83 protein-coding genes, 1 tRNA gene, 1 rRNA gene and 4 pseudogenes (1 of these 89 running past the window's edge) are annotated in these 115,343 nt (G+C 71.6%); 32 read left to right on the top strand and 57 right to left on the bottom strand.

Annotation, left to right across the window (positions count from 1 at the left end; genetic code table 11):
• The 3 genes from htpG to ACIOJE_RS18760 all read right to left on the bottom strand — a co-directional run.
• Positions 1 to 1,496, bottom strand: the 5' portion of a protein-coding gene (htpG, locus tag ACIOJE_RS18770; protein WP_400777347.1) for a molecular chaperone HtpG. It extends 457 nt beyond the left edge of the window; 1,496 of the gene's 1,953 nt are visible here — the first part of the coding sequence; the start codon lies at positions 1,494 to 1,496; its stop codon lies off the left edge, out of view.
• A 92-nt stretch (positions 1,497 to 1,588) separates the two neighbouring features.
• On the bottom strand, positions 1,589 to 2,059 hold the full coding sequence (locus ACIOJE_RS18765) for a hypothetical protein (RefSeq protein WP_400777346.1): 471 nt from the start codon (positions 2,057 to 2,059) through the stop codon (positions 1,589 to 1,591).
• Positions 2,060 to 2,248: 189 nt separating this feature from the next.
• Positions 2,249 to 2,935 (bottom strand): type III effector protein, encoded by a 687-nt coding sequence (locus ACIOJE_RS18760; RefSeq protein ID WP_400777345.1) that lies wholly within the window; start codon positions 2,933 to 2,935, stop codon positions 2,249 to 2,251.
• Between the two features lie 120 nt (positions 2,936 to 3,055).
• Between ACIOJE_RS18760 and ACIOJE_RS18755 the strand changes: the two genes are divergently transcribed.
• The 3 genes and pseudogenes from ACIOJE_RS18755 to ACIOJE_RS18745 form a co-directional block, all read left to right on the top strand.
• Complete coding sequence (locus ACIOJE_RS18755; protein ID WP_400777344.1) at positions 3,056 to 3,490, top strand: Hsp20/alpha crystallin family protein; 435 nt, start codon at positions 3,056 to 3,058, stop codon at positions 3,488 to 3,490.
• A gap of 565 nt (positions 3,491 to 4,055) precedes the next feature.
• Entirely contained in the window at positions 4,056 to 4,286 is a 231-nt protein-coding gene (locus ACIOJE_RS18750; protein WP_400777342.1) for a hypothetical protein, read from the top strand.
• A 110-nt stretch (positions 4,287 to 4,396) separates the two neighbouring features.
• Positions 4,397 to 4,870: pseudogene (locus ACIOJE_RS18745) on the top strand (ornithine carbamoyltransferase); the annotation flags it as partial.
• Positions 4,871 to 4,922: 52 nt separating this feature from the next.
• Here the strand turns inward: ACIOJE_RS18745 and ACIOJE_RS18740 are convergent.
• From ACIOJE_RS18740 to ACIOJE_RS18725, 4 genes are all read right to left on the bottom strand, one after another.
• Positions 4,923 to 5,627 (bottom strand): hypothetical protein, encoded by a 705-nt coding sequence (locus ACIOJE_RS18740; protein WP_400777340.1) that lies wholly within the window; start codon positions 5,625 to 5,627, stop codon positions 4,923 to 4,925.
• 19 nt (positions 5,628 to 5,646) lie between these two features.
• Complete coding sequence (locus tag ACIOJE_RS18735; RefSeq protein ID WP_400777338.1) at positions 5,647 to 6,357, bottom strand: class I SAM-dependent methyltransferase; 711 nt, start codon at positions 6,355 to 6,357, stop codon at positions 5,647 to 5,649.
• A gap of 222 nt (positions 6,358 to 6,579) precedes the next feature.
• Positions 6,580 to 6,768 carry a hypothetical protein gene (locus tag ACIOJE_RS18730; RefSeq protein ID WP_280682192.1) on the bottom strand — a complete coding sequence of 63 codons (189 nt, stop codon included), beginning with the start codon at positions 6,766 to 6,768 and terminating at the stop codon, positions 6,580 to 6,582.
• 213 nt (positions 6,769 to 6,981) lie between these two features.
• A complete protein-coding gene (locus ACIOJE_RS18725) occupies positions 6,982 to 7,218 on the bottom strand; it encodes a hypothetical protein (RefSeq protein ID WP_400777336.1) in 237 nt (78 codons plus the stop codon).
• Between ACIOJE_RS18725 and ACIOJE_RS18720 the strand changes: the two genes are divergently transcribed.
• Positions 7,208 to 7,423, top strand: coding sequence for a hypothetical protein (locus ACIOJE_RS18720; RefSeq protein WP_400777335.1), 216 nt, complete (start codon positions 7,208 to 7,210; stop codon positions 7,421 to 7,423). The genes ACIOJE_RS18725 and ACIOJE_RS18720 overlap by 11 nt on opposite strands.
• Before the next feature lie 87 nt (positions 7,424 to 7,510).
• Here the strand turns inward: ACIOJE_RS18720 and ACIOJE_RS18715 are convergent, their stop codons facing one another.
• The 3 genes from ACIOJE_RS18715 to ACIOJE_RS18705 are packed head-to-tail and all read right to left on the bottom strand — an operon-like array spanning position 7,511 to position 10,234.
• The gene (locus ACIOJE_RS18715) at positions 7,511 to 8,257 is read right to left on the bottom strand and encodes a DUF4097 family beta strand repeat-containing protein (RefSeq protein WP_280682186.1); all 747 of its coding nucleotides are present in this window, start codon (positions 8,255 to 8,257) and stop codon (positions 7,511 to 7,513) included.
• A 16-nt stretch (positions 8,258 to 8,273) separates the two neighbouring features.
• A complete protein-coding gene (locus ACIOJE_RS18710) occupies positions 8,274 to 8,918 on the bottom strand; it encodes a response regulator transcription factor (RefSeq protein ID WP_280682184.1) in 645 nt (214 codons plus the stop codon).
• The gene (locus tag ACIOJE_RS18705; RefSeq protein WP_400777332.1) at positions 8,909 to 10,234 is read right to left on the bottom strand and encodes a sensor domain-containing protein; all 1,326 of its coding nucleotides are present in this window, start codon (positions 10,232 to 10,234) and stop codon (positions 8,909 to 8,911) included. The genes ACIOJE_RS18710 and ACIOJE_RS18705 overlap by 10 nt, the downstream gene beginning before the upstream one ends.
• A gap of 202 nt (positions 10,235 to 10,436) precedes the next feature.
• Here ACIOJE_RS18705 and ACIOJE_RS18700 point away from each other — a divergent pair, with 202 nt between their 5' ends.
• Positions 10,437 to 10,754 carry a hypothetical protein gene (locus ACIOJE_RS18700; protein ID WP_280682181.1) on the top strand — a complete coding sequence of 106 codons (318 nt, stop codon included), beginning with the start codon at positions 10,437 to 10,439 and terminating at the stop codon, positions 10,752 to 10,754.
• A gap of 117 nt (positions 10,755 to 10,871) precedes the next feature.
• Here the strand turns inward: ACIOJE_RS18700 and ACIOJE_RS18695 are convergent, their stop codons facing one another.
• Entirely contained in the window at positions 10,872 to 11,912 is a 1,041-nt protein-coding gene (locus ACIOJE_RS18695) for a serine hydrolase domain-containing protein (protein WP_400777458.1), read from the bottom strand.
• 71 nt (positions 11,913 to 11,983) lie between these two features.
• On the opposite strand from ACIOJE_RS18695, the gene ACIOJE_RS18690 reads away from it, so the two are divergent.
• The 5 genes from ACIOJE_RS18690 to ACIOJE_RS18670 all read left to right on the top strand — a co-directional run bounded on the left by ACIOJE_RS18690 (position 11,984) and on the right by ACIOJE_RS18670 (position 15,877).
• Positions 11,984 to 12,388: an AMP-binding protein gene (locus tag ACIOJE_RS18690; RefSeq protein WP_348534132.1), complete on the top strand. Its 405-nt coding sequence runs from the start codon at positions 11,984 to 11,986 to the stop codon at positions 12,386 to 12,388.
• An 8-nt stretch (positions 12,389 to 12,396) separates the two neighbouring features.
• Positions 12,397 to 13,347, top strand: coding sequence for a beta-ketoacyl-ACP synthase 3 (locus tag ACIOJE_RS18685; protein WP_400777330.1), 951 nt, complete (start codon positions 12,397 to 12,399; stop codon positions 13,345 to 13,347).
• 298 nt (positions 13,348 to 13,645) lie between these two features.
• Positions 13,646 to 13,819, top strand: a complete 174-nt coding sequence (locus tag ACIOJE_RS18680; RefSeq protein ID WP_280682179.1) for a hypothetical protein — start codon at positions 13,646 to 13,648, stop codon at positions 13,817 to 13,819.
• 148 nt (positions 13,820 to 13,967) lie between these two features.
• Positions 13,968 to 15,128: a glycosyltransferase gene (locus ACIOJE_RS18675; protein ID WP_400777329.1), complete on the top strand. Its 1,161-nt coding sequence runs from the start codon at positions 13,968 to 13,970 to the stop codon at positions 15,126 to 15,128.
• The gene (locus ACIOJE_RS18670) at positions 15,125 to 15,877 is read left to right on the top strand and encodes a polysaccharide deacetylase family protein (protein ID WP_280682174.1); all 753 of its coding nucleotides are present in this window, start codon (positions 15,125 to 15,127) and stop codon (positions 15,875 to 15,877) included. The genes ACIOJE_RS18675 and ACIOJE_RS18670 overlap by 4 nt, the downstream gene beginning before the upstream one ends.
• 136 nt (positions 15,878 to 16,013) lie before the next feature.
• Here ACIOJE_RS18670 and ACIOJE_RS18665 read toward each other — a convergent pair whose 3' ends face one another.
• Positions 16,014 to 16,142 (bottom strand): hypothetical protein, encoded by a 129-nt coding sequence (locus ACIOJE_RS18665; RefSeq protein ID WP_280682172.1) that lies wholly within the window; start codon positions 16,140 to 16,142, stop codon positions 16,014 to 16,016.
• Positions 16,139 to 16,363, bottom strand: coding sequence for a hypothetical protein (locus ACIOJE_RS18660; protein ID WP_400777326.1), 225 nt, complete (start codon positions 16,361 to 16,363; stop codon positions 16,139 to 16,141). The genes ACIOJE_RS18665 and ACIOJE_RS18660 overlap by 4 nt, the downstream gene beginning before the upstream one ends.
• Before the next feature lie 218 nt (positions 16,364 to 16,581).
• Between ACIOJE_RS18660 and ACIOJE_RS18655 the strand changes: the two genes are divergently transcribed.
• From ACIOJE_RS18655 to ACIOJE_RS18640, 4 genes and pseudogenes are all read left to right on the top strand, one after another.
• A complete protein-coding gene (locus ACIOJE_RS18655; RefSeq protein ID WP_280682170.1) occupies positions 16,582 to 16,905 on the top strand; it encodes a hypothetical protein in 324 nt (107 codons plus the stop codon).
• A gap of 247 nt (positions 16,906 to 17,152) precedes the next feature.
• On the top strand, positions 17,153 to 17,491 hold the full coding sequence (locus ACIOJE_RS18650) for a tyrosine-type recombinase/integrase (protein WP_400777324.1): 339 nt from the start codon (positions 17,153 to 17,155) through the stop codon (positions 17,489 to 17,491).
• 851 nt (positions 17,492 to 18,342) lie between these two features.
• Positions 18,343 to 19,167 (top strand): annotated as a pseudogene (gene xerC, locus ACIOJE_RS18645) (tyrosine recombinase XerC); the annotation flags it as partial.
• Positions 19,168 to 19,190: 23 nt separating this feature from the next.
• Entirely contained in the window at positions 19,191 to 19,598 is a 408-nt protein-coding gene (locus tag ACIOJE_RS18640; protein WP_400777322.1) for a tyrosine-type recombinase/integrase, read from the top strand.
• 11 nt (positions 19,599 to 19,609) lie between these two features.
• On the opposite strand, the gene ACIOJE_RS18635 is transcribed toward ACIOJE_RS18640, so the two are convergent.
• Together ACIOJE_RS18635 and ACIOJE_RS18630 are read right to left on the bottom strand one after the other, a co-directional pair.
• Positions 19,610 to 20,707 carry a hypothetical protein gene (locus ACIOJE_RS18635; RefSeq protein WP_400777320.1) on the bottom strand — a complete coding sequence of 366 codons (1,098 nt, stop codon included), beginning with the start codon at positions 20,705 to 20,707 and terminating at the stop codon, positions 19,610 to 19,612.
• A gap of 205 nt (positions 20,708 to 20,912) precedes the next feature.
• Positions 20,913 to 21,470: a hypothetical protein gene (locus ACIOJE_RS18630; RefSeq protein WP_400777318.1), complete on the bottom strand. Its 558-nt coding sequence runs from the start codon at positions 21,468 to 21,470 to the stop codon at positions 20,913 to 20,915.
• Between the two features lie 294 nt (positions 21,471 to 21,764).
• On the opposite strand from ACIOJE_RS18630, the gene ACIOJE_RS18625 reads away from it, so the two are divergent.
• From ACIOJE_RS18625 to ACIOJE_RS18615, 3 genes are read left to right on the top strand one after another with little or no spacing between them, the layout of a single operon-like run.
• Entirely contained in the window at positions 21,765 to 22,931 is a 1,167-nt protein-coding gene (locus ACIOJE_RS18625; protein ID WP_400777317.1) for a hypothetical protein, read from the top strand.
• Positions 22,928 to 26,233 (top strand): hypothetical protein, encoded by a 3,306-nt coding sequence (locus ACIOJE_RS18620; RefSeq protein WP_400777315.1) that lies wholly within the window; start codon positions 22,928 to 22,930, stop codon positions 26,231 to 26,233. The genes ACIOJE_RS18625 and ACIOJE_RS18620 overlap by 4 nt, the downstream gene beginning before the upstream one ends.
• Entirely contained in the window at positions 26,233 to 28,854 is a 2,622-nt protein-coding gene (locus ACIOJE_RS18615) for an RNaseH domain-containing protein (RefSeq protein WP_400777313.1), read from the top strand. The genes ACIOJE_RS18620 and ACIOJE_RS18615 overlap by 1 nt, the downstream gene beginning before the upstream one ends.
• A 52-nt stretch (positions 28,855 to 28,906) precedes the next feature.
• On the opposite strand, the gene ACIOJE_RS18610 is transcribed toward ACIOJE_RS18615, so the two are convergent.
• The 6 genes from ACIOJE_RS18610 to pglW form a co-directional block, all read right to left on the bottom strand.
• Complete coding sequence (locus ACIOJE_RS18610; protein WP_400777312.1) at positions 28,907 to 31,075, bottom strand: DEAD/DEAH box helicase; 2,169 nt, start codon at positions 31,073 to 31,075, stop codon at positions 28,907 to 28,909.
• Positions 31,072 to 32,418: a BREX system ATP-binding protein BrxD gene (gene brxD / locus ACIOJE_RS18605; protein ID WP_400777311.1), complete on the bottom strand. Its 1,347-nt coding sequence runs from the start codon at positions 32,416 to 32,418 to the stop codon at positions 31,072 to 31,074. Before brxD ends, ACIOJE_RS18610 begins: the two co-directional genes overlap by 4 nt.
• Positions 32,418 to 35,192 carry a BREX-2 system phosphatase PglZ gene (pglZ, locus tag ACIOJE_RS18600; RefSeq protein ID WP_400777309.1) on the bottom strand — a complete coding sequence of 925 codons (2,775 nt, stop codon included), beginning with the start codon at positions 35,190 to 35,192 and terminating at the stop codon, positions 32,418 to 32,420. The genes brxD and pglZ overlap by 1 nt, the downstream gene beginning before the upstream one ends.
• The gene (locus tag ACIOJE_RS18595; RefSeq protein ID WP_400777308.1) at positions 35,192 to 39,130 is read right to left on the bottom strand and encodes a DUF6079 family protein; all 3,939 of its coding nucleotides are present in this window, start codon (positions 39,128 to 39,130) and stop codon (positions 35,192 to 35,194) included. The genes pglZ and ACIOJE_RS18595 overlap by 1 nt, the downstream gene beginning before the upstream one ends.
• A 63-nt stretch (positions 39,131 to 39,193) precedes the next feature.
• On the bottom strand, positions 39,194 to 42,868 hold the full coding sequence (pglX, locus tag ACIOJE_RS18590) for a BREX-2 system adenine-specific DNA-methyltransferase PglX (protein WP_400777306.1): 3,675 nt from the start codon (positions 42,866 to 42,868) through the stop codon (positions 39,194 to 39,196).
• Positions 42,869 to 43,007: 139 nt separating this feature from the next.
• Positions 43,008 to 47,444, bottom strand: a complete 4,437-nt coding sequence (pglW, locus tag ACIOJE_RS18585; RefSeq protein ID WP_400777305.1) for a BREX system serine/threonine kinase PglW — start codon at positions 47,442 to 47,444, stop codon at positions 43,008 to 43,010.
• 237 nt (positions 47,445 to 47,681) lie between these two features.
• Between pglW and ACIOJE_RS18580 the strand changes: the two genes are divergently transcribed.
• Positions 47,682 to 48,995, top strand: coding sequence for a PQQ-binding-like beta-propeller repeat protein (locus ACIOJE_RS18580; RefSeq protein WP_400777304.1), 1,314 nt, complete (start codon positions 47,682 to 47,684; stop codon positions 48,993 to 48,995).
• A gap of 103 nt (positions 48,996 to 49,098) precedes the next feature.
• Here ACIOJE_RS18580 and argS read toward each other — a convergent pair.
• The 3 genes and pseudogenes from argS to ACIOJE_RS18565 form a co-directional block, all read right to left on the bottom strand.
• Positions 49,099 to 49,713, bottom strand: a pseudogene (gene argS, locus ACIOJE_RS18575) (arginine--tRNA ligase); the annotation flags it as partial.
• Positions 49,714 to 49,740: 27 nt separating this feature from the next.
• The gene (locus ACIOJE_RS18570) at positions 49,741 to 50,799 is read right to left on the bottom strand and encodes a PD-(D/E)XK nuclease family protein (RefSeq protein WP_400777456.1); all 1,059 of its coding nucleotides are present in this window, start codon (positions 50,797 to 50,799) and stop codon (positions 49,741 to 49,743) included.
• Between the two features lie 358 nt (positions 50,800 to 51,157).
• Complete coding sequence (locus tag ACIOJE_RS18565; RefSeq protein ID WP_400777303.1) at positions 51,158 to 52,354, bottom strand: hypothetical protein; 1,197 nt, start codon at positions 52,352 to 52,354, stop codon at positions 51,158 to 51,160.
• A gap of 873 nt (positions 52,355 to 53,227) precedes the next feature.
• On the opposite strand from ACIOJE_RS18565, the gene casA reads away from it, so the two are divergent.
• The 5 genes from casA (at position 53,228) to cas3 (ending at position 61,009) form a co-directional block, all read left to right on the top strand.
• Positions 53,228 to 55,459, top strand: a complete 2,232-nt coding sequence (gene casA / locus ACIOJE_RS18560; RefSeq protein WP_400777302.1) for a type I-E CRISPR-associated protein Cse1/CasA — start codon at positions 53,228 to 53,230, stop codon at positions 55,457 to 55,459.
• Positions 55,456 to 56,766, top strand: coding sequence for a type I-E CRISPR-associated protein Cas7/Cse4/CasC (locus ACIOJE_RS18555; protein WP_400777300.1), 1,311 nt, complete (start codon positions 55,456 to 55,458; stop codon positions 56,764 to 56,766). Before casA ends, ACIOJE_RS18555 begins: the two co-directional genes overlap by 4 nt.
• Positions 56,767 to 56,848: 82 nt before the next feature.
• Positions 56,849 to 57,586, top strand: a complete 738-nt coding sequence (gene cas5e, locus ACIOJE_RS18550) for a type I-E CRISPR-associated protein Cas5/CasD (RefSeq protein ID WP_400777298.1) — start codon at positions 56,849 to 56,851, stop codon at positions 57,584 to 57,586.
• Positions 57,583 to 58,254, top strand: coding sequence for a type I-E CRISPR-associated protein Cas6/Cse3/CasE (cas6e, locus tag ACIOJE_RS18545; RefSeq protein ID WP_400777296.1), 672 nt, complete (start codon positions 57,583 to 57,585; stop codon positions 58,252 to 58,254). The genes cas5e and cas6e overlap by 4 nt, the downstream gene beginning before the upstream one ends.
• A gap of 25 nt (positions 58,255 to 58,279) precedes the next feature.
• On the top strand, positions 58,280 to 61,009 hold the full coding sequence (cas3, locus tag ACIOJE_RS18540) for a CRISPR-associated helicase Cas3' (RefSeq protein ID WP_400777295.1): 2,730 nt from the start codon (positions 58,280 to 58,282) through the stop codon (positions 61,007 to 61,009).
• Positions 61,010 to 66,434: 5,425 nt separating this feature from the next.
• Here cas3 and ACIOJE_RS18535 read toward each other — a convergent pair.
• From ACIOJE_RS18535 to ACIOJE_RS18505, 7 genes are all read right to left on the bottom strand, one after another.
• Positions 66,435 to 66,508 (bottom strand) — tRNA-Pro (locus tag ACIOJE_RS18535).
• A gap of 143 nt (positions 66,509 to 66,651) precedes the next feature.
• Entirely contained in the window at positions 66,652 to 67,926 is a 1,275-nt protein-coding gene (locus tag ACIOJE_RS18530; RefSeq protein ID WP_400777293.1) for an MFS transporter, read from the bottom strand.
• A gap of 181 nt (positions 67,927 to 68,107) precedes the next feature.
• Positions 68,108 to 68,899 (bottom strand): DUF1684 domain-containing protein, encoded by a 792-nt coding sequence (locus ACIOJE_RS18525; protein WP_400777291.1) that lies wholly within the window; start codon positions 68,897 to 68,899, stop codon positions 68,108 to 68,110.
• A 177-nt stretch (positions 68,900 to 69,076) separates the two neighbouring features.
• Entirely contained in the window at positions 69,077 to 69,952 is an 876-nt protein-coding gene (locus tag ACIOJE_RS18520) for an acyl-CoA thioesterase (protein ID WP_400777289.1), read from the bottom strand.
• 215 nt (positions 69,953 to 70,167) lie between these two features.
• Positions 70,168 to 70,848, bottom strand: a complete 681-nt coding sequence (locus ACIOJE_RS18515; RefSeq protein WP_400777455.1) for an alpha-ketoglutarate-dependent dioxygenase AlkB family protein — start codon at positions 70,846 to 70,848, stop codon at positions 70,168 to 70,170.
• Between the two features lie 184 nt (positions 70,849 to 71,032).
• The gene (locus ACIOJE_RS18510) at positions 71,033 to 71,350 is read right to left on the bottom strand and encodes a transglycosylase family protein (protein WP_400777287.1); all 318 of its coding nucleotides are present in this window, start codon (positions 71,348 to 71,350) and stop codon (positions 71,033 to 71,035) included.
• A gap of 228 nt (positions 71,351 to 71,578) precedes the next feature.
• Entirely contained in the window at positions 71,579 to 72,373 is a 795-nt protein-coding gene (locus tag ACIOJE_RS18505; protein WP_280685973.1) for a transglycosylase family protein, read from the bottom strand.
• Positions 72,374 to 72,966: 593 nt separating this feature from the next.
• Here ACIOJE_RS18505 and ACIOJE_RS18500 point away from each other — a divergent pair.
• Positions 72,967 to 73,827 carry a hypothetical protein gene (locus ACIOJE_RS18500; protein ID WP_280685972.1) on the top strand — a complete coding sequence of 287 codons (861 nt, stop codon included), beginning with the start codon at positions 72,967 to 72,969 and terminating at the stop codon, positions 73,825 to 73,827.
• A 161-nt stretch (positions 73,828 to 73,988) separates the two neighbouring features.
• Positions 73,989 to 74,735, top strand: a complete 747-nt coding sequence (locus ACIOJE_RS18495) for a hypothetical protein (protein ID WP_400777285.1) — start codon at positions 73,989 to 73,991, stop codon at positions 74,733 to 74,735.
• Positions 74,736 to 74,856: 121 nt separating this feature from the next.
• Here the strand turns inward: ACIOJE_RS18495 and der are convergent, their stop codons facing one another.
• From der to ACIOJE_RS18475, 4 genes are all read right to left on the bottom strand, one after another.
• The gene (der, locus tag ACIOJE_RS18490; protein WP_400777283.1) at positions 74,857 to 76,311 is read right to left on the bottom strand and encodes a ribosome biogenesis GTPase Der; all 1,455 of its coding nucleotides are present in this window, start codon (positions 76,309 to 76,311) and stop codon (positions 74,857 to 74,859) included.
• Between the two features lie 215 nt (positions 76,312 to 76,526).
• Complete coding sequence (gene cmk, locus ACIOJE_RS18485) at positions 76,527 to 77,240, bottom strand: (d)CMP kinase (protein ID WP_400673077.1); 714 nt, start codon at positions 77,238 to 77,240, stop codon at positions 76,527 to 76,529.
• Between the two features lie 132 nt (positions 77,241 to 77,372).
• Positions 77,373 to 78,527: a DUF4419 domain-containing protein gene (locus tag ACIOJE_RS18480; RefSeq protein WP_400777282.1), complete on the bottom strand. Its 1,155-nt coding sequence runs from the start codon at positions 78,525 to 78,527 to the stop codon at positions 77,373 to 77,375.
• A 103-nt stretch (positions 78,528 to 78,630) separates the two neighbouring features.
• Complete coding sequence (locus ACIOJE_RS18475) at positions 78,631 to 79,716, bottom strand: prephenate dehydrogenase (RefSeq protein ID WP_400777281.1); 1,086 nt, start codon at positions 79,714 to 79,716, stop codon at positions 78,631 to 78,633.
• 329 nt (positions 79,717 to 80,045) lie between these two features.
• On the opposite strand from ACIOJE_RS18475, the gene ACIOJE_RS18470 reads away from it, so the two are divergent.
• The 3 genes from ACIOJE_RS18470 to ACIOJE_RS18460 all read left to right on the top strand — a co-directional run bounded on the left by ACIOJE_RS18470 (position 80,046) and on the right by ACIOJE_RS18460 (position 84,490).
• Positions 80,046 to 82,469 (top strand): DUF4139 domain-containing protein, encoded by a 2,424-nt coding sequence (locus ACIOJE_RS18470; RefSeq protein ID WP_400777280.1) that lies wholly within the window; start codon positions 80,046 to 80,048, stop codon positions 82,467 to 82,469.
• A gap of 3 nt (positions 82,470 to 82,472) precedes the next feature.
• The gene (locus tag ACIOJE_RS18465) at positions 82,473 to 84,020 is read left to right on the top strand and encodes a mucoidy inhibitor MuiA family protein (RefSeq protein ID WP_280685965.1); all 1,548 of its coding nucleotides are present in this window, start codon (positions 82,473 to 82,475) and stop codon (positions 84,018 to 84,020) included.
• Positions 84,021 to 84,127: 107 nt separating this feature from the next.
• Entirely contained in the window at positions 84,128 to 84,490 is a 363-nt protein-coding gene (locus ACIOJE_RS18460; RefSeq protein ID WP_280685964.1) for a DUF952 domain-containing protein, read from the top strand.
• Positions 84,491 to 84,584: 94 nt separating this feature from the next.
• Here ACIOJE_RS18460 and ACIOJE_RS18455 read toward each other — a convergent pair whose 3' ends face one another.
• The 10 genes from ACIOJE_RS18455 to ACIOJE_RS18410 form a co-directional block, all read right to left on the bottom strand.
• Positions 84,585 to 85,568 (bottom strand): helix-turn-helix domain-containing protein, encoded by a 984-nt coding sequence (locus tag ACIOJE_RS18455; RefSeq protein ID WP_280685963.1) that lies wholly within the window; start codon positions 85,566 to 85,568, stop codon positions 84,585 to 84,587.
• A gap of 278 nt (positions 85,569 to 85,846) precedes the next feature.
• Positions 85,847 to 87,166, bottom strand: coding sequence for a pseudouridine synthase (locus ACIOJE_RS18450; protein ID WP_400777278.1), 1,320 nt, complete (start codon positions 87,164 to 87,166; stop codon positions 85,847 to 85,849).
• A 62-nt stretch (positions 87,167 to 87,228) separates the two neighbouring features.
• Positions 87,229 to 87,849, bottom strand: a complete 621-nt coding sequence (locus ACIOJE_RS18445; RefSeq protein WP_280685982.1) for an SMC-Scp complex subunit ScpB — start codon at positions 87,847 to 87,849, stop codon at positions 87,229 to 87,231.
• 332 nt (positions 87,850 to 88,181) lie between these two features.
• Positions 88,182 to 89,054, bottom strand: coding sequence for a segregation and condensation protein A (locus ACIOJE_RS18440; protein WP_400777276.1), 873 nt, complete (start codon positions 89,052 to 89,054; stop codon positions 88,182 to 88,184).
• Positions 89,055 to 89,269: 215 nt separating this feature from the next.
• The gene (locus ACIOJE_RS18435) at positions 89,270 to 89,881 is read right to left on the bottom strand and encodes a hypothetical protein (RefSeq protein WP_400777275.1); all 612 of its coding nucleotides are present in this window, start codon (positions 89,879 to 89,881) and stop codon (positions 89,270 to 89,272) included.
• Positions 89,878 to 90,945, bottom strand: coding sequence for a ParA family protein (locus ACIOJE_RS18430; RefSeq protein ID WP_030245868.1), 1,068 nt, complete (start codon positions 90,943 to 90,945; stop codon positions 89,878 to 89,880). The genes ACIOJE_RS18435 and ACIOJE_RS18430 overlap by 4 nt, the downstream gene beginning before the upstream one ends.
• Positions 90,946 to 91,370: 425 nt before the next feature.
• Positions 91,371 to 92,486, bottom strand: a complete 1,116-nt coding sequence (gene ald, locus ACIOJE_RS18425; RefSeq protein WP_280685958.1) for an alanine dehydrogenase — start codon at positions 92,484 to 92,486, stop codon at positions 91,371 to 91,373.
• A gap of 261 nt (positions 92,487 to 92,747) precedes the next feature.
• Positions 92,748 to 94,967, bottom strand: coding sequence for a tetratricopeptide repeat protein (locus ACIOJE_RS18420; RefSeq protein ID WP_400777273.1), 2,220 nt, complete (start codon positions 94,965 to 94,967; stop codon positions 92,748 to 92,750).
• 190 nt (positions 94,968 to 95,157) lie between these two features.
• Positions 95,158 to 95,787, bottom strand: coding sequence for an NUDIX domain-containing protein (locus ACIOJE_RS18415; RefSeq protein WP_400673557.1), 630 nt, complete (start codon positions 95,785 to 95,787; stop codon positions 95,158 to 95,160).
• Positions 95,788 to 95,908: 121 nt separating this feature from the next.
• On the bottom strand, positions 95,909 to 97,588 hold the full coding sequence (locus ACIOJE_RS18410) for a CTP synthase (protein WP_280685955.1): 1,680 nt from the start codon (positions 97,586 to 97,588) through the stop codon (positions 95,909 to 95,911).
• A gap of 723 nt (positions 97,589 to 98,311) precedes the next feature.
• Between ACIOJE_RS18410 and ACIOJE_RS18405 the strand changes: the two genes are divergently transcribed.
• The gene (locus tag ACIOJE_RS18405; RefSeq protein ID WP_280685954.1) at positions 98,312 to 100,324 is read left to right on the top strand and encodes a glycoside hydrolase family 15 protein; all 2,013 of its coding nucleotides are present in this window, start codon (positions 98,312 to 98,314) and stop codon (positions 100,322 to 100,324) included.
• Between the two features lie 6 nt (positions 100,325 to 100,330).
• On the opposite strand, the gene ACIOJE_RS18400 is transcribed toward ACIOJE_RS18405, so the two are convergent.
• From ACIOJE_RS18400 to ACIOJE_RS18390, 3 genes are all read right to left on the bottom strand, one after another.
• Positions 100,331 to 101,509, bottom strand: a complete 1,179-nt coding sequence (locus tag ACIOJE_RS18400) for a glycosyltransferase family 4 protein (protein WP_280685953.1) — start codon at positions 101,507 to 101,509, stop codon at positions 100,331 to 100,333.
• 212 nt (positions 101,510 to 101,721) lie between these two features.
• Positions 101,722 to 103,455, bottom strand: coding sequence for a DNA repair protein RecN (recN, locus tag ACIOJE_RS18395; protein ID WP_280685981.1), 1,734 nt, complete (start codon positions 103,453 to 103,455; stop codon positions 101,722 to 101,724).
• 88 nt (positions 103,456 to 103,543) lie between these two features.
• Positions 103,544 to 104,227: a YitT family protein gene (locus tag ACIOJE_RS18390; protein WP_400777270.1), complete on the bottom strand. Its 684-nt coding sequence runs from the start codon at positions 104,225 to 104,227 to the stop codon at positions 103,544 to 103,546.
• Positions 104,228 to 104,360: 133 nt separating this feature from the next.
• Between ACIOJE_RS18390 and ACIOJE_RS18385 the strand changes: the two genes are divergently transcribed.
• Positions 104,361 to 105,860, top strand: a complete 1,500-nt coding sequence (locus tag ACIOJE_RS18385) for a PLP-dependent aminotransferase family protein (RefSeq protein WP_400777268.1) — start codon at positions 104,361 to 104,363, stop codon at positions 105,858 to 105,860.
• 7 nt (positions 105,861 to 105,867) lie between these two features.
• Here the strand turns inward: ACIOJE_RS18385 and ACIOJE_RS18380 are convergent, their stop codons facing one another.
• The 4 genes from ACIOJE_RS18380 to ACIOJE_RS18365 all read right to left on the bottom strand — a co-directional run bounded on the left by ACIOJE_RS18380 (position 105,868) and on the right by ACIOJE_RS18365 (position 108,788).
• Positions 105,868 to 106,776 (bottom strand): NAD kinase, encoded by a 909-nt coding sequence (locus tag ACIOJE_RS18380; RefSeq protein ID WP_280685951.1) that lies wholly within the window; start codon positions 106,774 to 106,776, stop codon positions 105,868 to 105,870.
• Positions 106,777 to 106,870: 94 nt separating this feature from the next.
• Positions 106,871 to 107,677 (bottom strand): TlyA family RNA methyltransferase, encoded by an 807-nt coding sequence (locus tag ACIOJE_RS18375; RefSeq protein ID WP_280685979.1) that lies wholly within the window; start codon positions 107,675 to 107,677, stop codon positions 106,871 to 106,873.
• Between the two features lie 36 nt (positions 107,678 to 107,713).
• Positions 107,714 to 107,902 (bottom strand): hypothetical protein, encoded by a 189-nt coding sequence (locus tag ACIOJE_RS18370; protein ID WP_280685950.1) that lies wholly within the window; start codon positions 107,900 to 107,902, stop codon positions 107,714 to 107,716.
• Positions 107,886 to 108,788, bottom strand: coding sequence for a histone H1-like repetitive region-containing protein (locus tag ACIOJE_RS18365; RefSeq protein ID WP_400777266.1), 903 nt, complete (start codon positions 108,786 to 108,788; stop codon positions 107,886 to 107,888). Before ACIOJE_RS18365 ends, ACIOJE_RS18370 begins: the two co-directional genes overlap by 17 nt.
• Positions 108,789 to 108,965: 177 nt before the next feature.
• Here ACIOJE_RS18365 and ACIOJE_RS18360 point away from each other — a divergent pair, with 177 nt between their 5' ends.
• Positions 108,966 to 109,313, top strand: a complete 348-nt coding sequence (locus ACIOJE_RS18360; protein ID WP_280685948.1) for an SCP2 sterol-binding domain-containing protein — start codon at positions 108,966 to 108,968, stop codon at positions 109,311 to 109,313.
• Between the two features lie 47 nt (positions 109,314 to 109,360).
• Here ACIOJE_RS18360 and ACIOJE_RS18355 read toward each other — a convergent pair whose 3' ends face one another.
• Positions 109,361 to 110,401, bottom strand: coding sequence for an HAD-IIA family hydrolase (locus ACIOJE_RS18355; RefSeq protein ID WP_280685947.1), 1,041 nt, complete (start codon positions 110,399 to 110,401; stop codon positions 109,361 to 109,363).
• Positions 110,402 to 110,495: 94 nt separating this feature from the next.
• On the bottom strand, positions 110,496 to 111,113 hold the full coding sequence (locus ACIOJE_RS18350; RefSeq protein WP_400777264.1) for a tetratricopeptide repeat protein: 618 nt from the start codon (positions 111,111 to 111,113) through the stop codon (positions 110,496 to 110,498).
• A 91-nt stretch (positions 111,114 to 111,204) separates the two neighbouring features.
• On the opposite strand from ACIOJE_RS18350, the gene ACIOJE_RS18345 reads away from it, so the two are divergent.
• Complete coding sequence (locus tag ACIOJE_RS18345) at positions 111,205 to 112,575, top strand: DUF1015 domain-containing protein (RefSeq protein WP_280685945.1); 1,371 nt, start codon at positions 111,205 to 111,207, stop codon at positions 112,573 to 112,575.
• Positions 112,576 to 112,662: 87 nt separating this feature from the next.
• Here the strand turns inward: ACIOJE_RS18345 and ACIOJE_RS18340 are convergent, their stop codons facing one another.
• The 3 genes and pseudogenes from ACIOJE_RS18340 to rrf all read right to left on the bottom strand — a co-directional run.
• Positions 112,663 to 113,505 (bottom strand): tetratricopeptide repeat protein, encoded by an 843-nt coding sequence (locus tag ACIOJE_RS18340; protein WP_280685944.1) that lies wholly within the window; start codon positions 113,503 to 113,505, stop codon positions 112,663 to 112,665.
• 309 nt (positions 113,506 to 113,814) lie between these two features.
• Positions 113,815 to 114,878: pseudogene (locus ACIOJE_RS18335) on the bottom strand (hypothetical protein); the annotation flags it as partial.
• Positions 114,879 to 115,251: 373 nt separating this feature from the next.
• Positions 115,252 to 115,343, bottom strand: a 5S ribosomal RNA gene (rrf, locus tag ACIOJE_RS18330); the annotation flags it as partial.

The following is a 115,343-nucleotide window of genomic DNA, read 5'->3' as shown; positions in this document are numbered from 1 at the left end:
GCGATGGACTGGAAGCGGTGGCCGTCGAAGGTGGGGATCTGGTCGGTCCAGACCTCGTCGACGGGGTCGGTGAGGATCAGGACCTCGTAGCCCTTGGCGGTGAAGGCCTCCATGTGCGGGGAGTTCTCCACCATCTGGCGGTTCTCGCCGGTCAGGTAGTAGATGGTGTCCTGGCCGTCCTTCATCCGCTCCACGTACTCGCGCAGCGTGGTCGGCTTCTCCGCATCGTTGGTCGAGGCGGCGCTGACCAGTTCCAACAGCGCCTCGGTGTTGTCGCGGTCCTCGATCAGGCCCTCCTTGAGGACCCGGCCGAACTGCTCCCACAGCTTGAGGTAGGCCTCGGTGTTGGTGGCCTGCGTGCTCTTGAGTGCGCCGAGGACCTTCTTGACGAGGCGCCGGCGTACCGCGGTGATCTGGCGGTCGTGCTGCAGGATCTCGCGGGAGACGTTCAACGACAGGTCGTGGGCGTCCACGACACCCTTGACGAACCGCAGGTAGTTCGGCATCAGCGCGTCGCAGTCGTCCATGATGAACACACGCTTGACGTACAGCTGCACGCCCCGCTTGGTGTCGCGGGAGAACAGGTCGAACGGGGCGTGGGCGGGGATGAACAGCAGCGCCTCGTACTCGAAGGTGCCCTCGGCGCGCATGTGGATCGTCTCGGCCGGGTCCTGCCAGTCGTGGCTGATCTGCCGGTAGAACTCGTTGTACTCGACCTCGGTCACCTCGCGGCGCGGGCGGGCCCACAGCGCCTTCATCGAGTTCAGCGTCTCCGGAGCGCCTGCGGCCCCGTCCACGGCCTCGTCCACGGCACCGGATTCGGCGTCCGCGCTGACGGGTTCGGCGGCCATGCGGATGGGCCAGCGGATGAAGTCCGAGTACTGCTTGACGATCTGGCGGATCTTCCACCCGGCGAGGTAGTCGCCGAGCCCGTCCTCGCCGTCCGCCGGCTTGAGGTGCAGCGTGACCGACGTGCCCATCGGCAGATCGCCGGCCTCCGCGATCGTGTAGGTGCCCTCACCGTCGGACTCCCACACGGTGCCCTGCTCGGTGCCGGCGCGGCGGGTGCGCAGGGCGACCTTGTCGGCGACCATGAACGCCGAGTAGAAGCCGACCCCGAACTGACCGATCAGGCTCTGCGCCGCGTCCGCGTCCTTGGCCTCCTTGATCTTGGCCAGCAGGCTGGCGGTGCCGGACTTGGCGATGGTGCCGATCAGGTCGACGACGTCCTCGCGGGTCATGCCGATGCCGTTGTCCCGCACCGTCAGGGTGCGGGCCTGCCGGTCGACTTCCAGGGTGATGTGCAGGTCGGAGGTGTCGGCCGCGAGGTCGGTGTCGGTGAGGGATTCCAGGCGGAGCTTGTCGAGGGCGTCGGAGGCGTTGGAGATCAGCTCGCGCAGGAAGATGTCCTTGTTCGAGTAGATCGAGTGGATCACCAGCTGCAGCAGCTGGCGGGTCTCCGCCTGGAACTCCAGCGTCTGGGTCGGGCTGGCCACGGGAGGCGTCTCCTTCGAGTGGTGGAAAGGGTTCGTATCCGGTCAAGCTGCCGGGGCCGGCCGGTGTGCTGCGTGGCCGGCCCCGGGGGTGTTCAGATGTGGCTGAGGGGCTGGTAGGGCTGCTCGGGGCGGGTGTGGCCGGGGCGGGCGGTGCCGTAGCAGGACAGGAAGAGCTTCCAGCCGTCGCGGCACTCCAGCGTCGCACCGTAGCGGACGGCGGGCGGGTCCGGGAGCGTGCTGTACCGGTCGACGCGCACGATCCCGCCGGCCGGGTCGTCGGCCGCGATGGCGGCGGCGACCAGGGCCTGCTCGACGAGGGCCACCGGAACCGGCGAGCCCATCAGGTCCGGCGCCTCCACGCTCTCGGCGCCGTCAGCCTCTCCGGTGGTGATGGTGGGGGCGGGGCTGCTGGTGCCGGTGATGGTCCACCACACCTGTCCGCCGCCCTCCAGGGCCACGGTCAGTCCGTAGGGGCTGTCGTCGTCATGCTTGCCGGCACCGGCAATGCCCGGTACGCCCAGGGCACGCTCGATGAGCAGCTGCTGCAGGTCGGCTGGAGTCATGGGAGTCGGCTGGGGTCGGGGACGGCGCGGCCGTCACGGTCCGGAAGATACGGGCGGTCTGCACGCCGAGAACCGTCAGGCGTCAACTCGCGCCCCGCGTGCCGGGGCAGGCGCCTCGTGCGGGCTTACGGCGGTAAACCGGTCCACAGCGTGCGGGTCGCGGACCGGCAGGGGCGTGACTCGGGTTGGTCACGGGCCGGCTGGGGGTGTGCGGCGCTGCCGGTCGCTGTCGGCGCGCAGCTGGTCGGCCCGGGCGGTGAGCCGATCGAGGCGGTCTGCGATCTTCGGGTGGTCCGACTCCAGGAGGGGCCGGGTCTCGGCGAGCGGGGCGAGTAGACGGGCGGGGTCGTTGTTGCCGAGCGCGTCCAGGAGGCGTTCTATGGCGGGGGCCGCTTGCGTGCTGAGGCCGTCCAGGGCGCCGATCTGGCCGGCGAGGCGGCGCAGGTCGGCGGCGTTGTCGCGGGCCCAGGTGGTCACCGCGCGGTCGGCGGCGCGCTGGTCGCGCGTGGCCTGGACGCGTTGCTCGCCGGTGCTGCCCGCCCCGGTGCCTGCGTCCGCGTTGGGACGCAGACGCAGATAGCGGCGCTCGGCGGCCTGGCGGCTCTGGACTCCCAGCGGTTCTGCGAGGTCGGCCCAGGTGGCGCCGGCATCGCGTGCGGTCTCGATCAGGCCGGTCTCCCAGCCGGCGAGTTCCTCGCGCAGGTGGCGCAGCAGCAGGAGTGCGGAAAGGGCCTGTTGCGGATCGGCCTGGCCTGCGTCGTCCTGGGGTGCGTGGCGGGCGGTGCGGGCGGCGGCGTCCATCATGCCCAGCGCGGCGGCGGCGGCCAGGAACGAGGGCGGCCCCACCCCGGCTGCGCCGGTGTCCTGCGTCTCCATGTCGTCACTCTTTCGCTGACTGGGTGTTTGTCATCGTCTGGATGACATGCTACAACGGGTCGTGTCGCGCCGCACCGGTGCGAACCACCCGAAGCCCTTCTGGACCGGAGGTGTCCGACGATGTCCGTGCGCACTGCGGTGACCCACCAGGCGCCCCCCAGGCCCTGGTCCCAGCCGGCCCCGATCCCGATGGACGCCTGGCGCGAGGACGACCGCTTCGTGATCGCGCTCGACCTGCCCGGCATCCCGCTGGAGGGGATCGAGGTCCAAGCACTGGGCCGGATGGTCACCGTGAAGGCCGAACGCCGGTCCACCCCGCGCGGCGAGGGCGTGCGCACCCAGCACGCCGAACGGGCCCACGGGGTCTTCGAGCGCCGCATCCAGCTGGCCGACAGCCTCGACCCGGGCCGCATCGCGGCCCACCTGCAGGACGGCGTCCTGACTGTCACCGTCCCCATCGCCTCGGCCTCCCGGCGCCGCAAGATCACCGTCCAGACCGGCGCGGCCGACCAGTCGCCCGACACGATCGGCCAGGCCGTTCCCGCGGCGGGGTGAGCCCGGCGAGGCCGGCACCCCACCACCAAGGGTTCCGCACCGGCCGCAGGCCATGGCGTCGGCAGGGCCCGATCCGGCCGCCAACCCACGGACTGCCGGGCGATCGGCGCACCGACCGCCACCCGCAACCGCGCCGCTGGGCCCACCGCCCGTTCGCGCGGGGCACCTGGTACCGATGGCCCGACCTCTGAAGGTCACCTGTTCACCAGTACGCCTGATCATCCGTCCTCTCAGCCGTTCAGCGACATGCGCCAGCACTCTCCGAGTGGGCGTTTAGGGATGGTTTGCGACGAGTATTTTGATCGGCTTTGTCGCATTCGTCGCCAAGGTGCATGGCGCGAAATGTCCGGAAGCTCCGCACTGGAAGGAACATTTCCCTCTATTGCTAAACCAGACGGGATCCAGCGTCGAGAAGCGGATCAAACGGTCACGCAGGTTGGCGCCCGGAAGGCGGCGAAGGTGAACGTAAGGTGCGAATCATGTCGAAGATGTTGGCTATCGAGGCGACTTATCACCGTAAACCATCCCTAAACGCCCACTCAAGTCGGCAGGCCCGAGGGACACGGTGGTCCTCCACCCTGACGACGCCGTCGCACTCCACGACTCCCCCGAACGGGAGCCATGGATCGGCTGCTGCGGACCGAGCGGCATGTACGGCCCGAACCAGCTGTGCGCGTGCGGCAATCCGGTGGGCACGCTCGTGGCGGACTGCCTCATGCAGAACGAACTGCACCTCGATCCACGGCGTATCTGGGCCGAGGAGATGTGCGCGGCAGTGGAGTTGGCTCAGCCGTAGTAGGACACCACTGCGGGCTGCCCCGTGTAGTGGGTCCGGCAGTCGTATCTGCACCGAGATAGTCGAACGGGAGCCTGACGCTCTGCCGACCTCGCAGCGTCAGCAAATGGCGGGTGCTCTACCTGGGCGAGGGCAACAACACCGCCACCGCGCTCTCCCTCGCGCTCAGCCGCTTCCCCGGCACCGAGCTGCACCTGCGCACCCCCGCCGGCTACGGGCTCCCGACGGACTACCTGGACCGGGCCGGCGAACTCGCCGCCGGAAACGGTGCGTTGGTCACCGAGCGGCACGACCTGGCCCACCTGCCCGACCAGGTCGACGTCGTCTACACCACCCGCTGGCAGACCACCGGCACCAGCAAGCCCGCCCCGAACTGGCGGGAGGTCTTCGCGCCCTTCCAGGTCGACGCCGCGCTGATGGCCCGCTACCCGGCGGCGGTTTTCATGCACGACCTGCCCGCCCACCGCGGCGAGGAGGTCACCGCCGATGTGCTCGACGGCCCGTCCAGCATCGCGTTCTGGCAGGCCGGTCACAAGCTGCACAGCGCCATGGCGGTGCTCGATCGAGTGGTGCCTGCGCGGTCGGGGCGAGCGGGCCGGCCGGGCGTGAGCGTCGCCGCCCCGGTCGCCGGTCAGGTCACCGCGGCTGGGGTGCCACGGCGGCGGAGCCGTGTGCACCGCGGGCGGCCAGCCTGCGGGCGACCCCGTCCGCGAGCAGCAGCAAGGCGGCGGTCACCAGCGCGGCCATGTGTTCGTAACCCGCCAACTCCGGGTCCACCGCCGTGATCGCGGCCGTCAGCAGCACCACGCCCAGCGCGGTCCAGCGTGCCCCGAACCGCCAGGCGACCAGCAGGCCCAGTCCGATCACGGCCGCCGACGGCCCGGTGTCCCGGACGTGGGCGAATGCGGCGGGCAGGTGGAGCAGGTGGCCGGGCGGCCGGGACACCCCGAAGCGCGCGTAGCAGGTGCCCACCAGCGAGCAGGTGTACCCGACGGCGAGCGTGCGCCACGGGCCGAGGGTCAGCTCGGCGATCGCGAAGACCACGAACACCTGGGCCAGCGCCCCCCAGACCGGCAGGTCCAGGGCCGGCACGAATATCGAGACCGGGAAGCGCAGCAGCGCGACGTCCCACGGCTCGGTCGCCCGGACCACGCCTATCCGGGAGACGAAGGCCGCCCCGCTCGGGAACTCGTCGACCGCCGCGAACAGCAGCACCAGGCAGCTGGAGACCACGGTGAGGGTCAGTGCGGCGGCGCCCCTGGCCCGCAGCCGGGCGCGCGCCCGGCGGTAGAGCAGGCCCCACTCGCTCTCGGCCGCGCGCCGGATACCGGGATTGTTCACGACGGTCCTCCGGTCCCGATCAGGAGCCGATGGTGGCCGCACGCCGGTCCGCGGCACCGGCGTGCGGCCGGCCATCGGAGCCCGAGGTGCACGGCCGCAGCAGCGCGAAGTAGGCCAGGGCCGGTCCGGACTGCCGGATGACGTGCAGGCCGACGGCGTTGGCGTGCCGGGCCAGGGTCGCCGGGCGGATCTGGTGGCGGTCGAAGAACTCGCCGACGACCAGGCGACCGGTCGGCTTGAGGACCCGGCGCAGCTCGCTCAGGGCGGCGGGGACGTCCGGGATCTCGCCCAGCGCGGTGACCAGGTAGGCGGCGTCGAACGTGGCGTCGTCGAAGGGGAGTTCGCGCGCGTCGGCCAGGGTGGGGACGATGGTGTCGAGGCCGGATCCGGCGGCCCGGCGCATCACGTGGTCGAGCATCTCCTGCTGGATGTCGACGATGTCCAGCCGGCCGTCGGCGCCGAGCCGGGGCGCCACCTGGAGCGACTGCAGCCCGGTGCCGGGACCGATCTCCAGCATCCGCTCGCCCGGCAGCGGCTGGAGCTGCTCGGCCAACCGCTCCCAGGACAGGAACGGCAGTGGCAGGTCGAGCAGTCGGTGCTGCGCGTAGGGGTACGGCGCGGAGTCGGTCACCCACCAGGCGGTGGCCGCGGCCGCGACCGAGGCGCCCGCAAGGGCCCAGATGCCGGCCTTGCCGAACGGGACGCGCAGGGGTGAGGAGGGGTGGCGCATGGTTCTTCTCCAACGTTGGTCGTCGGCGTGGGGCGGCGGTGCCCGCTCAGTGGATGTGGATGCCGCCGTTGGCCAGTGGCCTTCACCGGTGGTTCGCGGTGGCGCTGCGGGGCGGCGCACCTGCGCCGCCCTGCACTGACCATCTGCCCTCCAGCCAACAGCAGTTCGGCCGGGCCGGACACGTTGCCAGCCCACCGAACCGGGGTAGGGATAACCCACCTGTCAGTCCCAGCCGTTGTTGTCGGGCGGGGTGGTGGTGCCGGTGGTGTCGGCCGGGGCGGCAGCGGCCCGCGGCTGCGCGGCGGCGCTGACTCCGGATGCGATGGCGGGCGCGACGAGGGTGAGGGTGATCGCCGCCAGTGCGGCGGCGGCCGCGGCCGCGAGGTTGGCCCGTCGTGCGTGGGTGTTCATGCCGCTGGTCCCCCGGATCGTGTGTCGAGAGTGATCCGCGGGCCGTGGTGTGCGAGTGTCTCGGTCCTGGTTCCCAGGCCTTGATCGGCCTGCGATTCCGTGGTGACAGGCTGTTGAGGACACGTGAGCGAATACCGGCGCCATGCTGTTGCCATGGCAGGGTGTTGCCGTGCCGGAGCCCCGGGGCGTCCTCGAGCCGCCGGCGCGTGGCGGTCAGTTCTGGTCGTCCGGCTGGTCGCCGGAGAGCAGGAGGTCGTCGAACCCCGGCACCGGGGTGGCGGCGAGATGACTCAACCGTCCTCCGCCCGTGCGCTGGTAGGCGGTGCCGACGGCGAGTGTGGCCGCCTCGGCGTCACGCAGCCGGGCATGGGAGACGAAGAGGACGGCGGCGAACACGGTGTCGCCCTGGCGATCGGCGAAGACGTGCTGCAGGCCGTGGGTGGCTGGCAAGGAGCTGGACATCCGCGGGTCGTTCGGCGGCAGCCCGGGTGAGTACCGCCAGACGCTGCGGGACATCGCCGAGGGCCGGATCGGCGCCGGTGCCGTCACCACCAGCGTCACCGGCCCGGACGGACTGGCCGGGGCGATCACCGAACTCGGCGAGCCGGAGCGGCACGCGAAGATCGTCGTCGACCCCTCGCTGGTCGCCGGCTGATCGTCCGAACGACGGTGGCGTCCCCGGGATCTCCCGGGGACGCCACCGTCGTTCGCGGCACGGGCGTGCTCAGCGGCACGGGCGTGCTCAGTGGACCATGATGTCGCCGCGCGTGGTCTTCACCACCACTCTGTGCGGCGCGTCCGTGGCGGTGTTCGGCAGCGAGACGCTCGGCGACGACCAGGAGCTCTGCGCGTCGACGTGGTAGGTGGCGTCGTGAGGCACCTTGAGGTCGACCCCGCCCCAGCCCGTGGTGACCTTCAGGGAGGCGGGTGCTGCCGTGAAGGAGGCGCTGACCGCGCCGTCGGTGGTCACCTCGGCGTTCGGGGCGCTGCTGTTGGCGAGGGTCACCGCGCCGTCCGTGCTCCGCACGGTCAGCGGGCCGGACGACTGGTCCACCTCGACCCCGCCCCGCCCGGTGGTCAGATCCAGCCGGCCGGTCAGGCCCTTCGCCTGGATCCCGGCGCCCCCGGTGCTCACCTGCGCGGCCAGGCCGGCCGGCACCGTGATCTGCAGGTGCCCCGAGCAGTCGTTGGAGCAGCCGGCGGTGACCGTGACGTCCGACCCGGACCGGGTGACGGAGACCTGCGGGACATGGCCCGTGTAGCTGCCGCTCATGGCCACCGTGACCTGCGAGGAGCCGTCCTGACTCAGCGTCACGCCGAGTTCGTCGGCCTGGACCGTCACCTGGCTGGCGCCGGCCGCGTCCTGCTGCCAGTTGCCGCTGTACCGGTGGTGCGCCGGAAGCAAGTCGATCACGATCCAACTGGCGGCCATGGCGACCACCGCGGCGAGGACGGCCAGCCCTATGAGGAGGCATCCGCGGCGCTTCATCGGTGTGGTACTGATCTCAAGCTCCCAGGTAGCGCAAAACGGCGAGCACGCGGCGGTGGTCTCCCGCTTCCTGCTGCAGATCGAATTTCACGAAGATGCTGCGGATGTACTTCTCCACCGCCGCCGTGCCGATCACCAGATCGGCCGCGATCCCGGCGTTGGAACGGCCCCCCGCCATGGACGTGAGGACCTCCCGTTCGCGCGGCGTCAAGGTGGACAGCGGATCCCGCTGCCGGCTGCCGGCCAGCAACTGCTTGACCACCTCCGGGTCGAGGACCGTCTCGCCCGCGGCGACCCGGCGCAGCGCGTCCACGAACTCCTCGGCGTCCGACACCCGGTCCTTGAGCAGGTAACCGACCCCGTTGTCATTGGTGTTGACCAGGTCGATGGCGTAGCGCTCCTCGACGTAGTTGGAGAGCACCAGGACGCCGGTCTCCGGCCAGCGGGCGCGTACCGCCAGTGCGGCGCGCAGGCCCTCGTCCAGGAAGGTGGGCGGCATCCGGACGTCCGTCACACAGGCGTCCGGCCGGTGTTCGGCCACCGCGCGCAGGAGTTGCTCCCCGTCGCCGACCGCGGCGACCACCTCGATCCCCTGTTCGCTGAGCAGCAGTTCGATGCCCTGGCGCAGCAGCGCGGAGTCCTCGGCCAGCACTACCCGCATGGCAATTCCACCTCGATCACGGTCGGTCCACCCAGCGGACTGCTGAGCCGGAACCGCCCGTCCACCCCGGACACCCGGTCCGCCAGACCAGTCAGACCCGTGCCGGCCGCGAGGTCGGCTCCGCCATGCCCGTCATCGCCGACCTTAACGTTTAACCGGGCGCCCTCCCGCCGGATCTCCACCCAGGCGCGGGTGGCATGAGCATGTTTGGCCACATTGGTGAGCGCCTCGGTCACCGTGAAGTAGGCGACCGCCTCGATGGTGGAGGAGGGGCGCGGCTCCACCAGGACGTCAAGGCGCACCGGCACCGGAGCCAGCGCGGCGACGGCGGAGAGCGACGCCTCCAGGCCGCGGTCGGTCAGCACCGGCGGGTGCAGGCCACGGGCCAGGTTGCGCAACTCGGTGATGGTGCTGAGGGTTTCCTGCCGGGCGTCCTCGACGAGCTTGTTGGTCTCGTGGTCTCCGGACTTCTTCAAGCGTGAGCTGGCCCGGCCCAGGGTGATCGACATCGCCACCAGCCGTTGCTGGGCACCGTCGTGCAGGTCCCGCTCGATCCGTTTGCGCTCCGCCTCGGCGGCGTCCACCACCCGGGCTCGGCTCTCCGTCAGATCGATGACCCGCTGCTCCAGTTCCATGCCGCGGGGCCGGGAGAGCAGCGCGACGGCCAGCGCGGTGTTCAGCGCCAGCAGGAGTTTGACGATCAGCGGGGAGAGGACCGCGCCGACCAGCAGCGCCACCGCCGCGACCAGCAGCGCCCGGGGCAGGGAATCCACCACGAACGGCCCGAGCTGGGCCTGCCCGCCGGGCAGGCCCCGGTAGTAGGCCGGAAGCAGCACCAGGGTCAGCGGCACGGCCCAGATCAGCGCCACCCCGACCACGGTCACCACCGCCACCGGCATCAGCAGTACGAAGTAGCCGATCAGCCGCCAGGTGCAGAGGTTGTGGACGAGCGACTGCAGCGACTTGGCCAACCGCCACGAACAGACCGGCGCCGGCAGCTCGTCGAGCTCCAGCCCGCAGGTCACGGCGAACCGGGCGCGCTCGACGGCGGCCAGCCGGAACAGCGCCCACCCCGCCGCCACCGTGAGCGGCAGACCCATCAGGCCGGCCGGCGCCAGGCAGACGGCGACGACCAGCACGACCAGCACGGCCAGTCCCGCCAGCGCCACCAGACCGTCAAGTGCCAGGTGGATCGACGCCCGCAACAGCACGGGGGAGGCCAGCGCGCGCAGCGGATTGCCCGGCACCACCTCGCGGGGTGGCCGAGCGTCCCTCCAGGCTTTGCCGGTGGCACGGCCGGCGATGTTCTCGGTCAACTGCTTCGGACCCGCTCTCGTGGGCAGTGCGGGCGGCGACCAGGTCACCGTCCGCGCCTCGATTCAACAAGGGGACGGTACCCAACCCGACCACCCGTCGACAGCGAGGAGAGCCCACCAGCGGGGGGTAGGGTTTACCCCCCGTCCGGCCGGTGGGTTCACGCTGCCGACCCGGCGCCGCTCGGTGCGACATCGTGGGGACATGACCGATCGACACTCGAACGCCGCCGGCCGCCCCTGCCCGGCCGGCAGGACCGACGACATCGAGCAGTTCCTCGTGCACTACGGGGACACCATCGACGACCGGGTCGCCGAGATCGTCGAAGAGGTCCTCGGCGAGCAGCTGAGGCGGTACCGGCGCGACGTGGTGCTGCCGGTCACCGTCGCGCTGCTGGCGGCCGCGGCCGTCTCGCTGGCGCTCATGTGGTGGAGCCCGTGGACAGTCCCCCCGGTGTGGGCCGCCACCTCCGTCATCTGCGTGTCGCTGTCACAGAGCGCCCGGACCCCGCGCCGCTCGTAACGGGCCACGGGCGGCCGGGCTGCGGCCGCCCCTCCGCGCGTATCCCTGACGCACGGCGGGGCCGCCGCGACCGAGTGCTCGGTCACGACCGCCCCGGACGGACGGCACCGGAGGCGGCTACGCGGCCCCACCCCGCTCCCGGCCCACGGCCTCCTCGATAGCCCGCTGCCACTCACCGGTCAGCCGGATCCGCCCGGACAGCTCGGTGGCGATCAGGTGCCTGATCAGCTCCCGGCCGGTCACCGCGTTGCTCAGCATCACCAGGCCGCGCCCGGAGTGCACCCGCATCCAGGTCATCGCCTGGTAGCCGTACGCCTGGCCGCCGTGGCCGAACTCCAGGTCGCCACCGGTGGTGTCGAGGATGGTGCTCCAGCCGTAGGCGCGGCCCGACTGCGGGGTGAGCATCTCCCGCACCAGCTCGGTCGCCACCAGCCCGCGCTCCCGGCCCAGGTAGCACCGCCGCAGCTCGGCGGCCAGGGCGGCCAGGTCGGCGGCCGTGGTCCAGAGGCCGCCGGCGGCCGGCTCCGGGTTGGCGTAGTAGCCGGCCGGGACCTGCCGACCGTCGGCGTCGTGGCCGTGCGCGAACGGCCGCCCCTCGGTGTCGGGCCAGCACGGGTCGAAGCTCGAACCGGTCATGCCCAGCGGCTCGAACACCAGCCGGCGGGTCAGCTCCGGGTAGGACTCGCCGGTCAGCTCGGTCATCGCCTGCTGGAGGACCGAGAAGTTTAGCGAGTTCTGCCGGAACTCGGTGCCCGGCTGCTGCGCCAGCTCCACCGCGGGCGTCCGGGCCGGAGACCGGCCGTGCAGCACGTCGAGCAGGCTCGGCACCACGTCGTGCCGGTGGTAGCCGTCGGACAGCTGCGGACGGTCGGCGAGGCCGCCCAGGTTCGACAGCAGCATCCGGGCCGTGGCGGGGTGGCCGGGCTCGGTGGGCATCCGCCACTCGGACAGGTAGCCGTTGACGTCCCGGTCCAGGTCGAGCAGCCCGTCGGAGGCCAGCCGCAGCGCCGCCACCGTGGTCACGTGCTTGCTGATCGAGCCGGCCAGGAAGGCCGTCTCCGGGGTGACCGGTTCGGGGCCCGCCGCGTCGACCGAGCCGAAGCCGCGCACCGCGACGGTCCGCCCGTCCTCGATCCAGGCGAGGCTGGCGCCCGGGATCCCGCCCCACAGGCACCTGGCGCCAACTCGTCGAACACGTCTACACCCAGGAAGCCGACGACCGCGACGCGATCGCCGCCCGGCCGGGGACCGACCCGGAGCCCGTCGGCACGCCCGACGACCTCATGTACGTCATCTGCACCTCCGGCTCCACCGGCAAGCCCAAAGGCGTCCTGCTCACCCACGCCAACGTCCGGCGGATGTTCTCGGCCGTCCGTGCGGAGATGGGCTTCACCAGCGGCGACCTGCTCGCGGGCGAGGTCCTCGCCGAGCCGCGCGGCGACGGATACACGCTGTCGGGCGAGAAGCGGCTGATCAACAATGCCACCCGGGGCGACCTCCTGTGCGTCCTGGCCCGGACCGCGCCGGAAGGCAGCGCGCGGCTTCAGCGTGCTGCTGGTCGACAAGCGCAGGCTCGACCCGGCGCAGTTCCGCACGCTCCCGGCGGCCCGGCTGCACGGGATCCACGGCGCTGACATCAGCGGTGTGGCGTTCTCCGGGGCGGAGGTGCCGTCGGCGGCACTGGTGGGCGCGGAGGGCGACGGCCTGGAGGTCGTGGTCAATCCGGTCCCGCTCCGGCATCGCCACGAGACGGTGGGCCGGCTCCGACGAATCCCTCGCCGACATGGCGGAGATCACGGCGGACAAGGCCCTCGCGTCCGCCGACATCAGGCCCGCAGCCCTCGACTGCGTCATCGTCGCAACCTTCACCCACCTGAAACAGACCCCCGCCGTCGGGACCGAGGTCGCCCACCGCATCGGCGCCACCGGGGCGGCCGCCTTCGGCATCTCCGCACGGTGCGCGGGCTTCGTTCACGCCCTTTCCCTGGCCGCGGACATGGTCCGCGGCCGCGGCGGGCACGTCCTGGTGGTCGGGGCCGAGCGGATGACGGACCTGCTGGACCACGAGGACAGGTCCACCGCCTTCATCTTCGGGGACGGCGCAGGCGTGGTGATCCTCGGGCCCGCGACCATGTCCGGCGTCGGCCCGGTGGTCTGGGGCGCGGACGGCTCCCAGGCCGACGCAATCTCCCAAACCGTCCCCTGGGACGCACTCAGGGACGACCCCCACCTGCGGTGGCCCGCGCTCAGGCAGGACGGCCAGAAGGTCTTCCGCTGGGCGGTCTACAAGATGGCCGAGGTCGCCCAGCAGGCCCTGGACGCCGCAGGAGTCCGGGCCGCCGACCTCGAGGCCTTCGTCCCGCACCAGGCCAACCTGCGGATCATCGACGGGCTGGCGCGGGGCAGCGGCCTGCCGGACCACGTCGTGGTCGCCAGAGACGTCGTCACCACCGGAAACACCTCGGGGGCGTCGATCCCCCTCGCCATGGAGGCGCTACTGAACGCCGGCTCGGTCCGCTCGGGCGGGCTGGCGCTCCTCCTGGGCTACGGCGCCGGCCTCTCGTACGCCGCCGCCGTCGTGGCGCTGCCGTAGATGGGTTATCCCTACCGTCATTACGTGGGCTGGCCTCGTGGCAGCGTCGGCCAAGCGGCGAATAGCGTGAATCCAGAGGTTTCAGCGGTGGGCTCGGATATTCCAAGCCCTGGCGTCACCAAGGGAATTGGGGAGGCAAAACGCTCTTCCCGGCAGCAAGGAGTTCCGTCATCGCTACGTCAGTTGTCCTCCACCGTCGATACGTCGGCATCACCGTCGCGACGCCGCCTCCCGGAAAACCGACATCACCACCGAGAACGGCGCGGTCGACGCCACCTTCGCAGTTGCTCCCGCCGCCGTGAACGTGACTGCCAAGGACGGCGCGGTGGACCTCTCCGCACCCTCGGGCGCAGGCTACGACGTCACCACCCACACCACGGGTACGACACCGCAGGTCGATGTGCCCAGCGACCACAACGCCGCTCATTCCTTGACCGTCACCACCGCCAGCGGCGGCATCCACATCCACTGACGCCCCACCCGCCAGGACGACGTGCCCTGGGGAGACGTCCCCCTCGCCGGACGGCAATGCGCCCTGGCGCATTGCCGCGCCGCTTCACATTGACGCGCTCAGCCGCGCCGAAAGGACTCAGATGGCATCACCACCGAGGCGGATCGTCGTGATCTCGGCCGAGATCGGAGCCGGTCACGACGGGGCGGCCGACGAGCTGTCCCGCCGCCTGATGGATGCCGGCTACGAGGTCGATCGCCATGACTTCCTCAATCTGCTGCCACCGCGCCTCGGCCGAGTGCTCCGCAACGCCTATGCCTTCGAACTGCACGCCGCCCCATGGGCATGGGGGCGGATGTTGAGCGCCCTGGAACGGCACGGCCGCCTCGGACGTGCCGTCGGCGGGATGTTCGCGCGGCTGGCCGCCCGCCGCACCACCGCGGTGACCGGTCCGGGCACTGCGGCAGTGGTCTCCACCTACCCGTTGGCCAGCCAGGCGCTCGGAAGACTGCGCCGCACCGGGCGACTGACCGCCCCGGTGGCCACCTTCCTCACCGACATGTCCGTCCACCCGCTCTGGGTCGCCGACGGAGTCGACCTCCACCTCGCCCTGCACCCCGTCGCGTCCTCCGAGGCCGGCCATCGCGGAGCGGCGGAAGTCGTTGTCTCCGGACCACTCGTGGCGCCCGCCTTCCGCCCGTCCTCGAGTGAGGAGGAGCGCCGCAGCGAGCGTGCCCGCCTCGGACTGCCGATAGGCCCTCAACTGGCCCTGGTGGTAGCCGGTTCATGGGGCGTGGGAGAGGTGGAGAAGACGGCTCGGGAGATTGCCGCCACCCGCCTTGCCATACCCGTCATCGCCTGCGGTAGCAACTCCGCCCTGCGCGACCACCTGCTCGAGAACGGTGTCGGTGTGCCGCTCGGCTGGGTCAACGACATGCCCGCGTTGCTGCGCAGCACCGATGTCGTCATCCAGAACGCCGGTGGCCTCACATCCCTGGAGGCTATGGCCAGCGGTGTCCCCGTGGTGAGTTACCGATGCCTGCCCGGTCACGGAGTCAGCAACGCGGCCGCGCTCGACGAGGCCGGGCTCGCGGTGTGGATCCGCGACCAGACCGCGCTCGCCCCCACCTTGCGGGCCGTGCTCGAAGCTCCCGGCCGGTGGGCGACCGGCCCCCTAAAGGCGTTCTCCGCCTGGCCGACACCCGACCACGCCATCGCACGGCTCGTGAACCCGTGCCCCGTTCCCGGGCACCCCGGCCCTGGCCGGCCGGCTCAGCTCGTTCCGTTCGCACCGGAGCCGCCGACACTCAGCCTGAACGCCGCCTCGTGAACCGCCCGCCCACCACCGCCGGCCGTGCCCTGACCGTCTCCGCCACCGTGGTCGCCAGCGCCATCGCGGCACACAGCCTGCCCGCCCTCACTGCGGTGGGCCCGCTGCGCCCGTACCTCGCCCCCCGCCTCAGCGGCCTGGGCCAGCCAGGTCATGTGGCCCTCACCTTCGACGACGGCCCGGATCCCCGCTCCACACCACTCTTCCTGGCAGAGCTGGAGCGCGCAGGCGTCCAGGCGACGTTCTTCCTACTCGGCCGGATGCTCCTCCGGGCCCCATCGCTCGGTCGCGACCTCGTCGAGGCCGGCCACGAGGTCGCCGTCCACGGCTACTGGCATCGTCCGATGCTGCTCCGCTCCCCGCACTGCGCCTGGGACGACGTCCGCCGCGCCCGAGACCTCGTCGCCGACCTGACCGGGACCGCACCACGCTGGTACCGCCCGCCGTACGGTGTGTTCAGTCTCTCCGCACTCTCAGCCGCCCGACGGTTGGGGCTGTCTCCCGTCCTCTGGAGCCACTGGGGTCGCGACTGGACTGCCAGTGCCACCCCCGAAACCGTGCTACGGACCGTCACTCGATCCCCAATGGATGGCGGTACCGTCCTCTTGCACGACTCCGACGTCACCTCCGCTCCCGGCTCCTGGCGGGCCGCCCTCGGCGCACTGCCCCGGCTCCTGGAGCACTGCGCCCGAGAAGGACTGGTGGTCGGCCCGCTGCGCGACCACCTTCCAGCCAGAGCCCGCCCGTAGAGGCCAAAACGAACCGACCGGGGCGCCGCCTCTTCAGGCGGCGCCCCGATCAGCCGGTTCCAGGCGGAGGGTCAGCAGGAGTCCCTGTCCATGTACGCCGGGATGGCGAGGTCCGCGGGCGGATAGACATACAGCCTCACGCCAGGTCTTCCACCCACTCCCCCACGCCACCCACCCGCATTCCGCGGTCGATGACGTCGATCCCGGCCGCCTTCGCCGCCGTCGGTCCCTCGTCGGCGTTCTCGAACGCCAGGAAGTCGGTCACCGGTCGGCCGAGGCGGCCAGCGGGCAGACCTCAGGATCTGGCTTGAACCCGTGAACGTCCTCCCGAACGACCACGACATCGACGAGCTGCGCGAGGCCGCTGGCCGTGAGCCAGGCGCGGATCACCTGGCCGTCGTTGGCGCTCGCGCCGGCGACCGGGCCCTGGCGATCCAGGCGGCACAGGGCGTTGCGGGCGGCCGGCATCGGCGGGGCCCGGTACAAGTTCGCGATCCAATATGCGCGGGCCTGCGGACAGAAAATCGTGTTCGGGCATCACGTCCGCGGGAATGCCGAACCGTTCGTGCAGCCGGGACACGGAGACGAACGGCTCGGCGAGCGGTCGTGCCGGGGGCTCCAGTGTCTTGCGGTTCGCGCAGGCCACCCGGTCGACGGGATCGGGCACTTCGGAGGAGTAACTGCCGAGGTCCCTGTGGTGGAACGTGTCCGAGACGATGACGCTCTCTGCCCCCCGTGCCAGCGCACATCGTGTTCTCGAAGACCTCGTTGGAGAAGTGGGTGTAGACGCCGCGGACGATGACCAGGTCGTACGGCTGACGCGGGTCGGGGAGGAGGCCGGCGTCGTGGCCGTCACACAGATACAGGTTCACCCGGTCCAGCAGCTCGTGGTCCGCCAGGACTTCGGCGCGGTAGTCGAGTTGGCGCTCGCTGATGTTGATGGCATCGATCCGCGGGCACTCGGGGAACGGCGCGCCCGCACCCCCCGGCCTGGTGTCGCCGCACACCGCCACGAGGAGTCCACCTGACCCGCCGTTCGGCGACACCGCGTGGGCGATCTGAAGGCGGGAGGAATTCGGCGGCCACGCCGGGCCGCTGGCCCCCGTGACCTTCGCTACAAGATCCCCAGTTGGTTATGAACGGGGACCTGAATCTGGCGTCCGCACGGTCCGCGGCGCAAGCACCACGGCAGCCGGAGAGGGGGCCAGCGAACCCAAGCGGCAGCTGCCCCCGCACCCGGCGCGCCCAGGTGCGTCGCCTCTTTAGGCCGACCGGATGCAGTTCCCGGCGGCCGGTGATCGCGCGGGCGTATCGTCCGCGGGCAACCTTCGCCACCTCGCGGCCACGATCTCCATCACCGCCGGCGTCCCCCTCACTGTCGTTTCCAAGACCCTCCGGCACGCCACCCTGTCCACCACCGCCAACATCTACGGCCACCTCACTACCCAGGCCGCCCGCGACGCCGTCGACACCATCGACCACGCCCTCACCACCGCCGACCAGCCCGTTCCCGCCCCCACCCGGCTCCCCCACCCGAGAACACCGGGAACTCACACACCCCGAAGCCCTAGGCAAACCGCCACGGCCAAGAACCAGATACATAAGGCGAGTTGACGCTCACACTCGGAGGTCGAAACGATCCGTCTCAGATCACCGATATCACAATGCACTCACAAGGCTCCGAAAACGCGTCAAGGCCGCTCCCGCCATCAGGCGGAAACGGCCTACGACCTGCAGTTTTGCAAGTCGGGACGACAGGATTTGAACCTGCGGCCCCTTGACCCCCAGCCTATTACCCCTCAAAATGCGCCCACGCACACGTCGTGCGCGTGCCGACGAGCATGTTTCGCGCACCTCGCGCGGCAGCGCGCATGACGTGTGGTCCCCAGCTGGTCCCCAGGCCAGGGGCTTGACGGAGGGTCCGGGTGGCGTTCATGCCTCCAGGGTAACGCCACTCCGGCCGTCAATCCAGTGATTCCGGCGGATCGCCCAAAGAGCCACCGGACAGAAGCCAAGGAGTGCCGGCAGAAATCAATCCGGCCAGGCCGAACTCCAGCCAGAGAATGGTCACCAGAAATCCCACTATCGCCAATTCCGTGTGGCCTCGCAGGAATTTCCGGCGCCCGCCAACGCTCCCTCCGAAGACCGCTCCGAGGCTCGGCGCCACGCACCGCGCGTGGTCCGGGTTGCACGAGCCCGACAACCCACGGCCAGCAGGCCGGTCTCCTGGGTCCGGTCGGCAGCCACCCTTTCCGATGATGAACCCGGGAAGCCCCAATGCGTGCGATCAAGTTGCCCTACCCACCAGCCGCACAGCGTGATCACCGTCGCGGCGTGTCGTCAGCGCGTGTCCCGGCCCGTCGGCCTTACCCGTGCTCCATGCCCCGACCCGCACGCTCTGCCGCCACACCCACCACTTCCGCAACTCTGAACACGCCATCACCACTGGGTTCGAGGAGGAGCACATGGCGCAGCGTCCCAAGCGGGGCAGGGTGTACCGCAGGTGCGGGTGCAAGGACGGCATCAGCGGGAAGCAGTTGGGTTCGTGGTGTCCGCGGCTGGCCGCCGATGCCGCGCACGGTCGGTGGACGTACGCGGTGGACCTGGTCCCGGAGGACGGCAGGCGCCGTACTCGGCGGAGGGGCGGGTTCGCTACTTGGGCGGAGGCGGCGCATGAGATGGCGCGGGTGCTGGATGCCGAGTATCGGGGTGTGTACGAGGACCGGACGCTGCGGGTGGGGTTGTTCCTGCACGAGTGGCTGAAGTCAAAGCATGCGGCGCTGGCCCCCAACACCTGGACGGGCTACCGGGCGTGCATCGAGCGCGACCTCGTGCCCGCGTTCGGCGGCATGCTGCTCGTCGACCTGCGGCCCAAGAACATCGACGCCTGGGTCAGCGCACAACTCACCGCCGGCCGCGGGCGCACCACCGTCCACCACACGGTGGCCATACTGCGCAACACCCTGAACCACGCGGTGCGCACATGGCGGCTGCGCTACAACCCGGCCAAACACTCCGTCCCCGCCAAGCCCCGCGCCGCCGTACGCGTCTGCTGGACCCCTGACCAGGCCGCGGCGTTCCTGCGGCACAACACCGAGCACTACGCCGACCGGCTCACCGACTTGTTCGAGGTCATGCTCGGCACCGGAATGCGCCGCGGCGAGATCCTCGCCCTGCACTGGTCCGACGTGCACCTCATGGACCGCCAGCTCTACGTCCGCTGGACCCTGACCGCCGTGAACAACGGGAAGATCCACCTCAGCGAGCCCAAGACCGAGGCCGGCCGCGCCTGGATCAGCCTCTCCCCAGAGCCATGGCCACCCTCCACCGCCAGGCCGCCCTCCAGATGGCGGCCCACCCGGAAGGCAGGCTGGAGGGGCTGGTGTTCGCCCGCCCGGACGGCGAGCCCCTCCGCCCGCAGTGGGTCCTCGACCAGCTCCGCAAACGCACCGCCGAACTCGACCTTCCGAAGATCGGCCTGCACGACCTCAGGCACACCGCGGCCAGCATCATGATCGCCGCCAACATCCCGCTGGCCATCGTCTCAAAGGCCCTGCGCCACTCCAATCTCGCCAGCACCGTCGATCTCTACGGCCATCTCCTCAAGGACTCCGTCGACGATGCCGTCAAGGCACTCGCCTCCGCGCTCGACCGGGCGGACGCCGAGATGGCCGGCCAGGCCGGTCCCGCTGCCCGCCATGGCTTCGGCAAGGCAGCGTGAGCGGGCCGGCGTCAGGCCCCTTCGCCGGTTTCCGGTTGGAGGAGGTCAAGCAAGTCCTGCGCTGCCCAGTCCGGAAGGGTGACCGCGGCGGGGACCGGCAGCAAGGCATCATGGCGGAGGGATTCCTCCTCGAAGACGGCCTCGGTAAGCCAGGCGAACGTGTCGTCGTCGAGCAGGTCGGGGTGGCAGGCGGCGGTGTCCGCGAGCCGCTCAGCGTCGGGGAAGACGGCCGGGAGGATGCCGTTGCCTGCGGCGCGGGCGACGGCGCGGCGGGCCGTGGTCTCGTACCAGCCGGATCCCCACCATTCGCCGACGGACTCGGTACGGGAGCCGTGGAGGGTGAGCAGTCGCAGGACGGCTTCTGGTCCGAGGGTTTCGTCGGCGGTCTGCCAGAGGTCGATCTGGCGGTGGATGGAGGCGAGGATCGGTGCCCAGCCTTCTTCGAAGATGTCGCTGAGCGCGCGGCCGTCGGCAAGTCTGCGGGCGGGTGCGGTGAGGGCGAGGCGTACGGCCGGCCAGTCGACGCCTTCGGGGTGGACGTGGGGCAGGACGGCGCAGGTGGCGCCGATGTTGGCGCGGGCCATCGCGATGTCGCCGATCTTGAAGTGCCATTCCTCGACGTCGCTCTCGCGGCGCCAGCACCATTCGGCGATGCCGCGGGCGGCGGCAGAGGGGACGGTGTCGGGGACGATCAGCGGGTAGGCGCGCAGTCCGGCGGCCGCCCGCCAGGAGAAGTCCTCCCCGAGTGCCGCGATCGCCTCGGATCCGTCGTCCGCGCCGCGGTGGCGGCTGATCGCGTCGTTGATGTGGTCGGCCCACAGCAGCATGACCAGGTCGTGGCGCAGGCCCTTGGCGTTGTCGGGCAGGTGGATGCGGGTGGCGTCGAGGAGTCCCGCCTCGACGAAGGCCCGACGTGCGGCTTCCGACTTCGCGGCCTGGGTCGGGTGCCCGCTGAGGTCGATGACGAGGTCGTCATCGAGCGGGAACAGGGGTGGCAGGCTCTCGTCTCCGTCCCAGCCCCACCCGTCGGTGGGATCGCCCACGGTGAGTTGGGCCGTTTCGGGGTCCCAGTGGACGCTGAGGTGGAAGTTCGAGCGGGACAGCTCCATCGTGGCCGGCAGGATCTCTGGGATTTCGTCGGCGTCGTCGCTCTCGCACCGGATCTCGCTCTCTGCCCAGCCCGCCCGCCTCAGCGGTGCGGTGAGCCGGGGCGAGCAGCCTGGGGCCGGTGGCGTGCGGCGACAGGGTGTCGTGCGCTGTGCTGGTCAGGGGTGGCCTGTTCAGTGCGTTGGCGTGCGGGCTTGCGTGGTTGGGTCATAGGGTGTCGCGTCCGGCTGCTTCCGTCTTCACCCGCAGCTCGCCGACGATGCGCCGCCAGCGCCGCGCTCCGCTGGTGTACCAGTGGTCTTCGCCGGCAGGTCGCCAGTCGGCGAGTTCACGGAGCTGTTGGGTCATCGTTTCGGTGTCGAGGCGGTCGTGGCCGCCTCGCCCGGGGTCGAGTGTCTGCGCGATGTCGTGGAGCCGGTGGGCGGCGCGGTAGGGGGACAGCTGGGTGTCGGTCAGGCGGCGGACGGCGTAGCCCTGGCACTTGCTGCACCAGTCGTAGCCGTCGTCGTCGAGTAGGTCGGCGACGGTCAGCACGTCGTCTCCGGCGACGACGCCGCGTTCGCGGGAGTGGGCGCAGAACGGCGAGTGGCCCTTGCCCTGGATCCGGGGGTCGGCGTTGGTGGTGTAGACCTGTACGTCGGCGAGGACGCCGAGCGGGATGCCGCTGCCGCCGCTGCGCCACGGGTCGGCGTCGGGGGCCTTGAACGGTTCGAGGTCCAGGTCCTCGGCGTGGGCCAGCAGTCCCAGCCACACAGGGTGGAGCACATCCTGACGGACGGGCGCAACGGTGCTGGTGCCGATGATGCGGAGGTGTGCGTCGGTAAGGGCTCGGAGCTGAAAGTCGCTGCCCATGGTGCCGGCCCCTATTACCGGGCATGGCTGACAGCGGAACCTCGTCGACCACCGGTTCGCGCCAGTCTCTGATGCCCGTTGGCATGACCAAATGGCTGTTGTGTACGCCCCAGGCCCCGGCCTTCGGGAGTCTGGGCTGGCCTAGGTTGGCCGAAAGTCACCGGCTGCAACGGTGGGCGCTCGTGCGAGGGCTCACCCTGGACAGCCATGGCGCGTGAAACACAGGACAACGCCGGGCTGCGTAGAGCAGACAGCACACGGACGGCGAAACTAGTCGGCAACTTGACGACCACGGGGTTGCGGGCCGCCAGGGCGTGGTCTTCTCGACGGGAGCAGCCTGAGGCATGGCGAGAGGTGTCTCGGATGCACGGGGCGTTCCTCAGCCTGCTGCCGCCTGGATCCGGTCCCACGACACCAAGTGACATGATCAAGGCCCTGCACCGCCCCATGAGGCAGTGGGTGCCTCTGACTTGGGGCGACTTGCCGGACGAGCTCGGATCCTTCACGATTCTGGGCGAGGACGGCCTGCTGACCGGGGACGCCATCGAATACGGCTCCGACTACAGCGAGGCCCTCTTTGAGAACCATGGGGCCGGCATCGACTGGGTACCCCGCTGGGCGCAGCAGACCTTCGAGAAGGTGGAGCGCTCCATCTACACAGTGCTCTCGTCGGCCGGGCAAGAGGAGTACGTCGCCACACGGCAGATGCTGATCGAGGTACCGGCAGGCACAGCGGAGTTCGTCAGCGACGCGCTGCACGAGCGCGGCGCGCTGCACACCGAGGCGTACGAGCCGCTGCCACCGGACCGACGGTTCGTTGTCGGCCGCGACTCCTGGTATGTGCCGTGTCCGGTGTGTAGCTGGCCCATGCACGTCCAGGGCGCGGAGCTGGCCTGCCGCTACCCCCAGCACTCCGGCCTGTTCAAGGTGACGGACGAAGTCGACGACACCGGGGCGCCGCGAGTCCGTGGGCCAAGGCCAGTGCGCGCGCTGAGCGCGGCAGAGGTGGTGTGCGTCCACGAGGCGGTTTGGCGCTATATCACGATCCCCGGGGTCACCGAGGTCGAGCTGATGACCTGGCTGGCGGAGCAGCCCGGAATCGGCACCGACGCGGTGACGAAGTGGCCACACAAGGACCGATGGGACATCACCGTCCGAGCCGGCGCCGACATCTTCGAGATCGATCTGAAGGACACCAGGTCCCCGTCGCAGGTCGCCGCGAGGCCGCCCAGGGCCCGACACGTCGTCGTACCGGACTACCGGGCCTGGCAGGTCGCCCAGCTGCGGCGGTCATTGCCGCCGGGCCAGTACGAGGTGCGTACGGTGCGCGCGTTCAAGACCGCGGTCCGAAACGCGCTGAAGGAGGGGAGATGACCGGCCGCCCCCTGACCGCGGCGAGAGCCCAGCGTCTGAGCACGGTGGCCGCGCTGGCCCTGGCGGCGCGCCTGTTTCCGAACCGTGCGGAGGAGCCCTTCCGCCACGCTTCGGCGATCCGTGACGCGCATTTCCTCGTCTCCGGACACACCCACCTGTGGGACCGCTTTCCAGATCTGTCCCCCGAGGACACCCGGAGGGTCACCCGGCTCCTGCTGCACCGGCCGGGGCGCCTGGCCATCTACGCGGCGTTCCGCCGCGCCGTGCAAGAGCTGTTCGACTCACCCGAGCTGCCCGAGGGGTTCGCACCCCTCGACGACGAGCTCTACGTCGTGACCGGGCCTCTCCAGCAGCGCCTGGCATCGCTGGTGGACGAGACGTTGGAGACCCTCGACGACCGCAGGGCAGCGGCTGATGAAGGACGCAGTCGCGACCTGGCCCTGCGAGGCCACTTCAGGATGGGCACTCAGATCCCGGATCCGAGCCGCCCCGGCAACGGCGTGATTCAGGCCCACTATGTCCTCGACCTGCCTGAGATCCAGACACCGCTGCCGGACTTCGGCAAGCCCAAGGAGTGCCTCACGCTCCGCGTGCCAATCGACGAGTTGCGCGCGATCGCCGACGCCGTGGACGGGAGGTTCGGGCAGGGCCACCGTCGCAAGAGCCTGGACCGGCTCTTCAAGCACATCCGCCGGGCCGACGGCTCCTTGCTCACGGACGGCTTCCTGACTCTCGATGCCGGCCTGATCCGCGTGCTGAGCGCGTGCACCGGATCGGGCAAGAGCGTCCTGGCCAAACTGCTCGCCGAATGGGGCGTCAAGAACAACCTGGTCACCGGGATTGTCGTTCCACGCAACGACGCAGTGTTCTCCTTCACCCGCGCGCTCCGTGAGGAGTTGGCTGTTCTCGGTCTTCCGAACGCGGTCGTGCCGCTGATCTCGCCGAACAGCATGCAGGACGAAGCCGAGAAGACCGCCCGCAGCCTTACCGAGGAAGGGCGAACCGAAGAAGCAGACGAGGCGTACGACGAATTCTCCTACGGATGCGCGATGCAGGCGAAGTCCACCAACAAGCAGGACGTCGACCTCTGGCAGCCCGGCCAGGAGCGGTGCGCGGACTTCGAGGGCACCGACCCCGAGTCCGGCGAGATGCGTCGCTACCGCTGCGCGTGGTTCGCCCACTGCGGCAAGCACCGCCACCAGATGGCGATCGACACCGCCAACGTCATCGTCACCAGCCACATCAACCTGATGTCCGGCCGCCTGCACGTCCCGGTTCTGGCCGACGGCCAGGTACGCAACTACATGACAGTCGAGGAAGCCCTCCTCCGGCTCACCCACGTTCTGCTCATCGACGAGGCGGACGCCTTCCAGGCCACCGGGTTCGCCAAGAGTGCCCACCACGTCACGCTCGCCCGGTACGGAAGCCGACAGCCCAGCGCCCTGCAAGAGCTCCACGATCAGTTCAGCGTCCGGGCCGGGGCACTGATGTACGAGCTCGAGCGCTACATCCACCCCAAGATCACGCAGGCGCGGTTCCTCTCCGAGAGCTACGTCAGCAACGCCGCACACGGCCGGATCGCCCAGCGGGGACCGAACGAGCGCAACCGCCAGCAACTGGCCCGCCGTCGCCTGATCATCCCGCGCCGCTGGGACGCCTGGTGCACCGCCCGCCTGTGGCGAACAGCTGACGGTACCTCGCCCACCCGAGAGCAGATCGACACCTTCCGAAAGCTCTTCAACCCGAAGGAGGAAGCACAGCTCGAAGAGACGACCGTCCCGGCCATTCCCGGCATCGGCAACAGCAGTAGCAAGCACCTGGCCCTGCTGCGCGCCGAGCTGCTCGATGCCACCGCTCTGCGCGAGGGCACCGATCCGGTCTACAACAACGTGCACGCGAGGATCGCCGCCGTTGTGCAGCCCCTCCGGGACCCAGCGCTCTCCGAGGACGACCGCGAACTCCTCGTCGACCTCCTGGTACGGCGGGCGTACCTCGAGCAGATCCGCGCGCAGATCGAGTACGTGACCAGGCTCGGCACCTCGCTGAAAGCCTCCGGCATCAACGCGGCCAACGAGCTGACCGAGATGCTGGAGGACAACAAGCAGTGGCACGCCGCTCCCTACGGCCCGCTGGGAGCACCGGTCTTCGGCTTCACGGCCATCCACGACGTCGAGGACAAGTACCGCACCGAGCTGGCCCTGACCTCCTTCACTGGGGACCCGCACGCCTACACCGCGCAACTGGGCGACACCACCGCGCTGGCACTGTGCGGCCAGCGCCGCATCGTGATCGGGCTGTCCGCCACCGCCCACATGCCCGGCGGCACCATGCACCACCTCATCACGCCCCCGACCTGGTACGTCCCCGACGACATCACCGGATCGCTCGTCCTACGGCCGCTCCGCCTCGTGGACGACCGGAACAACCCCATCCGAATTTCCGGCACCTCGGACATCCACCGGGACCAGGCCCACCAGCAGATGGGGCGTGCACTGTGGTCCCAGATCGTCCAGCGGCTGAAAAAGCTGGCCAGCCGGCCGGCCACCGCACACCGCGCCCGCATCCTCGTAGCCTGTACCTCCTACCTCGGCGCCGCTCAGCTCGCTGAAGGAATGATCTCCGCCGGCGCGGATCCCGAGAGCATCGCGGTCGCCACCCGCGCGAGCGACGAAAGCACGGTGCCGGCCCATTACCGTCGCCGCCCGGCCTGGTACGCGATCCCGTCGGACGCCCTGGAACGTTTTCCCCACCACCAGACCGCCAAGGTCCTCATCGCACCGCTCGCCATCGCCGAGCGCGGCCTGAACATGGTCGACAACAGCGGACGCTCCCTCGTAGGAGAGGTCATCCTCGCAGTCCGCCCGATCCCGCTGATGGACGAGCCAGCCCAGCTCCTCGCCCTCATCTCCAGCCGCGCCTACAGCAGCGTAAACCGCTCAGATGATCCTGCCGGGATGCTCCGCGAGCTCTCCACCGCGTCCAGCGCCGTCCATGAGGAGCTGTTCCGCAGCCACCACTTCTTCCAGTCGCTGCCTAGCAAGGTACGGCTGTCGATCGTCGCCGAGATGCTCATCGGCATCATCCAGCTCGGCGGCCGAGTACGACGCGGCGGGGACCAAGGCGTCCTCTACCTCGCCGACCACGCCTTCCATAACACCACCAGCGGCAGCGACCTGCCCCGCCTGATCCGCGAACTGCGCGACGGCTGGGCACGGGCCGGGCAGCTCGAACTCCTCCAGAACATCTACGGCAGCACCCTCCGGGCGATCTTCGACTTCGCCGACGAAAGGACCAGCAACTGATGGCCGCCGGCCCCACCCGCCTCTACACCGTCGACTTCCCCCTCAGCCCCGAACTGATGGGACAGGTCTGGTTCTACCCGCTCACACCGGAGTTCGAGGACCTCTGGGAGATCTGCGAACGGCAGTGGGATCCCGAAGAGGGCTTCCGCACCCCCCACGGAGCCCTCCGCGTCGCCCTGGGCACGGTCACCGGCCGCATGATCGTCTTCACCGTCGCCCGGCGCCGCGACGCCCGGTCCGGCCAGAAGCGGAGCATGATCGTCGCCGACGGCCCCCTCGATCCGAAGCTCACCACCCGGTGCTTCGACACCTGGCAGAAGCTGCATTTCCGCACCCGAGCCAACGGCCAACTCCTCAGCCAATCGATCGACTTCGACGGCGTGGAATGCCTGCGCCTCGCAGACGTCCTCGAGCGGGACGACGCCGGATACATCACCGGACCGTGGTGGTGGAAGGACGCCGCCGGATGGTCGGTCATCCAGCGCCTCGCCTCCCAGCCCATGATCGACAAAGCACATCCCGCACAGCGCGCCACGAACTTCCGGGTAGGGCTCGCCCACGATGCCAAAAAGCTCCTGGCCTGGGACTATCCCTACTACCGAACCCTCTACGAAGGAAGGCCGAACGAGCGAACCGGCTGGGCGATGGCCTACGTCTCCGTCGCCGGAGAGACCCAGCGCGGCCTGCCCGACCCGGTTCTCCGCTTCGACTGCCACGTCACCCGGGTCGCCGAGCACTGGCGCAACGTCAAGACCGTCCACATCAACCATCCGCAGTTCGACACCCTGCTGCGCGTGCCGGTCCGCCACGTCCCCGAAGTCGGCCCCGACGGCAAGAAGCTCCAGGACAAGAACGGCTACCCCGTCTGGAAGACGAAATTCCGCGGCCATACCGCCGCCATCGTCCAGGCATGCGGCCTCAACCCCGTCACACTGCCCAACGAGGCGGACGGAGGCCTCGACCATGTCCGCGCCGTCTTCCGCAACAAGGGCAAGCACCCCGTGGGCAAAGGTGTAGGCGCGTACTTCACCCTGCGCATGGCTACCCACATCGCCGGAGTCCTCGGCGTTCAACCGATCGTCTACGACAAGTCCCGCTACACCATCCCGCAGAAGAGCCTCACCAGCGGCCCCATCCCCGCCAAGAAACTGCCCCAGGCGCTGGAAGCCGCCGACTGGAAGTCCATGCGCCTGCTGGTGATCTACTCAGCGGCCACGACGCCCCGCCGCATCCTGCGCCAACTGCGCGCCGATTACGGAGTCCCGATCCCCGCCGCACTCACGGCGCCGTCCGCGGCGTTCGACGGAGCGCGCGTGGAGATCGCGCCGACGATCACCCTTGAGTTCCGGAAGATCCCCGAACTCGTCATGCACGGCGGCCATGACCGTGCCGAGGTCATCCGACTGTGCGGCCCTCTTCACAGTGAAGACCCCGACCAGCTCATCGCCGCCATCTGCGAGACCACCTGGGACGGCAAACCTGTCCCCAACGACGGCAAGCCTCTCACCCGGAAGGCACTCGGCGCGGCCAGGATCGTCAGCCAGTTCCTCGTCGAAGCAGCCGTCCCGGCAACGGACGAGGAGACCGACTTCCCTGCCAGCGCAGCCCTGCGCCACGTCTTCCAGGATGCCGGCATCATCGACGACCGTCTCGCGCGGGCAACGTGCGCCTCGCCCGACGTCCGCATCGAAGCACCCCTCACGGAACCGGTCACCGTCGTCGGTTTCCACCTGCGTCGCCACAACTACCAGCGCGTACGAGGCCAGGCTCCCCGCCGGCCCAAACTCGTCGCCTGCCTGGTCGCGATGCACTTCACACCGGACGCCGAGACCCCGCCGTACACCGAGATGTACCAAAACGGCCAGTGGCTACGCCTCGCCGAGGGACGCGCCGCCTACCACGGTGCGGACATCGGAAACGAGAACTGGGGCCGGGCCGCCGATGGGGCCCAGGCGGTTCGCGACCACATCGAGACCGCCCTTGACGGCCTGATCATCCCTAACGGCGGCAACCGAGTCGTGGTCGTCCTCGACAAGGAAGGCAGCCGCAGCATCTACTCCGGCGTCGGTGACAACCCGTTCTCGGGCGGCCAGCTGCCGGGCCGCGGCCTAGCCCAGGACGGCGTCGACGTAGCCGTCGTACGACTCGCCTTCGGCCAGCACGCGGCGCGGCCGGCGACCGTCTACCGGGACAGCACCGACAATCTCGAAACCATGACGCCCAGCTACCGTCGGACGCTCATCTTCGAGAAGCGCCACCCCCACGAGACTGTCTGGATGCTCACCCAGCAGTCGCATCAGCAAGCGGGCAACTCGCCCATGCTGCGCGAGGGCAACCGGCGAACCCGCGAGGACTTCCACACCTTGCCCTCCAACCCGATGAACAAGGACCTCCACGCCACCAGCCGCATCGAGATCACGGTCCCGAGCCCCGGCAGCTGGGAACCCGGTGACCTCATGGCCTTCATCGCGCGCCTGTGCGACCAGGCCATCGCCTGGGACCACCGCACCCTGCGCGCCGCTCCGCTCCATCTCGCTTACAAGGCCGATCAGGACCACCCAGACTTCAACAGCCATGACCCCGGTGATGGCGACGCCGAGGAAGAAGTGGATCTCCCGTAGGCGTTTCGCGGGTGTGTCCGGTGACTGGCTCAGTCGCACAGGTCGATGGTTCTCACTCTGCTCTGATCGTGAACCTGACTGGCTCGGACAGAACGATCGTTGCCGAATCAAGGTCTGCGAGCCTTGTGGCGAGGGTGGCCATGGCCAAGCGCTCCGGGAGTGCCTCGTGGAATTTCAGGCCGCGCATGGCTTTCACGTCGATGTCGGGCAGGCACAGGCGTGAGGCGGCGTCCGCCGCTCCGGCCTTCCACATCTGCGGGGTGAGGTCGGTACGTAGGCGCAGGTATTCGTCGGAGAAGCGCTGGCGTTCGTCGGTGAGGCCGGCCAGAGTGGCGGTGAGGGTGGCGTTGGCACGGTAGCCGGCCCAGGTCCACCAGCGGATGTCGTCGCCGGCTCGGGTGATGACGGTGCCGCCGGGGTGGACGGTGTCGACGTTCTGCTCGCGGACGTGCGCGAGTTGCTGGGTGGCTCGGCGGGTGAGTTTGACCGGCGGGTCGGCTCCGAGCAGCACGTCGCGGGCGGACTGGTTGAGAGCGTAGGAGGTGCCGCTGTAGCCGGTGCCGAACCAGCGGGCGCGGCCGGCGAGGTCCGAGGGTTCGACGTAGCAGCGGCGTCTGGTCCAGTCGATCCAGGTGACCTTCCAGCTCCGGCCGCCGAGCAGCAGGACTCTGGGGCCGTCGATCTTCTCGGTGAGGAGCATGGGGTCGGTGCGGCCGATCTCCTGGCGGCCGGCGAGGACGGTGAATTCGGGTGGTGCGGTGAAGACGGCGGTGATGCCCATGAAGTGGCGGCGGCCGAACTTCTCCTCGGCGGCCGGGCCGATGAACAGCAGCTCGCCGTCCTGGTCGAGGAAGCCGTCGTTCACCAGGTGCCGCAGGATGGGTTCGGCGCTGCGGTCGAACGGCGGGAGGCCGTTCCAACTCTGGTTCCAGAGTCCTTGGGCGATCTTGTGCTCTTGCAGGCTGAGGGCCAGGAGTTGCTGGCCGACGATGTGTCGGGGCTCGGGCGGGGCGGTGACCGGTTCGATGTAGCCGCGGCCCCACAGGACGAGCAGTGCCGAGGCGCTCAGGAGTGCCTCGCGGCTGCGGGCGAGGAAGAGGCAGTTGCGGTTGGAGCCTGTGCGGCGTCCGGTGCGGCCGATGCGCTGGAGGAAGGAGGCGACGGTGGTGGGGGCGTCGATCTGGATGACGCGGTCGAGGTCTCCGACGTCGATGCCGAGTTCGAGGGTGCTGGTGGAGACGATGACGCAGTCGCGGGCCTCGGCGAAGGCGGCTTCGGCGCGGCGTCGTTCGTCGAGGGAGAGGGAGGCGTGGGAGAGGAAGGTGGTGACGCCTGCGGCTCGGAGTGCAGCGCCGAGTTCTTCGACGAGCTGCCGGGAGTCGCAGAAGACCAGCCGCTTCTCGCCTCGGTGGAGGGCGGCGATGACCTTGGCCGCGTTGGCGGTTGATCCGACGTAGTCGAGTTCGATGTCTCCCGGTGGCGTGACCGTAGTGGCGTCGGCGACGGCCCGTGGGGCGAGATCGACGCCGGGGGCGACGACCTGGGCGGGGCGCTGGCCGCGGCCCGAGCCTTGCAGCCAGTGGAGGAGGTCGCTGGGGTTGCCGACCGTGGCGGACAGGCCGACGCGTTGGATGGGCCGTCCGGCCAGGTGCTGGAGACGTTCGAGGACGGCGAGCAGGTGCCAGCCGCGGTCGTCGCCGGCGAACGCGTGGACCTCGTCGACGACGATGGTCCGGAGGTCGGCGAAGAGGCGGTGTTGGTCGACCTTGGTGCTCACCAGCATGGCCTCGATCGACTCGGGCGTGGTGAGCAGGATGTCCGGCGGGTCGGTGAGGATGCGCCGGCGCGCGGTCTGGGGGATGTCGCCGTGCCAGAGTGCCGCACGCCGTCCGAGCCATCCGGCGTACGTTTCGAGGCGGGGCAGGAGGTTGTTCAGCAGGGCCTTGAGCGGGCACACGTACAGCACCGACAGGCCGGTCCAGCGTTGCTGTTCCATGGCGGACAGCAGGGGGAACGAGGCTGCTTCGGTCTTGCCGCCGGCGGTGGGGGCGAGCAGGACCGCGTCCGATCCGTCGAGTAGCGGGGCGATGGCCTCCTGCTGGAGGGGACGGAGTTCGCGCCAGCCGAGGGAGTTGACGATGTGGTGGACGAGAGCGGGCTGGAGCCGGGACAGGGCGGCCGTCCCGGCCCCTGAGCCGGAAGGTGTGTGGGCGTCGCTCATAGGTCGAGCTCGATGTCGCCCGCGGAGGCAGCGCTGCGTTCGGCTTCGCTCAGCTCCGCCGAGGAGAGGGTGAGGGCGTAGTGCCGGCGCGGGTCGAAGTCGTCGAACTCGTCGACCCGGTCGAGGACGTCGGCGACGAGTTTGCGCAGGAAGACGCGCGGGGCGATGCCGACCTGGCCGCCGAGCCCTCCGGTGACGGCGGTGGCGAGTTCGGCGATGTAGGCGTTATCTACGAGTTCGGCGACCCGGTCCGGGTTGCGGGCAGCTCCGGCGTAGAGGTCCCGCACGCTGCGGCCGAGTTCACCGAGGCGCTCCAGGTCGAAGCCGGCGAGGCGCAGTTGGACCGCGCGGGGCGAGTCGAAGCGCGGGTCGGTCGTGAAGTCGGTGGCCAGGCGCTGTGCCAGCGGCGGAAGCCTCTGCACGCCCTGCTGTCCGTCGTAGAACGCGGGCGTGCCGGTGATCATCAGGAACAGGCCGGGGAAGCGGCCGGCGTCGATCTCGTCCAGGAGCTGCCGAAGGGCGTTGAGGCCCTTCTCCCGGACGTCGCCTCGTACGCGCTGGAGGGTCTCGATCTCGTCGAGGACGAGCAGCAGGCCGGGGTGTCCGCAGTCGCGCAGGACGGTCAGCAGGCCCTGGAGGAAGCCGAGGGCGGCGAAGTGGTCGAGGTCTCCGCGGACGCCGGCGGTCCGGCGGGCGCTGGCGGCCACGGACTTTTGGCCTCCGAGCCAGGCGATGAGCGCCTCGGCCGTTGCGGCGTCGCCTGCGGCCTTGGCGTGGCGGTAGCCGCGCAGGGCTGCTGCGAACGCGGGGGTAGTACGGGCGACGTCGGCGAGGCGGGACTCCATGAGCGCGTCGACGGCCTTGCCGAGGGCTTCGGTGTCGTCCTCGGGTACGTCTCCGGCGTCGAGGACTTCCTCTTCGAGCGTGTAGAACCAGGAGTCGACGATGGCGCGCAGGGCGCTCGGGGCGTGGCTCGCGGTGGACAGGCGTTCGGTCAGGCGTCGGTAGACCGTCTCCAGCCGGTGGAGCGGGGTCTCAGTCTCGGAGATCTGGATCTCGGCGGTGGCCAGGCCCATGCGCTTGGCCCGCTCGGCGAGCCAGCGGGCAAAGAAGGTCTTGCCGGAGCCGTAGTCGCCGCGGACGGCGTGGAAGGCGGCGCCGCCTCGGGTGACGACGGTCAGGTCGTCGTCGAGGGCGCGTTCGAAGCGGTCGAGGCCGACGGCGAAGAGGTCGAGCCCGAACTGGGGCACGGTGCCGCGGCGCAGGGCATCGATCACATCGCGGCGGCGGGCCGCGCTCACCGAAGCCGCGTGTCCCATGGATGCGGACTGGTCAGTGCTCATCAGCTGTCCACCTGGAACTGCTCAGCGGCGAGCGGCACGTTGAGCCGCAGCCTGGTTCCGTTGTCGCTGAATTCCAGCACGGGGTAGCCCTCTACGTTCATGAGTCGTTGCAGTGTGGCGGCGAAGCCGTCTGCGTTTCGGCCGGCCTTGCCCGCTGCCGCCGCCACCGCGGTCAGGGACAGGACGCCGTCCGCTGCCACAAGGGCGTCGACGACGGCGGCCATGACCGCGGGCTCGAGCGACCTGCGGACGAACTTCCGCTGGAAACGGAAGGTCTCGGACGCCACCAGCTTCGTCCCGAAGGAAGGGCCGTGTGCCGGGGTGCTCGTCACTGCGGCTTCGCGCGTCTCCTCCACGAGTTCCTGGCCATCCGTGGGCTTGGCCGGGGTCGACGACGTGTCTGTCTGCTCGGCGACGCGTGCCGCATCGCGGGTAGGGCCGCCAGCGTTCCACCAGGACGGGGTGACGTCCTCCGGTGCGAGGAGGTGCCAGTCCTTGGGCGGGTCCGCGTCCACGGGCAGCAGCGTCAGGACCGGAACGGTCATCTCGGCGAGGGAGGCTCCGCCGTGGTAGCCCGCCTTGCGGGGCGTGTAGCGGATGTCCTCGCGCCATGGCGCGACGATGCGGCCATCGCCTTCGAGGACGCGCGGTCCGGTGAGCAGGACTTCGCCGGATCCCGGTTCGCCGAGGCGCCAGCGCGCGGCGCTCACGTTCCCGGCGGCTGCCGGGGCGTCGAGTCCTTCGCCCCGCTCGAGGACGTGGCCGTGGTCGGCGACGATGACGACGGGTCGGCTGTAGAGCCGTGCAGCGGCGAGGAGCTCGTCCAGGTAAGTCACGTCGGCGAGGCGCCACCGTGTGCGGTCGCCCTGGGCCGCGTGATCGAGTGAGTCGTCGACGGTGTTCAGCACGACGCCGACGACCGCTTCGCCGGCCAGCTCGCGCTGCAGCGTGTCGGAGAGCCGCCGGCCGGCCGCACCTCCTATGTCCGCCTTGTGGAAGAGCACACCTGACCGGCGCTGCCGGGCCCAGAACGCTTCGAAGCCGGGCTTCTCCACGGACTGGCCGCCCTGGGTGAGGCTGCCGGTGAGGAGTGAGGCCCGGCTGATGCGGGTGAGTGAGGGGATCGCGGCGACTGCGGCCGTGCGGCGGCCCCGTCTGGGGCCGGTCTCCAGCCAGCCGCGACGGGCGAGTTCTTCGCCGAAGCCGACCGCGACCTCGCTGCTCATCCCGTCGACCAGCAGGATCAGCGGTGCCCGGCCCGACTTTCCGGCGAGCTTGACAGCGATGGTGTCGAGCACGTTCTCGACCGGAAGCGCCCCGGCCGGCGTCTGGCCGGTCGCGGTGCGCGTCCATTCACGCAGGTACCGGGCGAATACCTCGTCGATCACCGCGCGCCGCCCACGAGCAGCGTGGTAGACGCTGTGGTAGGCGGCACTGACCGGTTCCTGGGCATCGGCATCGCCGGCCCACAAGACGGTCAGGGCGGCATCCACCCAGCCCCAGTCGGCGAGGTGCTGCTCGACCGCGTCCGCCACGGACGTGATGGTCGACTGCGAGCCGGCCAGCCAGCGAGCCAAGCGCACCGCAGCTTCGGCCGTACGGACACGCGGGCGCAGCAGGCCCGCGAGGTGGTGGCGGCGCAGTTCCTCAAGGGCGGCCTCAGCTGCGGCGAGGTCGCGTGTGCGGGGGCCGGAGGTGTCGAGGACAGCAGCGAGTGCGTTGAGGCGGGCCTGGAACCCGGAGGGCAGGTACGCGTTGCCCGCGAGGGCTTCGGTCAGGCCGGCTTCCTGGGCCAGCCGGTCCGCCTGATCGAGAACTTCCCGGCCCCGGTTGTGAGCCGCGTACTGCTCCGGTCCCGCCTGCTCGGCCTGCAGCAGCCAGCGGATCAGGGTTCCCTCGACCGCGAGGGTGAAGGGACGCAGATCGGCGGGCTTGGGCCGGATGGTTCCGAACAGCCCGCCGAGCGCGAGGCCGGTCTCCGCTGATGGGGCAGGGCCTGCCACCACGGAGCCGACGACCCCGAGGGCCATGGCTTCCTGTCCGCGGCCGGCGGCGCACAGGTCCAGCAGCAGCGACGCCGCGTTGCCGGCGACCTTGGTCAGCCAGTCCCGGATCCCCTGCTGCTCGTCCTTGGCCAGTGCCGCATAGGCGGCGGGCCCGAAGGGACTGCGGGACCAGGCCAGCAGGGTGTCGGCGTCCAGCGGGGTGTCGCGACGACCATCTCCCCGGGTGCCGGCCGCGTCGGGGGATGCCTGGCTGATCGAAAGCCTGGCCTCGACGAGTGCGCGCATCGCCGCATCCAACGTGAGCACGGAGCCGAGCCGCGGCCAACCACCGTGGGGCTCTGCTTCGACAAGGGCGTTCACCAGCCAGGATTCCGCGCGGATGCGCGGGTCAAGACCGGTGGCGCCGAATCGCAGCCGGACGATCTCCGCCCGGTCGACGCTGAGGACCTGGCGGCGCAGGGCGTGGCCGAGCACGTCCCAGCCGAGCTGCTCGTCCTCGACCGTGGTGGTGACCACAAGCACCGAACCCGGGCCCGTGGCATCTTCCTGGTGACGGTGCCAGGCGTCGGAGATACCGAGGACGGAGTGCTGCTCCACGACCTCGATCCGGCGCTTGTCCTCAGCCAGCGAGGCGGTGAACTCGGCAGCCGCGCCGGTCTCGTACCGGCCGTGGACCAGGACGAGCCGGCGGTCCGGCTCGTTGGGAAGCTCCAGACGCAGAAGTGCCTCGATGACCCGGCGGTTCACCAGGGGTGGCTGGGCCGACATCACTGCGCCGTCCCTTCGCGCACGGTACCGCCCGCTCCGGGCTCATCCGCGGGCTTCCACCCGATCTCGATCTCCGTATCGGGGTTGGTGGCGGCGAACTCCCGGATCTCGCCCAGCAGATCCGCCAGGGCTCGTTCGAACGCGGTCTCCCCGGCCCGGGCTGCCACCCTGCGAGTGGAGCGGCGCGGCACAGCTGCTGCAGGACCAGCCGCAGCGGTGGTGTCGGCGGGAACAACGGGCGTGCTCGGCTCGCCGGGCGAGGTGGGCAGGGGCGGCTGGCCGTGGAAGGTCAGGCTGACCTGGCCGGCCTCGGTCGGCGGCTCCTCCTGCGTCGGCGACGGCACCGGCGCTGCGGGCGGTGCCACCGGTGCGGCGACAGCGGCCAGCCGGGCCGCATCCCGGATCAGCGCCAGGGACTGCGGCTGGATCTTGTCCAGGACCGGCGCGAGCTGACGGGCGAACTCGTCCTCGTGAGCGGCACGTTCCACCTCGGCGATCAGTCGCTGCGCGCGGTCGCCGATCCCGTCGGTCCGTCCGGTGTACTCGCGCACGCTCTCCAGCAGATCCCACTGCGTACGGTCGAGCGCCTTGAGAACGGTCTCCGCCGAGCCGACAGCGGCGCCCAGCTCCTGATCGGTGATGTCGTACGCGACTGCGGCGAGTTCCTTGACCAGCGGGGTGTCGTCCTGGTGCCGCGTCAGCCGCTGAACAAGGTCCGCGGCATGCCGAGCCGCCAGCAGACGGGGCGCACGCGAATCGCCAAGGCCCAGCGCGGTGGCGTGCTGCGGCTTGCCGAGGGAGCTGCGCACCCCTTCGACGGCCGGCTCCACTGCCTCGGCCTTCGCACGCACCGCTGCCGCGAGCTTCGCGACGTTGCGGGCGAACAGCACCGGCGGCACCCCGGAGACGCCGAACAGCGCCGCCGCACGGTCCCGCGCGGTGGCGAACTCGGCCTCGGTGGGCTTCTCCTGGGCCCGCAGGACATGGCCAGCCCCGATCGACTGCAGGGGCGGCGCCACCGGCTCGGGCTTGCCGTTGTAGACCCAGGAACGGTCGGCCAGCAGCGCGTAGGTGGCGATCAGCAGACTGCTCACCTGCTTGTCCAACCCGGTCCAGCCGAGCTTGGCGATCCACTGGCGGATGTCCTCCACCTTGTACTCGCCCGTGATCTGCTGCTGGGCGGCGTACTGGTCGATCCGCCGACGCCACTCAGTGCTCAGGGTCAGCGGACCATCGTGGACCTCCCCTAGCTCCAGCGGGTGCACGATCTTCTTGACGACGGCCATCTGCCCGCGGTCAAGCTCCACACGCCCGGAGCCGTCCTCCATGGCCTTGGTGATCCAGCCGAGCACGGCCTTCAGCTCGGCCGGAGTGATCGCCTTGCGGTTGCCGGACGGGTCGAAGTTGGGATGCTTGGGATACAGCTCCTGGAAGACACCGTCGGCGATCCGGAGCATGTTGCCCTTGAAGCCGGCGGCGGCTTCCAGCCGGGGCCGGTGGCCAGGCAGCATCGACAGCAGGTGGCCGTCCTCCCCCACCGGTGCTCCGGCGTTGGCCTCGTCCAGGCGGCTGATGCCGTACAGCTGGCCCAGCGTGACGGTGAGCTGGGAGGTGAGGTTGTCCCGCTGCGCCTGGAGCTGGTGGCGCATGCGGATGCGGTCCTCGGCGGAGTAGTTGACCGCAAGGTCGTCGAGGCGCTCCCGCTCCAGCACGTAGTTGATCTTCAGGAGTCGCCCGAGCTGGCCGGCACGCTGACGCGAGAGGTGCGCCGGAAGCCACACCACGGTGGGCTGGCGGTGCCGCTCGTCCCGCAGCAGCTGACGGACCCGCGCGGCGTCGTTGCTCGGGTACTGGCCGGCGACGTCGAACGGGTAGTCGATGACGAAGCGCACCCGCCCGTCCACCGAGGGGATGAAGTGGTCGTCCGGGATCTCCTGGGCGTCACGGACGTTGCCGAAGACGAACTCGGCGGTGCGCTTGGTGCCGCGCCACACGATCTCGTGCTCGCAGACGAACCCCTCGGTGTCCTTGATTTCCAGCGCGTTCCAGAGGGTCTCCTTGATCCAGACGCGCCGTGCGCTCACCCGGTCGACCTCGCCGACGGCGTCCAGCAGCGGCTCGACGTCAAGGTCGGACAGATGCAGCGCAAAGACCGGGTCGTTGCCGCCGTCCGAACGCAGCTCCCCGCCGAACTCGCCCTGCAGCTCCTCCAGGCGCGCCAGGGCCACCTTGTCGTCGGTGATCGTCCGCGTGCGCTTGACGGAACCGTGGTTGAGGTCCGCGAGACGACGCGCGGTCAACCGGGCCAGAGCCGGAACCTCGGGAGTCAGGTAGGCCAGCAGGAGCGTCTTGACCAGCCGGTCGGTGGCTCGGAAGTCCGCGCTCTCCTCCCCCTGGTAGCGCTCCACCATCCAGGCGCGGACCTTGTCGTAGAACCGGTTGGCCTGCCCGCCCTCCTTGCGGAGCTTCTCGGTGAACGCATCGCCCATGCCGCCGGCCAGGACATCCCACAAATCTCCCAGCGGGATGATCTGGCCGACCTTCATGTCCTCGCGTCGCCGCCACAGCAGGTCCTGGAGCAGCTTCAGACCGGTCCGCTCGCGCTGGAGCGCACCTGACAGCGCGACCAGGACGTTCAGCAGGGCCGGCGTCAGCGGGTACACGTCGCGGAAGTCCGACCAGTCCGCCTGAGTCGCACCCTGCGAGTCGAGCAGAGCGTCCTTGACCCGTGCGTTCGCCTGTTCGAAGTCGGCAAAGGCCGTGTCCAGGGCGTCCCGTGCCTCCGGGGAGCGGGGCTTGAGCACGCGCTCCTTGATGATCGCCGGGAGGTTCCGGTCCTCCAAGTTGATCACGTCGAAACGCTGGGCGAGGTAGCCGACCTGGGACTCCAGGTTCTTCACCTCGGCGCCGGTGACGTCCTCACCGACGAGCTGGGACAGATTCCTCTGCCGCGAGACGAAGGAGACGATCGGCACCGGCCGGTCCGCCACCCCCGACTCGATGATCTTGACGAGCTTGCCGACCTCGGTCTTCACGAAGTCCTGGTCGCTCATCCTGGCCTGGAGCCAGAGGACCAGCTCGTCCAGGAACAGCACGATGCCGTCGTACCCGAGCGACTTGGCGTGCCGGCTGATGACGGACAGGCCGTCCTCGAGAGGGATGAAGGCGTTCGCGTCACCGCTGGCGCCGCGAGCGTAGGACTTCATCGGTCCGCTGAGCAACGCGGAGACGAGCGCCTCGCGCAGCGGGTCGCCGGGCGGAGCCGCAAACGCGCGGTCCAGGTCCGCGCTGGTCCAGCCGGTGGAGGGGGCCCCGGCTTCCTCCAGCGGGACCAGGTCGTCCTCGTCCGCGGCGCTGGGCTGGCACGTGCCGCCGCTGACAGCGCGGTCCCCGAGCTTGCGGATGAACAGGTCGTCGCCCTCAATGCTGCGGTTGTAGCGGGCGTCGTCCAGCATCGCGTCGGCCCGATAGACCGGCGGCGTCGGCGCATTCGGGTCTATGCGGCGGATCGCCCGGACGTAGCCGCCGAGCAGCGCGGAGTCCAGGTCAGCGGCGCCGACGAGGTGGTACGGCACCATGAGGAACCGGCGGTCGCGCAACCAGTCGTCGTGCTCGGCGATGACCTCCTGCAGACGCGGCTTGGAACGGGCAGCCGGCTCGTTGTTGAGCACCGCGTGGAGCACCGACATGAAGTGGCTCTTACCCGAGCCGAACGAGCCGTGCAGGTACGCGGCGTTCGACGAACCGTCGCGAACCGAGCTGCGGACGAGAGTGAGCGCCTTGCCGAAGGCTTCCTTCAGCTGATCGGTGACGACGTACTCGTCGACCAGACGCTGGGTCTCCTCGAACCCGCCGGACAGCTCGACCTTGAACTTGCCGGCGAGGACCGCGTCGGGGATGTCCAGGACGTCCCGGAGGAAGAGCTCAGTGCTGGACATCGCGGGTCGCGGTCCCTTCGTCGTGGAATTCATGTCGGTGTGCGATCGTGCAATGGCTGCACGTTACTTGGCCGCGGCCCTGCCGCGTTTGGGCGCAGACGGACGCCAAGAGAGCAACGCATCCGTCGTGACGCCGTGCTCACGCTGCTGGGCCTCCAGCCACTCCTGGCAGTCGGTCGCGGGAACCCCCTCCCACTCGGGATCGAACTCACCGTGCCACTGCTTCAACCAAGGCAGCAGCTCCAACATCCCAGCGAGAAGCGGAGTCAGCTGCTCACCCTGCCAGTTGTCCCGCTCCACCCGGTCGGTAGCCAGGTTGATGATGGCCTGCGCCTGGTCCCGATGGTCCCAACCGGCCCAGCCGAGAACCAGCTTGGGGTCGGCCTCCGGTCCAGCATCCGGGTAGGAGATGAACCGCTCCTTCGGCACATCGAGCTTGCCCCGGTTCGACCAGTACGACTGCTTCCGGAAGTCCGCACCTGAGTACTTCGGAGGGGCAGTGATATCCAACCGTTCCCCGGTCCGATCCTCTTCACGCTGCTGATCCCAGACCTTCTCCCATTGCTCACGCTTACGGAGACCGGGGTCCTTATACCGAAGGGCGCCAAGGTAGGGCACGTGCTCGTCGGTAACGATCTCGCGCAGCACATCAGCAAGCCGAAGGTCTGGCTTACCGAGGTGATCCGAAGCATAGAGTTCAGCAACAGCATGAATGTCGGCATCGTTGGCGAGCAGATCCGCCAGCTGAGCCGGGGTAAGCGTACGCGGCTGGCGCATTCCGTCGCGATTGTGGAACCACAGATCCTCGCGCTCACAACGATCCAGCAACCACGCCTGGAGGGCCTCGGCCTCCTTCTTTTCCCAGGTTTGCGACGACCAGCGACGCTTGTATTCCGGACGCTCGATCAGCGCAATGTCGCGACGCTTCTCGATAATGTCGATTCGGCGCTGCACGATCGCGCGATACCACTCAGGCCAGCGGTAAGGAATTTCCGTAATGGGGGTGGAGTTGTGCCGGTTGAACCAAACGGTCTGGGCCTCGCCAGCAGCCACCCTGCGCGCGAGCACGATCTCAAAAGACCGCTCGCCAAGAGCCACTTCAGGGACCTCATCAAGGTCAGGGGTGGTTAGAGACGCAACCTCAGCATCGGCGAGGAGGCTGTACGAGCCGTAAACATGCCAGTCCAGCTCTTCCTGCAACGCAATCATGCGGTGTCGCATCGAGAGATAGGCATCCCGAGCTGCATCGAGATTAATTCGTTCGGTTGCAGCTGAGGCATTAATCAAAGCAGCAGGCTCAAGTGCCGCGAGAGCCCGCCCGAGCGAGTCAAGCTTAGCGCCAAATGGACCGTCAGCTGCGGCCGGAATGGGGAATTCCTGGAGCTTGGCCCCCGTGAATTCGTAAAAGCGCTCCCACTCGTCATGCATGAAGCCGCCAGTCCCCGACTGACTACCCTTATCGTGACACACCTGCTTCAGCCAGAAGCAGGCCGTCGATGAATTTAGCAATCCAAGAAGCGCCAGATGGGCCTCCTCCGCTGCCCCCTCGGGAAGTTTGATCACCGGCGCGTGGGCGTCGAAAACCTTACCGCCCCGGTCAAGAGAAAAGTGCAGGTGAGTGGCCACATTCGAGAATACGATGGAGAGCGGGGTTGCGTAGGCCGATCGAGTGTGCTGCATATACTCCCACCAAGCACGGCCAGCGTCTTCCATGACTCCCTGGAAAGTCCTACGCGCAGCCAAGTGCGCCCGTAGCGGCCAGAGCTCGTCCCTAAGATCCTCGCGAACTGAACCGTCTGCGAGGTACGGATACCAGATCAACCCGAGACCGGATACATTCCAGTCTCGAACGTTCTCGCCACGCACAATCGGTCGCAGCGCCTCAAGCGGAGCCCGTACGCCAACCACCGACCTATTCGGCCGACTAAATGCCTCGTCGGAGCCGATCCGAACTGCACGCCCAATAGGTGGATTAATCACCTTAAAGAGGGTTTCACTCGACCGCCCGACGCTCTTCATAACGTCAGCTGCGACCCCGCCGCCGAGCGTCCAGGGGTGCACAGTAAACCGACCCCTCGAGACATCCTCAGCGATTACCCAATCTGTTTCGATTGGCGGCCCTTGAGTATGCTCTGAAATCGCACGCCAAACAAAGCCGTCCGAAGCAACCGTAGGCTGCCCAGGTTCCCCGCGTACGCCCATCACTGATCGAACAGGGTCTATCCAACCCCGATCCGTATTGCGGCCAATAAGGATCACGGTCGGGGTTCCATGGCCAGGGATGAATGCGCCCGACGTGTCAATCACATGCGTGAGCTTCACTGTGCGGAAGAATTCCTCAATGAGTCTTTTCCCGAACTCGCGCTTCATGAAGGAGTTTGCAGTGATCTGGCCAGTGAATCCCCGACCATCCCGCGTGGCCAACTCGAAGATTCGTTGCGCAAACGGCACGGACAGCGCATACGTCCCGGCGCAAGCGTCGTAGATTCCTCGATAGGTCTCGTTTTCTTGCTTATCCTTGACCGTGATGTATGGGGGATTTCCCACAACCACGTGGTACGAGTGCCGACCCAACAAATCACAGCTGCGGACGAATTCGGCCACGTCCTCGGTCGAGTAGGCGAACGCCCCCTCCGAATCGTCGCCTTCGTCGTCGGCCACCCCCATGGCAGAGAACAGGTCGTCCTCCGACTTCCCCTTCTGCTTGCGCCTGCCGACGCCTCGTCCATGCAGCAGTGAGTCGCCTACCGCAACGTTGATCGGGAACTTCGGTGCCTGATCCAGCCGCTGGACACCGGCCTCCTTCAGCGCCGCAACCAGCAACCGGAACCGGGCGATGCTGACCGCGAACGGGTTCTTGTCACAACCGTGCACCGCTTCAAGTGCGGCCCGCACGTTCGCCCAGTCGTCGATGCCGGGGCCGGCTTCTTCCCGATACTTCGCCAGCAGCCGCTGGAACATGCCCAGCAGGAAGTGCCCGCTGCCACACGCCGGGTCGATCGTCCGCAGTCCCCGCCGCTCAACGACGCGCGACTCGCTCTCGCGGATGGTCAGCTCGGGCCAGAGCCCGAACTCCTCTACCGCTGGCTCGAGCGTGAGGTCGAGGATGAACTCCTCCACGAACTCAGGGGTCTGCAGCAGCGCATAGGTCTTCCGCGCGTGCTCGCTGAGGTTCTGGTACAGGTCGCCCAGGAACCTGGTGTCCCAGTCCTCATTCTCGAAGAGGTGGACCGCCTCCCCGTCGTCGCCTCTGCGCCGCCAGAACGCCAGCAGGGCCCGCGCCGCCTCATAGCTCGGTGTGAGCCCCCACAGCGGGTTGTGGTTGCGGTCGAAGAGCCCTCCTGCCGTCTCGTTCGCCGCCGCGAGGTGATCGAACGCCGCGACGAGCCAGTCGCGGTCGTTCTGTTCCGGGTTCTCCCGGAAGTACGCCTCGTGGCGTTCCTCCGCGATCGCCAGCCGCTCCCCGGGGCCAGCGATCCAGGGCCATTCGATCAGCCCGTTGTCCTCACAGAAGCGGACGAAGACCGTGCCGAGCACCCAGGCGACGGCAGCCTGCGTGATCCGCTCCTCGCGCCAGCTCTCGTACGTCGCGGCCGTGCGCTCAGCCGCCCGGGCACGCTGGTACTCATCGTCCAGCGTCGCCGCGAACTCGGGTACGTCCTGGCTGCGCTCTCGCAGGTCGTCCTCCAGAGCCGCCACCTGCTTACGCAGGTCCTTCAGCAGCTCGTTCTGGTCCACTCCCCGACCCGTCACAGCGCCCGTCCCTTGTCCGTCCATCCGTCGGTCCAGGCGGACCGTGCGGTTCCCCATTTTGCCATTTCAGCGCACCCGAACGATCGGCCGTTCCGAAGGTCGGGTCCGGAGGAGGCGCATATCGTCAGGCGGCAGCACTCCGCGCTCGGAGCTCATCCAGGAAGTCCTTGATCAGAACTGCTCGCTCGGCCTCGCCAAGTACCTCGACGATCATGCCGTCCAGCTGCGGGGTCTCGTGCGGCGCCTCCTGCGGGCAGAGCAGCCACAGCCCGTGCGGGGCGTCTGCCTCCCGGCGGGCCGCGTTCTGCAGGGTGACCAGCAATTCCCGCCCGCCGGCGTCCTGGTATCGGGCAACCAGACCCGCGTCGTGGAGGAAGAGCACGTTCGTCGACCCAGCTGTCTCGACTCGCTCACGCAGGTGCTCACCCACTCGGGACCATGCGCCCTTGACGTACGACGCGAGCCCTCGCGGCAGTTCTCCGGACTCGGTGAACTTGGTGTCGATGGTCAGGACTCGTTCCCACTCGGTGCCGTGCTGGGCCGCGAGGGCGCGGAATTCCCGAAGGAAGAGCCCGCCCAGCGAGACCGGCTCCACGCCAAATGTCTGGGCAATGAGGTCTGCTGCCCCGGGAAGGTGCTTGCCTCGAAGGGTCAGGGCAAGGAAGCCTCCGCGGCGCAGGGCGTCCTCCAGCTTGGCTCCGAGGAGTAGCTTCGGGTCTCGTCCGGCCGCCGCCGATGCTGCAGCCACGCCTGCCGCGCCCGGGAACAGTGTGGTCGCGGTCGCCGAGGCGGTCATTGAGCGAACGCCCTCCGGAACCGGGGCGCGGAAGCGCTTGGTCTCCCTGTCGTATTCGAGGACGAATCCGGCGTTCTGGAGTGCCTCCTTCAGGGCCTCTTCCAGCTCGACCGCCGTCGGCTCGCCCAGATCCAGATCGGGGAAGCGAAGCCGCACCTTGGCGAGGAGTTCCTCCGCGGTCGCGCCCCGGTCGCGCCGGACGCCGGCGGCGGCCTGCGAGATTCGGATCGCCGACCCGAGGCCCAGGCCCCTCGGGTAGAGCTCCAGGCGCGGGGAGTACAGGGCGTCCTGAGCGGCGGCCGACGCGAGCGCCACCATGCGACCGTCCGACAGGGGGGTCATGCCCGACGGCACCGGCACGGATCGCAGGTCGCGAATCACGACGGCACGGTCCGGCAGCGGCTCGGTCAGCGCGAGCCGGTCCGCCTGCTGTCCGAGCGACCGAGCGTAGTCGGCGAGTTCAGGCGCGCTGGGGTCGTTGGTCCCCGCCAGGGATTCGCACGCGATGAAGACCCGGCCGCTGCGCCGAAGCACCGCGAGCCGCGGCTGTCCGTCATCGTCCTTGTCCTGCGGCCAGGCTTCTGCCTCGACAGCCGCGCGGACCACGGCGAGCGCGAGCACCTCCGCACGCTGTGGGTCCTCTTCCCGCACACCCTTGCGGATCCGCAGGTCGGTTGCCACTTCCTGCGCGGTGACAACGCGCCCTGCCCCGGTGACGAAGACGACGATTTCCTCCCGCAGCGTCGCCAGCACAGGATCTGCCGCCCAGGACTGGATCGCAGCCACATGGCTCCGCGAGACGGTCGCCTGCGAGGTGGGTAGTGCCTTGGCGATGTCCGTCTGCGAGCACCAGACCGGCAGTGTGGAGAGCTCGCCATCTGCGCCGGGCAGGCCGAGCGTGAGCCGGATGACGTCGCGCTTGCGCGACCCCTTGCTGGCCGGCCCGGGGTCGAGGTGAGCGGCAAGTTCGTCGATGCTCGCGCGGGCGGCGATGTCCGCCGGCAGATTTGCCAGGTCCACCTGCGGCTCCACGGCCGCGGTCCCTGAGCCTCCTGTCGACTTCGGGCCGGGCGCGACGGCCTTTCGGAGCCTCGCCGTCCACTGCTTGTGCCGTCGGTTGAGTTCCTTGCGGATCACCGCACCGGCACCTCGGGCACGGGCGATCTGGTGCAGCGGCACGTTGAGAAGCTCGCCGACTGTGGTCGCACCGAAGGAGTTGGCCACCGACTGTGCGCGTGGTGAGAGGCCGGCGTCCTTGAGCAGGGTGTCCGCTTCGGCCTGCGCGGCGACGCGGTCGCGGGCGGCCTCCAGATCCTCCGTCTCGTCGTCCTCGTCGTCCGGAGCCACCGCATCGGCCTTGGCGAACACCGCCTGCCAGGCTTCGTGCATCTGCCGCAGCGTGTCGAAGCGGCGATCGGCGTCCCGGTGGAGTGCCCGCCGGAAGAACGCCTTCAGCCCGTCCTTCAGTGCAGGCTCGAAGACATCCTCCGCGATCACCGGGTACTCGTCGTCGGTGGTGCGGGGATCGGTCATCTCGTCGCCCCAGCGGGGGCGCTCGCCGGACGCCATCTCGTGCAGGGTGACGGCGGCGGCGTAGTACTCGGCGTGGTGGTCGAAGACCGGCCGGCGTGGTGTGTCGAGGAACGGGTCAAGGTAGCCGCGAGTGCCGGCCTTCACGTCCCGTTCCGATGCCTCGGCGAGGGAGAAGTCGAAGAGCACCAGCTGCCAGGACCGGTCGGCCCGCTGGAGCACGCCGAAGTTGTCCGGCTTGAGGTCGCGGTGCAACACGCCCTTTCCGGCCAGCTGGTCGAGGGCAGTGAAAAGATCGCTGCTGAATCGCTCCAGCTCGTGGTAGGTCAGGCGCCCGTCCCCACGCAGTCGGGCACCAAGTGAGCGCTCGCCGGCGTACTCGAGGTCCAGCACAGTCCGGTTGTGAATCTTGCGCGGACCGTCGAGCAGCCGCACAACGGCCCCACCGCCGACCTTGGCCAGGACGTCAGCCTCGGATTCCAGGCGGTCGTCGCGGGTCTCGTCCAGGGCAACCTTGAGCACACGGCGATCGACCCGGATCGTGCCCCCGAGATCCTCCGCCTCGCGCCGGACGAGCAGGGCCCTTGCGGTGGCACCGGTGCCGAGGACCTTCTCTACAATCCACTCGGCATCGACGCTCTGCCCCGCCATCGCCGCAAGCGGGTCAACGCCGACCGGTGCCGACGCTTCCGTGGCGGCTGCGTGCTCGATTCGGTCGAGTTCGTCCAGGAACCGGTCCACCGAGTCGAGCCGTTCGGCCACGTCCGCACGGGTCGCCTGGAACACCAGAGCGTCGAGTTCTTCCGACACGGCGTCCGACACGGCAGACGGACGCAGTCCGCCGTCGTTCGTCAGCCGCTCGATCATGGCGCTGCGCCGCTCGGCCGGCGGCTCACCGGCCAGGATCAGGTGGGCGAGGGCGCCGAGGCCGAAGATGTCCAGGTCGACCGGGTCGGCGAACTCCATCTCGAACTCCGGCGCCAGGTAGACCTGTGCGGCGTTCTCGACGTGATCGCCGCCGGCGCTGGGGGTGCCGAGAGAGGTGTGCGAGGTGCTGTCGAAGTCGCGGGCGGCGACCTGCCAGTCGATGATGCGCACGACCGGGTTGGACCCGTCGGACTTGCAGGAGACGTACACCGACCGGGCGGCGAGCGCGCGGTGGTAGAGCGAGCGCTGGTGGGCGTAGCGCAGCGCGTCGGCGATCTGGCGTACCAGCTCCAGCCGGGTCTCGTGGGTCACCGAGGCGCTGTAGGTGGCCAGGTAGGCGTCCAGGCGCAGGTCGGCGGCGCGATGGTTGAACAGGATGGCCGGGCCGCCCTGGTGGTCGCGGAACTCCCGGGCCTGGGCGATGCCGCGGTGGCTGATGCCCTGGAGGACCTGGTACTCGCGCCGGGCTGCTCGTTCGACCGAGTTTCGGGTCTCTGCGGTTGCCTGGAGGCTCACCAGGTAGACGCGGACGCGGCCTTCCTCGCGGATGGGCTGCTCGCGGATGGCAAGGCGGTCCTCCCAGGTCGGGCCTCCGTCCAGAGGGCGCCCGGCGAGGTTCCAGCCGTCGCCGAAGTTCAGGTGGGCGGTGGATGCCTTGACGCCGATCCTCTTCATGAGGTCGGGCAGGGCCCGCGCCAGCTCGAATCGCTCGCGCCGGGCAGCTTCGGAGTCTCGCTGCGGGGGCAGGCCGAGGAAGTCCTGCCAGATGCGGGGCAGGCCGCTGGCGCCGTCGTCGCGGCCGTAGACGTTGGTCTGCTGGCCGGCGTCGAGTTCGGATTGCAGGCTCGGGGCGGACAGGAACACCGCCGGGGAGATCCACGGGATGCGCACGCCGGTGTGGAACTTCCCGGCGGCCCAGGACAGCTTGCTGCGCAGTTCCTTGGACTTGAGGTCGGTCAGGTGCAGCGGGTTGTCGATCGTGCGGAGCCGGTCGGGGCCGTGGAAGTTCCAGGTGCTCCCGTTGTTGACGAGACGCCCCGGGTGCGCTTTGAGCTCCACGAGGAAGAGGCCGCGTGGCACGAGGATGAACAGGTCGCACTCGTTGACGCGCCCCGAGGAGGCCGTGAACGAGAAGGTCGCCCATGCCCGGAAGGGCTCCGCCGGCGGCATCAGCGCCTTGACGTGGTCGAGCGCTTCCTGCTCGTGCGGGAACGGGGAGGGGCGTTCCTGGAACCAGCGCTGCACGCGCGGCGGCGCGGGCTTCGGCCGATGTGCCCCCGAGTTGCCGTCCTTGCCCGCTGCCGACACCCCTGCGCCCTCCCTGGTCCCTGCTTCCGGCCGCGAACGAACCACGGCCTTCCTCCACGGCCTTGACCCTATCGGTCAGGGCCGACAGGTGGAGGCGTGTAGTCCTTCCCGTGATCAACCGGTCCGCAGGTTCTCGCTGCCCGGGGCTGTGGGTCCTTCCAGGGTGGCGGCATTCCGGAGCACGTCGATCACTGTCAGGTACAGTCTGCACTGCTTCGGTGATCAAGCAAAGGGGGAATGGTGATCTTCGCGGCTCGCTATCGGCATCGGCGATGGGCTGGTGCTGTCGCCCTGGCGGTGACGTTGGTTGGCCCGCTGTCGGGCTGTAGCGGTTCAACTCCCCTGTCTGCCGACGGGATTCCCCCGGCGGCCCGGCATCTCCAGGCATACGACCCGCCGACGTCATTCGACTTCGGCGACGGCAACGGCAACGGCACGGGGGACGCACTCGACGAGGGCGTCCAGCCCTCGACATCGAGCCCCGCACGGCAACGGCCGGCGATCTCGCTGAAGGACACGACCGCCTTCGTGACCACCGAGGACGGTATGAAAGCCGTCGACGCCGTCACCAGGAACACGCTCTGGAGCGCGAGCAGCACCATTCCCGCTACGAAGAGCGGCTTCGGGTCCGAGAGGGCCGCGCCACTGCCCGCCCGCTTCCACGGCGTTGACGCCGTGCTCGTGGCGTTCTCCCGTTTCATCCCGGGCACGGGTACCGGCAGGGGCCGAAACGTGATCGAGGTACTGGCCGCCGACTCCACGACGGGCAAGACCGTCTGGACCGCTCAGGTCGACCTCGTGATAACGCCTCTGGACAAGGAAGCTCTGAGCCGCGACGATTCGCTGCTCGCCGACGGTATCAGGGCGGCGCAGGTGGTGGCCGTGGACGACCAGAGCGTGGTCATGTCCGACGACGAGACGACCTATGTGGTCGACGCGGGATCCGGGCAGCTTCGATGGACCAGGCCGGATTTCCACGCGATGCAGCTTGTCGATGGCATCGTGGCCGGCGCCGAGGCTCCGACGTACGGCGAGCGTCAGCTCGCAGGCTACGGCGTATCAGACGGCAGTCCCCGATGGTCGGCCGTCCACACGGAAAGCCACGCCGTCGCCTCCTCCACCGGCCCCGGCCTGCTCGCGATGTCGGCCTCCGATGGGTTCGTCATCGTTGACGCCCGTACTGGAGCGATCCGCGCCCACCCGGGGCCAGGAGCGTATGTGCACCCCTGGCACTGTGACTTCGACGGAACGTCCGTCATTCTCTGCAACGACCAGCTCTTCGGCCAGACGCACTCGATCGCGGCCTTGGACGCGACGTCGATGAAATGGCTCTGGTCGATCACAGAGACGCCGGGAGGACGACTCGTGCCAGTGGTCACCGCCGTTTGGCATGGAGCGGTGTACGGCCGGACGACCAACGGCAATGTCATCCTCGACGCCCGCACCGGTGCCGACCGGGCAACCCCGAAGCTGGCTCCCTTCCTCGTCAACGCCTACGTCGGCATCGAGGACCGAGGTCACAGCATGAGTCTGATGCGCTCCACGGGGTAGCGGCACAGAGTCCCAGCAGGCCGCTGACTCCATGCGCCCGCCACTACACGCAAAGCCTTCGAGTGAGCCGATCACGGTCGGCCCACTCGAAGGCTTTCGTCAGCTACAGGCGCTCCGGCGTCCCGATGCCGAGGAGGTCCATGCCCTGGCGGAGGGTCTGGCCGGTGAGCTGGCAGAGCAGCAGCCGGGTCTGCATCACCTCCCGGCTGGGGGCCTTGAGGACGGGGCAGCGTTCGTCGAAGGTGGTGTACGCCGCCGCGAGGCTGTGCAGGTAGGCGCAGAGGCGGTGGGGTTCGAAGGTCTCGGCAACGAGGTCGAGGGTGGTGCCGAACTCGTCGAGGAGGAGTCCGAGGGCGCGTTCGGCCGGCTCCAGGGCCTGGTCCTGGTGGGCGGTCGGGGTGACGTCGTCGGGGGCCTTGCGCAGGATGGACTGGATGCGGGCGTAGGCGTACTGGAGGTAGGTGCCGGTGTCGCCGTTGAGGGAGACCATGCGGTCGGCGTCGAAGATGTAGTCGCGGGTGCGGGAGGTCGAGAGGTCTGCGTACTTGACCGCGCCGATGCCGGCCCGCTTGGCCCGGTCTTCGAGTTCCTCGCTGGCGAGCTGGGGGCTCTTCTCGGCGACGACGGTGCGGGCTCGGTCGACGGCTTCGTCGAGGAGGTCCATGAGGCGGACGGTCTCGCCGGAGCGGGTCTTGAAGGGCTTGCCGTCCTTGCCGAGATCGGCGAGCCACTCCCCAGGACGCCCCTAGCCCGCCACTGCCTTGTCCAGAGCCACGGCGTGGGTGTGCCAGAGGGCGGTGATGCAGTGGGTGAAGCGGGTGGCGTAGAGGGCGAGGAGGTCGGTGTCGGTGTCTTCGAAGGCGAGGTCGAGGTAGTCCCAGTCGGCCCAGGTCGACCAGTGGTCGGGGCGCATGAGGCGGGGCCAGGCGGCGCGGGGGACGGTCGGGGTGAGCCAGATGCCGTGGAACGGGTGGTGCTCGTCGAGCATGCGGTCGGGGTTTGCCAACAGCAGGGGGCGGAAGCCGTAACCGATGCCGGCCAGCGGGGTCGCGGTGGGTCCGTTCCAGGCGGGGCGGGTGAGGAGGCCGACGCGCTCGGGGTAGGGATCGGCGTGCTGGCCCTGGGCGAAGTCCTCGAAGGTGGTGCGGGTGACGTCGGGGCCTAGCTTAGGGGCGAGGGCGTCAAGGGCGTCGTCCAGGCGGTCGGGCAGGTCCTCCAGGAGTTCGAAGGCGGCGCGGCGGGCACGGGTAAAGTCCAGCCGGCCATGGCGGATCCAGAAGCGGGCCCGGGCCTCGTCCGAGGGGGTCACGGCGTGCATCTTCTCCAGGGTGGCCAGGTAGTCATGGGCATGCGGGGCGGCGCCGGGGGTGGCGGCCAGGTGGGTGCGCAGGTCGCGGGCGAGGGTGCGCAGGCGCAGCGGGACGAAGTCGGAGTGAGCGGCCGGTTCGCCGGTGAGGGTGAGGAAGACGAAGTGCGGCCGGTGCAGGTGGGCGAAGTGGGCGGCCAGGTCGGCGGTCTGCTCGGTGTGCTCGGAGGACTTGACCTTCAGCTCGACCACCACGGCGGTACCGGAGGTCCACAGCACCAGGTCCGCCCGCCGGTGGGCGGCTCCGGGGATGGCAGGCAGGTCGTGCTCGGTGTCAATCAGGGTGCGGGGCAAGCCGGGTCGGGCGGCGAGGTCGGAGCGGCCGGTGCGGCGCAGCAGGGCGGCGAGCAGCGCGGTGCCCAGGCCGTGGTCGCCAGCGGGATCCAACAGCCAGGCGAGCATGTCGCGGTGGGCGGACTCCTGCTCGGTGCGGTACAGCAGTTCTAGCGCGGTGCGGCGCGGCGGCGGGTCGGGGTAAGCGGTCGCGGCGGCGTCCCTGGCTCGCCGACGCCGGAGTACGCCTGCACGTCCTCCAGCGAATCGCTGGCCACGGGCAGATCACCACGACGCAGCGCTACCTGCACCCGTCGCACGCCGACTACATCGAGGCCGGCAACAAGCTGAGCACCCACCTCAGCGGTGGCCGTGACACGGCCTCGGCGATTCCGGGTCCCGAGCCCGAGACCCCTGCCCGTCGCCTCTACATCGTCCGCTGACCCGGCCCGCTGGGTCCTCCATCCGTGCTCACCGCGGCGCCAAGACGGAGGACCCAGCGTGCTAAGCCGGGTGGGAGAGGTCACTCGTGCCGGAACCCCCGCTGTGGATCACGTTCTTCGCCGAACGGCTCGAACCAGTCATCCGGATTGAGGTTCACGGTTCCCAGCTTCTGACTGATCTCGCTATCGGCGTCCTCGACTCCGTCAAGACCGCGATCGAACAGCAAGAGGACATCGTGGTCCTCGAACAGGAGGTCCAGGCATACCTCCCAGTCGAAGTCGTCCTCGCTGACCGGCAGCTCATGCACAAGATCCGTGATCTGGTTGGGGCGGTCACGCAGCAGCGTCTTGGCCTGCCGAATGGCCAAGTGCAGGGCCATCTCCTCGCCAGTGCACCCCGGGTAAGGCGTCTTCCCTGCATCGAGATCAGCACGGAGATCATCGAACGCGCGAGCCATGTGCTTGCGCCAGGAACGGTGGCGGTGGAACGTCAGCGGCGGCAGCTTCGCGAACAGGCCAGCAGCCCCAGGGGCCAGGGGCTCGTCGCCCAGTGCCACGACCTCCTCCCAAGCCTGCCGCGACAGGTCTTCCAGAGCTGCCCGCAGTACGGCGGCGGTGCGCGCGCTCAGCTGCCAGCTGTCCTCGCCAGCCTCCTCGTTCGGCTCTTCCTCCCAGCGCTCGGCACGCCCTCTCCCCAGCCGCTCTCTGACCTGTCGGCTGGCCTCCTCGGTGGCGGCGAGCGCAGTGTCGATCAGTCGCAATCGGTCGCTGAACTCGCGTCCCTGCAGCAGCGCACCCGCTCCCTCGAGAAGCTCTCCACCTTCGAGGACGAAGCTCGATCGGGGGATCACGATCGTTCCGCAGTCACCGGCGAGCCGGTCGGCGGCACTCGCCACCACGGCAGCCGCGACCAGTGGGTTGTCGTATGGCGCGGCCAGATCGAGATGCTCGATCACGAGGAAGTCCCCCACCGCCATCTCGACGGCGGCGTCGAACCTCTCGTTCGGGTCGCCGTCCCGCGTGAGTAGCTCGGAGGCGATTACGGCGAGCAGCGGACTCTCGTCATTGAGGCGGTCACGGAAGTTGCCGACCCCCCATGGTCGGCAACGACTGACGCCCAGTAGTCCGACCTGCCCACGACCAGCATCGGTTACAGTCACGCGCCAATGGTGAACGTCACCTGCGGCGGGATCCAGCAAACGGTGGGCGTGCTGGAACTCCAGCACGAGGCCAGACGGATCCGCCTGCCTTGACGCCCCGCCACGCTGCTCGGCCATTGCATCAGCTCCCTCAACATCCTTTGCCACCGCCTGCGTCGGAGGATACGGCCCCCGCATGGCCCACGGTCTCGCGATGGAGCACTGTTCACCCGACGTGACTACCCCGACCGGGGACGACGACCTGGGATCCCAATCACCCCGATCGACCGTCCTGCCCACATCCTGACGGAGTTTCCCTTGCTGAACGCTAGGGCCGTGCCGCGCCAGCGCCATCGGCCCCAACGATCACAGGCCCGGCGTTCGGTGGCTCCTCCGCAGGCAGCGAGACGGGGCAACCGGGCAGAGCCGGCGCGCCCGGCCCACGCCACTGCGCCGTGCGCCTCGCGCCGGGCAGCAGGATTTGCGCTTCAGGACTTGTGATTCACATCACAGGGGAACATCGCCAACAGTACCCTTTCGGGGAATATCCGAGGCGCCGGCAGGAGCTCGCCAGATCGACGGCAGGCCGGGTTGGCCGCCCCATTATCACCAGCCTCGGACATTTCCTGCCGCCAACAGCCGCGCTCTATCGGTGCGCACAGAAACCTTCAAGGGCCTGCATGCCAGCCTCGCGGCCCAGGATCGGCCACTCAACCCGGACGCGCCCACTGGCTAGCCCATGCCCACGACAATCGGACGCAAGTCCCAGCTCTGCCACCGTGCTTCGCCCTCGGGCAGTACGGCGCGTGCCCTCGCTCACCGTACATGGGCCGTCCGACATTCCACACAAGGTCCGTATGGCTAAAGGTACTTGATCATTTGTCAGAAATTTCCCAAGGAGCCTATGGTCCCTCCATCGCCCATCCGGCGGCTCTCCTGATCTCGGCGGCGACGAGCCTGTGCCGCCAGCTCCCGATTGCCGTCGCTTAGTTGTCGAGGAGGAGTGGCGCCTTGCCTTTGCTGCCCAGTTTCAGTGTGGTGGCTTCGCCGTGCGTCCTGGTACGGATTCGCGCCGACGCCGACGACGGAGAGCTGGCCGGGCTGGTACCGGACGCCCTCCCGGGCGGGGCCGTCCAGATGAGCGTGCGCCAGGTGCTGGTTGCCGCTCACCTGATTGCCGACCTGCAGGTGCCGCATGTTGCCGTCGAAGCAGCGCTGCGGCGGTTCCTGACCGCTCTGACCGTGCGCGTGACGGGCCTGGACGTGCCGGACGAGCACGAGTGGCAGGACGCGCAGCAGGTCCTGCTGCTGGCCGGCCGCTTCGATGCGGCAGCAGTGGACGGCTACCTGGAGCAGTTCCCGGACCGGTTCGACCTCTACGACCCGGCAAGGCCGTTCCTCCAGGACCCGCGCCTGGCTGCCGAGTGCACGAAGGCCTCAGCGCCGGGACGGTTGGCGATGACCCGCCCGTCGGGCAACACGCAGCCGTGGCGCAGCCGGGTGCCGCAGGAGGTGCCGGTGGCGTCGGCGGATGCGTTCGGGTGGTTGCTGGCGTGGCGGGACTACGGGCCGTGTGGGATGGCTGCCTTGCGTAGTCACGGTGGGCAGAGCACGAAGTCGTCGAAGGCGGGGCCCAACCGGCGGACGGTCTCGTACTTCCCGGTGGGCGAGAGCTTGTTCACGTCGTTGGTGCTGGGGTGTCCGCCGCCGTCGCGGTGGCCCCAGCTGCCGGGGGAGGATCTGGCGCCTTGGGAGCACGATGAGCTGCCGGATCCGCTGGCTCCCGTCGCGGCGTGCGGGCCGGTGTCGTTGCTGACGGGCCGGGCGGCTCACTCCGTGCAGCTGGCGCCCGGGGTGGCTGGTGCGGAGACGACGTCGTGCTGGATCGCCTGGGGTACGCGCACCGATCTGCCGGCGGCCGTCGATCCGTTCACCATGACGACGTCGGCGGGCAAGGCCAGGCTGGCGAACGCCGGCCGGTCGTTGCTGCGGGACTTCGACGCGCTCGCGCACGCGCAGGATGCGTCGGCGAGCGCCAAGGTGTCGAGCGTGCCGCCGATTTGGCTGAGCACGTTCGCGGATCTGCCGCCGAAGGTCTTGGACGTGCTCTGCGACGTCCGGGTGCGGGTGCTGGGCTGCCAGCAGGCTGCGCAGGCCGGCGGTATGGAGCACTGGTGGGCCGAGACCACTCCGGTGGCAATCGCGCCGTACCTGCCGTCACGTGATCCGCAGCGGTCCGCGCTGGTCTGCCGGACCCGTAAGGCCGCCGAGGACGCCGCCAAGTCGCTCGGCGCGGCGCTGCGGGCCGCGTGGCGGGACATGGGCAGCAACCCGAAGCAGAACGCCTGGGTGGACGCGGCGGACGCCGCGTTCTGGGACCGGGCCGAGGCGCCGTTCTGGGCTGCGATCACGGCCGAGAACGCGGTCGAGGATGCGCCCGAGGACGGGTCGCGGCCGTCCGGTCCGGGCTTTCGGCGGATCGCGCTGCGGGTCTATGACGCCGTGACCGCGCCGCAGGCCGCCACGGTCGACGGCATGGATCCGATCGCCGCCCATCGCCGCTCCATCGTCTCCCCTCCCGTTTCCCGCCGTGGAAAGGCCGAACCCGTGACCGCCGACACCTCGCCCGCTGAGCCGCCCACGGCGACGGCCGCTTCCAGCCGGCCCAGTCCGCTGGCGGTGTTCGACGGCTTCATGCGTCTGGTCGCCAAGGTCTGCTCGACGTCCGGCGGCCGGGCCCGGCTCGCCGACGGCCTGGCCTGCGATCTGACCGAGGGCGCCCCGTTCCACCTCGTCGAGGCGCTGTTGGACGCCGAGCCCACCGACCGCGTCCGCGGGTCCATCGTCGATCCGCGGCAGGCCCGGCTGTTCATCCTGATCGCCTGTCTCTACGCCTTCCATGACGCCCCGAACCCCAAGACGTCCGGAGAGCGCAGGCCCCGGCCGCCGCGGCCGGGCGTTCTGCGGCACAACCTCGGCTGGACCTACCGCGAGGCGGCGAACCGCGGCATGCGCGCGGGCAATGCCCGCGGCGCGCTGCTCTCCCTGGCCGGCCTCGAACTCGACGACCTCGTCCTCACCCTTCCCGGCGCGATCAGCCAGCTGCGCTCGCAGAAGGTCCCCGTCACCTGGTCCGTGCTCCTGCGCGACCTGACCCGCTGGCCCCGCCACGCCGATGCGATCCGCCTGGACTGGATCCACGCCTTCCACCCCGCCACCGCTTCGAAGGAGAACGCCGCATGACCACCACCAAGGACGCCAAGGCCACCACGGGCACGGTCTTCGACCCGGCGCAGACGGTCCACGTCGACGTCCACCTCATCCAGTCATTCCCGTACTCCAACCTGAATCGCGACCGCCAGGGCGCGCCGAAGACCGCCTCGTACGGCGCGACGGTGCGCGGGCGGCTGTCCGCGCAGAACACCCGCCGCCACACCCGCACCGATGTGGAGAAGACCCTCGGTGTCCGGGCGCTGCGCACCCGGCAGGTGCCCAAGGAGGTCGCGGCGATCCTCGCGGAACGCGGATGGGACGCGCAGGAGGCCCTGGCCGCCGCCCAGATGCTCATCTACTGCGCCCACGTCAAGGGTCTGGGTGTGGCGGACAACGGCGGCACCAACGCCCTGCTGTTCCTGCCCGAAGCGGCCCTCACCGACTTCGCCGACCTCGCGGAGGCCGAGCGCGAGCAGCTGGCGGGGGCCCTGGCCAAGGTCGAAGCCGAACTCGCCAAGGCCAAGAAGAAGCGGCCCGCCAAGAGCAGCGACACGGCCGACGTCGACGACCAGGCCGAGGCGGACGAGGAGGACGAGGAGGCGGAGTCCGCCGCCGGCACCGTGATGGCCAAGCACGCCCCGAAGGAGCTGAAGGCCCTGGTGCTGGCGATCCTGCGCTCGCGCAACGCCGCCGTCGCCGCCTACGGCCGCATGCTCGCCAACGAGGCGGAGTCCAGCGTCAACGGCGCCGTCCAGGTCGCCCACGGCCTGACCACCCACCGCCTGTCGGTCCAGGTCGACTTCTTCTCCGCGGTCGACGACGTCCTCACCGGCGGCACCGAGACCGGCGCCGGACACATCGGCGACCAGCGGTACACCACCGGCGTGTACTACCGCTACGCCTCGCTCAACTGGCACGAGCTGGTCCGCAACCTCGACGGCGACGAGGCAACCGCCCGGGAGGTCCTGGAGGCGTTCACCCGCTCGTTCATCACCACCGCGCTGCCGGCCAAGGGCAACAACACCGCCGCGTTCACCCTGCCGCACCTCGTCTACACCGCGGTACGCACCGACCGTCCGATCAACCTGGTCGGCGCGTTCGAGACCCCGGTCCGGGCCGCCGAGGAGGGCGGCTTCCTGCCCGGCTCCCTCACCGCGCTCGGCAAGCACGCCGCGGCCACCGACCGCTTCCTCGGCACCAGGGGACGCGCCTTCCACGCCCACACCGGCCTCGTCGAAGACGACATCCCGGCCCTGGGCAAGCGCATGGAAGGCCTCGACGACCTCATCGGCAGCATCACCGGTGCCATCGCCGACCTCGGCAAGCCCGCCAAGTAACCCTCCCTGTAGCTCTGTTCACGGGGTGCCCGCCGCGCACCGGCGGCCCGGGCACCCCGCCCCGTCGTCCTTGGAGGCCCCGTTGACCGGCATCCTCGCCCACCTGTCCGCGCCTTGGCAGTCCTTCGGCCTGCAGGCCGAACACAACATCCATCCCACCGAGAAGCACCCCACCCGCGGCGCCCTGATCGGCCTGATCGCCTCCGCGATGGGCCGCTCCAGCGACCACCCCAACCCCGACCTGCAGCACCTGGGCTTCACCATCCGCATCGACCGCGTCGGCGAGCGGGAGGTCGATTTCCACACCATCGGCGGCGGCCTGCCCCCGCACCTGGCCGTGCCCAAGGCCGAGGGCGGCCCCCGCGACGAGGGCACCAGCACCATGGTCACCGAACGCGCCTACCGCGCCAGCGCCGCGTTCACCCTGGCCATCACCGGCCCCGCCGACACCATCGCCGATGCCGCCCACGCCCTGGCCAACCCCGTGTACGGGCCCTATCTGGGCCGCCGCTCCTGCCCGCCCGACGTGCCGGTCTTCCTCACCACCCACCCCGACCCCGTGGCCGCCCTCGACCACCTACCGCTGCACCGCCCCGCCCCCGCGCCCTGGGACGAACGCCAGAGCGTCGGGTTCGTCTACGACACCGCCCCCGAACCCGGCGCCCGGCCCGACCGTCAGCTGCGCGACCAGCCCCTGCCCGGACGGCACTTCGCCGACCGCGACGTGTGGTACCGCACCCGCCACATCCCCGCCCCGGACGCCGGCCTCGGCACCGCCTACCTCACTGCCCTCACCGACTACCTGGAGAACGCCCGATGACTCTCCTCACCGAAGGCCTCCACCTCGCGCGGCTCTCCCTCAACCCCTACTCACAGGAAGCCCGTGACGACCTGAAGGAACGCGGCTCGCTCCACCGCCGCATCCAGGCCCTCTTCCCCGACCAGCTCGGCTCCGAGCCCCGCGCCGCCGCCCGCATCCTCTTTCGCCTGGAGCGCACCGATCAGGCCGCCACCGTCATCATCCAGTCCTCGATCCCCATCAACCGCAACGCCCTGCCCAGCAGCTACACCAACACCGACGTCGAGTACCGCGACCTGACTCCGCTGCTGGGCTGGGCCAGCACCGGCCGCATCGTCCAGTACCGCATCGACGCCTACCCTGCCCGCGCCGTGCGGGCCCCGCACGAACCGGGCGTCGCCCGCCCCCGCGGCAAGCGCGTACCCCTGCTAGGGCAGGACGCCGTCGACTGGTGGCACCGCCAGGCCACCCTCGCCGGACTCCAGCCCCACGTCGTCCTCGACCTCGAACAACCCGCCGTCACCGCCAACCGTGACAGCGGCAAGCGGCTCACCTACCGCGTCACCCGCTTCGAAGGCACCGCCACCATCACCGACCCCGACACCCTCCAGGAAGCGCTGCGCCAGGGCATCGGCCAGGGCCGCGCCTTCGGCCTCGGCCTGCTCTCCATCGCCCCCCGCCGCACCTGATCACCCTGCCCGGAGAACGACCACCGTGCCCGCACCGCTCGACCCTCGCCTGCCCGCCAAGGAACACGGCCTCAAGGAGCCCTACCCCACCGGCTGCCACGCCCTGGACGCCGGCGCCATGGCTGAACGCCTGTGGAACACCTACCTCACCCCCGCCCAGCGCCGCGTCATCGCCACCGGCTGGGGACTGACCGACGACCAGGCCCACACCCTGGTCGTCTTCCTCGCCGCCCTCCACGACCTCGCCAAGATCAGCCCCACGTTCCTGCGCCAGCTCGGCGACGCCGACCAGCTCACCGGCACCCCCGGCTACCCCGCCGCCCCGCCCGGCGAGCGCCTGCGCCACGACCGCGGCGTCCACCTCGCCCTGCCCGACCTCCTCCACCGCACCCACCAACTCCCCCTCGACGACCGCCCCCTGCGCCTGGTCGCCCACCAGCTCGCCCAGATACTCGGTGGCCACCACGGCCTGTGGCATCCCGCCCTGTCCCACCAGGGCAACCAGCTCACCTGCCCCCTCGACGCCGCCCCCGGGCTCGGCCGCGAACAGTGGGACAACCAGCGCGCAGCCCTCCTCCGGCTGACCGCCGACCACCTCGGCGACCCGGTCATGCCCAACCGGGTCGCCCCCGCACCGGCCGCCGTCCTCGTCACCGGCACCGTCATGCTCGCCGACTGGCTGGTCTCCCAGATCGGCTGGATCCGTGCCCGCCAGCGCCAGTGGAAGAAGAACCCCGGCAACTGGACGGCCCACCTCGCCGCCGCCCGCCGCGCCGCACCCCGCGCCCTGCGCCGCGCCCAGCTCACCACCGCACCCCGGCCCAAGACCACCGCCTTCACCGGCCTCTTCCCCCACCTCGCCGGCCACCCGCTCCACCCGCTCCAGGAAGACCTCGAACAGCACCTTCCCGCCCTCATCCAGGACGGCGGCGCCGGCCTGCTGCTCGTCACCGCCCCCACCGGCGACGGCAAGACCGAATCAGCCCTCCTCGCCAGCGCGATCCTGGCCGCCGCCAGCGGCGCCGCCGGCCCGTGCATCCTGCTGCCCACCATGGCCACCACCGACGCCATGTGGAAACGCCTGCGCGACCACTGCCGCCACCTCGCCGCCCTCACCGGCCGCCGCCACCCCACCGCCCTCCTGCACTCCGCGGCCTGGTACCACGCCGATTACAACCCCGCCGGCGACACCGCGCACTGCGACCACGCCACCGTCGACGAATGGCTGCGCGGCCGATACCGCGGCCTGCTCACCCACGCCTGCGCCGGCACCTGGGACCAGGCCGCAACCGCCGTCCTCCCGGTGAAGTACAACGCCATGCGCTGGCTCGGCCTGTCCCGCCACGTCGTCGTCATCGACGAAGCCCACGCCTACGGCGCCTACGAGCACTACCTCACCGCCCGCCTCCTCGAATGGCTCGGCGCCCTCGGCACCCCCGTCGTCCTGCTGTCCGCCACCCTCACCGGCCGCACCGCCGCCAGCCTCATCAACGCCTACCGCACCGGCCAGAACCCCAAGGCGGTGCCCGAGAAGATCCAGCCCGCCTACCCCGGCTGGTCCTACACCGACAGCAACGGCACCACCACCGTCTCCCGCGACGACATCCCCTCCAGCCGCGCCCACCAGCTCACCATCACCATGCCCGACGCCACCCCCGACGACGACCCCACCACCAGCGGCAGCCGCGCCCACGCGCTCCTCGAAGCCCTCGCACCACTGCGCGACACCCACACCGGCAGCGCCCTCGTCGTCTGCAACACCGTCGCCGCCGCCCAGGACACCCACCAACTCCTGCGCGCCACCTGGGGAACCGGCCCCGACACCCCCCGCCTGCTCCTGCTCCACTCCCAGCTGCCCGCCCACCGACGCACCGCCATCACCCGACGCATCGAACGCTGGACCGGACGAGGCCGCACCCGCCCCAACCGCCCCTTCGTCGTCGTCAGCAGCCCCGTCTGCGAACAGAGCCTCGACGTCGACTTCGACCTCGTGATCTCCGACCTCGCCCCCGCCGCCCAGCTCCTCCAGCGCGCCGGCCGCGGCCACCGCCACCGCCGCACCGACCGCCCCACCTGGGCCCAGCGCCCCACCCTCGTCGTCCTCACCCCACCCGGCGCCATGCCGCCCGCCTGGCTCCACATCTACGACAAGAGCCTGCTCCTCAACACCCGCCAGCAGCTACGCGATCTCGACCCCACGAAGACCGGGACCGCCTCCCTCGCCGTGCCCCAGCAGGTCCAGGAGCTCATCGACGCCGTGTACGCGGACGACTTCACCACCCCCGACGGACGCGCCCGCGAAGTCCAGGACCACCAGCGCACCGCTCAAGCCGCCATCACCGCCATCAATCCGCCCAGCAGGGTCCACGACCTCCACCTCCTCTCCGAAGGCCTCGTCGACGACCCCGCCACCCGCCTCGGCGCCGACAGCCTGCGCATCCTGCCCGTCTACACCCAGCCCGACGGCACCCGCTGGCTCAACCGCCGCTGCACCACCCCACTCCCCGAAACCATCAACCCCGACGACCTCCAAACCATCCGCCACCTCATGAACCTCACCCTCCCCATCCGAGCCGACCTTCTCCAACACCACGACCCCGATACCGCCCCACCCCCCGGATGGCGAACCATCGGAGGCCTACGCCACCTCACCCTCCTCCCCCAACCCACCACCCCAACAGGAACCCGCTCCTACCGAACCCCAACCACCACCCTCCACCTCCACCCCACCCTCGGACTCACCACCACCCGATGATGACGACCACGTAAAGTCAGACCAGGTCCAAACAGCCCACGTTCCTTGATAGAAAAACAGCAAAACCCTCCTAACACCGCAGGTCGCGAAGGGCCCTCTCCGCCCGCGCGGAGGTTGGCCGCGGATCTGCATCGTCTACTGCTCCTACGGGTCGTCCTCTCCGCCCGCGCGGAGGTTGGCCGGCGCTGTGGTGGCTGCACGGCCTGTGGGAGGAGTCCTCTCCGCCTGCGCGGAGGTTGGTCGGAGGTGGCTGGCGTCTTCGACCTGCTGGCCGCGTGGTCTCCGCCCATGCAGAGGTTGGCCATTCGGGTTCAGCCCCACATACAGCACATCCTGTCCTCTCCGCTGTGCGGAGGTTGACCGATGGCCTACATCATCATCCCCGCCGTGCGGAGGTTGGCCGTACGGCGGATACGCCTTCGTCGACGACGCCAAGTCCTGTGCGCCCGCGCGGAAGTTGGTCGTCGCGCCTGATCCCGGCGCTGACTGGTGTGTGGTGCTCTCGGCCCGCGCGGAGGTTGGCCAGGCGGACAGGGCCAGCTGACCGAGGCCAGGAAGTGCTCTCCGCCCGCGCGGAGGTCTACCGACGTCCGGCTTGTTCGAGGTCAGCATCACCGCGTCCTCTCCGCCTGCGCGGAGGTTGGCCGTAAGCGTTCGCGAACTGATGCGTCCCGACGACGTGCACTCCGCCCACGCGGAGGTTGGCCGTCGAGAGTGGGGCCAGCGACATGTGACGCTGCCCTCTCCGACCACGCGCAGGTCTTCCGATCGGGTGTCTGATGGCGTTTCACGGAGTAGCGTCCTCTCCGCCCACGCGGAGGTCTTCCGGATGTCACCACCACCTCGACCAACGCGAAGGGGGTCCTCTCCGCCCACGCGGAGGTTGGCCGCCGGCGTGAGTGGCGGCGAAGCACGCCCCGTTGTCCTCTCCGCCCGCGCGGAGGTTGGCCGTCAACTCCGACGAAGAAGCTCTTCATGCCGAAGCGCTGTCCGCCCGCGCGGAGGTTGGCCGGCCATGATGCAGCACTGTGCTGCCCAAATCCAGTCCTCTCCGCCCGTGCGGAGGTTGGCCGGTCACGTGGCGCGGTGATGGTGACCTTATGGAGCCTTCTCCGCCCACGCGGAGGTTGGCCGCGCCGAACAACGGACAGGTGATGCCGAGAATGTCCTCTCCGCCCACACGGAGGTTGGCCCGCGTCGTGCGCCTGCAGCCGCGCCAGCAATAGGTCCTCTCCGCCCCCGCGGAGGTTGGCCCGTGCTCGACTACGCGTCTCGCAGTCGGATCGCGTGCCCTCCGCCGACGCAGAGGTCCGCCGATCAGTCCGTGAGCCGGGCGGTAGAAGTCGCGATGCGCTCTGCCGAAGCGGAGGTTGGCCGATCTCCACGATGTTGTTCGTGCCAGCCAGGTCGTGTTCTCCGCCTGCGCGGAGGTAGGTCGATTGGTCCGACGCCAGCGAACTCCGGGTCTTCGTGCTCCCGCCCTCGCGGAGGTCCGCCGATCGGCTCACGAGCAGGATCGCCCGCCCGTCTGGCATTCTGCCCTCGTAGAGGTCGGGTGGCACCTCGGCGGATACCGCTCCCAGTAGCATCGTCTGACACTGTCCTCTCCGCCCGCGTGGAAGTTGTCCGCGGCCCCTGCTGTACGACGTCGATCAGGTACGGTGCTCTCCGCCCGCGCGGAGGTTGACCGTTCGACATCCTGACGTTGCGGACCCTGGACACGTCCTCTCCGCCCGCGCGGAGGTCGACCACTCGCCGCCGAGATCGCGGCCCTGCCCTATGGGTACTCTCCGCCGCGCGGAGGTTGGTCAGCGGAGCGGAATCACTGGTAGCCGCAGCGGGCTCTCTCTGCCCACGCAGATGTTGGCCGCCGATTGGCGACATCGACACGAAGATCTACCCCGTGCTCTCCGCCCCGCGCGGAGGTTGGCCGGCCGGCCTGACTGCCTGCTCGATCTGCCATTTATGCCCTCCGCCCGCGCGGAGGTTGGTCGAAGGAATGGGGTGCGCTGACCACCCACGTCGTATGCTCTCCGCCCGCGCGGAGGTTGGCCGCGGCTGCGGGTCTCGGCGAGAATTCGTTGTTCCTGCTCTCCGCCCGCGCGGAGGTCGGCCGTTGGTGATGTACCGGGACAGCGCCCCGACGTAGTCCTCTCCGCCGTGCGGAGGTTGGCCGTCGACCTGCTCGGCGGCGCGGATCGGCGTCACGTGCTCTCCGCCTTCGCGGCGGAGGTTGGCCGGCCCTGCACCACCGGCTCAAGTGAGCGCTGGCGCACCCTCCGCCCGTGCGGGGGTTGGCCGGACGGCATCCCAGTCGCGTTCACCAAGCGCGGGTGCTCTCCGCCTGCGCGGAGGTGGGCCGATCATCACCATCTTGATGACGCCGATCAGCAGGTACCTCCGCCCGCGCGGAGGTTAGCCGGACGCCGTGGAGACCCTGGCGACCAAAAATGTATTTTCTCCGCCCACGCGGAGGTTTGCCGATCTTCGCGGCCTCGTCCTTCGGAGCGTACATGTGCCCTCCGCTCGCGCGGAGGTTGGCCGCCGACGCCGCCCTTGAGCAGGCCGCCAATGCTGTGCTCTCCGCCGACGCGGAGGTTGGTCGCCGCACCTGATGCTCGCCCAGACGCCTTGGCCGCGCTATCCGCCCGCGCGGAGGTCGGCCGCAGCCGTCACAGGTTCGGATATTGAGATCGACTCGCTCTCTGCCGCACAGAGGTTGGCCGCTGTTCGGGCACGTCCGCGGCCTGAATGCCCGGCTCTCTCCGCCCGCTCAGAGGTTGGCCGCACCCGTGGATGATGGACAACGTCGTGCGCCAGTCCTCTCCGCCACGCGGAGGTTGGCCGTCGTTCTGCTCCTCCAGCACGAGGAACCAGCGGTCCTCTTCGCCCACGCGGAGGTTGGCCGGTCTTGACCTTGGTCTCGTCGCCGGCTTCGATGTCCTCTCCGCCCGCGCGGAGGTTGACCATGCTGCACAACCAGAGTCCGTGTCAGAATGATGTACCCTCCGCCTACGCGGAGGTTCACCGTCGTAGTTCCAGACGGCGGCCTGCTTCACAGTGCTCTCCGCCTGCGCGGAGGTCGGTCGAAGGATTGGGGTGCGCTGACCACCCACGTCGTATGGTCTACGCCCTCGCGGAGGTCGGCCGGGAAAGCAGGCACCGCCGCCGCCGCGCCCCTCGTGCTCTCCGCCCACGCGGGTTCGCCGTCGTAGATATGGGTGATCCGATCGACCTACAGGTGCTCTCCGCCTGCGCGGAGGTTGGCCGTAGGCGTTCGCGAACTAATGCGTCCCGACGACGTGCACTCCGCCCACGCGGAGGTTAGCCGGGGGGATCGGCAAATAGACGGACAACGGCTCGCCTTCTCTGCCCTCGCGGAGGTTGACCGATGCGCAGGGGATCCAGGGAGAGGCCAGCCTGGACTTCTCCGCCCAGGCGGAGGTTGGCCCACCCGCACCCACGCGACGTAGAGGGCGAGGAGGTACCCTCCGCCCGCGCGGAGGTCGGCCGGAGGTTGGCGTCACCGCGGAGATCCGCGCCAAGTGCCCTCCGCCCGTGCGGAGGCTAGCCGTTCAAGGAGGGCCCGACGAGTTCATGAGGTCCTGTCACGCTCTCCGCCCACGCGAGGTTGACTGGCGATCGTCCCCGTCAGTTCCCTCGCGGTCCTGCCCCCTCCGCCCGTGCGGAGGTTAGCCGTACTGAACGTGCCAGTGCGGATGCCAGCCGAAGTGCTCTCCGCTCGCGCGGAGGTCGGCCGACGCTGGCGCTCTCCACCCGCGCGGAGGTCGGCCGTGAGGCCCCGAGCGCCGCAAGCTCGCCGCTCTGTCCTCTCTGCCCGCGCGGAGGTCCGCCGTTGGCGCCGGAGACGCGGGCGACGACGTGTCCGCGCGCTCCGCCCTCGCGGAGGTTGGCCGTGGGGCGCGATCGACGGGACGCTGATCAACCCGGTCCTCTCCGCCCGTGCGGAGGTTTGCCGGTGGCCTACATCATCATCCCCGTCTACATCCCATCCTCTCCGCCGTGCGGAGGTTGGCCGATCTCCGGCTTCCAAATGCGGATCTCCCCGGTGTCCTCTCCGCCCGCGCGGAGGTTGGCCGGGCGCCGGCCTGCGCGCCTACCCGTCCGCGGTGGTGCTCTCCGCCCGTGCGGAAGTTGTCCGTACGTCCAACTGCGGGGAGACCAGCAATTCGATCGATTTCCGCCCGCGCGGAAGTTCGCTCCTTGGTCAACCCATAAGCAGGTCCTCTCCGCCCGCGCGGAGGTTGGCCAACTGCCTAGTAGTAGTACCGGCCGGGGAGGACGTCTTCTCCGCCCGCGCGGAGGTCTTCCCGAGGCCATCCTCCGGATCGGGCCGCCGCCGATGTCCTCTCCGCCCCCGCGGAGGTCCTCCAGCCGCGTGCTCGCCGGTGCCGGCCGGAAGGAGCTCCTCTCTGCCCACGCGGAGGTTGGCCGGGCCTGTTCGGGGGCATGAACGGGATCATCGAGCCCGCTCCGCCCGCGCGGAAGTTGGCCGGACCGCGCCCAGGGTTTTACCACTGACACTGCGTGCCCTCCGCCCGCGCGAAGGTTGGCCGTCCGTCATAGAACAGGCAGTTCGAGCCCTGGTGTCTCTCCGCCCTCGCGGAGGGTGTCTCGGCAAGGGTGAAACTGACCCCTGAGCGGCGATGGTCGATCACCCCGACGACTCGGAAGCCGCACTGCTTGGCGAGGTCGGCGGTCCGGGGCACCTGGTCGATGCTGCCCTCGCCCCCGTGCCGACCGCGGCAAGCCGACCGCCGCGGGCGGAGAGGGGCAGCTTGGTCGGCGGGCGGCGGTGGTTGGCCGCGACGAGGATCGCGACATCGAGCGGGAATTCGGTGACTGCGACGGCCAGCGCCGTGATCGCGGGCGGCAGCTGCGTGGGAGCTACCTACGGTCGCCCTATGACGGCGCTGCCGCCCCGCCCGGCCGCTGCGGAGGGCCGGCGCCACACCCCGCTCTTGTGCAGTGTCAACAACGGGGCGGAGCCATGCGGACGGTGTCGAATTCGGCAGATCGGCCCGCATTTGGGCTGTGGACCGGGCGAACTTCCGATTCCTGGCTCCAGGGTCGGAACGCATCCACTACCCGAGCCGGAATCCGTTTCCCGCCGCCACCCGGTGTTGCACCGTGGAGACGTCCTGAAGCCCAGTGGAATTCGCCGAGCAGGGTTTTCACGCGGCCTGCGCCGCCGGTACCCTGGCCGAAAGGGGACACGTGGGCCTTCGGCTGGCTGGTCCCCGGGGGCAGCTCCTCACGGCCCGCCCGGAGGGTCCTGGTCCCCAGCTGGTCCCCAGCAAGATCGTTTAGGGGTGTTCGCAGGTGGCTCGTTTCCCTGACGGGGCGTCATGCGAAAGGCCGCTGACCTGGGATTTCTCCCGGCCAACGGCCTTTCCGACTCGCGTCGGGACGACAGGATTTGAACCTGCGACCCCTTGACCCCCAGTCAAGTGCGCTACCAAGCTGCGCCACGTCCCGTGGTCTGGATGCCCGGTAGCGGGGCCTGGGGGGCTCTGCTGTGGGCTTCTCGACCTTGTCTCCGGTTGTCCCGGCGACGTGGAAAACAATACAGCACGTCGAGGGGTGCTCGCTGCAGGGTTGCACGGTTGGCGATGGGTGGGTCAGGGGGTGGGGTGACGGGCGTCGTAGGTGAGGAAGGCGGGGCGGCGGGCGGCGAGGAGGAGGACGGCGGCGACGCAGGCGAGGCCGCCGGTGATCACGGAGGTGGCGGGGTTGGTGAGGGCGGCGACGCCGCCGGACTCGAAGTCGCCGAGGCGGGGGCCGCCGGCGACGACGACGATGAAGATGCCCTGGAGGCGGCCGCGCATCTCGTCGGGGGCGGCGACCTGCATCATCGTGTTGCGGAAGATCATGCTGACGGTGTCGGCGCAGCCGGCGACCGCGAGCAGGAGGAGGCCGAGCCACAGGTTGTGGAGCGCGCCGAAGGCGGCGATGGCGAGGCCCCAGGCGGCGACGGCGGCGAGGACGGCGGCGCCCTGGCGGTGGACGCGGCTGACCCAGCCGGAGAAGAGGGCGCCGATCAGGGCGCCGACGGCGGGGGCGGAGACCAGCAGGCCGACGGTGCGGGCGTCGCCGCCGTAGAACGTGAGCGCGATGGCCGGGAAGAGGGCGCGCGGCATGCCGAAGATCATCGCGGCCAGGTCGGCGAGGAAGCTGGTGCGCAGGTTGGGCTGCTCGCGCAGGAAGCGGAGGCCGTCGAGGACGGAGGCGCGGCCCTTGCGGTCGCCGAGCGGGCGCATGGCGGGCAGGCGCCACATCGCGTACAGGGTGCCGGCGAAGGCGACGGTGTCGACCAGGTAGGCGGCCTGGGCTCCGTAGGTGCCGATGAAGACGCCGCCGAGCATGGGCCCGACGGTGAGGCCTAGGTTCATGCTGACGGTGTTCAGGGCGTTCGCCGCGGGGAGCTGGTGGCTGGGCACCAGCCGGGGGATCATCGCGGAGCGGGCGGGCGAGCTGAGCGCGAAGAAGCCGGCCTGGGCGGCGACGGCGGCGTAGAGGACGGCGACCTGTCCGATGCCGGCCAGGGCCTGCACGGCGAGGACGGCGGAGACGGCGGCGAGCCCGGCCGAACCGATCAGGCCGAGTTTGCGCCGGTCGACGGTGTCGGCGATCGCGCCGCCGTACAGGCCGAAGGCGACGAGCGGGAAGAAGGAGAACAGGCCGACCAGGCCGGTCGCGAAGGCGGAGCGGGTCTGGTCGTAGACCTGGACGGAGACGGCGACGGCCGTCATCTGCTGACCTATGGAGGAGACGGCCTGCCCGAACCAGACCCGGCGGTAGTCGGGGTGGTCGCGCAGCGGGCTGAGGTCGGCGAGGGCCCGGCGGTACCAGGGACCAGCCTCGGCGGCCACCGGATCGGCCGCAGGACCAGACACCGGATCGGCCGCAGGACCAGACACCGGACCGGCCACCGGTGCGGGGACAACTACAGGCGCGGCGTCCGCCTGGGCTGGATGGGAGGGCTGGGCTGAATTGGCAGGATGATCGGTCGACACAGCCCCCCATGCTCCGCCCTGCCCTCCCCGCTCCCCGCACCGGGGTCGGGCCACGGCCGTCCTACCTGCTCAGGACCTGTCGCTCGCCCGCCTCCACCGCGAAGTCGAGCCGGTTGCCCGGCGGCGGGAACGGGCAGATGAAGTGGTCGGCGAAGGCGCACGGCGGCAGGTAGGCCCGGTTGAGGTCGAGGACGGTGCGGCCGTCCGCGTCCGGGGCGGGGAGGGTGATGAAGCGGAAGCGGTAGGTGTCGATGCCGCTGGTCGCGTCCGCGATGACGCCGGAGAGGCGGTCGCCGGAGCGGCTGACGGTCAGGGTGCGGTGCTCGCCGGCGACGGTGAAGGCGATCCGCCCGGTGACGGCCAGCGGGCGCTCCTTGCCGTCCGCGTTGGGGACGAGGACGGACTGGGCACCGTCCTCCTCGAACGGGGTGAAGACCGCGGGGACGGCCCACTCCGGCGAGTACGGGTAGGCGGAGATGCCCGCGAAGGCGGTGCGGCGTGGCGCGGCCGGGTCGAAGACCCGCAGGGCGAGTTCGCCCTCGCGCTCGATCGGGACGAGCAGCAGGTCGCCGAGGGTGGCGGTGTCAGCGGCGGAATCGGTGTCCGGACGCAGCAGCGCCTCGCCGTCGACCGGCCCACCCGCGCCGCCGACGGTGATGCCGTCCCCGGCCGCCGCCCGGACCCGGACGCCCTCGGTGTCGGCCCACCAGCGCCCGGGCAGGCCGGGGATCTCGGCCGGCTCCGGCTCCAGCCAGTACGTGCCGGTGAGTGCGAGCTGGCCGTGCGGCGCACTCACCGACGCCGCCCGGTTGTCGCTCCAGTGCTTCCAGTCCTCCGAGGCCGTCGCCGTCATCGGTACACCCTCCCGCTCCGGTTCTCGGACGACCCGCCGTTCGGGCCGTCCGACTCGCTCATCCACCACAACGCCGCCCGCCCGGACGGATCATTCCCGCCCGCCGAAATCGCCATACGGCGGCAACACGGTGTCACGACGGCAACACTCCGTACACGCCGCCCGCCAGGACGACGCTCAGCCCTCAGCCGCTCCCTTGTGCAGCGGCCGGAACAGCCCCTCCTGCACGACGGACACCACCAGCTGCCCGTTCCGGTCGAAGATCTCCCCGCGCGCGAGGCCACGCGCGCCGTGGGCTATCGGGGACTCCTGCTGGTACAGCAGCCAGTCGTCGGTACGGAACGGGCGGTGGAACCACATCGCGTGGTCGAGCGAGGCCATGTCGAAGTGTCTGGTGCCCCAGAGCGGCTCGACGGGGGCGCGGACGGCGTCCAGCAGCGTCATGTCGCTGGCGTAGGTGAGGGCGCAGACGTGGATCAGCGGGTCGTCCGGCAGCCGGCCGTTGGTCCGCAACCAGACGCCGCTGCGCGCCTCGACGCCGACCAGCTCCTCCTCGGTCCAGCGCAGCCGGTCGACGTAGCGGATGTCGAACGGCTGGCGGTGACTGATGAACGGGGGCAGTTCGCCGAGCCGGGAGCCGACCTCGTCCAGCGCGCTGGGCAGCGCCTCGGGGGCGGGGACCGCCGGTACGGGGAACTGGTGCTCGATGCCGCCCTCCTCGGGGAGGTGGAAGTCGGCGGTGAGGGCGAAGATCGACCGGCCGCCCTGGATGGCGAGCACCCGGCGGGTGGTGAAGGAGCGGCCGTCGCGGATCCGGTCGACCTGGTAGACGATCGGCACGCCGGGCACACCGGGGCGCAGGAAGTAGGAGTGCAGCGAGTGGACCGGGCGGTCGCCGTCCACCGTGCGCCCGGCCGCGACCAGCGCCTGCCCGGCGACCTGGCCGCCGAACGTCCGCTGCAGCGCCTCCTCGGGACTGCGCCCGCGGAAGATGTTCAGTTCGATCTGCTCCAGGTCGAGCAGGTCGACAAGGTCGTCGACTGGGGTACCCATGCGTGCGCTTCCTCTCCGGGCCCGCGGCCAGGGCGGAGGTCCTCCGTCCGGTTGCCGGCACCCGTCCTGATCGAATTCTCCAACCCACTCGAATTCTCCGGCGGCCGGGGTCATTCCCGCTCACCGAGCCCAAGGAGCCGATTCACTCGAACGAGTAAGCGAACGCCGAGCCGACAGGCAGCGAGCCGGCGAGCACCGCCCGACGCGCACCACCCTCAGGCCTCCGCCGCCCCCGCCGCCAGCCCCGACTGCCGCACCGTGATGTTGAGCCGGCCGACCAGCCCCAGCCCCGGATCCGCCGTGCCGGCCACCGTGCGCACCACCCCGTGGTACGCGAACCGGGCCGGGCCGCCGAACACCAGCAGGTCTCCGCTGCGCAGCTCCAGGTCGGTCCACGGACGGGTCCGGGTCTCGGTGTTCCCGAGCCGGAACACGCAGGCGTCGCCGAGCGAGAGCGAGACCACGGGCGCGTCGATCCGCTCGTCGCGGTCCTGGTGGAGGCCCATCTTCGCGCCGTGCGGGTAGTGGTTGACGATCGCGATGTCAGGTTCGTACGAAGCGGCGCCGGCGATCTCCCGGACGTCCGCCCCGTAGGCGTCGGCGACGGCCCGGCGAGCGAGGCGGCCGAGTTCGGGCGGGAACGGCTTGACGGGCGTACCGTCCTCGGCCGCGCTCCGATAACCGTACGGGTACCAGTGCCATCCGAGGCTGACCATCCGTACGGACATCATCCCGCCGGTGGGCATCCGCACGGCGTGCAGGCCCGCCGGCGGACGGGCCCACTCCCGGCAGGCGGCGACCAGGCGCAGCTGGGCCTCGGCGTCCAGCCAGCCGGGGAGCAGGACGGCCCCGGGGGCGGGCTCGACGCGTCCGCGCGCGGCGGAGGACCCCGGCAGGCCACCGAACAGTTCGCCCTGGATCACCCCACCATCCTCCCGCACCGGCAGCGTCACCGGCAGCGGCCAGGCCAGGCCAGGCCAGGCCAGACCGGCCTCAGCCACCCGGGCCGCCACCGGACCCCGGCGCCGGGCCGATCAGCCCGAGCTCCCGCGCACAGTCGGGCCACGCCTCCCACCCCTGTCACCGGAGGATCTCCTCACCGACGGTCGTCCGTTCCCGCCGGTTCGCGTGGTCCGGCCGGTCGGCGAAGCGCAGGCCGCCGGCGTCCTCCCAGGTGGGCGGCCAGATCTGCAGGCCGCCGTAGCAGCCGTTGCCGGAATCGGCCCGCCAGTCGCCGCCGCTCTCGCACTGAGCGAGTCCGTCCCACACCATGTCCGCGACCCGGGTCGCCGCGCCGGCCCGCCCGGACGGCGCCGTCGCCACACCCGCCAGGACCAGCACGACGACGCCCCACCGCAGCCCGACCCCAGGCGTACGCTCGTCACACGAATGCGGCACAGCAGCCGACCCTAGACGCGCCGCCGCACCGCCCTCCCCGACACGCCGGACATGCCGACGGCCGCTCCCCCGCACAGCGGAGAAGCGGCCGAGGTGTCAGCACACTGCCGGGCCGGGAGGCCCGCTGAGCCGATGTCGGACAGCTCCGTCGGACAACAGCGTCAGACGGCACGCGTCAGACGACAGACGTCAAACGACAGGCACCGGACGAGGCATCGACGACAGGCGTCAGATGCTCAGGGTCTGGCCCGGGAGGATCAGGTCGGGGTTGCCACCGATGACCTTGGCGTTGTTCTTGTACAGGTCGTGCCAGTCCAGGCCCTTCGCGGCGGCGATCGAGCTCAGGGTGTCACCGGACTTGACGGTGTAGCTGTCGCCCTTGGCCGGCTTGGCGTCGTTCGAGCCGGTCCAGGACTTGGCGCCCTTGGCGGCGTCGTTCTTCGGCGCGGCCTTCGGGGCATCGCTCTTCGGGGCGACGTTCTTCGGCGCGGCGTCAGCCTTCGGCGCGGCCTTCGGGGCGACGTCGGCCTTCGGGGCCTGCGCCGGCTTGGCGGCCGGGGCGGCCGGCTTGGCGGCGGTCGAACCGGCGGTGGAACCCGCCGAGGTGTCGACGGCGGCCGGGGCGCCGCCCTTGGTCAGACCGGCCTTGACGGAGCACACGGGCCAGGCGCCCGGACCCTGCGAGGCCAGGACCTTCTCGGCGACCGAGATCTGCTGCGCCTTGGTGGCCAGGTTGGCCTGCGAGGCGTAGGCGGTACCACCGAAGGCGGCCCAGGTGCTGGAGGTGAACTGCAGACCGCCGTAGAAACCGTTGCCGGTGTTGATGGCCCAGTTGCCGCCGCTCTCGCACTGGGCGACGGAGTCCCAGGTGGAGACGGAGGCGGCGGAGGCGGAGGTGGCCGTGACGAGGCCGGCCACCGGCAGGGCCGCGACAGCGGCGCCCGCCACGACAGCCATCCGGACGCGGTTGCGCTTGGTGGCGGTGGAGATGGTGGCAGCGGCGGTCTCGTGACGGAAGGTCATGGGGTTCCTCTCGACAGCCCCGGGCGGGCATGCGGAACCAGACCCTGGAAAGGGCCGCATTCGCTTGCCGCGTCCGTCGGACGGCCGTGCACGTGTCGGACGTGCCGCTGCCGCCCCGGCCACCCAGCCGCTCGCCGACGACCTGTTCGAGCGATCGCGTCGGCGGGCACCTGCCGCATCCGGCCGGAACCGGAGGGGCGGTGCGTCGGGGGTGAACCCGGGTGGCGCTCGTTGCGCCGCCAACGAAGCTACGAGCCGGTCGGCAGGGAAACCAAAACCCCACCGGTCTGCCCAGCTCAGCCAAGGGTTACCGACGGTAATAACCGCACAATCTTGCCCGAAATGTCCGTTTAGTCGTCGATTCCTAGATCAAACATCGCGATGGCGTGACCTACCTCACGGTTTCATTCCGGCAGCCCCGCCATCGACATCGACACATTGCGACCACGAGAACACGCTGCGCGGTCGGATCAGGGGCAATTCCCGTCAGCCTCGTCAGCCACCCGTGACGCCTGACACAAGGGCCCGTTGGTCATGACGACCTCTCCGTGTCCACCCCCGAACCGCAAACCGCACCCACCCGAGGAGACCCTGTGCCGCGCATGCTCGACGTCAGCGACGAGGTCCGGTCCGAGATCGGCGACGACGAGGCGGACCGCCTCCTCGGCGGCGACCGCGCACCCGACAGCTACGAATGCACCTCGTGCCGCACCCCCGGCGACACCCACGTGGAGCCCACCAGCACCGTCCTGTTCGTCGGCGAGGAGACCGCCGTACTCGCCTTCGCCCACGCCCGCTGCATCCCGTCCCAGGTGGTGCCGGTGGCCGAGGAGCAGCTGGTCGGCGCCGTCCGCAGCATCAGCCAGGCCCAGGCCGGCGCCCCGGCCGCCCACGCGAGCCCGGCGATTCCCGCCCCCGCGATGCCCACCCCGCTGGCCCCCGCCCCCGCGACGGCTCCCGCCGCCCAGCCGAGCCCGCCGGGCCAGGCCGCCATCCTCGGCATCACCTGCGGGCTGGTGCTGCACGGCAGGGTCGGGCACGCCTCGCTGGTGGTCGAGCCGACCGGTCCGGTCGGGCGCCCCGGCAGCACCTCGGGCGAGGACGAGTTCCTCGACCTGCTCCAGGACGCCGGGTTCCAGCGCATCACCGACCTCGACCAGACGCCGGACCAACTGCCCGGCTGGTCGGTCCTGGTGGCGATGGGCAAGCTGCACGCGGTACTGCAGCCCGCGGCCTCCGGCGGCAGCACCGGCTGGTGGCAGGCGCACCAGCCGCTCCAGGTCACCGACGCCTGGCGGATGGCCGCCAGCCAGCTCTCCGAGGTGACCATGTACGCCGTCCCGGCCGGGATGGTCGGCCGCCAGCCGCGCGAGGACCTGCTCCGCCAGGCCCTGGAGCGGGCGGTTGCGCTGGGACAGGTAGTTGCCGCCTCCCTCCCGCTCGCCGGCACCTGAGCCGACCGGCACCGGCGGCGTCCGCGCCACCTGCGCCACCCGCACACTGCTCCTGCGCCACCGCACCCGTCGGAAGGCGGCCTCCCCGCTCGGCGTGGGCCGCCTTCCGGCCGGGCCCCGGCACCCCGCATCCCCGTGCCCCCTCGCTCGTTGGCCCCTGTGTGTACAGCTACGACGTCTCCGCGTCCTCCGGCCGGTCCACCACCGTCCCCCGCTCGATCCCGGGCATGCGCCCGTCGTACGACGCGGAGCACCCGCACTCGACGACGCCGATCTACGACGAGCTGTACTCCGAGTACCGACGGCTGTTCCGCGCGCTTCCGGGCGACCGCTCGGGCGAGGAGGGCCTGACGTTCACGGGCTTCGCGGTCCGCGACGGCTACCCCGTACTCGGCGACCCGCGCCCGTACCCGCCCCAGCACCAGGCCTTCCACACCTACGGGGGGCAGGCGCCAGGCCTACCGCAGTTCATGCCGAGCCAGCAGCCCGGCCACACCGGAGGCCACAGCACCGAACACAGCACCGGACACGCCGGCACGCAGGCCACCAGCCGTACCGCCCACGCCGCCCATGCCACCCACACGGGCCACACCGGCCACAACGCCCCCCAGGCACACCTCCACCCCCACCCCGAGCCCGCCGCCCCCACCAGCGACGGCTTCGGCCAGGCCGCCCCGGCGGCCGCCGTCCCGCAGCACCACCAGTCCCCCGCCCCCCAGTTCACCAACGGTCAGGGCTGGGTGGCCGCCGGCTACCTGGGCGCGATCCCGCACCCGATGCCGGCGCCGCCCCCGGCACCCTCCCCCGCGATGGGCACCGCCACCGGAGTCGCCACCGTCCCGCCCACCGGCGGCCGCCACCGCCAGATGCTCTCCCTCCCCCCGGGCCGCAACGGCGAGCACCACTGACAGGCCACCACCAACAGCAAGCGAGGGCCCCGCCACGACCGTGACGGGGCCCTCGCCCACACCTACTACCGGAACCGGTGCCGGTACCTGCCGACCGCTGTCGGTGGTACCCGCCGGCGCTCTACTTCTTCTTGCGCTTCTCCCGCACCCGCACCGAGATCGAGATCGGCGTCCCGACGAATCCGAACTCCTCGCGCAGCCGGCGCTCGATGAAGCGCCGGTAGCCGGCCTCCAGGAAGCCCGAGGCGAACAGCACGAACCGCGGCGGACGGATGCCCGCCTGGGTGCCGAACAGGATGCGCGGCTGCTTGCCGCCGCGGATCGGGTGCGGGTGGGCGGCCACCAGCTCGCCGAGGAAGGCGTTCAGCCGCGCGGTCGGGATGCGGGTCTCCCAGCCCTCCAGCGCGGTCTCGATCGCCGGGACGAGCTTCTCCATGTGCCGGCCGGTCTTCGCCGAGACGTTGACCCGGGGGGCCCACTGCACCTGGACGAGGTCGCGCTCGATCTCGCGCTCCAGGTAGTAGCGGCGCTCCTCGTCCAGCTGGTCCCACTTGTTGTAGGCGATGACGACGGCGCGCCCGGCCTCGACAGCCATCGAGATGATCCGGGTGTCCTGCTCGGCGAGGGTCTCGCTGGCGTCGATCAGGATGACCGCGACCTCGGCCTTGTCCAGCGCGGAGGAGGTGCGCAGCGAGGCGTAGAAGTCGGCGCCGGCGGTCAGGTGGACCCGGCGGCGGATACCGGCGGTGTCGACGAACTTCCAGTTCTTGCCGCCGAGTTCGATCATCTCGTCGACCGGGTCGCGGGTGGTGCCGGCCAGCTCGTTGACGACCACCCGCTCCTCGCCGGCGACCTTGTTCAGCAGGCTGGACTTGCCGACGTTCGGGCGGCCGATCAGCGCGACGCGGCGCGGTCCGCCGGGGGCGGCGTCGCCGAAGGTCTGCGGCGGGGCCTCGGGCAGCGCGGACATGACGGCGTCGAGCAGGTCGCCCGAGCCGCGCCCGTGCAGCGCGGAGACCGGGAACGGCTCGCCCAGGCCCAGCGACCACAGGTACGCGGCCTCGGCCTCGGTGGACGGGCCGTCGACCTTGTTGGCGCACAGCACGGTCGGCTTGCCGGCCCGGCGGATGAGCTTGATCAGGGCTTCGTCGGTGTCGGTGGCGCCGACGGTGGCGTCGACGACGAACAGCACCGCGTCGGCCTGCTCGATGCCCAGCTCGGCCTGCGCGGCCACCAGCGCGTCGATGCCGAGGACGTCGATCTCCCAGCCACCGGTGTCGACGACCTTGAAGCGGCGGCCGTTCCAGCTGGCCTCGTAGGTGACCCGGTCGCGGGTGACGCCCGGCTTGTCCTCGACGACGGCCTCGCGGCGGCCGATGATGCGGTTCACCAGGGTCGACTTGCCGACGTTCGGGCGGCCGACGACGGCCAGCACCGGCAGCGGGATGTGCTCGGCGCCGTCGAAGCCGTCCACGCCGTCGACGTCGAAGCCCTCCTCGGCGGCGAGGGCCATGAACTCGGCGTAGTCGGCGGCGTCCAGTTCACCAGGGCTGGTGTCAGAGTGCTCTGCGGTCATGTTCGTCTGTTCCGTTTCCCGGCCCGGCCCTTCCCAGGGGCGTGCCGTGCGTACCTGCCCCGCTCGGGGCAGCGCGATTGGTTCTCCGCGGTGCCTCGGCGGCACCACGGCTCATTCGGTCGTCGTACCGACGACATGTCTGGTCGGATCGACGCATCCGGTCGGATCTGCGTCTCCGGCCGGATCGACGTGTTCGGTCACACCGATGTGTCCGGTCAGACCGACGACATCCCGGCCCGCTCCTCCACGAGCGCGGCGATCCGGTCGATCACCTGCTCCAGGGTGAGCTCGCTGGTGTCCACCAGGACGGCGTCCGCGGCCTGGGCCAGCGGGGCCGTCTTCCGGGAGGAGTCGGCGGCGTCCCGGCGGGCGAGGTCGGCGGCCATCGCGGTGATGGTCGCCTCATCGACGCCCTTGGCGCGCAGCTCGGCCGCCCGGCGCTCGGCCCGGGCCCGCTCGGAGGCGGTCAGGAAGACCTTGACGGTGGCGTTCGGGAACACCACCGTCCCCATGTCCCGGCCCTCGGCCACGATGCCGCGCTCGGCGACCTCGGCGCAGCCACGCTGCAGCTCCACCAGCCGGGCCCGCACCGCCGGCACCGCGGACACGGCGCTGACCTGTGCCGTCACCTCGGGGCCGCGGATCGGTCCGGAGACGTCCTGGCCGTCCACCGTGATGGTGGGGCCGTCCGCGGCCGTGCCCGACACGATCACCGGCTTGCCGCACGCGACGGCCACCGCCTCCGCGTCGGTCACGTCGACCTCGTTGGCCAGCATCCACCAGGTCATCGCCCGGTACATGGCGCCGGTGTCCAGGAAGCTCAGGCCCAGCCTGGCGGCCACCGCCCGCGAGACGGTCGACTTGCCGGAGCCGGAGGGTCCGTCGATGGCGACGACGACCGGGGCGTGCGCTCGGTCGGCAGTATCCACGGGGCGAACCTCTCTCTAAACACTGGACCCGGGAGCCTGGGCAGGCACACGACCGGGGATTGTCTCCCTCAAGGTTAATGGACCGCCGCCACACCCCGACCCCGCCCGCCTCAGGCCCCGGCAGCCCCCGTCTCAGGCCCCGGCAGCCCCCGTCTCAGGCCTCGGCCCCACCTCAGGCCTCGGCCCCACCTCAGGCCTCGGTCCCGCCCGCCGGATCTGCAGAACGGCGTTCCCGAGCCGGGGCCGCAGGTACTCGCCGTCCCGCTCGATGCCGAGGACGCCGCCCACGAAGGCCATCGGGAGCTCGGTGCCGAGGCGGTCCCAGACGAAGGGCACCTTCGAGACGTGGGACGGGAAGTCGTTCGGCACGAAGCGGTCCCGGTGGTAGGAGGCGTTCGCCGCCTCCCACCAGCCGAAGGACTCCCGCAGCCGGGGGCCGGCCGCCGTCTGAGTGTGCGCGAAGAAGGTGGTGAGCCAGCCGGTCACCTGCGGGCCGCCGGACATCGACTCCCACTTGTGGAACGAACGCCAGAAGCGCTCGTCCACCGGGCCGCCCGCCGCCGTCGCCGCGATCTCGTCGACCACCGGGCGCAGCTCGGCGAACCACGGCGCCAGCAGGTCGAAGCGCGCCGCGAGCTCGCCGACCCGCGCCGCCAGCAGCGCCCAGTCCTCGGCCGTGCCCTCCAGCCGGATCCGGGGGATGCCGCAACGGGTCTCCCAGCGGAAGTCGTAGTACGGGCTGACCACGTCCATCAGCGCCACCAGCGTCGAGGACTCGTCGTCCGGGCTCGTCGTCGAGAACGTCGGCCGGAACAGCTCCACCAGCTCCGACCCGACCGCCTCCGTCAGCGGCTCCCGCACCAGCCGGATCGACCGCGCCCAGTCCGGCCCCGACCCGAGCAGACCGTCGTCCCGGACCACGATCTGCCGCTTCACCCCGGGAGGCGCCGTGAACAGCCCCTCGTACACCGAGGCGTTCAACCGCACGTGCACCGCCACCTCGTGCACCACCGCGTACCAGAGCACGTCCGGCGACAGGCTCAACGGCAGGTGCTCGGCGAAGGCGGCGTGGGCCGCCCGCACCAGCAGGCTCCAGGTCGGCTCCGGCTCCGCGAACTCGAGGTACAGCGGCTCCGGCCTGGGCAGTTCGACCAGCGTCTCGACGCTTCGGTGGCGGATCCGGAACCCACCGCCCACCACCGCCCGCAGGAACCGCTCGTTCCCCAGGTCCTCCAACCGGCCGGAGGACCCGTGCCGGGTCTCGCCCAGCGGCAACTCGATGATCATTTCCCCCCCGTCGACAAACCCCTCAGTAGCCCCTCACTAGCTCCTCAGTAGCCCCTCCGGCCCCGAAGACCTCAGCCCCTCAGGCCCTCAGCCCCGAGGGCCCTCAGTCCCGAACGCTCCACCCACTCGCCCGCAGCGCCACCGTGAGCGGCTTGACCGCCCCCGGCGCCACCGACAGCTGGACGAAGCCCACCTGCTGCCCGGTCGAGTGCTCGATGACGACGTCCTCGATGTTGACCCCGGCCGCGCCGACCTCGCCGAACAGCCGGCCCAGCTCGCCGGGCTGGTCACCGAGCACCACGGCCACCGTCTCGTACCGGGTGGGCGGCGCGCCGTGCTTGCCGGGGATGCGGGCCTGGCCGGTGTTGCCGCGCCGCATGACCGCCTCGATCCCGGCCGCGCCCCCCCGGCGCTCGCCCTCCTCGGCGGCATCCAGGGCGCGCAGCGCGGTGACGGTGTCGCCGAGGTCGGCGGCCACCTCCTCCAGGATGTCGGCGACGGCACCCGCGTTGGCGGAGAGGATGTCGACCCACATGCCGGGGTTGGAGGCGGCGATGCGGGTGACGTCCCGGACACCCTGGCCGGAGAGCCTTATGGCGGTCTCGTCGGCGTGCTCCAGCCGGGCGGCGACCAGCGAGGACACCAGCTGCGGGGCGTGCGAGACCAGGGCGACGGCGCGGTCGTGCGCGGCCGCGTCCATCACGATCGGCATCGCGCCGCAGAGCGCGACCAGCTCCAAGGCGGCGTTGAGCGTCTCGGTGTCGGTGTCGTCGGTGGGGGTGAGCACCCAGGGCCGGCCCTCGAACAGGTCGGCGCGGGCGGCCAGCGGGCCGGAGCGCTCGCGGCCGGCCATCGGGTGGCTGCCGATGTAGTGGACGGTGTCGCAGCCGAGCGCGGCGACCTCGCTGCGCGGACCGGCCTTGACGCTGGCGACGTCGGTGTACCAGCGGGCCAGATTGCGGCGCTGGCAGTCCGCGAGCACCTTGCCGACCAAGGCGGGCGGGACGGCGATGATCGCCAGGTCGACCGGGCCCTCGGCCGGCTCGGTGGTACCGGCGCCGAGCGAGGCCGCGGTCCGGGCGGCGTCCGGATCGGCGTCCTCCAGGTGGACGGTCAGCCCGCGGCCGGCCAGGGCGAGCGCGGCGGAGGTGCCGATCAGTCCGGTACCGACGACGACGGCAGTGCGCATGGCGGGTCGCGCTCCTTCTCGAATTCTCGGGTACGCGGGTACTCGGGGTCTCTGGTTCTCGGGCCGGCCGGGCTCCCGAGACGGGCCGGGAACACACCCGCCCCATCCTCTCGCATCCACCCCACCGGTGCCCCCACCGCCCACCGGGTGGGCAACCGCGCCGGCCCCACCCCCGTCCCACAGCGTGCGGACGCACGGCGGGCCCGGCGGCGGGCACCCACGCCGCGCCCCGCGAAATCCGGCGACGCCCGCACCGAAGCCGGGCAGACTGACCGCCAACGCGGCGCGGGCGACACGCGGAACACGGCACGCGAACGAAGGGGTTGCGCATGGACGATCAGCACAGCGGCGACGATCAGCACGGCGTCGACAACCGGCACAGCGTGGACAACCAGGACGGCGTTGACAGCCGGCACGGCGGCGACGATCGGCACGGCGGCGGGGCCGGGCAGTCGAAACCGCCGGCCGTCCCCGCCCACCCGTCTGTCCTGGACTCGGTCGCGGTGTACGCCGAGGGCGCGGTGTGCCGCCGCCGGGCCAGCGTCCCGGTCCCGGCCGGCGGCCGGCTGCGGCTGACCGGCCTGCCGTCCTCGCTGGACGGCCGCTCGCTGCGCGCCCGGGTGCTCGGTGGCCCGGCCGGGGCGGCGGTCACCGAGGCCCGGCTGGAGCTGCTCGCCGAGTTCCACGAACCAGCAGAACTCCCCCGGCTCCGCCGCGAGTTGGACGATGCCATGGAGCGCCAGAGCACGCTCACCGAGCGCCACCGGCTGGTCCTGACCGCGATCGCCGAGACCTCCGCGCTGCGCGCCGTGCCGCCGCCGCGACGGCGCGAGGAGCCGCTGCGCCGTACGCCTGCCGACGCCTGGCTGGAGCTCGCCGACTTCGTCGACGAGCGCCTGGCCCGGCTCCAGGAGCGCGCCGAGGAGCTCACCCAGGAGATCGAACTCGCCGACCACGAGCGCGAGTTGGCCGCCGACCGGCTGGACCGCGTGTCCACCGCCGGCCCCGCCCTCCCGGTCGAGACCGCCGCCACCGTCCTGCTCACCCTCACCACACCTACCGCGGAAACCACCCCGGAGCCCGCCCCGGAGCCCGCCCCGGAGCCCGCCCCGGAAGCCTCCCCCGACCCCGCCACGGAAGCCGCCCCGGAACCCTCCGGACCAGCCCCCGCCGAGCCCCCCGCCCGACTCGACATCGAGCTGGAGTACGGCGTCCCCGCCGCCCGCTGGGTGCCCGCCTACCGCCTCTCCTACCGCCACGGCGCCGACTCCGGCCGACTCGTCCTGCGCGCCGTCATCGCCCAGCAGACCGGCGAGGACTGGTCCGGCGTCCGACTCGCCCTCTCCACCGCCGACCTCGACCGCCGCACCGACCTGCCCCGGCTCCGCTCGCTGCGGATCGGCCGCAGCCAGCCCGCCCCGCCGCCGTCCGGCTGGCGCGAGCCCCCGGCCGGCCTGGCCGACCTCTTCACCGGCTACGACGCGGCCGGCACCGGCTCCCGCCCGACCCCGCGCCACGCCGCCGCACGCCCCGTCTCGGCCCCGGGCCCGTACGGCTACACCCCCGAGGTCGGGAGCCTCGGCGGCGCCCGGGCCTCCGGTCCACGCCCGGCCGCCCCCGAGCTCGTGGCCGACGCCGCCCGGCTGGCCTCCCCCGCCTCGCGCGGCGGCACCCTGGACGTCAACGAACCGGTCCCGGCGCCCCCGCCCGGCTTCGCCGGCTACGGCGCCGCACCCGCCTCGATGCCTCGAACCCCTCTGCCCCAGGCCTCCCCACCGCCGCCCGCCCCCGTCGCGCCGGGCGGCGCGCCCCCGCCGGACCTGCAGCCCGCCGCCCGCCGTTCCCGCCACCGGGGCTACAGCAGCGACAACGGCAGCGACGGCACCGTCACCGAGGCCCCCGTCACCGGCTTCACCCCGGACGCCGCCCTGCTCGACTATCCCGACCTCGTCCTCGCCGGTCCCGACGCGCCCGCCGCCGAACGCGGCACCCTGCGCGCTCCTGCCGAGCGGGTCGGCCGCGAACAACCGGCCGCGCCGGTCCCGGGTGGCTCCGGCGGCGAGCGGGTCCGCTACCTCGCGCTCCCCCGGCACGCCGTCCCGCCCCGCGTGTCAGCCGGCTCCTTCGACCACCGCTTCGACTCCACCGCCCCCGCCGACATCCCGTCCGACGGCACCTGGCACACCGTCACGATCGACGAGATCCCGGTGTCCGTCCGCCCGGAGTACGTCACCGTCCCCTCGGTCGAGGAGAAGGTGTACGCCACCCTGGTGCTCGCCAACCGGACCGACCGCGCCGTGCTCGCCGGCCCGGTCGAGGTCACCGTCGACGAGGAGTTCCTGCTCACCGCCGCCCTGCCCACCCTCGCCCCCGGTGGTGAGCGGCGCCTGGGCATCGGTGTGACCGAGAGCATCGAGGTGGCGCGCCGCACCGAGCTGCACGAGTCCACCGCGGGCATGCTGAACAGCAGCACCGTGCTCGACCACCGGGTGCACGTCCAGCTGGCGAACCGGCTCGGCCGCACCGTCACCGTGGAGGTCCGCGAGCGCGTGCCGGTCACCTCCGACGCCGAGATCCGGATCGAGGAGCGGGCCGACTGGCACGCCCCGACGGTCTCCACACCGGACTGCCCGCCCAGCACCCGGCTCTGGCGGGTCGACCTGCCGCCCGGCGGCCGCACCGAGCTGGACGGCGGCTACCAGATCAAGATCCCGGCCGGAAAGGCCATCGTCGGCGGAAACCGGAGGAACTGAACGATGACCGGAGCGACCATCCCCCTCCCCGTCTCCGCCGTCACCTGCCTGGAGGACCGCAGCCAGGTCGAACGCACGGCCACCGTCGACCTCGCCGCGGGCGTCCAGCGGCTGCGGCTGGGCCCGCTCACCGCGCTCGCCGTCGACCGCACCCTGCGCGCCGAGACCACCGCCCCCGGCACCCGTGTGCTGGACGCCCGGATCGTCCGCGACTGGAGCCCGCGCGCCCCTCTGCCGCCCGGCCCGGACGACTCCCGGCTGCGCCGCCGGCTGCACGAACTGGAGACCGAGAGCCGCCTCGCCGACCAGACCCGCGCCCGGTTGGAGGCCCGGCTGGCACTGCTCGCCCAGCTCTCCGCCGACCTGCTGCGCGAGGTCGGCGAGGGCGCCGGGATCGGCGAGATCGAACGCACCCGCTGGGCCCGCGAGCTGGACCGGGTGGACGTCGAGCGCGAGCGCCACGGCGAGGAACTGCGGGCCACCCACTCCCGCCTGCGCCGCCTGGAGCAGGAGCGCTCGCAGGCCCTGATCGCCCTCGACCAGGCCGAGGAGGACCCGGCCGAGCTGATCGCCCACCTGGAGCTCACCGTCGAGGCGGCGCAGCCCGGCCCGAGCGGGGTGACCGTCACCCACCTGGTGCCGTGCGCGCTCTGGCGCCCCTCGTACCGGGCCACCCTGGACGGCGGGAGCCTGCGGCTGGAGTCGGAGGCGGTGGTCTGGCAGCGCACCGGCGAGGACTGGACCGGCGCCCGGCTCACCTTCTCCACCGCCCGCTCGGCCCTCGCCACCGACCCGCCCGCCGTCACCGAGGACGTGCTGTCGCTGCGCGAGCGCACGGCAGAGGAGCGCCGCACGGTCGAGGTGGAGCTGCGCGAGGAGACGGTCAGCACGCTCGGCCCTGCCGCCGGCGTGCCGGGGGTGGACGACGGCGGGGAGGTCCGGGTGCTGCCCGCGCCCGCCCCGGCCACCGTGCCCTCCGACGGCCGGGCGCACCGGGTGCCGCTCGGCGCCTTCACCGGGCCGGCGAACAGCGAGTACGCCTGCGCGCCGGAGCTGTCCCCGCTGGTGACCCAGGTGGTCCGGTTCCGCAACGCGGCCGGGCACCCGCTGCTCGCCGGCCCGGTCGAGCTGGTCCGCGGCAGCGGCTTCACCGGCCGGGGCGAGCTGGGCTTCACCGCCACCGGCGCCGAGGCCGAGCTGGCGTTCGGCAGTTCGGACGGCTACCGGGTGGTCCGCGAGACCGAGGAGCGCCAGGCCACCGCCGGGCTCACCGGCCGCCAGACCACCACCCGGACGGTGCGGCTGCACCTCTCCCGCTTCTCCGGCCCGGAGGAGCGGGACGAGCAGGTCGTCGCGGTCCGCGAACGGGTGCCGGTCTCCGAGGTGTCGGCGGTGGAGGTGCGGCTGCGCAAGGAGGAGTGTTCCCCCTCGCCGGACTCCTTCGACGCCGCGGGCATCCTCCGCTGGGACGTCCCGCTCGGGCCGGGCGCCCGCCGGACGGTCACGCTGGTGTACGAGATCGCCGCGACCGCCAAGGTCGCCGGCCTCTGAGCACCCCGGCCCCGACCGCCCAGACCCGAGCACCCCGCCCCCGGGCTCCACGCCGATCCGCTCGTGACGACCACTCAGGACCAGACCAAACCGGGTAGAACAGGAACATGATCCTCCACCTCACCCCCCTGGACGACTGGCTGGCCGACCCCGGTCGGCCGTACACCGCCGCGTCGCTGCTCACCGACGGGTTCATCCACTGCTCGGCGGACGAGCAGACGGCGCTCGCGGTGGCCAACGCCTTCTTCGCCGATACTCCCGACCCGCTGATGGTGCTGCTGATCGAGGAGTCGCTGGTGGAACCGATGGTCAAGTGGGAGGCCCCGCACGGCGCACCGCCGCCCGGGGCCACCCCCGGCGCGCTGTTCCCGCACGTCTACGGACGGCTCAACCGCTCCGCCGTCCAGGGTCTGCTGAAGGTCGAGCGCGGTCCGGACGGCCGCTGGGTGAGCCTCACCCCCTGGAGCTGACGACCCCTGCGGCCCGCTCGGCTCTGATCAGAGCCGGCCCTGATCAGAGCCGGCCCCGGTCCAGAACCGACCCCGGCTCAAAGCCGACCCCGGCTCAAAGCCAGCCCCGCTCCCGGGCCGCCATGCCGGCCTGGAAGCGGGTGGTGGCACCCAGCGACCGCATCAGGCTCTGCAGCCGGCGCTGGGTCGTCCGAGCGCTCCAGCCGAGCGACCGGGCGATCGACTCGTCGGTGAGGCCGGCCGCCAGCAGGCCCAGCAGCTTGCGGTGGTCGGCCTCCGGTTCCAACGTCGCGTCCCCGGTGCCGATCGCGGCCTGCAGTTGGACGGCGCGCTCCCACTCCGCCTCGAACAGCGTGTCCAGCGCCTGGAGCAGGGCGGAGGGGTGGATGACGTACGCGGCGTCGAGGACGCTGTCGCCCACGCTGATCGGGATGATCGCCATCCGGTCGTCCGACATGATCATCTTCATCGGCAGTGACGGCCGGACCCGGGCCTCCTCGCCGTCCGCCACACCGGCCAGGATGTTCCGCTCCAGCCGGCCCGGCCAGGCCACGGCGTCCCGGTCGTAGATGGTCCGCAGCCGCAGGCCCTCCCGCAGCCGCCGCCGCTGCAACGGGATCGGGGCCACCGGGTCCTGGATGTACGGTGGCCGGTCGAAGCCGCGGACCTGGTACTGGCTGGTCTCGGTGATGTGCTCCAGTCGCTGCGCGATCGCCTCGCCGCCGGTCAGCACCTCCACCGAGTGCGCCGGGTCGGTGTACCGGGAGGCTTCCCGGAAGGCATCCATCAGGCGGTGCATCTCGGCCCGGGCGTGCCGCAGTTCGGACTCGCGGTGGCCGATCAGGGTGCCGATCGCGACGTCGGGGGCGACCGGCAGGTAGCGCTGCCGGTCGACCGGCGCCCGGGTCGCCATACCCTGCTGCGCCAGCCGGTCCAGGGCGCGCACGCCCTGCTGGAGCGTCAGGCCGCAGCTGGCGGCCAGCTCCTCCGCGGTGGACTGCGGATTGGCCACCAGCGTCGCGTAGACCAGTCCGTCCGGCTCGGCCAGTCCCAGTGCGCTGAGTGGTGCATCGGACACGACGCCGTCTCCCCCGTTCGCCCCCACCGGCGCCCGCCCTGGCGCAGTCCCGCCACTGGGCGGGTGGTGGTCCGGTGGCCATCCTCTGCCACGGATCATGACGCTGACAAGGCCGTGACCAGGGGTTGCGGCCCGCCTCACACCCCGCCCCCGCCGAACGGCTGAGGGCCTCCCCGTCACTCGACGGGGAGGCCCTCAACAGAAACCCGAATATACCGACCGGTCTACATATCGCCCGGGTTCTATGCCGACCGGTCTACAGAAATATACCGACCGGTCTACAGACCGACCTCGCGCATCAGCTGCCCCACCTCGGGGTTGGTCAGGCGGCGCAGCCAGCCCGACTTCTGGTCGCCCAGCGCGATCGGACCGAAGTGCGTGCGCACCAGCTTCTCGACCGGGAAGCCGGCCTCGGCCAGCATCCGGCGGACGATGTGCTTGCGGCCCTCGTGCAGGGTCACCTCGACCAGGTAGTTCTTGCCGACGTTGGAGATCACCTTGAAGCTGTCGGCGCGCGCGTAGCCGTCCTCCAGCTCCACGCCCTGGGCCAGCTGCTTGCCCAGGTCACGCGGGATCGGCCCCTGGATGGCGGCCAGGTAGGTCTTGGTCACGCCGTACCGGGGGTGGGTGAGGCGGTGGGCCAGCTCGCCGTGGTTGGTGAGCAGGATGATGCCCTCGGTCTCGGTGTCCAGGCGGCCGACGTGGAACAGCCGGGTCTCCCGGTTGGTCACGTAGTCGCCGAGGCACTGCCGCCCGTCCGGGTCCTCCATGGTGGAGACCACGCCGGCCGGCTTGTTGAGCGCGAAGAACAGGTACGACTGCGTGGCGACGGTCAGGCCGTCCACCTTGATCTCGTCGTTCTGCGGGTCGACCCGCTTGCCCTGCTCGGTGACGCGCTTGCCGTTGACCTCGACCCGGCCCTGCTCGATCAGCTCCTCGCAGGCGCGGCGGCTGCCGATGCCAGCCCGGGCCAGCACCTTCTGCAGGCGCTCGCCCTCGGGCTCGCCGAAGGTCTTGGGCAGCTTGACGGCGGGCTTGTCGTGCCGGGCGAGGACGGCGTCCTCGATCTTGGCCTGCAGTTCGCGCGAGCGCTGCGGCTGGCGGCGCGGGTCGCCCGGGGCGCCCTGGCCCTCACGACGCGGACGCGGGGCCGGGCCGGGGCGCCGGCCGGCGAAGCCGCCGCGGGCGGGGGTGGCGTTGGGGCCGCCGCCGAACTCGGGGCGGTCGTAGCGCCGCTCCTCGGGCCGCAGCGGGCGGTCCGGGTACCGGCGGTCATCGCGGCGATCGTCCCGCCGGTCGTCGCGACGGCTGTCCCGCCCGTACGAGCCGGAGCCGCCCCGGGAGCTCGAACCCGAACCGCCACCGTACGAACCGCCGCGGGAGCTCGAACCCGAGCCACCGCCGTACGAACCCCCACGGGAGCCCGAACCCGAGCCGCCACCATACGAACCCCCACGGGAGCCCGAACCCGAACCCGAGCCCGAGCCGCCGCGACCGCTGCCGCTGCCGCCGTAGGAGCTGCCGCCCCGGCCCCCGCCCTGTCCGCCGCGACCGCTGCCGCCGCCGCTGCCGTTCCTGCCGTTGCCACTGCTACGCATCAAAGTGTCCGTACGTCGTTCCGTCTGGGATGTGCGGTCGTTTCGGCCGACCTCACCGCCCCCTACCGATCAGGCGCAGCCCGACCGGCCTCGCCACTGCCGTCCACGACCTGTACGGCAGCGGCGGCGACCGCCTCCGCGATCATCGTGCCCTCCAGGGACTCCGCTTCCACGTCGTCGACCTCGGGCAGGAAGGGAGCAAGCTCCGGCAGCTCGTCCAGGCCGCGGAGCCCCATCCGTTCCAGGAAGTAGTTCGTCGTCCGATACAGGATCGCACCTGTTTCGGGCTCGGATCCGGCCTCTTCCACCAGTCCTCGCTGTACCAGGGTACGCATCACGCCGTCACAGTTCACACCACGGACGGCGGAAACCCGGGATCTGGACACCGGCTGCCGGTAGGCGACGACCGCCAGGGTCTCCAGCGCGGCCTGCGTCAGCCGGGCCTGCTGGCCGTCCAGCAGGAAGCGGTCGACGGCCGGCGCGCAGGTGTCCCGGCTGTAGAACCGCCACCCGCCGGCGACCAGCCGCAGGTCGAATCCCCGGCCCTGGGCGGTGTACTCGGCGGACAGTTCGCGCAGCGCCACGGCCACCTGCGCCCGGGGTCGCTCCAGCACGCCCGCCAGCCGCTCCTCCCCGGCGGGCTCGTCGACGACCATCAGGATCGCCTCCAGCTCGGCCTTCAGCCCGGCTTCGGCCGGGCCCTCGTCCTCGACCGGATCGGTAGCGCCGGAAGTCGACGGAGCCGACTTCTGGTGCCCGACCCGCGCCTCGCCCTCCCCCGAGGCCGCCACCGGCTCCACCAGCGCCACAGGCGGCACAGGAGCCACCTCAGGCGCCCCGGCAGGCTCCACCACAGGCACCGCCACCGGCACCGGCTCCGCAATCGGCTCCGGCAGCAGCTCGAAGGCCGGCTCCAGCCACTCCTCGACCCGCGGCCGCCCCGGCAGCCCGAGCGGGCGCCGCACCGGCCGCCCGCCTCCCTCGCTCGCGCCGCCCCCGCTCCCGCTCCCGCCGCTCATCGACTCTCCTCCCGCTCCCGCTCTCCCGCCGGCCGATCGAACTCGTCCGTCACCTCGACCGAGCCCCGATCCGCCTCCGCCACCCAGCGCACCAGCAGCTCGCCCAGCGCCTCCGGCTGCTCGAAGGCCAGCACCCGCTCCCGGTACAGCTCCAGCAGCGCCAGGAAGCGGGCGACGACCACCAGGTCGTCCGGCGCGTCCGCGACCAGCCGCTGGAACGACGCCTCGCCCAGCTCGGTGAGCAGCCCGACCACGAGCCCGGCCTGCTCGCGCACGCTGACCGGCGGGCTGTGGATGTGGTCGACGTACACGACCGGCTTCGGCTTGGGCTCCATGGCCTTGGCCGCCAGCTGCGCGAGCCGCTCCGGGCCGACGGTGATCACCACCTCGGGCAGCAGCGCGGCATGCCGCGGCTCCAGCCCGACGGCGCGCGGGCGCCGGGCCAGCTCGGCGGCCCAGCGCTCGCCGAACAGGGCCGCCGCCCGCTTGTACGCCCGGTACTGCAGCAGCCGGGCGAACAGCAGGTCGCGGGCCTCCAGCAGCGCCAGGTCCTCCTCGTCCTCGACCTCGGCGGCGGGCAGCAGCCGGGCGGCCTTGAGGTCGAGCAGGGTCGCGGCGACGACCAGGAACTCGGTCGCCGCGTCCAGGTCCCAGTCCGGGCCCATCGCCCGGATGTGCGCCATGAACTCGTCCGTGACGGTGGCCAGCGCCACCTCGGTGACGTCGAGCTTGTGCTTGGCGATCAGGCTGAGCAGCAGGTCGAAGGGGCCTTCGAAGTTGTCCAGCCGTACCTGGAAGCCGCCCCGCGACGGGTTCTCGTGCTCGGTCGCGTTCACGGCGGTGGCGGGTGGTTCGGCGGTGCTCGGCATGACGGTCCATCTTCACCCGGCCCGGCCGCCCGCCCCGTCCCGGGGCCGTCGACACGCCGTCGACCCCGTCGACCCCGCCGGCACGCTCCATCACGCACCGTCACGTCGCCAACACGTGCTCGTCGCGCACGCGGCAGGCCGTCGACAAGCCGTCGACGCGCAGTCGACCCGCCGCCGAGCAGCACCGGGGCGCCCGCCGAGGCCCGGGAGGGGGCCTACCGGCCGCGCAACCGCCGGACCAGGATGGAGGCCTCGCCGCGCTGCTCCAGGTCCGCCAGGACGACCGCGATGGCCTCCCGGACGATCCGCCCGCGGTCCACGGCCAGGCCGTGCTCGCCGCGCAGCACCAGCCGGGTGTGCTCCAGGTCCATGAGCTCCTCGGCGGACACGTACACGGTGATCTTCTCGTCGTGCCGCTCGCGCCCGCTGGGGCGGCGCGGCGCCCGACCGCGCGGCCGGGCGCGCCCGGCCGCGCCGGGCTGCTCCTCCGCGGCGCCGGGGTGCTGGCGGCCGATCGGCGCGGCGGCGCCTCGACCGCCGGAGGCGGCCTGCGCGGCCCCCTGGGGCCCGGCCGCCGTGGCGGAGCGCTGGGCCGGCGGCTGCACGGACGCCGGTGCGCCGGCGGCCGGCTGCTGGTCCTGGGACGGCTGGCGCCCGGCCTCGCCGGTGCGCTGGGCGTCCCGGGCGCCCTCAGCGCCCTCCGTGCCGTTGCCGGTCCGCGCGGTCTCCGGTCTGGATGCCTCGGCGGCCGGACGCGGTGCGAGGGACGGCGACAACGCCATCCCGCCGGTGGTCCGGAACAGCTCGTCGGCACCCGGGAGACTCACTCGGCGGGGCGGCACCGGTCGAGCACCTCCCTGGCGAGCTGACGGTAGGCGGCGGCACCGACCGAGTTGGTCGCGTACGTGGTGATCGGCTCGCCGGCGACGGTGGTCTCCGGGAAACGGACCGTCCGCCCGATGACGGTGTGGAAGACGTGCTCGCCGAACGCCTCGACGACGCGCGCCAGCACCTCGCGGCTGTGCACGGTGCGCGAGTCGTACATGGTCGCGAGGATGCCGTCCAGGCGCAGCTCGGGGTTGAGCCGCTCGCACACCTTCTCGATGGTCTCGGTCAGCAGCGCGACGCCGCGCAGCGCGAAGAACTCGCACTCCAGCGGGACGATGACGCTGTGAGCGGCGGTCAGCGCATTGACCGTCAGCAGGCCCAGCGAGGGCTGGCAGTCGATGATGACGTAGTCGTAGTCGGGCAGCAGCGGCTTCAGGGCGCGCGCCAGCGCGGACTCCCGGGCCACCTCGCTGACCAGCTGCACCTCGGCGGCGGAGAGGTCGATGTTGGACGGCAGCAGGTCCATGCCCGGCACGGCCGTCTTGAGCAGCACCTCATCGGCCGTCAGGCCCCGCTCCATGAGCAGGTTGTAGACGGTGACGTCGAGCTCCATCGGATTGACGCCGAGGCCGACCGAGAGCGCGCCCTGCGGGTCGAAGTCGACGAGCAGCACCCGGCGGCCGTACTCGGCCAGCGCGGCGCCCAGGTTGATGGTCGACGTGGTCTTGCCGACGCCGCCCTTCTGGTTGCACATGGCGATGATCTGCGCGGGGCCGTGCTCGGCGACCGGCGCGGGGATCGGGAAGTACGGCAGCGGCCGGCCGGTCGGGCCGACCCGCTCGCGGCGCTGGCGCGCGGCGTCGGGGGCCAGCGTGGCGGCGTACTCCGGGTCCGGCTCGTACTCGGCGTCCGGGTCGTCGTAGGCGCCGTAGGCGAACTCGCCGTAGGCCAGGCCGTAGGCCGCCAAGTCGGCGTCGTGATCGGTCACCGTGGTCACCTGTGCTGTGTTCTGGCGTGCTTCGAAGGTACGGAGTGCGACCGAGCCGACCTCGGCCGAGCCCACGGAGGGCTGCCGGGCCCCGGACTCCTCACTCGGCTGGCCGGCGGTGCGCTCCGCCAGTCCTGGCTGACCACCCCCGGGAGCAAATGTCGACTCATTCACAAGTCGTCTTACCTCCTTGGGCATCCAGGACTCTATGTCGATTCGTCAGCGTGGCAGCATGCCAACGGTTTGCGACTCTAGGCCGTTCAAGGCGTTCGCAGCAACACAATCCACGGTAGTGGGCAGGATGTGTCGACTATCGGGCGGGCCGATGTCAAGGGATGAGTAGGCCGTTGACCCTAACGTTTCTGCGGTGGGGTGAGACGACCGACGGAAATTGACGACAGAGCGACCCACCCACAACACCGCCTGCTCACGGGCATGGCGAAGCCCCCGACCCGAGGTGATCGGGTCGGGGGCGAACGACCGCAGGGCGGCCTGCCGGATCAGGCGAGCACGCTCTCCAGCGAGACCGACTCCAGGCCGAAGGCCTCGGCCACGGCCGGGAAGGTGATCTGGCCCTCGTGCACGTTCAGGCCCTTGGCGAGCGCCGGGTCACGGCGCAGCGCCTCCTTCCAACCGCGGTTGGCCAGCTCGACGACGTACGGCAGCGTCGCGTTGGTCAGCGCGTAGGTGGAGGTGTTCGGGACCGCGCCCGGCATGTTGGCCACGCAGTAGAAGACCGAGTTGTGGACCTGGAAGGTCGGCTCGGCGTGCGTGGTCGCGTGCGAGTCCTCGAAGCAGCCGCCCTGGTCGATGGCGATGTCGACGAGCACGGAGCCCGGCTTCATGCGGGAGACCAGCTCGTTGGTGACGAGCTTCGGGGCCTTGGCGCCCGGGATCAGCACGGCACCGATGACCAGGTCGGCCTCGATGACGGCCTTCTCCAGCTCGAAGGTGTTGGAGACGATGGCCTTGATCTTCGTGCCGAAGATGCGGTCGGCCTCGCGCAGCTTGTTGATGTCGCGGTCGAGCAGGGTCACCTCGTAGCCCATGCCGATCGCGATGGTGGCCGCGTGCCAGCCGGAGACGCCGCCACCGATGACGACGGCCTTGGCCGGGTGGGTGCCGGGCACGCCGCCGGGCAGCACGCCGCGGCCGCCGGCCGGGCGCATCAGGTGGTACGAGCCGACCTGCGGGGCGAGCCGGCCCGCGACCTCGGACATCGGGGCGAGCAGCGGCAGGGCGCCGTTGCCGAGCTGCACGGTCTCGTACGCGATGGCGGTGGTGCCCGAGGCGATCAGCGCGTCCGTGCCGGGGCGGTCGGCCGCCAGGTGCAGGTACGTGAAGAGGGTCTGGCCCTTGCGCAGCCGGTGGTACTCGGAGGCGATGGGCTCCTTGACCTTCAGCAGCAGGTCGGCCGTGGCCCACACCTCGTCGGCGGTGGGGAGGATGGTGGCGCCGGCGGCCACGTACTCCTCGTTGGGGATCGAGGAGCCGACACCGGCGTTGTCCTCGATGTAGACCTCGTGTCCGTTGCGGACCAGCTCATGCACGCCGGCGGGCGTGATGGCCACGCGGTACTCGTGGTTCTTGACCTCGCGGGGGATGCCGACCTTCACGGCTAAACACGTCCTCTTGCCATGGGGGTCCCTACCGGAGAAGACCGGCGGGCGACGCGCACGTGGGGAAGCCACCGGGGCAGCCCGGGGCGGGGATCGCTGCGCGACTGAGTTCGAGTGTAATGAAGCCCAGTCGGCGTGTCAGCCTTCCAAAGTGAATAAATCTGCCGAACACATTGGCAGGTTCGTAGGCTTCCCTTGCGATCTTCCCGCCAAAGGTGTACTAACCGGGCATCTTCGACAATACCTCCGAAAGACCCCTCACCACCCGGCGTCGACGCGTTCCCGCAGGTCCGCGAGGGCGGCCCCGACGGCCTCCCGGCCGCGCTCGTCGCCGAGCCTGCGCAGCACCGCCAGCGCGGCCCGGTACTCGCGGTCCGCCTCGTCGAAACGGCGCTGCGCGGCGTGCGCCTCGGCCACCCGGGCGAGCAGCCGGGCCTCGGCGGCGTGGTCCCCCATCGACTGCCGCAGGCCCAGCGCCCGCCCGTACCAGTCGGCGGCGCGCACCGCGTCACCGAGCGCCCGGTGGCAGCCGGCCGCACCCTCCAGGGCCCGGGCGCAGAGCGGCTCGTCCCCGGCCGACCGGGCGTGCTCCAGGGCGGCCCGGTAGTGCGTGACGGCCTGCTCCCAGCGACCGGCGGCGGCCTGCAGGTCGCCCAGGTTGAGCAGCGCGGCCGAGGCCCGGCGGGGTCTGCCGTGCCGCTCGGCGACGGTCAGCACCAGTTCGTGCAGCCGGTAGAGGTCGGCCGGGGCGGCGCCGGTCAGCGGCAGGGTCCGCAGCAGCGCGGTCACCAGCCGGCCCGCCGAGCCGTCCAGGTCGCCCTGGCCGATCGCGTCGGCCACCGCCCCGAGCAGCAGGTCCCGCTCGCCGAGCAGCCACTCCCGGGCGTGCGCGGCCGAGTCCAGCCGCAGGACGGCGGGCAGCGGGTCGGGCCCGGGGCCGCTCGCCGGGTCCAGCAGGGCGCGGGCCGACTCGGTGAGCCGGACCAGCCGCTCCAGCAGCCGGGCCCGGGCGAGCTCGGTCTCGGCGGGCCGGTCCTCCAGCTCGCGCAGCCGGACCAGTCTCGGGTAGAGGCGGCCGGGGACCCGGTAGCGCGGGCTGCCGTCGGCGGCCGGGGCCTCCTGGCCGAGTAGTTCCCGCTCGACCAACGCGGCGAGCGTCGCGGCCGCCTCCGGCGCCGGGCAGCCGACCAGGGCGGAGGCGGTGCGCGGATCGGCGGTCTGCGCCGGGGCCAGGGTGAGGGTGCGCAGCATCCGTGCCTGGGCGGCCGGCAGCGTGCCGTACAGCAGGGTGAACGCGCCGATCAGCGGGTCGCTGTCCGGCACGGGCACCGGCTCTGCGGGCTCCGGGCCGGGCTTCACCCAGGCCGTCCGGTCCCCCGCCGTCCCACCGTCGGCGGGCTCCGGCGCCGGACCCTCGGCCGGCTTCTCCCCCCCCTTCACGGACGTCGAGGACCCCGCGGACGCCAGGGGCCCTGCGGGCGTCGAGGACACCGGGGTCGTCGGAGGCTTCGCGGCCTTCCCGGCCTTCCCCGGCGTCGAACCCGGTACGGGCTTCCCGGGCTTTTCAGGCCTCCCGGGGTTTCCGGGCTTCCCCGACTGCCCGGCCTGCCCCGGCTTCGCGGCCTTCGAGGCCTGAGCGGCCTTCGCGACCTGAGCGGCCTTCGATGCCTCCCCCTTCGGTGCCGCCGCCCGCGCCGACTCCTCCCCCAGCACCCGGGTGAGCTCGCGCGCCGCCTCGGTGACGGCCGTCTTCGGATCGCCCCGCAGCCACCCGGCCATCAACCGCAGCGCCGCCGGCCGGGCCGCGCAGGCCTCGGCCAGGTCGGCGCCGCCGACCGGGTCGCAGGAGATCCGGGTGCCGCCGACCAGGTCGGCGAGCAGTTCGCCGGAGGCCTGCCGGTCCAGCCCGCCGAGGATCACCGGGTCGATGTCCTCGATGCCGGTGAGCGGCCCGGCGGTGGTGGCGAGCACCAGGCAGCCGGGTTCGTCGGCGAGCAGCGGCCACAGCTGCCCGGCGTCCCGGACGTCGTCCAGCACCAACAGCACCTTCCGCCCGGCGAGCGCCTCGCGCAGCGCCACGCAGGCGGGCTCGTCCCGCCCGTCCTCGATGGTGCCGGGCAGCGGCACGGGGGCCTCGGGGTCGAGCTGCTCCAGCAGCAGGCGGGCGGCCCGGGCGGGCGGCACGCGCCCGCCGTCGGGGGCTGACAGCCGGGCGAAGAGCACGCCGTCGGGGTAGGCCGGGGCGGCGGTGCGGGCGAAGCGGACGGCCAGCGTGGTGCGGCCCGAACCGGGACGCCCGGCCAGGACCAGCACCGGGCTGCGGCCGATGGCCGGGCGGGCTGCGGCGGCCCGCAACGCGGCCAGTTCGGCACGCCGTCCGACGAACAGTGCGGGCCCGCCCGGCAGCCGGTCGAGGCCCGGAACGGCCCCGGCGGGCGCGTCGGGGCCGGGGTCCATCGTCGCCGTCTTCCTCGCCACCCGTGCCACTCCCGACGTCATCCGGCGCTCAGCGGAGGCGGCCCCAGACGGGCGCCCTGTCTGCGAAGCGTAGTTCGACCGTCAGGCTCAACCGAGGTGACATCCGGTCGTACGAACCGGTAAATCACCCCCGCGGATCAACAGCTGGGTGCATCCGGGTCGGCAGCGGGGGTACGGGCCGTTCGCCCACTCACCCCTCGAAGGGCCGGGCCGGCCACGGCGAGTCCGCCGCACGCAGCCCGTCCAGCCCGTCCGGGCCGGTGAGCGCGGCGTGCACGGCGAGCGTGCCGGTGACCAGGGTCGGGTTGTGGAGCCGCCCTGCCTGGATCAGCCGGATCAGTTCGGGCACCGGCACCCAGGCGACCTCGATCTCCTGTTCCTCGCCCTGCGCCGCGTAGCGCTCGCCCTCGGCCTCCGAGAGGTCGGTGGCGAGGAACATCCGCAGCGCCTCGTCGGTGCCGCCCGGGGAGGTGTAGTAGTCGGCGAGGATCCGCCAGGTGTCGGCCTTGCAGTGCGCCTCCTCGTACAGCTCGCGCTGCGCGGCGTGCCACGGGTTCTCGCCGGGCACGTCGAGCAGGCCGGCCGGCAGCTCCCACAGGCGCTGGCGGACGGGGTGGCGGTACTGCCGCAGGACCAGCACCCGCTGCTTGTCGTCCAGGGCGAGCACGGAGACCGAGCCGGGGTGGGTCTGGTAGTCGCGGCGGGCCCAGCTGCCGTCGGGCATCCGGACCTCCTCGCTGCGCACGCCGGTGACCTTGCCCTGGAACGGCGTCCGACTCTCCCGGACCTCCCACTCCTCGGCCGCGTCGGCGATCACCAGGTCGCTCTGCTCGTCCATCGTTCTCCCCTTTTCGTCAGTACGACACAATCTAACGCCGAACGGCGGCCCCGCGGGAATCGCGGGGCCGCCGTTCGGTGAACGACGGACGACGTGCGTCGCCCTACTTGGCCACGCCGGTCTTGATCTCGATGGCGGCCTTGACCAGGCCCGCGAACAGCGGGTGCGGGCGGGTCGGGCGGGACTTCAGCTCCGGGTGGGCCTGGGTGGCCACCAGGTACGGGTGCACCTCGCGCGGGTACTCGACGTACTCGACCAGGTCGCCCTTGGGAGAGAGGCCGGAGAACTGCAGGCCGGTCTTCTCCAGGTCCGCGCGGTAGGCGTTGTTGACCTCGTAGCGGTGGCGGTGGCGCTCCTCGACGTACTGCTCGCCGCCGTAGACCTCGCGGACGATCGAGCCCTCGGCGAGCTTGGCCGGGTACAGGCCCAGGCGCATGGTGCCGCCCAGGTCGCCCTTGCCGTCGACGATGGCCAGCTGCTCGGCCATGGTGGAGACGACCGGGTGCTTGGCCGCGGCGTCGAACTCGGTGGAGTTGGCCTCGGGCAGGCCGGCCAGGTTGCGGGCCGCCTCGATGACCACGCACTGCAGACCCAGGCACAGGCCGAGCAGCGGGATCCGGTTCTCGCGGGCATAGGTGATGGCGCCGACCTTGCCGTTGACGCCGCGGTCACCGAAGCCGCCGGGGATGCAGATCGCGTCCACGTCGCCGAGCTGCGCCTGGGCGCCCTCGGGGGTCTCGCAGTCGTCCGAGGTGACCCACTTGATCTCGACCCGGGCGTTGTTGGCGAAGCCGCCGGCGCGCAGCGCCTCGGTCACCGACAGGTACGCGTCCGGCAGGTCGATGTACTTGCCGACCAGGGCGACCTTGACGATGTGCTGCGGCTCGTGAACGCGGCGCAGCAGGTCGTCCCAGGTGGTCCAGTCCACGTCGCGGAACGGCAGGTCGAGCCGGCGCACCACGTAGGCGTCCAGGCCCTCGCCGTGCAGGACCTTGGGGATGTCGTAGATCGACTTAGCGTCGATGGCCGCGACCACCGCCTCCTCGTCCACGTCGCACATCAGCGAGATCTTGCGCTTGATCGCCTGCGGGACCTCGCGGTCGGCGCGCAGCACGATCGCGTCGGGCTGGATGCCGATGTTGCGCAGCGCGGCGACGGAGTGCTGGGTGGGCTTGGTCTTCAGCTCGCCCGAGGGGCCGATGTAGGGCAGCAGGGAGACGTGCACGAAGAACACGTTGTCCCGGCCGACCTCGTGGCGGACCTGGCGGACGGCCTCCAGGAACGGCAGCGACTCGATGTCGCCGACGGTGCCGCCGACCTCGGTGATCACCACGTCGACGTCCTCGGTCGCCATCCGGCGGATCCGGGACTTGATCTCGTTGGTGATGTGCGGGATGACCTGCACGGTGTCGCCCAGGTACTCGCCGCGGCGCTCCTTGGCGATGACGGTGGAGTAGACCTGGCCGGTGGTGACGTTCGCCGAACCGTGCAGGTTGGTGTCCAGGAACCGCTCGTAGTGGCCGATGTCCAGGTCGGTCTCGGCGCCGTCGTCCGTGACGAAGACCTCACCGTGCTGGAACGGGTTCATGGTGCCCGGGTCCACGTTGAGGTACGGGTCGAGCTTCTGCATGGTGACGCGCAGGCCGCGGGCCTTGAGGAGCGCGCCGAGGCTGGAGGCGGTGAGGCCCTTGCCGAGCGAAGAGGCGACACCCCCGGTGACGAAGAGGTGCTTGGTCGTCACGGCGCGGCCGTTCGCTGCCTTGCCGGAATGGGGCTGTGCCAAGAGGGGGCTCCCGTGGGTCGCGTGTCGGAGGTGACGTGGGCGGGATGGCTCTCGGCTCGCCGGGCGACGGGAGGCCGGTGCGGTGCACGGCGCTCGGGGGGTCGTCGATTCGGCTGGTCCGGGGCGTTTGATCCCACCGGTCCACGGGATACCAGGGTATCAGTGACCCGACCGGGACGCCTTCCGGCCCGCTCGCGGCGCACCGGGGGCGTGCGCGGGGCGCACCACCGGCGCATCACGAGGCGCAGGAGTCACACCGGTCGCACCACGGCCGGACCGGGCCACTTCGGAGTACTCCGTTCGGGCCATGACAGCCCCTCCGCAGGGACCAGCCGGAACTGATCCGTCCGGACCATCCTGTCCGGCGGCCTCGCGATGCACGGCATTTCCGCCGAATTGTGGCACCACACGAGGCTGCGCCCGCGTGCTTCGCCCCTTTCGTCCGTCGTAAGCTGCACGGACGCATCGCCGACAGCACGAGCACGCGGAGGGCGTGGGAGGTCAGGACACTCCCGGTCCCCGATGCGCGACCGGACCTCCCCGTATTTGCAGCTCCTCCCACCCACTCCAGGGGCTCGACCGAGCCCCGCGCGGACACTCCAGCAAGGCCCGCCACCACCCCCCGGCGGTCCGGACGTCCCGGGGTGGACCTCCGGCCCCGCAGACCGCTCGCTCCCTCGGATCGCCGATGCGTCGTGACCACATTGCGAACTGGAGATCCACGTGGCCGGCCGTATCGAGGACTACGCACTCATCGGGGACATGCAGACCGCTGCCCTGGTCAGCAGGGACGGGGCGGTGGACTGGCTCTGCCTTCCCCGCTTCGACTCGCCGGCCGTGTTCGCCGGCCTGCTCGGTACCGATGAACACGGCTTCTGGCGGATCGGCCCGGCCGAAGCCGTGGTCACCGAGGTCCCCACCCCCGCGGCCGCCCCCATCCCGGCCGCCCCCGCCCTCGTCCGCTTCACCGACACCGCGGACCTGAGGGTCCCGCCGCCCACCGCGGCCGCCCCCGCGGTGCCCGCCGACCGCCGCCGTTACCGGGGCGACTCGCTGATCCTCGAACAGGAGTGGGACGCCCAGGGCGGCACCGTCCGGGTGATCGACTTCATGCCCCCGCGCCCGCTGGCCGGCCGCGACGCCGTCCCCCAGGTGATCCGGATCGTCGAGGGCGTGGCCGGCACCGTCCGGATGCGGTCGGCGGTGCGGATGCGCTTCTCGTACGGCCGCATCGTGCCCTGGGTGCACCGGGTCGAGCAGGCCGACGGCGGTCACCGCACCGTCGCCGTGGCCGGGCCCGACTCGGTCTGGCTGGACGGCGAGGCCGAGACCTACGGCCGCAACCTCACCACCTACGCCGACTTCACCGTCACCGCCGGCGAGCGGATCGCCTTCGCGCTGACCTGGCAGGCCTCCCACCTGGAGGCGCCGAAGACCCCGGACGCCGAGGAGATGCTCGACGCCACCGCCGACTTCTGGCACGAGTGGGCCGAGCAGTGCACCTACCAGGGCCCCTACCGCGAGGCCGTGGTCCGCTCCCTCATCACCCTCAAGGGCCTCACCTACGCCCCCACCGGCGGCATCGTCGCCGCCCCCACCACCTCGCTGCCCGAGGACATCGGCGGCGAGCGCAACTGGGACTACCGCTACACCTGGCTGCGCGACGCCGCGATCACCCTCTCCTCGCTGCTGCGCACCGGCTACCGCGACGAGGCCCGCGCCTGGCGCGAGTGGCTGCTGCGGGCCGTCGCCGGCGATCCGGAGAACCTGCAGATCATGTACGGCATCGCCGGCGAGCGCGAGCTCACCGAGTCCTCGCTGGACTGGCTGCCCGGCTACGAGGGCTCGCAGCCCGTCCGGGTCGGCAACGGCGCGGCCGGGCAGCTCCAGCTGGACGTCTACGGCGAGGTCGTCGAGGCCCTGCACCTGGCCCACATGACCGGCCTGGTCCGCAACGACCACGCCCACCACCTCCAGCTGCGCCTGATCGAGTACCTGGAGGACCACTGGCAGGAGCCGGACGAGGGCATCTGGGAGGTCCGCGGCCCGCGCCGGCACTTCGTCCACTCCAAGGTGATGGCCTGGGTGGCCGTCGACCGGACGATCAAGCTGCTGGAGCAGACCCCCGAGGACGCCCCCGCCGACGGCCATCTGAAGCGCTGGCGCGAGCTGCGCGACACCATCCACCGGGACGTCTGCGAGAAGGGCTACGACCCGGAGCGCAACACCTTCACCCAGTACTACGGCGGCCGGGAGCTGGACGCCTCGCTGCTGCTCATCCCGCAGGTCGGCTTCCTCCCGCCGGACGACAAGCGGGTGATCGGCACCATCGAGGCGATCCAGCGCGAGCTGTCCACCGAGGACGGCTTCGTGCTGCGCTACCCGACCCACGACGATTCGAGCGGCGACCACGTCGAGAACGTGGACGGCCTCTCCGGCCACGAGGGCGCCTTCCTGGCCTGCTCGTTCTGGCTGGCCGACGACCTCGCCATGATCGGCCGGGTGCAGGAGGCACGCGAGCTGTTCGACCGGCTGCTCGCGCTGCGCAACGACGTCGGCCTGCTCGCCGAGGAGTGGGACCCGCGGCTCAAGCGCCAGGTCGGCAACTTCCCGCAGGCCTTCAGCCACGTCCCGCTGATCGACACCGCGCTGCGGCTGACCGCCTGCGGCGGCGCCTACCTGTCCGCCCAGCCGGACGGCCTGGCGGCCGAGCGGGTCGAGCAGGCGACGATCTAGGACACCTCAGGGACGCTGGACCAGCTCGTCGTAGGTGCTGAGCACCTGGGCGACGGTGGCGGCCTCGTCCGGCCAGGTCTCGGCCTGCTGCCGGCCGGCCGCCACCAGCCGCTCACGGCGGGCCGGGTCGGCCAGCAGTCCGCGCACCGCCGCGCCGACCGCGACCGGGTCGCCGGCGGGCACCAGCACGGCCGCGTCGCCGACCAGTTCGGGGATCCCGCCGACGGCGGTGGAGACCACCGGCACCCCGGCCCGCATCGCCTCCTGCACCACCAGCGAGCGGGCCTCCCAGCGGCTGGAGACCACCACCACGTCGGCGGCGGCCAGCAGGTCGGGCACGTCGGTGCGGTAGCCGAGCAGCCGCACCGGCAGCTTCTCGGCGGCCACCCGCTCGCGCAGCCCGGCCGCCTCCGGGCCGTCCCCGGCGAGCAGCAGCAGCGGCTCCGGGTCCAGCACGGACAGTTCGCGGGTGGCGTCCAGCAGCAGCCCGAAGGCCTTCTGCGGGACGAGTCGGCCGACCGCCAGCACCAGCGGCCGGTCCGGGCCGTCGCCGAGCAGCGCGGCGCGCGCCGCGGCGCGGTCGAGCCGGCCCTCGGGCATCGGCGGGGCGGCCACCGGGCCGAGCCGGGCGTCGGTGGCGCCCAGCTCGCGGGCCCGGGCGACCAGGTCGGAGGAGGCGCCGAGGACGAGGTCGGCGGCGCGCGCCACCCGGCGCTCCATCAGCCGCTGCAGGCGGCGCTCCATGCCGGTGGCCAGCAGCGCGTGGTGCGAGGTGACCACCAGCGGGGTCTCCGGGCGCAGGCCCGGGAAGCGGCCGGCGGTGCGCAGGGCGAGGTCGGCGAGCAGCCCGGCGCGCAGCCCGTGCGCGTGCACCACGTCGGCGCCGGTGAAGGCCCGGCGCAGCTCGCCGATCGCGGTGGCGTCGCTGCGGGCGCCGGCGGTGGGGGTGATGTCGACGGTGTGGAACCGGGCACCGGTGCGGGAGAAGCCGAACAGCGCGTCCGTACCGGCCGGGGCGCAGACCGTGACGGTCACACCGTGCGCGACCAGGCCCTGCGCCAGGGAGCGCACGTGGGCACCGATACCGCCGGTGCTGGCGGCCAAAACGAGTACCACGTGCAGCTGCCCCGGTTCGGGGGTGGCCGCGGCGGCCCGGGCGGCGGAATGGTCCACGTTCTCTCGCATCCGACTCGATCAGGTTCGCGCGCCGCGTCGCGAGGGTTGCCCGCCGACGGCGCTCGGGACTGGAAAGCCAATGTCCAGCCGCCACCATGCCAGGTCGGCGGCCCTCTTGGACAGTCGGCGCCACCGGGGACGCGTCGTCTTCTGTCCGCAAGGGCCACCAGGCCCTGTCGGCGGGTCGGGCCCCCGGCTAGGGCTTGTACGACGGGCAGGCCCTAGCGTTGGCGCGGGGCCCGGGCGGCGGCCAGCAGCTCCTCGGCGTGGGCGCGGCCGAGCTCGGAGTCCTCCAGGCCGGCCAGCATCCGGGAGAGTTCGCGCACCCGCTCCTCGTCGTTCAGCACCTTGACGCCGCTGCGGGTCACGGTGCCGTCGTTGGTCTTCTCCACCACCAGGTGCCGGTCCGCGAAGGCGGCGACCTGCGGGAGGTGGGTGACCACCACGACCTGGGCGGATTCCGCCAGTTTGGCCAGCCGGCGGCCGATCTCGACCGCGGCCTTGCCGCCGACGCCCGCGTCCACCTCGTCGAACAGGTAGGTGGGGACGGGGTCGGCGCCCGCGAAGACCACCTCGACCGCGAGCATCACTCGGGACAGCTCACCGCCGGAGGCGCCCTTGGCGATCGGACGGGGCTGGGCGCCCGGGTGCGGGGCGAGCAGGACCTCGACCTCGTCCACGCCGTGCGGGCCGTAGGCGACGGTGCGGCCGTCGACCTCGATCCCCGACAGGTCGTCGACCTGGGTGATCGAGAAGGTCACCCGGGCGTGCGGCATGGCCAGCTCGGCGAGTTCGGCGGAGACGGCTTCGGCGAAGCGCCCGGCGGCGCCCTGCCGGGCGGCCGACACCTCGGCCGCCAGCTCGGCCAGTTCGGCCCGCAGTGCGGTCTCCTGGGCGCCGAGCTGGTCGATCCGGTCGTCGTCGCCGTCGAGTTCGGCGAGCCGGGCGGAGCCCGCCTCGGCCCAGGCGAGCACCTCGGCGAGGGTGTTCTCCGGGCCGCCGTACTTGCGCAGCAGCTGGGCCAGGACGGCCCGGCGGTCCTCGACGGAGGCGAGCCGGACCGGGTCGGCGTCCAGGTCGTCCGCGTATCCGGCCAGGTCACCGGCCACGTCGGCGAGCAGGTAGCCGACCTCGTTGAGGCGGTCGGCGAGGGCGGCGAGGCGCTCGTCGTGGTGGCGCACGGCGTCCAGGGCCCGTCGGGACTGCGCGAGCAGGGTGCCCGCGTCCAGCGCCTCCGGGTCGGCCGGGTCGCCGGCCAGGGCGGCGTGGGCGAGGGTCGCGGCGGAGGACAGCGCGTCGGCGTGGCCGAGCCGCTCGGCCTCGGCGGCCAGCTCCGCGTCCTCACCGGCCACCGGCTCGGCGGCGGCGATCTCGTCCAGGCCGAAGCGCAGCAGGTCGGCCTCCTGGGCGCGCTCGCGGGCCCGGGTGGTCAGCTCCTCCAGGGTGGCCGAGACCTCGCGCAGGCTGCGGTAGGTCTCCCGGTAGCGGGCCAGCGGCTCGGCCACCGCCTCGCCCGCGTAGCGGTCCAGCGCGCCGCGCTGGCGGGCCGGGCGCAGCAGCCGCTGCTGGTCGGTCTGGCCGTGCACGGCGATCAGGTCCTCGCCGAGTTCGGCGAGCACCCCGACCGGGACGGCCCGGCCGCCGACGAACGCCCGGGAGCGGCCCTCGGCGGAGACGGTCCGGCTGATCAGCAGGGCCCCGTCGTCCAGTTCGGCCCCGGCCTCGACCGCGCGGGCCGCCACCGGGGAACCGGCGGGCAGCTCCAGCCGGCCCTCGACGACGGCGCGTCCGGTGCCGTTGCGCACCAGGCCCGGGTCGGCGCGTCCGCCCAGCAGCAGGCCGAGGCTGGTGACGACCATGGTCTTTCCGGCGCCGGTCTCACCGGTCACGGCGGTGAAGCCGGGGGCGAGTTCGACCACCGCGTCGTCGATGACCCCAAGATCCCGTATCCGCATCTCGTCCAACACGGAGACGACCTTACGAGGTTCCACCCCCGGCGCGCGACGAGCGGCAACGGCGCGCGGCAACTCCGTGCCCTGAAGTTCATCCCTTCCGGGGCGTTTGCCCGGGTGTCGGCACCGTGCACCACGGCAGGAAGAACTGCGCGAGCGGACCGATCGCCAGTGCGTACGCGACCGTGCCGACTCCGGCGGTGCCGCCCAGCAGGACGCCCGCGACCAGCACCGTCACCTCGATGCCGGTGCGGATCAGCCGCAGCGAACGCCCGGTGCGCCGGTGCAGGCCGGTCATCAGGCCGTCGCGCGGGCCGGGGCCGAGGCGGGCGCCGATGTAGAGGCCGGTGGCCAGGCCGTTGAGCACGATCGCGGCCGCCATCAGCGCGATCCGGGCGGGCAGCCCGTCCGGGCCGTCGAGCAGCCGCAGCGTGAGGTCCATCGAGGCGCCCAGCACCAGCACGTTGGCGACGGTGCCCACGCCCGGGCGCTGGCGGATCGGGATCCACAGCAGCAGGACCAGGACGCCGCAGATGGTCACCCAGGCGCCCACCGAGAGGCCGACCGCGCGCTGCAGGCCCTGGTGGAAGACGTCCCACGGGTCGAGGCCGAGGCCGGAGCGCAGCATCAGCGCCATGCTCGCGCCGTACAGGCAGAGGCCGACGGCGAGCTGCGGGATCCGGCGGCCCAGGGCGTGGGTGTCGCCGAGCAGCCGGACGGCGAACGGGGCCCGGCCGGCGTCCGGGGCGGGTGTGGGCGTGGTCGTGCTGGCCATCGGGCGCTCCTGCGGGTGGTGCTGCACCCCGGGGTGGCCCCGGCAGTGGCGGACTCGACAGCCGCGCTGCCATGATGGTCAGGCCAATAGCGCCCACTCCAGGGCCAATTTCGAGCAAGTGGACTGATCAGCCTTGGCCGACTGGCACACCACCGTCACGCCGCCCGCGCTCGCCCGGCTGCTCGCCGCCGCCCGGCTGCCCGAACCGGCCACCGCCCGCCGCCCCGCCTACCGGGTCCTCGCCGGGCAGATCCGGCTGCTGGTCACCGAGGGCCGCCTGCCGGTCGGCGCCCGGCTGCCCGCCGAACGCGAACTCGCCAGCGCCCTGGAGCTGAGCCGCACCACCGTCGCCACCGCCTACGAGACCCTGCGCGCCGACGGCTACCTGCTCAGCCGCCGCGGCGCCGGCAGCTGGACGGCCCTGCCCGAGGGCGCCCCGCCGCCCAGCGACGCCCTGCACCCCGTCCCGCCGGACGAGCAGGGCCGCACCCTGGACCTCGGCGTCGCCGCCCTGCCCGCCCCGCAGCCCTTCCTCGGCGAGGCCGCCGCCCGCGCCGTCGAACAGCTGTCCTGCTACGCCGCCGGGCACGGCCACTACCCCACCGGCGTCCCGGTGCTGCGCGAGGCCGTCGCCCGCCGCTACACCGAGCGCGGCCTGCCCACCACCCCCGACCAGATCCTCGTCACCACCGGCGCGATGGGCGGGCTGCACCTGATCCAGCGGGCGCTGATCGGCCGCGGCGACCGGGTCGCCGTCGAGGCGCCCAGCTACGCCCACACCCTGCAGGCGCTCCGGATCACCGGCGCCCGCCTGGTGCCGGTGCCGTACGGCTACCGCCCCGAGCCGGAGTGGGACCTCACCGAGTGGCGCCGGGTGCTGCGCGGGGCCTCGCCCAAGGTCTCCTACGTGATCCCGGACTTCCACAACCCGACCGGCGCGCTGATCGGCGAGGAGCAGCGCCGCGAACTGCTGGCCGCCGCCCGGGCCGCCGGCAGCGTCGTCCTGGTCGACGAGACCACCGCCGAACTCGGCTGGGGCGTACCGGAGTCCGTCCCGATGCCACGCCCGATGGCGGCGCTGGACCGGGCCGCCCAGGTGGTCACCGTCGGCTCGGCCGGCAAGCTGCTGTGGGGCGGCCTGCGGATCGGCTGGGTCCGGGCCGCGCCCGCGCTGGTGCGCCGACTGGCCTCCGACCGGGTCTACAGCGACGTCGGCACCCCGGTGCTGGACCAGCTGATCGCCGCCGACCTGATGGGCGAGCCGCTGCCCGCCGTCCGGGCGCACCAGCTGGACCGGCTGCGGGCGACCGCGCACGCTTTCACCGCCGCACTGCCCGAGCACCTGCCGGGCTGGACGTTCGCCCAGCCGCCCGGCGGGCTCTCGCTCTGGGTCTCCACCGGCGGGCTGTCCGGCGCGGCGCTGGCCCAGGCCGGGGAGCGCGGCGGGGTCCGGATCGCCGCGGGCAACCGGTTCGGCTCGGACGGCGCGTTCGAGCACCACATCCGGATCCCGTTCACGGTGCCCGCCCCGGCCGTCCCCGCCGCCGTGCGGCGGCTCGCCGCGACGGCCGCCCGGGCGGCGGCGGGCGGTCGGTTCGGTCCGGCCGACGGCGCCCCGCCGCTGGCGGTCTGACGAGCCGTCAGCAGTGAGTGTTCGACCGGCCGCGCCAACCCGTCACCGGCAGCGCGAACTTGGCCACCAGCCGGTCGGTGAACGGCGCCCGGTGCAGCCTGGCCAGGCGCACCGGGGTCTGCCCCCGGCGGACCTCCACCCGCGCGCCGGCGGGCAGTTCGACCGAGCGCCGCCCGTCGCACCAGAGCACGCCGTGCGGGGTCTTCGGCTGCACCTCGACGGCCAGCACCGAATCCGGCGAGGTCACCAGCGGGCGGGCGAACAGCGCGTGCGCGGAGATCGGCACCATCAGCAGCGCCTCCACCTCCGGCCACACCACCGGCCCGCCGCCGGAGAACGCGTACGCGGTGGAGCCGGTCGGCGTCGCGCAGACCACCCCGTCACAGCCGAAGTTGGAGACCGGGCGGCCGTCCACCTCGGTCACCACCTCCAGCATCCGCTCCCGGGACGCCTTCTCGATCGAGGCCTCGTTCAACGCCCAGTCCTGGTGCAGCACATCGCCGTTGGTGCGGACGATGACGTCGATCGTCATCCGCTCCTCGACCTCGTAGTCCGCGTCCACCACCCGCTCGACCACCACGGCCAGATCGTCCCGCTCGGCCTCGGCGAGGAAGCCCACCCGGCCCAGGTTTATCCCGAGCATCGGCAGCCCGTGCTCACGGGCCAGCTCCGCCCCGCGCAGCAGCGTCCCGTCCCCACCGGCGACCAGGATCAGCTCGCAGCCGTCCGCCGCCCCCGGCCCGCCGGGCACCTTCTCGACCCCGTCCGGCAGGTCCAGGCCCACCGCCTCGGAGGCGAGCAGCCTGATCCGGATCCCGGCCTTCAGCAGCCCGTGCACCAGGGCCTCGACGCTGCGCAGCGCCGCCTCCCGGCCGGTGTGCGCGATCAGGAAGACCGTACGTTCGTCACCACTCATGCCGCTGCCCTCTCCCTCACGCCTGCCGGGTCGCCTTCGGCCCCGGTAACGGCCGCGTCACACAGCATGACGGGCCGGACGTCCCCTGAGCACCCTATCGGGGCCCCTCCGCGACGGCCCGGTCCGCGTCCGCGGGATCCAGTTGCGGGGCGTCCCGGCGCAGCCAGAGGAAGTACTCGACGTTCCCGGACGGGCCCGGCAGCGGGCTCGCGGTGACGGCGCGCACGCCCAGCCCGAGCTCCCACGCCTGCCCGGCGACCTGGCGGACCATCTCGGCGCGCAGCTGCGGGCTGCGCACCACCCCGCCGCTGCCCAGCCTCTCCTTGCCGATCTCGAACTGCGGCTTGACCATCAGCACCAGGTCCGCGTCCTCGGCCGCGCAGGCCGCCAGCGCGGGCAGCACCAGGCCCAGCGAGATGAACGACAGGTCGCCGACCACCAGGTCGACCCGGGTACCGCCGATCAGCTCCGGGGTCAGCTCGCGGACGTTGGTGCGGTCCATCACCGTCACCCGCTCGTCGCTCTGCAACGACCACGCGAGCTGCCCGTAGCCGACGTCCACCGCCAGCACGCCGGCCGCGCCCGCCCGCAGCAGGACGTCGGTGAACCCGCCGGTGGAGGCGCCCGCGTCCAGCGCCCGGCGGCCCTCGACCACCAGGCCCTGCGGGACGAAGGCCGCAAAGGCCCCGGCCAGCTTGTGACCGCCGCGCGAGACGTAGTCGGGGTCGTTGTCGTCCTTGGCCACCACGACCGCCGCCGAGGTCTCCACCTGGGTGGCCGGCTTGGTCGCGGTGGTGCCGCCGACGGTCACCCGGCCGGCCGCGATCAGCTCGGACGCGTGCTCACGCGATCGGGCCAGCTTGCGGCGGACCAGTTCCGCGTCGAGTCGGCGTCGTGCCACTGCCACTGGGGTTTCAGCTCCTACGGGTCCTGCGGATCATTCCTGGTCGAGCGCGGCCAGCGTGTCGGCGAGCCGCTGGTGAACATCTTCGTACACCTCGACGTGTGCTTCGGCCGGGACCCCGTCCAGGGCCTCCAGCCGGGCCAGTCCGGCGTCCACGACGGGGTGGCCGGTCGGGGTCAGTTCGACGCCGAGCGGTTCGACGGCTTCAGCTGGTCCGGTCATCGGGCTTCTTCGTGCTGGTGGCCTTGCGGACGGTGGTCTTCTTCGTCGCCGTGCGCTTCGCGGGCGCCTTGGGCTGCGCGGCCGGCTCGGCGGCGGCCTTCTTCGCGGCCGAGGTCTTCTTGACGGCCGTCTTCTTGACCGTCGTCTTCTTGGCGGCCGACTTCTTCGCCGGGGCCTTCTTGGCCGTCGTCCGCTTCGCCGACGCCTTCTCCGCCTTCTCCGCCGACGTCTTCTCGGCCGCCGACCCGCCGGCCGTCGACCGGTCCGCCGCCGGGGCCTTCTTCGCCGGGGTGCGCTTCGCCGCGGCCTTGCGCGCAACCGCCGGCCGCACCGGCGGGACCGGCGGGTCGACCTCGACCGGCTCGTCCACCTCCACCCGCTCGGCCACTATCGGCTCCCCCACCGCCCAGGCCGCCGCCTGCCCGTCCGCGCTCTCCCAGCCGCGCCCGAACAGGTCGTCCGCCCGGGGCGCCGGCGTCGGCCGCTCCGCCTCGTCCTCCTCGTCCGCCTCGTCCGACCCGGCCGGCCCCGCCGCCGGCACGGCGTCCTCCTCGACCTCGCGCAGCTTGCTCTCCAGGTAGGCGAGCACCACTCCGACCTTGGTCACCTGGTCGCCGACCCTCTCGAAGGCCTTCTCGACCTCGCCGCGCGCCACCCCGACGGCCAGGTCCACCCCGGCCCGCCCGGCGGTGACCGCCTCCTCCGCCAGCGTCTGCAGCGTCTTCGCCGACGGCGGGAACTGCCCGCCGAGCCGGCGCTCGACCTCGGTGACGTCGACCCCGCTCCGCTCCAGGATCGTGGCCGCCGTCCCGACGACCCGCTTGCCGACCTCCTCCACCAGCCCGGCGGCGACCTCCACCACTCCCCGCACCGTCCTCGGCAGCATCCGGGTGCCTCCTTAGCGCCTGCGCGCATCGCTTCGTCGCCGTCGGTGCCCGGGCCGATCCGGGCACCCCACTGACGACGCTACCGCCAAAACCCGCCTGCGGTACCGTGGCCCGGCAGTGACCACCGCCGTCACGCGCCGAAACCACCAGGGAACCCAGGGAGGGGAACCGCCGCCATGGCCAACTCCGAGGAGTGCCGGGAGGCACTGGAGCAGCTCAGCCGGAACATGGCGAAGTCCACCGGCGACGTCCGCACGGCGGCCGCCCTCGACCGCTCGCTCAGCTGCCGGATCACCGACCTCGACCTGACCTTCACCGGCCAACTGCGCGACGGCCGGATCCAGGACCTCGCCGCCGCCCCCGGCCCCCCGGCCGGGAAGGCGGAGATACGGCTCACCATGAGCAGCGACGACCTGGTCGCCCTGGTCGGCGGCCGGCTCAACTTCGCCTCCGCCTGGGCGGGCGGCCGGGTCCGGCTGGAGGCGGGCTTCCGCGACCTGCTGCGGCTGCGCACCCTGCTCTGACGCCTGCTGTCGCGACCTGCCGCCGCGCCCGGGGCCGGGCCCCTGGCTCAGAACCCCAGCTCGTCCAGCGCCTTGTGCCCGTCGGCCGGTGCGCCGTCCGCGTCCAGCGCCGTCCACGCCGCCGCGCACAGCGCCCGCAGGCCGTCCCAGCGGTCCCCGCCGCCGTCCAGCCGCAGCACGCCGCCCTCGGCCGACGCGACCCAGCCGCCGCAGCCGAAGCCGCCGGCCGCGGGCGTGACCGCCGGGTGCGGCACCAGCAGCCCGCGCAGGTCCGCCGCCAGGTAGGTCGGCCGGTGCTCGGCCGGGGCCGCGAGCAGCTGCGCCGGGGTGGTCACCCCGGTGAACACCAGCAGGCTGTCCACCCCGCCGTTGAACGCGCCCTCGATGTCGGTGTCCAGGCGGTCGCCGACCACCAGCGGCCGCCGCGCGCCGGTCCGCAGCACGGTCTCCCGGTGCATCGGCGGCTGCGGCTTGCCCGCCACCACCGGGTCCACCCCGACGGCCGCCCGCACCGCCGCCACCAGCGTCCCGTTTCCGGGCGCAATGCCGCGCGCGGTCGGAATGGTCAGGTCGGTGTTGGAGGCCACCCACGGCAGCCCGTCCTGCACCGCGTACGCGGCCTCCGCCAGCTGCGCCCAGCCGACCGACGGGTCATAGCCCTGGACCACCGCGAGCGGCTCCTCGGCCAACGAGCGGACGGCGACCAGCCCGCGCTCGGCCAGCGCCTCCTCCAGCCCCGGGCCGCCCACGACCAGCACCTTCGCCCCGGCCGGCACCTTCTCGGCGACCACCCGGGCGGCCGCCTGCGCCGAGTTGATCACGTCGGCCGGATCGGCCGGCACGCCCAGCCCGGTCAGGTGCTCGGCCACCACCCGCGGCGGGCGGGAGGCGTTGTTGGTCACGTACGCGAGCCGCATCCCGGCCGTACGGGCGAGCGCCAGCGCGTCCACCGCGTGCTCGATCGCGTGCGGGCCCGCGTAGACCACGCCGTCCAGGTCCAGCAGCGCCGTGTCGTACGCCTCGGTCAGCGGCTGCTCGCTGCCGCCGGGGGCGGTCCGTCGCGCGGTGGTGGTGGCCGTCTCGGTCATGGCTGCGCTACCTCGTTCACTGCGTCGTTCGCTTCATCGGGTGCCCCCGCGTTCCGTTCGGGTGCCCCCGCGTCCACCGGGTACCCCGGGCCGGTCAGACCTCGTCGTCCGCACCGGGTTCGCCGACCGACCGGGCGTCCGGGTCCGGCGGGGGCGCCAGGTACCCGGGTGCACCGGGCAACAGCGGGCCGAACGCCCCGGCGCGGGCCGCCAGGGTCGCCCGGGTCTGCCGCAGCGCCGCCTGGTAGTGCTCGGTGCCCGGCCGCATCGCCACGGCCAGCGCCAGGTGCTCGGCGGACGTCTCGAAGTCGCCCAGCCGGGCCGCCGCGACGCCCCACCCGAACTGAGCGTAGTCGTCCGACGGGTCGGCCAGCGCGACGGCCCGGAAGTTCTCCAGCGCCGCCTCGTACGAACCGGTGTCGAACTGGGCCCGCGCCAGCGTCTCCCGGATGCTGCGCGAGTGCGGCTCGGCCGCCGCCGCCCGGACCAGCAGCTGCTCGGCGGCCGCCGGGTTGCCCTGGGCCAGCAGCCTGCCACCACGCCGGAACCAGTCGTACACGTCTCCGGTCGGCTCGCCGGAACGCCCCTGCGCCGGGACGCCGCCGGATGCCGGAGCGCCGCCGGATGCCGGAGCGCCCTCGCCGGCGGCGCCGTCCGGCCCGGCCGCCCCGCCCGGGCTGCCGCCGTCCACCCGTTCCTGCCCGTCGTCCATGCGGTACCTCGCCCTCGGTCACACACCCGCCCACAGATCGGCACGGGTATTCCGATCTCTCAACAACGCGTACCCGGTTACGATGCCCAGAATGAGCGCACCCAGTGCAGAAGACGGAGTCGAGACTCCGGAGGGCGGCCCCGGCGATCCCGGGCACGTCGCCACTGCAGGCCTGTCCCTGTCACCCTTCCGAGGCCTGCGCTACGTCCCCGACCGGGTCGGCGCCCTGGCCGCGGTCATGTCCCCGCCGTACGACGTCGTCGACCCCGGCCGCCGGCTCGACCTGGAGACCGCCGATCCGCACAACGTGGTCCGGCTGATCCTGCCCCGGCCCGAGCCCGAGGACGCCGGCGACCGGCCCGACCGCGACACCAAGTACCGGCACGCCGCCCGGCTGCTGCGCGCCTGGCAGCGCGATGGGATCCTCGCCGCCGACCCGCAGCCCGCGCTCTACGTCTACGAGCAGCGCGTGCCCGCCACCGGCGACTCCCCCGAGGTGCTCCAACGCGGGCTGATCGGCGCCCTCGCGGTGAGCGGCCGCGAGGCCGGCGTGGTCCTCCCCCACGAGGACGTCATGCCCCGACCGGTCGCCGACCGGGTCGGCCTGATGCGCACCACCCGGGCCAACCTCGAACCGCTGCTGCTCACCTACCGGGGCAACGGCGGCGCCTCCGGCGTCATCGAGCGGACCGTCCAGGGCGAGCCGCTGCTCTCCACCGCCACCAGCGACGGCACCCACCACCGCCTCTGGGCCGTCGCCGACCCGGCCGAGATCGCCGAGATCAGCCGCGACCTCGCCACCTGCCGGGCCCTGATCGCCGACGGCCACCACCGCTGGGAGATGTACCTCCGCCTCCAGCGCGAGCACCGCCACCTGCCGCGCAGCCCGTGGGACCGCGGCCTGGTGCTCCTGGTGGACACCGCCCGCTACCCGCTGCGGGTCCGGGCCATCCACCGCGTGCTGTACCGGCTGCCGGTGGCCGAGGCGCTGGAGAAGCTCGGCGACCAGTGGAAGATCAAGGAGGTCCCCGGCCCGCTGACCGCCGCCCTCCAGGCCCTCGCCGAACAGAAACGGCACGGCGGCAACGGCTTCATACTGACCGGCGGGGACGGCGTCTACTGGCTGCTCGGCGAGCCCGAGGAAGCGCTGCTCGACGCCACCGTGCCGCACGACCGGCCCGAGGAGTGGCGCCACCTGGACGCCACTGTCCTGCACTCCACCCTGCTCGACCGCACCTGGCACGTCCCCGACGGCCCGGACGACATCGGCTACCTGCACACCGCGGCGGCCGCCGAGCAGGAGGCGGCGCGCACCGGCGGCACCGCCGTGCTGCTGCACCCGGTCCGGGAGAGCGTGGTCCGCAGGCTCGCCGAACAGGGCGTCACCATGCCGCGCAAGTCCACGTCCTTCGGTCCGAAACCGGCCACCGGACTGGTGCTGCGCAACCTCGAACTGGGGTGAGGCCACCCGCCACCGAAACGCCGTGAGGCCCTGCCGCTCCCCCGGAATGTCCGGGGGAGCGGCAGGGCCTCACTCGTCGGTCGGAGCTCAGCTCCGGGTGTCGTTCCCGGCCTCGTCCTCGGCGGCACGCGCGGGCACCACGCCGTCGAACTCCTCGTCGATCTCGAGGTCGTCCTCGTCGTAGTACTCCTCGACGTCCTCCTCGTCCTCGAAGATCACGCGGTCGTCGGAGACCTCGCCGCCGCGCTTCTTCGCTGGGGCCTCGGTCTGCTCGGCCTCCTCCTCGGCCACCTCGGGGTCGAGCGCGTCCACGAACTCGACGCCGTCGATCTCGGCCAGTCGCTCCGAGGCGTTGGTGCTGCCGTCGGTGTCGGCCTCGGCCGCCTTCGCGAACCACTCGCGGGCCTCGTCACCACGGCCGGCCGCGATCAGCGCCTCGCCGTAGGCGTACCGCAGGCGCGCCGTCCACGGGTGCACGGCGCTGGAGGCCAGCTCCGGGCTCTGCAGGGTCACGACCGCCGCGTCGAACTGCTCCATGTCGCTGCGGGCGCCGGCCGCGACCAGACGCATCTCGACCTGGCCGGCCTTGTCCAGCTGCTTCACCTCGGGCTCACCGGCCATCGCCAGCGCCCGCTCCGGACGGCCCAGACCGCGCTCGCAGTCGGCCATCACCGGCCACAGGTCCGCCCGGCCGGTCATCCGGCGGGCGGCACGGAACTCGGTCAGGGCCTCGGAGTACCGCTGCGTCATGTACGAGGCGAAACCGGCCGCCTCGCGGACGGCGGCCACGCGGGAGGCCAGCCGGAGCGCGACGCGCGAGAACTGGTAGGCCTCCTCCGGCTCGCTGTCGAGCAGACGGGCCACCATCACCAGGTTGCGGGCGACGTCGTCCGCGAGCGTCTTGGGCAGGCTCTTGAGCTCCTGGCGCACGTCCGCGTCCAGCTCGAAGCCGGTGACGTCCTCCGGGATCGGCAGACGCTTGACGGGCTCGTAGTTGCCACGGCGGTCGTCGTAGTCCCGGTGGCCGCGGTCGTCCCGGCGGTCGTCGCGGCGGAAGCCGCCACGGTCGCCGCGGTCATCCCGGCGGAAGCCGCCACGGTCGCCACCGCGGTCATCGCGGTTGAAGCCACCACCGGACGGACGGTCGTCACGACGGAAGCCGCCACCGGAGGGACGGTCGTCCCGACGGAAGCCGCCACGGTCGCCACCACGGTCATCGCGGTTGAAGCCACCACCGGACGGACGGTCGTCACGACGCGGACGCTCGTCACGGTCATCACGACGGAACCCACCCGGACGGTCATCACGACGGAAGCCGCCACCACCGGACGGACGGTCGTCACGACGGAAACCACTGCCACCGGAGGGGCGGTCATCGCGACGGAAGCCGCCACGGTCGCCACCACGGTCATCGCGGTTGAAGCCACCACCGGACGGACGGTCATCGCGACGGAAACCACCGCTGGCGGGGCGGTCATCGCGACGGAAGCCGCCACCGGAGGGGCGGTCGTCACGGCGGAAGCCGCCACGGTCGCCACCGCGGTCGTCACGGTTGAAGCCACCGCCCGACGGACGGTCGTCACGACGGAAACCACCGCTGGCGGGGCGGTCATCGCGACGGAAGCCGCCACCGGAGGGGCGGTCGTCACGGCGGAAGCCGCCACGGTCGCCACCGCGGTCATCGCGGTTGAAGCCACCACCGGACGGACGGTCGTCACGACGCGGACGCTCGTCACGGTCATCACGACGGAACCCACCCGGACGGTCATCGCGACGGAAGCCGCCACCGGAGGGACGGTCGTCACGGCGGAAGCCGCCACGGTCGCCACCGCGGTCGTCACGGTTGAAGCCACCACCGGACGGACGGTCGTCACGACGGAAACCACCGCTGGCGGGGCGGTCATCGCGACGGAAGCCGCCACCGGAGGGGCGGTCGTCACGGCGGAAGCCGCCACGGTCGCCACCGCGGTCATCGCGGTTGAAGCCACCACCGGACGGACGGTCGTCACGACGCGGACGCTCGTCACGGTCATCACGACGGAACCCACCCGGACGGTCATCGCGACGGAAGCCGCCACCGGAGGGACGGTCGTCACGGCGGAAGCCGCCACGGTCGCCACCACGGTCATCGCGGTTGAAGCCACCACCGGAGGGGCGGTCGTCACGACGGAAACCACCACCGGAGGGGCGGTCATCGCGACGGAAGCCGCCACGGTCATCACGGTCGCGGTTGTAACCGCCACCGGACGGACGGTCGTCACGACGCGGACGGTCATCGCGGTCGCGGGACGGGCGGTCGTCACGACGGTAGCCACCGCCACCGCCGCCCTGACGGTCGTCCCGGCGGAAGCCGCCACGGTCGTTGGACGAACCCCCACGGGACCGGGGCTCGTAGCCTCGGCCGTCGTCCGATCGACGCTCGGGACGGTCCTGGGGCTGGTTCGACATCGTGGTGACTCCTTCTGCTGCTTCAGCTCCACCGCGGACTGAGCAACTCCGCTGCCGTCACGCGGTTTCGGCGCCGGCCTCCTGGCCGCGCACCATCTCCATTGTCCGACATACCGGGACACTTCGCGCCTGGGCGGAGGTCCCGGGTTTGCCGGTGTACTACACATTCGCAAAACACAAAAAGGCCGCAGCCCCAGCGAGTCGCTGGGGCCGCGGCCTTGAATAATTGTTCGGCGGCGTCCTACTCTCCCACAGGGTCCCCCCTGCAGTACCATCGGCGCTGTAAGGCTTAGCTTCCGGGTTCGGAATGTAACCGGGCG

Origin of the sequence: Kitasatospora sp. NPDC087861 (assembly GCF_044742585.1) — a bacterium.
GTDB lineage: Bacteria > Actinomycetota > Actinomycetes > Streptomycetales > Streptomycetaceae > Kitasatospora.
The sequence above is the reverse complement of the archived record's forward strand: the minus strand, read 5'-3'. Positions and strand labels throughout refer to the sequence as shown.

Bases quoted from the DNA above. Each gene is read 5' to 3' on its own strand.
- ACIOJE_RS18355 (WP_280685947.1), bottom strand. From the start codon at position 110,401: ATGACCGAGACGGCCACCACCACCGCGCGACGGACCGCCCCCGGCGGC.
- ACIOJE_RS18760 (WP_400777345.1), bottom strand. From the start codon at position 2,935: ATGGAGACGCAGGACACCGGCGCAGCCGGGGTGGGGCCGCCCTCGTTC.
- ACIOJE_RS18715 (WP_280682186.1), bottom strand. From the start codon at position 8,257: ATGAAGCGCCGCGGATGCCTCCTCATAGGGCTGGCCGTCCTCGCCGCG.
- ACIOJE_RS18505 (WP_280685973.1), bottom strand. From the start codon at position 72,373: ATGACCTTCCGTCACGAGACCGCCGCTGCCACCATCTCCACCGCCACC.
- ACIOJE_RS18595 (WP_400777308.1), bottom strand. From the start codon at position 39,130: ATGTCCAGCACTGAGCTCTTCCTCCGGGACGTCCTGGACATCCCCGAC.
- ACIOJE_RS18400 (WP_280685953.1), bottom strand. From the start codon at position 101,509: ATGCGAGAGAACGTGGACCATTCCGCCGCCCGGGCCGCCGCGGCCACC.
- cas6e (WP_400777296.1), top strand. From the start codon at position 57,583: ATGACTCTCCTCACCGAAGGCCTCCACCTCGCGCGGCTCTCCCTCAAC.
- ACIOJE_RS18465 (WP_280685965.1), top strand. From the start codon at position 82,473: ATGACCGGAGCGACCATCCCCCTCCCCGTCTCCGCCGTCACCTGCCTG.
- ACIOJE_RS18565 (WP_400777303.1), bottom strand. From the start codon at position 52,354: ATGGCCGAGCAGCGTGGCGGGGCGTCAAGGCAGGCGGATCCGTCTGGC.
- ACIOJE_RS18640 (WP_400777322.1), top strand. From the start codon at position 19,191: ATGGCCACCCTCCACCGCCAGGCCGCCCTCCAGATGGCGGCCCACCCG.
- ACIOJE_RS18580 (WP_400777304.1), top strand. From the start codon at position 47,682: ATGGTGATCTTCGCGGCTCGCTATCGGCATCGGCGATGGGCTGGTGCT.
- ACIOJE_RS18610 (WP_400777312.1), bottom strand. From the start codon at position 31,075: ATGAGCGACGCCCACACACCTTCCGGCTCAGGGGCCGGGACGGCCGCC.
- ACIOJE_RS18475 (WP_400777281.1), bottom strand. From the start codon at position 79,716: ATGCGCACTGCCGTCGTCGTCGGTACCGGACTGATCGGCACCTCCGCC.
- brxD (WP_400777311.1), bottom strand. From the start codon at position 32,418: ATGAGCACTGACCAGTCCGCATCCATGGGACACGCGGCTTCGGTGAGC.
- ACIOJE_RS18360 (WP_280685948.1), top strand. From the start codon at position 108,966: ATGGCCAACTCCGAGGAGTGCCGGGAGGCACTGGAGCAGCTCAGCCGG.
- ACIOJE_RS18615 (WP_400777313.1), top strand. From the start codon at position 26,233: ATGGCCGCCGGCCCCACCCGCCTCTACACCGTCGACTTCCCCCTCAGC.
- ACIOJE_RS18765 (WP_400777346.1), bottom strand. From the start codon at position 2,059: ATGACTCCAGCCGACCTGCAGCAGCTGCTCATCGAGCGTGCCCTGGGC.
- ACIOJE_RS18460 (WP_280685964.1), top strand. From the start codon at position 84,128: ATGATCCTCCACCTCACCCCCCTGGACGACTGGCTGGCCGACCCCGGT.
- ACIOJE_RS18735 (WP_400777338.1), bottom strand. From the start codon at position 6,357: ATGCGCCACCCCTCCTCACCCCTGCGCGTCCCGTTCGGCAAGGCCGGC.
- der (WP_400777283.1), bottom strand. From the start codon at position 76,311: ATGACCGCAGAGCACTCTGACACCAGCCCTGGTGAACTGGACGCCGCC.
- ACIOJE_RS18650 (WP_400777324.1), top strand. From the start codon at position 17,153: ATGCAGTTCCCGGCGGCCGGTGATCGCGCGGGCGTATCGTCCGCGGGC.
- ACIOJE_RS18470 (WP_400777280.1), top strand. From the start codon at position 80,046: ATGGACGATCAGCACAGCGGCGACGATCAGCACGGCGTCGACAACCGG.
- ACIOJE_RS18730 (WP_280682192.1), bottom strand. From the start codon at position 6,768: ATGAACACCCACGCACGACGGGCCAACCTCGCGGCCGCGGCCGCCGCC.
- ACIOJE_RS18440 (WP_400777276.1), bottom strand. From the start codon at position 89,054: ATGCCGAGCACCGCCGAACCACCCGCCACCGCCGTGAACGCGACCGAG.
- ACIOJE_RS18350 (WP_400777264.1), bottom strand. From the start codon at position 111,113: ATGGACGACGGGCAGGAACGGGTGGACGGCGGCAGCCCGGGCGGGGCG.
- ACIOJE_RS18620 (WP_400777315.1), top strand. From the start codon at position 22,928: ATGACCGGCCGCCCCCTGACCGCGGCGAGAGCCCAGCGTCTGAGCACG.
- ACIOJE_RS18365 (WP_400777266.1), bottom strand. From the start codon at position 108,788: ATGCTGCCGAGGACGGTGCGGGGAGTGGTGGAGGTCGCCGCCGGGCTG.
- ACIOJE_RS18390 (WP_400777270.1), bottom strand. From the start codon at position 104,227: ATGGCCAGCACGACCACGCCCACACCCGCCCCGGACGCCGGCCGGGCC.
- ACIOJE_RS18450 (WP_400777278.1), bottom strand. From the start codon at position 87,166: ATGCGTAGCAGTGGCAACGGCAGGAACGGCAGCGGCGGCGGCAGCGGT.
- recN (WP_280685981.1), bottom strand. From the start codon at position 103,455: ATGCGGATACGGGATCTTGGGGTCATCGACGACGCGGTGGTCGAACTC.
- ACIOJE_RS18755 (WP_400777344.1), top strand. From the start codon at position 3,056: ATGTCCGTGCGCACTGCGGTGACCCACCAGGCGCCCCCCAGGCCCTGG.
- ACIOJE_RS18480 (WP_400777282.1), bottom strand. From the start codon at position 78,527: ATGATCATCGAGTTGCCGCTGGGCGAGACCCGGCACGGGTCCTCCGGC.
- ACIOJE_RS18555 (WP_400777300.1), top strand. From the start codon at position 55,456: ATGACCACCACCAAGGACGCCAAGGCCACCACGGGCACGGTCTTCGAC.
- ACIOJE_RS18370 (WP_280685950.1), bottom strand. From the start codon at position 107,902: ATGACCGGACCAGCTGAAGCCGTCGAACCGCTCGGCGTCGAACTGACC.
- ACIOJE_RS18710 (WP_280682184.1), bottom strand. From the start codon at position 8,918: ATGCGGGTAGTGCTGGCCGAGGACTCCGCGCTGCTGCGCCAGGGCATC.
- ACIOJE_RS18635 (WP_400777320.1), bottom strand. From the start codon at position 20,707: ATGGAGCTGTCCCGCTCGAACTTCCACCTCAGCGTCCACTGGGACCCC.
- pglZ (WP_400777309.1), bottom strand. From the start codon at position 35,192: ATGTCGGCCCAGCCACCCCTGGTGAACCGCCGGGTCATCGAGGCACTT.
- ACIOJE_RS18520 (WP_400777289.1), bottom strand. From the start codon at position 69,952: ATGGGTACCCCAGTCGACGACCTTGTCGACCTGCTCGACCTGGAGCAG.
- ACIOJE_RS18625 (WP_400777317.1), top strand. From the start codon at position 21,765: ATGGCGCGTGAAACACAGGACAACGCCGGGCTGCGTAGAGCAGACAGC.
- ACIOJE_RS18345 (WP_280685945.1), top strand. From the start codon at position 111,205: ATGAGCGCACCCAGTGCAGAAGACGGAGTCGAGACTCCGGAGGGCGGC.
- ACIOJE_RS18380 (WP_280685951.1), bottom strand. From the start codon at position 106,776: ATGAGTGGTGACGAACGTACGGTCTTCCTGATCGCGCACACCGGCCGG.
- ACIOJE_RS18700 (WP_280682181.1), top strand. From the start codon at position 10,437: ATGACCGATCGACACTCGAACGCCGCCGGCCGCCCCTGCCCGGCCGGC.
- ACIOJE_RS18525 (WP_400777291.1), bottom strand. From the start codon at position 68,899: ATGACGGCGACGGCCTCGGAGGACTGGAAGCACTGGAGCGACAACCGG.